Annotated in this window: 88 protein-coding genes, 2 tRNA genes, 3 rRNA genes and 3 pseudogenes (2 of these 96 only partly in view); 64 read left to right on the forward strand and 32 right to left on the reverse strand. The window is 66.8% G+C overall.

The features are described 5' to 3' along the window. Nucleotides 1–1,769: the 5' portion of a type I polyketide synthase gene (locus B7P44_RS33110; RefSeq protein ID WP_084910262.1), read on the reverse strand. The gene continues 6,244 nt to the left of window position 1, outside the view; 1,769 of the gene's 8,013 nt are visible here — the first part of the coding sequence; its start codon is at nucleotides 1,767–1,769; its stop codon lies off the left edge, out of view. A 1,181-nt stretch (nucleotides 1,770–2,950) separates the two neighbouring features. Continuing rightward, nucleotides 2,951–3,388, reverse strand: a complete 438-nt coding sequence (locus tag B7P44_RS33115) for an ATPase (RefSeq protein WP_084910263.1) — start codon at nucleotides 3,386–3,388, stop codon at nucleotides 2,951–2,953. A 667-nt stretch (nucleotides 3,389–4,055) separates the two neighbouring features. Between B7P44_RS33115 and B7P44_RS33125 the strand changes: the two genes are divergently transcribed. The 5 genes from B7P44_RS33125 (at nucleotide 4,056) to rrf (ending at nucleotide 9,293) form a co-directional block, all read left to right on the forward strand. Further along, nucleotides 4,056–5,587: ribosomal RNA gene (locus B7P44_RS33125) — 16S ribosomal RNA — on the forward strand. A 62-nt stretch (nucleotides 5,588–5,649) separates the two neighbouring features. Continuing rightward, a tRNA-Ile gene (locus B7P44_RS33130) sits at nucleotides 5,650–5,726 on the forward strand. Nucleotides 5,727–5,813: 87 nt separating this feature from the next. After that, nucleotides 5,814–5,889 (forward strand) — tRNA-Ala (locus tag B7P44_RS33135). A 291-nt stretch (nucleotides 5,890–6,180) separates the two neighbouring features. Further along, nucleotides 6,181–9,062: ribosomal RNA gene (locus B7P44_RS33140) — 23S ribosomal RNA — on the forward strand. Between the two features lie 118 nt (nucleotides 9,063–9,180). After that, nucleotides 9,181–9,293 (forward strand): 5S ribosomal RNA (gene rrf / locus B7P44_RS33145). Together the 16S, 23S and 5S rRNA genes with 2 tRNA genes alongside form the textbook arrangement of a ribosomal RNA operon. 89 nt (nucleotides 9,294–9,382) lie before the next feature. On the opposite strand, the gene B7P44_RS33150 is transcribed toward rrf, so the two are convergent. Then, on the reverse strand, nucleotides 9,383–10,075 hold the full coding sequence (locus B7P44_RS33150; RefSeq protein ID WP_084910264.1) for a TetR/AcrR family transcriptional regulator: 693 nt from the start codon (nucleotides 10,073–10,075) through the stop codon (nucleotides 9,383–9,385). Between the two features lie 355 nt (nucleotides 10,076–10,430). On the opposite strand from B7P44_RS33150, the gene B7P44_RS33160 reads away from it, so the two are divergent. The 11 genes from B7P44_RS33160 to cdd all read left to right on the forward strand — a co-directional run bounded on the left by B7P44_RS33160 (nucleotide 10,431) and on the right by cdd (nucleotide 24,032). After that, on the forward strand, nucleotides 10,431–11,711 hold the full coding sequence (locus B7P44_RS33160) for a Zn-dependent hydrolase (protein WP_084910265.1): 1,281 nt from the start codon (nucleotides 10,431–10,433) through the stop codon (nucleotides 11,709–11,711). A 125-nt stretch (nucleotides 11,712–11,836) separates the two neighbouring features. Further along, on the forward strand, nucleotides 11,837–13,174 hold the full coding sequence (locus B7P44_RS33165; protein ID WP_084910266.1) for an NAD(P)-dependent oxidoreductase: 1,338 nt from the start codon (nucleotides 11,837–11,839) through the stop codon (nucleotides 13,172–13,174). A gap of 70 nt (nucleotides 13,175–13,244) precedes the next feature. Further along, the gene (gene preA, locus B7P44_RS33170) at nucleotides 13,245–14,552 is read left to right on the forward strand and encodes an NAD-dependent dihydropyrimidine dehydrogenase subunit PreA (protein ID WP_084910267.1); all 1,308 of its coding nucleotides are present in this window, start codon (nucleotides 13,245–13,247) and stop codon (nucleotides 14,550–14,552) included. A 107-nt stretch (nucleotides 14,553–14,659) separates the two neighbouring features. Beyond that, nucleotides 14,660–16,168 (forward strand): NCS1 family nucleobase:cation symporter-1, encoded by a 1,509-nt coding sequence (locus B7P44_RS33175; RefSeq protein WP_084910268.1) that lies wholly within the window; start codon nucleotides 14,660–14,662, stop codon nucleotides 16,166–16,168. 50 nt (nucleotides 16,169–16,218) lie between these two features. Further along, nucleotides 16,219–17,676: a dihydropyrimidinase gene (gene hydA / locus B7P44_RS33180; protein ID WP_084910269.1), complete on the forward strand. Its 1,458-nt coding sequence runs from the start codon at nucleotides 16,219–16,221 to the stop codon at nucleotides 17,674–17,676. A 324-nt stretch (nucleotides 17,677–18,000) separates the two neighbouring features. After that, complete coding sequence (locus tag B7P44_RS33185) at nucleotides 18,001–18,990, forward strand: nucleoside-specific channel-forming protein Tsx (RefSeq protein ID WP_084910270.1); 990 nt, start codon at nucleotides 18,001–18,003, stop codon at nucleotides 18,988–18,990. Between the two features lie 49 nt (nucleotides 18,991–19,039). Next, on the forward strand, nucleotides 19,040–20,086 hold the full coding sequence (locus B7P44_RS33190; protein ID WP_084910271.1) for a purine-nucleoside phosphorylase: 1,047 nt from the start codon (nucleotides 19,040–19,042) through the stop codon (nucleotides 20,084–20,086). A 103-nt stretch (nucleotides 20,087–20,189) separates the two neighbouring features. Continuing rightward, nucleotides 20,190–21,443 (forward strand): NupC/NupG family nucleoside CNT transporter, encoded by a 1,254-nt coding sequence (locus B7P44_RS33195; RefSeq protein ID WP_084910272.1) that lies wholly within the window; start codon nucleotides 20,190–20,192, stop codon nucleotides 21,441–21,443. A 15-nt stretch (nucleotides 21,444–21,458) separates the two neighbouring features. After that, a complete protein-coding gene (gene deoC / locus B7P44_RS33200; RefSeq protein ID WP_084910273.1) occupies nucleotides 21,459–22,256 on the forward strand; it encodes a deoxyribose-phosphate aldolase in 798 nt (265 codons plus the stop codon). Nucleotides 22,257–22,267: 11 nt separating this feature from the next. Continuing rightward, nucleotides 22,268–23,587, forward strand: coding sequence for a thymidine phosphorylase (gene deoA, locus B7P44_RS33205; protein ID WP_084910274.1), 1,320 nt, complete (start codon nucleotides 22,268–22,270; stop codon nucleotides 23,585–23,587). Between the two features lie 55 nt (nucleotides 23,588–23,642). Next, entirely contained in the window at nucleotides 23,643–24,032 is a 390-nt protein-coding gene (gene cdd / locus B7P44_RS33210; RefSeq protein WP_084910275.1) for a cytidine deaminase, read from the forward strand. A gap of 43 nt (nucleotides 24,033–24,075) precedes the next feature. Here cdd and B7P44_RS33215 read toward each other — a convergent pair whose 3' ends face one another. From B7P44_RS33215 to pdxR, 6 genes are all read right to left on the reverse strand, one after another. Further along, nucleotides 24,076–25,185 carry a Rieske 2Fe-2S domain-containing protein gene (locus B7P44_RS33215; protein WP_084910276.1) on the reverse strand — a complete coding sequence of 370 codons (1,110 nt, stop codon included), beginning with the start codon at nucleotides 25,183–25,185 and terminating at the stop codon, nucleotides 24,076–24,078. A 310-nt stretch (nucleotides 25,186–25,495) separates the two neighbouring features. Next, entirely contained in the window at nucleotides 25,496–26,239 is a 744-nt protein-coding gene (gene msrA / locus B7P44_RS33220) for a peptide-methionine (S)-S-oxide reductase MsrA (protein WP_084910277.1), read from the reverse strand. 52 nt (nucleotides 26,240–26,291) lie between these two features. Continuing rightward, the gene (locus tag B7P44_RS33225) at nucleotides 26,292–28,178 is read right to left on the reverse strand and encodes a cytochrome c biogenesis protein DipZ (protein WP_084910278.1); all 1,887 of its coding nucleotides are present in this window, start codon (nucleotides 28,176–28,178) and stop codon (nucleotides 26,292–26,294) included. 31 nt (nucleotides 28,179–28,209) lie between these two features. Beyond that, nucleotides 28,210–28,722: a peptide-methionine (R)-S-oxide reductase MsrB gene (msrB, locus tag B7P44_RS33230; RefSeq protein WP_084910279.1), complete on the reverse strand. Its 513-nt coding sequence runs from the start codon at nucleotides 28,720–28,722 to the stop codon at nucleotides 28,210–28,212. Between the two features lie 480 nt (nucleotides 28,723–29,202). Next, nucleotides 29,203–29,817: a c-type cytochrome gene (locus B7P44_RS33235; RefSeq protein ID WP_084910280.1), complete on the reverse strand. Its 615-nt coding sequence runs from the start codon at nucleotides 29,815–29,817 to the stop codon at nucleotides 29,203–29,205. 261 nt (nucleotides 29,818–30,078) lie between these two features. After that, nucleotides 30,079–31,599: a MocR-like pyridoxine biosynthesis transcription factor PdxR gene (gene pdxR, locus B7P44_RS33240; RefSeq protein WP_084910281.1), complete on the reverse strand. Its 1,521-nt coding sequence runs from the start codon at nucleotides 31,597–31,599 to the stop codon at nucleotides 30,079–30,081. Nucleotides 31,600–31,793: 194 nt separating this feature from the next. On the opposite strand from pdxR, the gene B7P44_RS33245 reads away from it, so the two are divergent. The 5 genes from B7P44_RS33245 (at nucleotide 31,794) to yjfF (ending at nucleotide 37,549) form a co-directional block, all read left to right on the forward strand. After that, nucleotides 31,794–32,537 (forward strand): SDR family oxidoreductase, encoded by a 744-nt coding sequence (locus B7P44_RS33245; RefSeq protein ID WP_084910282.1) that lies wholly within the window; start codon nucleotides 31,794–31,796, stop codon nucleotides 32,535–32,537. Nucleotides 32,538–32,809: 272 nt separating this feature from the next. Further along, nucleotides 32,810–33,772: an ABC transporter substrate-binding protein gene (locus tag B7P44_RS33250; protein WP_084910283.1), complete on the forward strand. Its 963-nt coding sequence runs from the start codon at nucleotides 32,810–32,812 to the stop codon at nucleotides 33,770–33,772. 62 nt (nucleotides 33,773–33,834) lie between these two features. Continuing rightward, complete coding sequence (locus tag B7P44_RS33255; protein WP_084910284.1) at nucleotides 33,835–35,349, forward strand: sugar ABC transporter ATP-binding protein; 1,515 nt, start codon at nucleotides 33,835–33,837, stop codon at nucleotides 35,347–35,349. Further along, nucleotides 35,346–36,386, forward strand: coding sequence for an ABC transporter permease (locus B7P44_RS33260; protein WP_084910285.1), 1,041 nt, complete (start codon nucleotides 35,346–35,348; stop codon nucleotides 36,384–36,386). The genes B7P44_RS33255 and B7P44_RS33260 overlap by 4 nt, the downstream gene beginning before the upstream one ends. After that, entirely contained in the window at nucleotides 36,383–37,549 is a 1,167-nt protein-coding gene (gene yjfF / locus B7P44_RS33265) for a galactofuranose ABC transporter, permease protein YjfF (RefSeq protein WP_084910286.1), read from the forward strand. The genes B7P44_RS33260 and yjfF overlap by 4 nt, the downstream gene beginning before the upstream one ends. Here yjfF and B7P44_RS37675 read toward each other — a convergent pair. Next, a pseudogene (locus B7P44_RS37675) lies at nucleotides 37,496–38,512 on the reverse strand (aldose epimerase family protein); the annotation flags it as partial. The gene yjfF and the pseudogene B7P44_RS37675 sit on opposite strands and share 54 nt — an antisense overlap. 27 nt (nucleotides 38,513–38,539) lie before the next feature. Beyond that, the gene (locus tag B7P44_RS33275) at nucleotides 38,540–39,733 is read right to left on the reverse strand and encodes a XylR family transcriptional regulator (protein ID WP_084910673.1); all 1,194 of its coding nucleotides are present in this window, start codon (nucleotides 39,731–39,733) and stop codon (nucleotides 38,540–38,542) included. A 267-nt stretch (nucleotides 39,734–40,000) separates the two neighbouring features. Between B7P44_RS33275 and xylA the strand changes: the two genes are divergently transcribed. The 9 genes and pseudogenes from xylA (at nucleotide 40,001) to B7P44_RS33325 (ending at nucleotide 49,742) form a co-directional block, all read left to right on the forward strand. Beyond that, complete coding sequence (gene xylA / locus B7P44_RS33285) at nucleotides 40,001–41,323, forward strand: xylose isomerase (protein WP_084910288.1); 1,323 nt, start codon at nucleotides 40,001–40,003, stop codon at nucleotides 41,321–41,323. Between the two features lie 4 nt (nucleotides 41,324–41,327). After that, nucleotides 41,328–42,806, forward strand: a complete 1,479-nt coding sequence (gene xylB / locus B7P44_RS33290) for a xylulokinase (protein ID WP_084910289.1) — start codon at nucleotides 41,328–41,330, stop codon at nucleotides 42,804–42,806. A 53-nt stretch (nucleotides 42,807–42,859) separates the two neighbouring features. Next, nucleotides 42,860–43,870: a D-xylose ABC transporter substrate-binding protein gene (gene xylF, locus B7P44_RS33295; protein WP_084910290.1), complete on the forward strand. Its 1,011-nt coding sequence runs from the start codon at nucleotides 42,860–42,862 to the stop codon at nucleotides 43,868–43,870. A gap of 61 nt (nucleotides 43,871–43,931) precedes the next feature. Beyond that, nucleotides 43,932–45,491, forward strand: coding sequence for a D-xylose ABC transporter ATP-binding protein (xylG, locus tag B7P44_RS33300; RefSeq protein WP_084910291.1), 1,560 nt, complete (start codon nucleotides 43,932–43,934; stop codon nucleotides 45,489–45,491). Then, nucleotides 45,488–46,687 carry a sugar ABC transporter permease gene (locus B7P44_RS33305; protein WP_084910292.1) on the forward strand — a complete coding sequence of 400 codons (1,200 nt, stop codon included), beginning with the start codon at nucleotides 45,488–45,490 and terminating at the stop codon, nucleotides 46,685–46,687. The genes xylG and B7P44_RS33305 overlap by 4 nt, the downstream gene beginning before the upstream one ends. 34 nt (nucleotides 46,688–46,721) lie before the next feature. Further along, the gene (locus B7P44_RS33310; RefSeq protein WP_084910293.1) at nucleotides 46,722–47,051 is read left to right on the forward strand and encodes a hypothetical protein; all 330 of its coding nucleotides are present in this window, start codon (nucleotides 46,722–46,724) and stop codon (nucleotides 47,049–47,051) included. 35 nt (nucleotides 47,052–47,086) lie between these two features. Continuing rightward, nucleotides 47,087–47,300: pseudogene (locus B7P44_RS33315) on the forward strand (ArsB/NhaD family transporter); the annotation flags it as partial. 196 nt (nucleotides 47,301–47,496) lie between these two features. After that, entirely contained in the window at nucleotides 47,497–48,231 is a 735-nt protein-coding gene (locus B7P44_RS33320) for a response regulator transcription factor (protein WP_084910294.1), read from the forward strand. Further along, the gene (locus B7P44_RS33325; RefSeq protein WP_084910295.1) at nucleotides 48,228–49,742 is read left to right on the forward strand and encodes a HAMP domain-containing sensor histidine kinase; all 1,515 of its coding nucleotides are present in this window, start codon (nucleotides 48,228–48,230) and stop codon (nucleotides 49,740–49,742) included. The genes B7P44_RS33320 and B7P44_RS33325 overlap by 4 nt, the downstream gene beginning before the upstream one ends. Before the next feature lie 85 nt (nucleotides 49,743–49,827). Here the strand turns inward: B7P44_RS33325 and B7P44_RS33330 are convergent, their stop codons facing one another. Then, nucleotides 49,828–50,934, reverse strand: coding sequence for an AraC family transcriptional regulator (locus tag B7P44_RS33330; RefSeq protein WP_084910296.1), 1,107 nt, complete (start codon nucleotides 50,932–50,934; stop codon nucleotides 49,828–49,830). A 360-nt stretch (nucleotides 50,935–51,294) separates the two neighbouring features. Between B7P44_RS33330 and B7P44_RS33335 the strand changes: the two genes are divergently transcribed. The 6 genes from B7P44_RS33335 to B7P44_RS33360 all read left to right on the forward strand — a co-directional run bounded on the left by B7P44_RS33335 (nucleotide 51,295) and on the right by B7P44_RS33360 (nucleotide 59,932). Further along, complete coding sequence (locus B7P44_RS33335; protein ID WP_084910675.1) at nucleotides 51,295–52,932, forward strand: AMP-binding protein; 1,638 nt, start codon at nucleotides 51,295–51,297, stop codon at nucleotides 52,930–52,932. Further along, nucleotides 52,929–54,074, forward strand: coding sequence for an AraC family transcriptional regulator (locus tag B7P44_RS33340; protein WP_084910297.1), 1,146 nt, complete (start codon nucleotides 52,929–52,931; stop codon nucleotides 54,072–54,074). The genes B7P44_RS33335 and B7P44_RS33340 overlap by 4 nt, the downstream gene beginning before the upstream one ends. Nucleotides 54,075–54,308: 234 nt before the next feature. Continuing rightward, complete coding sequence (locus B7P44_RS33345; protein ID WP_084910298.1) at nucleotides 54,309–56,099, forward strand: acyl-CoA dehydrogenase; 1,791 nt, start codon at nucleotides 54,309–54,311, stop codon at nucleotides 56,097–56,099. A 30-nt stretch (nucleotides 56,100–56,129) separates the two neighbouring features. After that, nucleotides 56,130–57,803, forward strand: coding sequence for an electron transfer flavoprotein-ubiquinone oxidoreductase (locus tag B7P44_RS33350; RefSeq protein WP_084910299.1), 1,674 nt, complete (start codon nucleotides 56,130–56,132; stop codon nucleotides 57,801–57,803). 44 nt (nucleotides 57,804–57,847) lie between these two features. After that, complete coding sequence (gene bktB, locus B7P44_RS33355; RefSeq protein WP_084910677.1) at nucleotides 57,848–59,044, forward strand: beta-ketothiolase BktB; 1,197 nt, start codon at nucleotides 57,848–57,850, stop codon at nucleotides 59,042–59,044. Nucleotides 59,045–59,077: 33 nt separating this feature from the next. Then, nucleotides 59,078–59,932 carry a 3-hydroxybutyryl-CoA dehydrogenase gene (locus B7P44_RS33360; RefSeq protein ID WP_084910300.1) on the forward strand — a complete coding sequence of 285 codons (855 nt, stop codon included), beginning with the start codon at nucleotides 59,078–59,080 and terminating at the stop codon, nucleotides 59,930–59,932. A gap of 92 nt (nucleotides 59,933–60,024) precedes the next feature. Here B7P44_RS33360 and B7P44_RS33365 read toward each other — a convergent pair whose 3' ends face one another. Further along, entirely contained in the window at nucleotides 60,025–60,696 is a 672-nt protein-coding gene (locus B7P44_RS33365) for a TetR/AcrR family transcriptional regulator (protein WP_084910301.1), read from the reverse strand. Between the two features lie 91 nt (nucleotides 60,697–60,787). On the opposite strand from B7P44_RS33365, the gene B7P44_RS33370 reads away from it, so the two are divergent. Continuing rightward, nucleotides 60,788–61,612 carry an NmrA family NAD(P)-binding protein gene (locus tag B7P44_RS33370; RefSeq protein ID WP_084910679.1) on the forward strand — a complete coding sequence of 275 codons (825 nt, stop codon included), beginning with the start codon at nucleotides 60,788–60,790 and terminating at the stop codon, nucleotides 61,610–61,612. A gap of 3 nt (nucleotides 61,613–61,615) precedes the next feature. Continuing rightward, nucleotides 61,616–62,101 (forward strand): anthrone oxygenase family protein, encoded by a 486-nt coding sequence (locus B7P44_RS33375; protein ID WP_084910302.1) that lies wholly within the window; start codon nucleotides 61,616–61,618, stop codon nucleotides 62,099–62,101. A 6-nt stretch (nucleotides 62,102–62,107) separates the two neighbouring features. Here the strand turns inward: B7P44_RS33375 and B7P44_RS33380 are convergent, their stop codons facing one another. Continuing rightward, nucleotides 62,108–62,908, reverse strand: coding sequence for an AraC family transcriptional regulator (locus B7P44_RS33380; protein ID WP_084910303.1), 801 nt, complete (start codon nucleotides 62,906–62,908; stop codon nucleotides 62,108–62,110). Between the two features lie 172 nt (nucleotides 62,909–63,080). Between B7P44_RS33380 and B7P44_RS33385 the strand changes: the two genes are divergently transcribed. Beyond that, on the forward strand, nucleotides 63,081–64,040 hold the full coding sequence (locus tag B7P44_RS33385) for an ATP-binding protein (RefSeq protein WP_084910304.1): 960 nt from the start codon (nucleotides 63,081–63,083) through the stop codon (nucleotides 64,038–64,040). A 166-nt stretch (nucleotides 64,041–64,206) separates the two neighbouring features. Here B7P44_RS33385 and B7P44_RS33390 read toward each other — a convergent pair whose 3' ends face one another. From B7P44_RS33390 to deoC (B7P44_RS33405), 5 genes are all read right to left on the reverse strand, one after another. Next, on the reverse strand, nucleotides 64,207–64,467 hold the full coding sequence (locus B7P44_RS33390; RefSeq protein WP_084910305.1) for a hypothetical protein: 261 nt from the start codon (nucleotides 64,465–64,467) through the stop codon (nucleotides 64,207–64,209). Between the two features lie 387 nt (nucleotides 64,468–64,854). Beyond that, nucleotides 64,855–65,328, reverse strand: a complete 474-nt coding sequence (locus tag B7P44_RS36935) for a hypothetical protein (RefSeq protein WP_133118011.1) — start codon at nucleotides 65,326–65,328, stop codon at nucleotides 64,855–64,857. A gap of 1 nt (nucleotide 65,329) precedes the next feature. Continuing rightward, nucleotides 65,330–68,908, reverse strand: a complete 3,579-nt coding sequence (locus B7P44_RS37680; RefSeq protein WP_331251273.1) for an RHS repeat-associated core domain-containing protein — start codon at nucleotides 68,906–68,908, stop codon at nucleotides 65,330–65,332. A gap of 58 nt (nucleotides 68,909–68,966) precedes the next feature. Next, nucleotides 68,967–70,229, reverse strand: coding sequence for a DUF6531 domain-containing protein (locus B7P44_RS37685; RefSeq protein ID WP_231716873.1), 1,263 nt, complete (start codon nucleotides 70,227–70,229; stop codon nucleotides 68,967–68,969). Between the two features lie 739 nt (nucleotides 70,230–70,968). Next, nucleotides 70,969–71,649 carry a deoxyribose-phosphate aldolase gene (gene deoC, locus B7P44_RS33405; protein WP_084910307.1) on the reverse strand — a complete coding sequence of 227 codons (681 nt, stop codon included), beginning with the start codon at nucleotides 71,647–71,649 and terminating at the stop codon, nucleotides 70,969–70,971. Nucleotides 71,650–71,787: 138 nt separating this feature from the next. Between deoC (B7P44_RS33405) and deoR the strand changes: the two genes are divergently transcribed. Continuing rightward, the gene (gene deoR, locus B7P44_RS33410; RefSeq protein ID WP_059610072.1) at nucleotides 71,788–72,558 is read left to right on the forward strand and encodes a DNA-binding transcriptional repressor DeoR; all 771 of its coding nucleotides are present in this window, start codon (nucleotides 71,788–71,790) and stop codon (nucleotides 72,556–72,558) included. A gap of 16 nt (nucleotides 72,559–72,574) precedes the next feature. On the opposite strand, the gene B7P44_RS33415 is transcribed toward deoR, so the two are convergent. The 5 genes from B7P44_RS33415 to B7P44_RS33435 form a co-directional block, all read right to left on the reverse strand. Beyond that, the gene (locus B7P44_RS33415; RefSeq protein WP_084910308.1) at nucleotides 72,575–73,645 is read right to left on the reverse strand and encodes an aldose 1-epimerase family protein; all 1,071 of its coding nucleotides are present in this window, start codon (nucleotides 73,643–73,645) and stop codon (nucleotides 72,575–72,577) included. Between the two features lie 2 nt (nucleotides 73,646–73,647). Then, on the reverse strand, nucleotides 73,648–75,018 hold the full coding sequence (fucP, locus tag B7P44_RS33420; RefSeq protein ID WP_084910309.1) for an L-fucose:H+ symporter permease: 1,371 nt from the start codon (nucleotides 75,016–75,018) through the stop codon (nucleotides 73,648–73,650). 50 nt (nucleotides 75,019–75,068) lie between these two features. After that, nucleotides 75,069–75,995 (reverse strand): ribokinase, encoded by a 927-nt coding sequence (rbsK, locus tag B7P44_RS33425; RefSeq protein ID WP_084910310.1) that lies wholly within the window; start codon nucleotides 75,993–75,995, stop codon nucleotides 75,069–75,071. A gap of 310 nt (nucleotides 75,996–76,305) precedes the next feature. Then, on the reverse strand, nucleotides 76,306–77,163 hold the full coding sequence (locus B7P44_RS33430; protein ID WP_084910311.1) for a DUF2071 domain-containing protein: 858 nt from the start codon (nucleotides 77,161–77,163) through the stop codon (nucleotides 76,306–76,308). A gap of 80 nt (nucleotides 77,164–77,243) precedes the next feature. Then, a complete protein-coding gene (locus tag B7P44_RS33435) occupies nucleotides 77,244–78,284 on the reverse strand; it encodes an AraC family transcriptional regulator (RefSeq protein ID WP_084910312.1) in 1,041 nt (346 codons plus the stop codon). 155 nt (nucleotides 78,285–78,439) lie between these two features. Between B7P44_RS33435 and B7P44_RS33440 the strand changes: the two genes are divergently transcribed. The 8 genes from B7P44_RS33440 (at nucleotide 78,440) to B7P44_RS33475 (ending at nucleotide 87,339) form a co-directional block, all read left to right on the forward strand. After that, entirely contained in the window at nucleotides 78,440–80,125 is a 1,686-nt protein-coding gene (locus B7P44_RS33440) for an acyl-CoA synthetase (RefSeq protein WP_084910313.1), read from the forward strand. A 15-nt stretch (nucleotides 80,126–80,140) separates the two neighbouring features. Beyond that, nucleotides 80,141–80,908, forward strand: a complete 768-nt coding sequence (locus B7P44_RS33445) for a 3-hydroxyacyl-CoA dehydrogenase (RefSeq protein WP_084910314.1) — start codon at nucleotides 80,141–80,143, stop codon at nucleotides 80,906–80,908. Between the two features lie 19 nt (nucleotides 80,909–80,927). Further along, nucleotides 80,928–82,118 carry an acetyl-CoA C-acetyltransferase gene (locus tag B7P44_RS33450; protein ID WP_084910315.1) on the forward strand — a complete coding sequence of 397 codons (1,191 nt, stop codon included), beginning with the start codon at nucleotides 80,928–80,930 and terminating at the stop codon, nucleotides 82,116–82,118. Between the two features lie 371 nt (nucleotides 82,119–82,489). After that, nucleotides 82,490–82,816, forward strand: a complete 327-nt coding sequence (locus B7P44_RS33455) for an H-NS histone family protein (RefSeq protein ID WP_084910316.1) — start codon at nucleotides 82,490–82,492, stop codon at nucleotides 82,814–82,816. A 435-nt stretch (nucleotides 82,817–83,251) separates the two neighbouring features. Further along, entirely contained in the window at nucleotides 83,252–83,578 is a 327-nt protein-coding gene (locus tag B7P44_RS33460; RefSeq protein WP_084910317.1) for a hypothetical protein, read from the forward strand. Between the two features lie 23 nt (nucleotides 83,579–83,601). Continuing rightward, a complete protein-coding gene (locus B7P44_RS33465; protein WP_321970424.1) occupies nucleotides 83,602–84,462 on the forward strand; it encodes a GNAT family N-acetyltransferase in 861 nt (286 codons plus the stop codon). Between the two features lie 82 nt (nucleotides 84,463–84,544). After that, the gene (locus tag B7P44_RS33470; RefSeq protein WP_084910319.1) at nucleotides 84,545–85,978 is read left to right on the forward strand and encodes a TldD/PmbA family protein; all 1,434 of its coding nucleotides are present in this window, start codon (nucleotides 84,545–84,547) and stop codon (nucleotides 85,976–85,978) included. Further along, a complete protein-coding gene (locus B7P44_RS33475) occupies nucleotides 85,975–87,339 on the forward strand; it encodes a TldD/PmbA family protein (protein ID WP_407924053.1) in 1,365 nt (454 codons plus the stop codon). The genes B7P44_RS33470 and B7P44_RS33475 overlap by 4 nt, the downstream gene beginning before the upstream one ends. A gap of 39 nt (nucleotides 87,340–87,378) precedes the next feature. Here the strand turns inward: B7P44_RS33475 and B7P44_RS33480 are convergent, their stop codons facing one another. Continuing rightward, on the reverse strand, nucleotides 87,379–88,257 hold the full coding sequence (locus tag B7P44_RS33480; RefSeq protein WP_084910683.1) for a LysR family transcriptional regulator: 879 nt from the start codon (nucleotides 88,255–88,257) through the stop codon (nucleotides 87,379–87,381). Between the two features lie 139 nt (nucleotides 88,258–88,396). Between B7P44_RS33480 and B7P44_RS33485 the strand changes: the two genes are divergently transcribed. The 3 genes from B7P44_RS33485 to B7P44_RS33495 all read left to right on the forward strand — a co-directional run bounded on the left by B7P44_RS33485 (nucleotide 88,397) and on the right by B7P44_RS33495 (nucleotide 91,308). Next, the gene (locus tag B7P44_RS33485; RefSeq protein ID WP_084910320.1) at nucleotides 88,397–89,575 is read left to right on the forward strand and encodes a multidrug effflux MFS transporter; all 1,179 of its coding nucleotides are present in this window, start codon (nucleotides 88,397–88,399) and stop codon (nucleotides 89,573–89,575) included. Between the two features lie 279 nt (nucleotides 89,576–89,854). Next, entirely contained in the window at nucleotides 89,855–90,646 is a 792-nt protein-coding gene (locus tag B7P44_RS33490) for an MHYT domain-containing protein (protein WP_162296947.1), read from the forward strand. A gap of 86 nt (nucleotides 90,647–90,732) precedes the next feature. Then, on the forward strand, nucleotides 90,733–91,308 hold the full coding sequence (locus tag B7P44_RS33495; RefSeq protein WP_084910685.1) for a cysteine hydrolase family protein: 576 nt from the start codon (nucleotides 90,733–90,735) through the stop codon (nucleotides 91,306–91,308). A 312-nt stretch (nucleotides 91,309–91,620) separates the two neighbouring features. Here B7P44_RS33495 and B7P44_RS33500 read toward each other — a convergent pair whose 3' ends face one another. From B7P44_RS33500 to B7P44_RS33525, 5 genes and pseudogenes are all read right to left on the reverse strand, one after another. Continuing rightward, nucleotides 91,621–92,328, reverse strand: coding sequence for a DUF3142 domain-containing protein (locus tag B7P44_RS33500; protein WP_084910322.1), 708 nt, complete (start codon nucleotides 92,326–92,328; stop codon nucleotides 91,621–91,623). A 7-nt stretch (nucleotides 92,329–92,335) separates the two neighbouring features. Next, nucleotides 92,336–94,492, reverse strand: coding sequence for a PA5441 family protein (locus B7P44_RS33505; protein ID WP_084910323.1), 2,157 nt, complete (start codon nucleotides 94,490–94,492; stop codon nucleotides 92,336–92,338). A gap of 307 nt (nucleotides 94,493–94,799) precedes the next feature. Then, entirely contained in the window at nucleotides 94,800–96,068 is a 1,269-nt protein-coding gene (locus B7P44_RS33510) for an IS256 family transposase (protein ID WP_084908594.1), read from the reverse strand. A gap of 184 nt (nucleotides 96,069–96,252) precedes the next feature. Further along, nucleotides 96,253–99,609 (reverse strand): S8 family serine peptidase, encoded by a 3,357-nt coding sequence (locus B7P44_RS33515; protein WP_084910324.1) that lies wholly within the window; start codon nucleotides 99,607–99,609, stop codon nucleotides 96,253–96,255. A 1,150-nt stretch (nucleotides 99,610–100,759) separates the two neighbouring features. After that, a pseudogene (locus tag B7P44_RS33525) lies at nucleotides 100,760–101,827 on the reverse strand (beta propeller lectin); the annotation flags it as partial. 139 nt (nucleotides 101,828–101,966) lie between these two features. Between B7P44_RS33525 and B7P44_RS33530 the strand changes: the two are divergent. Next, nucleotides 101,967–103,112: a helix-turn-helix transcriptional regulator gene (locus tag B7P44_RS33530; protein WP_084910326.1), complete on the forward strand. Its 1,146-nt coding sequence runs from the start codon at nucleotides 101,967–101,969 to the stop codon at nucleotides 103,110–103,112. A 48-nt stretch (nucleotides 103,113–103,160) separates the two neighbouring features. Here the strand turns inward: B7P44_RS33530 and B7P44_RS33535 are convergent, their stop codons facing one another. Next, the gene (locus B7P44_RS33535; protein ID WP_084910327.1) at nucleotides 103,161–103,586 is read right to left on the reverse strand and encodes a GNAT family N-acetyltransferase; all 426 of its coding nucleotides are present in this window, start codon (nucleotides 103,584–103,586) and stop codon (nucleotides 103,161–103,163) included. A gap of 61 nt (nucleotides 103,587–103,647) precedes the next feature. Then, complete coding sequence (locus B7P44_RS36940) at nucleotides 103,648–103,797, reverse strand: hypothetical protein (protein WP_157721134.1); 150 nt, start codon at nucleotides 103,795–103,797, stop codon at nucleotides 103,648–103,650. 643 nt (nucleotides 103,798–104,440) lie between these two features. On the opposite strand from B7P44_RS36940, the gene B7P44_RS33540 reads away from it, so the two are divergent. From B7P44_RS33540 to B7P44_RS33595, 12 genes are all read left to right on the forward strand, one after another. Next, a complete protein-coding gene (locus tag B7P44_RS33540; protein ID WP_084910328.1) occupies nucleotides 104,441–105,154 on the forward strand; it encodes an autoinducer binding domain-containing protein in 714 nt (237 codons plus the stop codon). Nucleotides 105,155–105,488: 334 nt separating this feature from the next. Further along, entirely contained in the window at nucleotides 105,489–107,357 is a 1,869-nt protein-coding gene (locus tag B7P44_RS33545) for a hypothetical protein (protein ID WP_084910329.1), read from the forward strand. After that, nucleotides 107,354–108,910: an AMP-binding protein gene (locus B7P44_RS33550; protein WP_084910330.1), complete on the forward strand. Its 1,557-nt coding sequence runs from the start codon at nucleotides 107,354–107,356 to the stop codon at nucleotides 108,908–108,910. Before B7P44_RS33545 ends, B7P44_RS33550 begins: the two co-directional genes overlap by 4 nt. Beyond that, nucleotides 108,907–109,164: an acyl carrier protein gene (locus tag B7P44_RS33555; protein ID WP_084910331.1), complete on the forward strand. Its 258-nt coding sequence runs from the start codon at nucleotides 108,907–108,909 to the stop codon at nucleotides 109,162–109,164. The genes B7P44_RS33550 and B7P44_RS33555 overlap by 4 nt, the downstream gene beginning before the upstream one ends. A 10-nt stretch (nucleotides 109,165–109,174) precedes the next feature. Next, nucleotides 109,175–109,762, forward strand: coding sequence for a GNAT family N-acetyltransferase (locus B7P44_RS33560; RefSeq protein WP_084910332.1), 588 nt, complete (start codon nucleotides 109,175–109,177; stop codon nucleotides 109,760–109,762). Then, entirely contained in the window at nucleotides 109,737–110,837 is a 1,101-nt protein-coding gene (locus B7P44_RS33565) for a C45 family autoproteolytic acyltransferase/hydrolase (RefSeq protein ID WP_084910333.1), read from the forward strand. The genes B7P44_RS33560 and B7P44_RS33565 overlap by 26 nt, the downstream gene beginning before the upstream one ends. Before the next feature lie 45 nt (nucleotides 110,838–110,882). Further along, nucleotides 110,883–111,218: a ferredoxin FdxA gene (gene fdxA, locus B7P44_RS33570; protein ID WP_084910334.1), complete on the forward strand. Its 336-nt coding sequence runs from the start codon at nucleotides 110,883–110,885 to the stop codon at nucleotides 111,216–111,218. A 16-nt stretch (nucleotides 111,219–111,234) separates the two neighbouring features. Next, nucleotides 111,235–112,695 (forward strand): MFS transporter, encoded by a 1,461-nt coding sequence (locus B7P44_RS33575; RefSeq protein WP_231716875.1) that lies wholly within the window; start codon nucleotides 111,235–111,237, stop codon nucleotides 112,693–112,695. A 36-nt stretch (nucleotides 112,696–112,731) separates the two neighbouring features. After that, nucleotides 112,732–113,037, forward strand: coding sequence for an acyl carrier protein (locus B7P44_RS33580; RefSeq protein ID WP_157721135.1), 306 nt, complete (start codon nucleotides 112,732–112,734; stop codon nucleotides 113,035–113,037). After that, nucleotides 113,034–114,251, forward strand: coding sequence for a beta-ketoacyl synthase N-terminal-like domain-containing protein (locus B7P44_RS33585; protein ID WP_084910337.1), 1,218 nt, complete (start codon nucleotides 113,034–113,036; stop codon nucleotides 114,249–114,251). Before B7P44_RS33580 ends, B7P44_RS33585 begins: the two co-directional genes overlap by 4 nt. After that, entirely contained in the window at nucleotides 114,248–115,168 is a 921-nt protein-coding gene (locus tag B7P44_RS33590; RefSeq protein ID WP_084910338.1) for a beta-ketoacyl synthase N-terminal-like domain-containing protein, read from the forward strand. The genes B7P44_RS33585 and B7P44_RS33590 overlap by 4 nt, the downstream gene beginning before the upstream one ends. 4 nt (nucleotides 115,169–115,172) lie before the next feature. Beyond that, on the forward strand, nucleotides 115,173–115,343 hold the 5' portion of the coding sequence (locus tag B7P44_RS33595) for an alpha/beta fold hydrolase (protein ID WP_084910339.1). It continues 783 nt past the right edge of the window; 171 of the gene's 954 nt are visible here — the first part of the coding sequence; its start codon is at nucleotides 115,173–115,175; the stop codon falls past the right edge of the window.

The raw sequence follows: 115,343 nt of genomic DNA on the forward strand, positions 1-115,343 counted from the left end.
TCGGCGTAGCAAACGTCGAGGCTTTCCCACGTGCTGTACGCGTTGACGAGCCGCACCGACGGCGGAAACGCCGCGCGCGCCTTGTCGACGACGCGCTGCGGCACGACCTCGCCCATCAGGAACCACGCGGACATGTGCGCGAGCGCGTCGCGCAGTTGCGCGGCGATGCCGGGGAAATCGAGCACGCTTTCGAGCAGCGACGGCGTGACGACGAGCCGCGTGATGCGTTCCTCGCGCAGCAGCGCGACGAGCCTGGGCGGATCGAAGATCACGTCGTCGCCGATGACGATGGCCGGGAGGCCGAACATCAGCGGCCGCAGGCATTCCCACGCGAGAAACACGTTGAGGCCTTCGCGTTCGCCGTCGGCGTAGGGGTACAGCGCGTCGCGCGCGTGGAAGCAGTAGCTCGTGCCGATGTGCGTCGTGAGAACGGCCTTCGGCTTGCCGGTCGAGCCGCTGGTCAGCGACACGAACGCGATGTCGTCGCGGCGTGCCGCGACGGGCGTCCATTCGCGCTCCGCGTGCGGCGGCCAGGCGTCGACGAGCGTGCAGCGCGCGTCGGGCAGATGCCGGGTTGCGCGCGCGAGCAGCGCGGGGATCGTCGCGATCTGCGCGACGCGGCAGCTCGCGACGAATTCGCCGACGAGCGAATCCGGCCAGCTCTTCTCGAGCAGGCACACCGACGCGCCGATCGACCAGGCGGCGACGATCGTCAGCACGTACTCGGCGCCGTGCGGCAGCAAGACGCCGACGACGTCCTGCCGGGCGACGCCTGCCGCGCGAAACGCGTCGGCGAGATCGACCGCATGCGACGCGAATTGGCGGTAGGTCCACGTGCGCTCGCCGTCCTTCAGCGCGAGCGCATCGGGCGTGCGTACGACGTGCTCGCGAATCGCGGCGAGCACCGAATGCGCATCGCCCCAATCGTCGACCGCGCGCAGGCACGCGGCGACGCGCGTGTCCGCGTCGGGCGCTGCGGCGACGATCGACGCGGGGCGCGCTGCGAGCCACTGCTCGATGTGGCCGGCGACGCTCGCGCACAGCGCCGCGCGGGACGACGGATCCAGAAAATAGAAGTGATTGCCGTCGAACGATTCGACCGGGCAGGCATGGTGCGGCGAAACGTGCGCGCGCCATGCGTGCAGATCGTCGACGGTCGTGCTCGGATCGGCCGCACCGCCGTAGATCGCGCAGGGCGCGCGCATTACGCCGCCGCGCGCGTGCCGATAGGTTTCCGCGAGTCGCAGGTCGGCCCGCAGCGGCGGGAGAACGTAGCGGGCGACGTCGGGATCGTCGAGCACGGCATCCGGGAAGAAGCCCCAGCGCCGCACGGCTTCGACGAAGCCGGCGTCGGGCAGCGCGTGCGTCCGCTGACGCCACGCGTCGGTTGCGCGTTCGCGCGACGGCGCGGGATGGCCCGACAGGAGGACGCCGGCCGGCTGCACGCCGCCGCGTTGCTCGAGCTCGCGTGCCACTTCGTAGGCGAGCAGTGCGCCGAGGCTGTGGCCGAACAGGAACAGCGGCGCCCCGTCGTCGAGCCGCGCGATTTCAGTCGCGAGATCGTCGACGAGAGACGGCCAGTCGTCGTAGAACGGGATGTGCTGGGTCGCGCCCCGACCGGGCAGGCTGAGCGTCGTGAAAGCGAATGCGTCGCCCAGTTCGCGCGCGATGTCGATGTAGCTGGCGTCGCTGCCGCCCGCGAACGGGAACGCGACGATCCGGGCTCGGCTATCGAGAGATCCGTTGCTCGTTGAAACTATTTGCTTCATGAGAACCACTCCAAATGAGCGCCGTCAACCTTGTATCTTTAACCTCAACACCAATCGACGAAACTCGACCAATGGCAAATCGAAAATACTGGCTATAGTGAAGTGAAGCTCGCGGCATCGATTGAAATGCGCGCAGGGTGGCCATTGCTTTGAAATGGCGGTGCGAAATTTGAATCACCCGACAGGATGGTTGCAAGAAGATAACAAATTTATGCGATTTGAAATCTGAGATTTTTCTCAGTTTTTGCTGAATGTCATCTCATTTGATCCTGGTCATACTAAATCACGCATTTATTTTGCATGTATTTTTATGCGCGCTGGCGCTGTCCCGCGTATCCCAGAGTACGACGACTCTCTAATATGGCGAGCAGTCTTGCGACTATCGCTATCCGGTGTCGAGCGCGCGGGTGTTGGCCGGAAAGGCCGGTGCATTGGTCGTGCCGGGGGCCGAGTTGGCGATTGGGCGAGCTTGCTGCCCTCACCCGGTTACCGAAAGGTTGTATGTGTCGGATGCGATTCTATTCGCACCAGTATTGAGTCGGCAACGCTTCCTGAAGGCGTGTCCATGTAAAGGGGGACATCGAATTGATGTAAATCAATAGCTTTTCCATCTCTATGTCGTTGCGCGAAAAGATGCAGTCGCCAGCACGTTACCCCGTATTGACAATTTCATGATTCGTCGAAGTGGTTAATGTGTGGGTGAATTTTTAGGCCGGTCGCGCGAGTGTCGGTGCGATTAACTAGTATGAAATTGGCCATTTTCCCTGGCACTGACGGTTTCTGCGCTTGGTATTTCGACGGCAATCTATGCTCAGGTGGCCGCGGTAAATTTGACGCGTGCAGATGTTAATGCGGACCTGGTGTGCGTCGGGCAGGCGGATCAAGTCCGCCGAGTACTCGCCTACCGGATGGCACCGCTTTTGGGGAGTTGCTGCGTCAGTCCCGGTTGATGCGGGCGAGCTGATTCGATGGGGTTCCGTCGCTCGAGGTGAGCTTTTACGGGAAGCGGGCGGGGGAGCGAGCGGATGTGCGTCAGGCTAACCGTGCTGTCGATCCGGAAGGGCTCGAACAAGGGCTGTTGCTGCTTCTGATATATGGAGGGCGGTGCGGACTGCATCGCCGATCGGAGCAGTGAGCCGATTTGCATGGGCTCACTGCTTGTTGCCGGAGGTCGCGGCTGTTCAATCGTCGAGCAGGGATGGCGGCACGTCGGCGGGATTGGTTTCCTGCGCCATGCCGTAATGCGTTTCCGCATCGTCGATCATCACGGTCGCGACGTCGATCAGTTCATCGAGGCGCTGCAGCAGCGCATCGCGCCACTCCGCGTCCTCGTCACGTTCGGGCGTCTTGTCCAGCTGTTCGACGATCGATTCCGCAGTCTGCAGGAAGGGGATCGCCTGCTGGTAGTTCTCGATGGCCACCAGTGCGGCGTTGCGCGCGCCGACCAGCAGTTCCCGGTAATCATCCGCCGGCTCGGATTGTCCCCCGATACGAGGCAGCACATTTGAAATGCGTTGCAGGAGCGGTGGGACCTGTTCCTCCAACGCGGCGGCGCGTTGGCGTAGTGCTGCGTATTCGGCGCGGAGATCGGCTTCGTCAGATTGAGTGGAGCTGTCCATCGTTGGTCATTGTGCGTGGTGCGATCGCGGCATGATACTCGACGGCGCATTCGACCTTCATCCCATAAATGGGATCCTGTATGGAGGCGTGGCGCCGGGGAGGTCAATCAGGTGCGGGCAGCACGATCGGGTTTGTGCGGTGCGTCCCGTACGTTTCATCTATATATAGAGAGACGTGCGTTATTGGACAACGTGCTTAACGTGGGCTTTTGAATTTATTTCACGAAACCCCTTGCGCAGAACGTAGGACGTGCCTAGAATCACGCCTCTTTCGCGCTAACGGCAACGCGGCGCGGAAGAGGGGAAGCGAAGCGGTTCGGGTGTCTGGATTCAGGCGCCGGGGTCGCCGAGGAAGATGAACCCCGCAGTCGCAACGATGTAGTAAAAAAAGTTGTTGACGAACTGCGAAACAGAGTTCATAATCTCATTTCTCTGCTGCTGACAACGCAGCGCTGCCGAGAAAGCGGTACTTCTCGCAGAAATGCTCTTTAAAAATTAACAGCCGATAAGTGTGGGCGCTTGATGACAGCGAGCCGATCCTTGGATCGGATTAGCAAAAGTATCAAGAGTCTCACACTAAAGTAAGTCAGGTTTATGAAGCAATTCATATTCCTGTCAGCTTTGAGTGAGCGACCGGTTCTACGGAACCGAAAACAGTAACAGGTTTGAACTGAAGAGTTTGATCCTGGCTCAGATTGAACGCTGGCGGCATGCCTTACACATGCAAGTCGAACGGCAGCACGGGTGCTTGCACCTGGTGGCGAGTGGCGAACGGGTGAGTAATACATCGGAACATGTCCTGTAGTGGGGGATAGCCCGGCGAAAGCCGGATTAATACCGCATACGATCTACGGATGAAAGCGGGGGACCTTCGGGCCTCGCGCTATAGGGTTGGCCGATGGCTGATTAGCTAGTTGGTGGGGTAAAGGCCTACCAAGGCGACGATCAGTAGCTGGTCTGAGAGGACGACCAGCCACACTGGGACTGAGACACGGCCCAGACTCCTACGGGAGGCAGCAGTGGGGAATTTTGGACAATGGGGGAAACCCTGATCCAGCAATGCCGCGTGTGTGAAGAAGGCCTTCGGGTTGTAAAGCACTTTTGTCCGGAAAGAAATCCTTGATCCTAATATGGTCGGGGGATGACGGTACCGGAAGAATAAGCACCGGCTAACTACGTGCCAGCAGCCGCGGTAATACGTAGGGTGCGAGCGTTAATCGGAATTACTGGGCGTAAAGCGTGCGCAGGCGGTTTGCTAAGACCGATGTGAAATCCCCGGGCTCAACCTGGGAACTGCATTGGTGACTGGCAGGCTAGAGCATGGCAGAGGGGGGTAGAATTCCACGTGTAGCAGTGAAATGCGTAGAGATGTGGAGGAATACCGATGGCGAAGGCAGCCCCCTGGGCCAATACTGACGCTCATGCACGAAAGCGTGGGGAGCAAACAGGATTAGATACCCTGGTAGTCCACGCCCTAAACGATGTCAACTAGTTGTTGGGGATTCATTTCCTTAGTAACGTAGCTAACGCGTGAAGTTGACCGCCTGGGGAGTACGGTCGCAAGATTAAAACTCAAAGGAATTGACGGGGACCCGCACAAGCGGTGGATGATGTGGATTAATTCGATGCAACGCGAAAAACCTTACCTACCCTTGACATGGTCGGAATCCCGAAGAGATTCGGGAGTGCTCGAAAGAGAACCGGCGCACAGGTGCTGCATGGCTGTCGTCAGCTCGTGTCGTGAGATGTTGGGTTAAGTCCCGCAACGAGCGCAACCCTTGTCCTTAGTTGCTACGCAAGAGCACTCTAAGGAGACTGCCGGTGACAAACCGGAGGAAGGTGGGGATGACGTCAAGTCCTCATGGCCCTTATGGGTAGGGCTTCACACGTCATACAATGGTCGGAACAGAGGGTCCCAACCCGCGAGGGGGAGCTAATCCCAGAAAACCGATCGTAGTCCGGATTGCACTCTGCAACTCGAGTGCATGAAGCTGGAATCGCTAGTAATCGCGGATCAGCATGCCGCGGTGAATACGTTCCCGGGTCTTGTACACACCGCCCGTCACACCATGGGAGTGGGTTTTACCAGAAGTGGCTAGTCTAACCGCAAGGAGGACGGTCACCACGGTAGGATTCATGACTGGGGTGAAGTCGTAACAAGGTAGCCGTATCGGAAGGTGCGGCTGGATCACCTCCTTTCTAGAGCTATCTCGCGAAGTTGAGCGCTCACGCTTATCGGCTGTAAATCAAGACAGACTCAGGGGTCTGTAGCTCAGTCGGTTAGAGCACCGTCTTGATAAGGCGGGGGTCGTTGGTTCGAATCCAACCAGACCCACCAATTGTCTGACGTGTCGGTGATCGTTAGCGCTTCAGCGCTTACGAGCGCCCCATGCCGACAGGCTGAAACCCTGGGAAGTCTCTGTATGGGGGCATAGCTCAGCTGGGAGAGCACCTGCTTTGCAAGCAGGGGGTCGTCGGTTCGATCCCGTCTGCCTCCACCAATCTTCAATGACAAACATTCGAATGATGATTGTTCGAGTCTTTGTCATTGGCGATTGAGCCAGTCAGAGTGATATGAGTAACACCATATCGGCTGTCGTTCTTTAACAATCTGGAAGAAGTAAGTAATTTGGATAGCGGAAGCGTCTTTGAGATGGACGTGGAAACTATCCGGGTTGTGATTGTATCGATGTATCTCAAGATGATTCGAACTCTATGTTTGACTCAATTGGAATACGGCACAACGCGAGAACTCAACCTGTAACAGTCGTCGCAAGACAGACTCGTTATAGGGTCAAGCGAACAAGTGCATGTGGTGGATGCCTTGGCGATCACAGGCGATGAAGGACGCGGTAGCCTGCGAAAAGCTACGGGGAGCTGGCAAACGAGCTTTGATCCGTAGATGTCCGAATGGGGAAACCCGGCCCTTTTGGGTCATCCTAGACTGAATACATAGGTCTAGTGAAGCGAACGCGGTGAACTGAAACATCTAAGTAACCGCAGGAAAAGAAATCAACCGAGATTCCCAAAGTAGTGGCGAGCGAAATGGGATGAGCCTTGCACTCTTTATTTGTATTGTTAGCCGAACGCTCTGGAAAGTGCGGCCATAGCAGGTGATAGCCCTGTAGGCGAAAACAGTATGAAAGAACTAGGTGTGCGACAAGTAGGGCGGGACACGTGAAATCCTGTCTGAAGATGGGGGGACCATCCTCCAAGGCTAAATACTCGTGATCGACCGATAGTGAACCAGTACCGTGAGGGAAAGGCGAAAAGAACCCCGGGAGGGGAGTGAAATAGATCCTGAAACCGCATGCATACAAACAGTCGGAGCCTCGTAAGGGGTGACGGCGTACCTTTTGTATAATGGGTCAGCGACTTACGTTCAGTAGCAAGCTTAACCGTATAGGGCAGGCGTAGCGAAAGCGAGTCCGAATAGGGCGTTCAGTTGCTGGGCGTAGACCCGAAACCAAGTGATCTATCCATGGCCAGGATGAAGGTGCGGTAACACGTACTGGAGGTCCGAACCCACTAACGTTGAAAAGTTAGGGGATGAGCTGTGGATAGGGGTGAAAGGCTAAACAAACTTGGAAATAGCTGGTTCTCTCCGAAAACTATTTAGGTAGTGCCTCGTGTCTCACCTTCGGGGGTAGAGCACTGTCATGGTTGGGGGGTCTATTGCAGATTACCCCGCCATAGCAAACTCCGAATACCGAAGAGTGCAATCACGGGAGACAGACATCGGGTGCTAACGTCCGGTGTCAAGAGGGAAACAACCCAGACCGCCAGCTAAGGTCCCCAAATATAGCTAAGTGGGAAACGAAGTGGGAAGGCTAAAACAGTCAGGAGGTTGGCTTAGAAGCAGCCACCCTTTAAAGAAAGCGTAATAGCTCACTGATCGAGTCGTCCTGCGCGGAAGATGTAACGGGGCTAAGCTATATACCGAAGCTGCGGATGCGAGCTTTGCTCGCATGGTAGGAGAGCGTTCCGTAAGCCTGCGAAGGTGCCTTGTAAAGGGTGCTGGAGGTATCGGAAGTGCGAATGCTGACATGAGTAGCGATAAAGGGGGTGAAAGGCCCCCTCGCCGTAAGCCCAAGGTTTCCTACGCAACGTTCATCGGCGTAGGGTGAGTCGGCCCCTAAGGCGAGGCAGAAATGCGTAGCTGATGGGAAGCAGGTCAATATTCCTGCACCATTGTTAGATGCGATGGGGGGACGGATCGCGGAAGGTTGTCCGGGTGTTGGAAGTCCCGGTCGCTGCATTGGAGAAGGCGCTTAGGCAAATCCGGGCGCAGGATTCAAGGGTGTGGCGCGAGCTCCTTAGGGAGCGAAGCAATTGGAAGTGGTTCCAAGAAAAGCCTCTAAGCTTCAGTCTAACGATGACCGTACCGCAAACCGACACAGGTGGGCGAGATGAGTATTCTAAGGCGCTTGAGAGAACTCGGGAGAAGGAACTCGGCAAATTGGTACCGTAACTTCGGGATAAGGTACGCCCTTGTAGCTTGACTGGCCTGCGCCAGGAGGGTGAAGGGGTTGCAATAAACTGGTGGCTGCGACTGTTTAATAAAAACACAGCACTCTGCAAACACGAAAGTGGACGTATAGGGTGTGACGCCTGCCCGGTGCCGGAAGATTAAATGATGGGGTGCAAGCTCTTGATTGAAGTCCCGGTAAACGGCGGCCGTAACTATAACGGTCCTAAGGTAGCGAAATTCCTTGTCGGGTAAGTTCCGACCTGCACGAATGGCGTAACGATGGCCACACTGTCTCCTCCCGAGACTCAGCGAAGTTGAAGTGTTTGTGATGATGCAATCTACCCGCGGCTAGACGGAAAGACCCCATGAACCTTTACTGTAGCTTTGCATTGGACTTTGAACCGATCTGTGTAGGATAGGTGGGAGGCTATGAAACCGGAACGCTAGTTTCGGTGGAGCCGTCCTTGAAATACCACCCTGGTTTGTTTGAGGTTCTAACCTTGGCCCGTGATCCGGGTCGGGGACAGTGCATGGTAGGCAGTTTGACTGGGGCGGTCTCCTCCCAAAGCGTAACGGAGGAGTACGAAGGTACGCTAGGTACGGTCGGAAATCGTGCTGATAGTGCAATGGCATAAGCGTGCTTAACTGCGAGACCGACAAGTCGAGCAGGTGCGAAAGCAGGTCATAGTGATCCGGTGGTTCTGTATGGAAGGGCCATCGCTCAACGGATAAAAGGTACTCTGGGGATAACAGGCTGATACCGCCCAAGAGTTCATATCGACGGCGGTGTTTGGCACCTCGATGTCGGCTCATCTCATCCTGGGGCTGTAGCCGGTCCCAAGGGTATGGCTGTTCGCCATTTAAAGAGGTACGTGAGCTGGGTTTAAAACGTCGTGAGACAGTTTGGTCCCTATCTGCCGTGGGCGTTGGATATTTGAAGGGGGCTGCTCCTAGTACGAGAGGACCGGAGTGGACGAACCTCTGGTGTACCGGTTGTCACGCCAGTGGCATCGCCGGGTAGCTATGTTCGGAAGAGATAACCGCTGAAAGCATCTAAGCGGGAAACTCGCCTTAAGATGAGATATCCCTGGGGACTAGATCCCCTTGAAGGGTCGTTCGAGACCAGGACGTTGATAGGTCAGGTGTGTAAGCGCAGTAATGCGTTCAGCTAACTGATACTAATTGCCCGTAAGGCTTGATCCTATAACAAGTCTGTTTTACAGAGCGGTTGAATGACCGCGATGTGCTGATACGCACAACCCAAGATTACTGCTTCTTCCCAGATTGGTCGCGCTGCGAAGCCGCGCGACAACCCTCTTTGCCTGATGACCATAGCGAGTCGGTCCCACCCCTTCCCATCCCGAACAGGACCGTGAAACGACTCTACGCCGATGATAGTGCGGATTCCCGTGTGAAAGTAGGTAATCGTCAGGCTCCCTTAGCCAGAAACCCCCGCCCATCCGGCGGGGGTTTTTGCATTTCCAGCGCCAGAAATATCTCCGACGACCGCGCGGCATTGCCGCCTATCGTTTCGCGTTCGGCGAAACCGCTCCGCACGCACGAATCACGAGCTGCACGACCTGCTCGGTTTTCTCCGCGAACGCCTTCTGCGTCAGCGCGCGCTTGCCGCTCAGCGCGCGGATCTGCGCATCGAAGTCCGCATAATGCTGGGTCGTCGCCCAAATCAGATACATTAGCGCCTGCGCGTCGATCGGCGCGAGCAGCCCGCGCGCGACCCAGTCGTCGATCACCTTCACACGCGTATCGAACCACGGCTTGACGCGCTGCGCCAGGATGTCCTGCATGTGCTCCGCGCCGTGGATGATCTCGTTGGCCCAGACCTTCGAGCCCAGCGGCCGCCGGCGCGACAACTCCATCTTCGCTCGCACGTAGCCGCCGATCGCTTCGACCGGATCGTCGCTGTTCTCGAACGTATTGGCCGCCCGATGCCAGTCCTCGAACAGGTCTTCGAGCACCCGGCGGTACAGCGCCAGCTTCGTCGGGAAGTAGTAATGCAGGTTGGCCTTTGGCAGGCCCGCGCGTTCGGCGATCATCGCCGTGCTCGCGCCTTCGAGTCCGCGCTCCGCGAACACGGCTTCGGCGCACGCAAGCAGATGCGCTTCATTCGACTCGCGGATGTGCGCCTTGCGCCGCCGCAAAGGCGTGGGCGTTGCGTCGCTTTCCATCGCTTCGGATACGGCTTCGTCACGTTTCATCGTTGGCCTCGCGCGGCGCGGATGCCGCGTTGCGCTTCATTCTAGCCGCTCGTACACGGGCTGGCACGCACCCGGATCGCGGTGCACATCACGCAATGCTGCGACGCAGTGGCACGCTTCTCGCTACATGTCTTCACGCAAGAAAGACATTGATTTGCCAATGGGATTCGCCTAAAACCTGTCCAATCGGACAGGATTGGACGAGCGGCGGCGGACCCCGGCAAATCGCCCGGTCACTCGTCGGCAGTGAACCGGAAACGTGCACCCTGCGCGTGCGGCCATGCCCCGGAACAGGCCGCGCATGCACCGGCAGCGACTGAATCGACAGCATGACTGATCCAGAGGAGCGACGCGAATGAACGCGGTATCCGAAGCAGCGAAGCGGGCGGCACTCGACCCGTCGATCAAGGTCGACGGCAAGCGTTTGTGGGACAGCCTGATGCAGATGGCGAAGATCGGCGCGACGCCGAAAGGCGGCGTCTGCCGTCTCGCCCTCACCGATCTGGACAAAGCCGGCCGCGACCTGATCGTCAGCTGGGCGAAAGCCGCCGGCTGCACGGTGACGGTCGACCAGATGGGAAACGTGTTCATGCGTCGCGAGGGCCGCGTGCCGGGCGCGCCGCCCGTCGTCACCGGGTCGCATGCGGATTCGCAGCCGACCGGCGGCCGGTTCGATGGCATCTACGGCGTGCTGGGCGGGCTCGAAGTGATTCGCAGTCTTAATGACTACGGGATCGAAACCGAACATCCGGTCGAAGTCGTGATCTGGACCAACGAGGAGGGCTCGCGCTTCGCACCCGCGATGGTCGCGTCGGGCGTGTTCGCCGGCGTGTTCTCGCTCGACTACGGCCTGTCGCGCAAGGACGTCGACGGCAAGACGATCGGCGACGAGCTCGCGCGCATCGGTTATGCGGGCGACGTGCCGTGCGGCGGGCGCCCGCTGCACGCGGCGTTCGAGCTGCATATCGAACAGGGGCCGATTCTCGAAGCGGAGCAGAAGACGATCGGCGTCGTCACCGACGCGCAGGGGCAGCGCTGGTATGAAATCACGCTGACGGGACAGGAGGCGCATGCCGGCCCGACGCCGATGCCGCGCCGCCGCGATGCGCTGCTGGGCGCGTCGCGCGTCGTCGATCTCGTCAACCGGATCGGGCTCGATCACGCGCCGTTCGCGTGCGCGACGGTCGGCATGATGCAGGTCTTTCCGAATTCGCGGAACGTGATCCCGGGGCGGGTGTTCTTCACCGTCGACTTCCGGCATCCGGACGACGCCGTGCTCGCGCAGATGGACGCCGCGCTGCGCGACGGCGTCGCACGCATCGCGGGCGGCATCGGTCTCGACACGCAGCTCGAACAGATCTTCTACTACAAGCCCGTCGCGTTCGATGCAGACTGCGTGACGGCCGTGCGCGCCGCGGCCGAGCGCTTCGGCTATTCGCATCGCGACATCGTGTCGGGCGCGGGCCACGACGCATGCTATCTCGCCCAGGTCGCGCCGACTTCGATGGTGTTCGTGCCGTGCGTCGACGGCATCAGCCACAACGAAATCGAGGACGCGACGCCCGAATGGATCGAGGCAGGCGCGAACGTGTTGCTGCACGCGATGCTGTCGCGCGCGTGCGAATCCGCTTCATGACGACGCAGCCGTAGCCGGCATTCCCGTTATCGACTGACCGCATCGCCCATAAAACCGCCGTCCCGGCTCCGCCTCGGCGCAGCCGGCAGGCACGGCTATGTCCTCACTTTGACGAAGGAACGTGTATGGCCACCCAGCAAACCGGCGACATCGCCGCGCATCGCCTGTCGTCCACGCAACTCTCGTGCGAATTCGCCGATATCTCGCCGCTGCTCGATCCGAGCGCCGCAGCCGCGGCGGCAAGCCGCTGTCACTACTGCTACGACGCGCCGTGTGTGCACGCATGCCCGACGCAGATCGACATCCCCGGCTTCATCCGCAAGATCGGCAACGGCAACTTGAAAGGCGCGGCGACGGACATCCTGTCCGCGAACCCGCTCGGCGGGATGTGCGCGCGCGTATGTCCGACCGAGATCCTGTGCGAAGGCGCATGCGTGCGCAATCACCAGGACGCGCAGCCCGTCGCGATCGGCGCGCTGCAGCGGCACGCGACCGACTGGGCGATGGCGTCGGGCGCCGTAGCGTTCCGGCGTGCGCCCGACACCGGGCGTCACGTCGCGGTGGTTGGCGCAGGGCCGGCCGGGCTCGCATGCGCGCATCGGCTCGCGCTCGCGGGGCACCGCGTCACGCTGCTCGACGCGCATGCGAAAGCGGGCGGGCTCAACGAATACGGCATCGCAGCCTACAAGACCGTCGACGATTTTGCGCAGCGCGAGGTCGACTGGCTGTTGTCGGTGGGCGGCATCGAGCTGAAGACGGGCGTCGCGCTCGGACGCGACGTGACGCTCGACGCGCTGCGCCAGCAGCACGATGCAGTGTTTCTCGCGATCGGGCTCGGTGGCGTGCGGGCCCTGGCGCTCGACGGCGAAGACCTCGCCGGCGTGATGAATGCAGTCGATTTCATCGAGCAGGTGCGGCAGGCCGATGCGCTCGAGAACGTACCGGTTGGACGCCGCGTGGTCGTGATCGGCGGCGGCAATACGGCGGTCGATGCGGCGGTGCAGAGCCGCAAGCTCGGCGCGGCGCGCGTCACGATGGTCTATCGCCGCGGCGTGGAAGCGATGAGCGCGACCTGGGCGGAACGCGAGTTCGCGCAGAAGAGCGGCGTCACGCTCGTCACGCACGCGAAGCCGGTGCGCCTGAGCGGCGTCGACGGGCAGGTGACGGGCGTGGAATTCGAGGCGGCGTCGGGCGAGCGCTTCACGATCGACGCCGACATGGTGCTGAAGGCGATCGGCCAGACCCTAGTGCCGGTCGGCATCGAGCGCGAGCTGCTGACGCTCGACGGTAGCCGGATCGCGGTCGGCGAGGATGGACGAACCACGTTGCCGGATGTCTGGGCGGGCGGCGATTGCGCGGCGACGGGCGGCGTCGACCTGACGGTCCAGGCCGTGCAGGACGGCAAGCGCGCGGCGGCGTCGATCGACGCCGCCCTCGTGCAGCGCGACGCGCAGGCGGCCTGAGCCGGCAGCACGAATACACATCGCCCACCTGATCGATCACGACAACGACCCCACACTCACGGAGCCGAACATGGCCGACCTTCGCTGCACCATCGCGGGCATCACTTCGCCGAATCCCTTCTGGCTCGCGTCCGCGCCGCCGACCGACAAAGCCTACAACGTGAACCGCGCATTCGAAGCGGGCTGGGGCGGCGTCGTCTGGAAGACGCTCGGGCTCGATCCGCACGTCGTCAACGTCAGCTCGCGCTACGGCGCGGTGCAGTGGAACGGCCAGCGCATCGCGGGGCTGAACAACATCGAGCTGATTACCGACCGTCCGCTCGACGTGAACCTGCGCGAGATCGCGCAGGTAAAGCGCGACTGGCCGGACCGCGCGCTGATCGTGTCGCTGATGGTGCCGTGCAACGAACGCGACTGGAAATGGATCCTGCCGCTCGTCGAGGATACGGGTGCCGATGCGGTCGAGCTCAACTTCGGCTGCCCGCACGGGATGAGCGAGCGCGGGATGGGGGCGGCCGTCGGGCAGGTGCCGGAATACGTCGAGATGGTCACGCGCTGGGTCAAGGAAGGCACGAAGCTGCCGTGCCTCGTGAAGCTGACGCCGAACATCAGCGACATCCGGATGGGCTCGCGCGCAGCATACAAGGGCGGGGCGGACGGCGTGTCGCTGATCAACACGATCAACTCGATCGTCGCGGTGGACCTCGACCAGATGGCGCCGATCCCGACGGTCGACGGCAAGGGCACGCACGGTGGCTACTGCGGGCCGGCGGTCAAGCCGATCGCGCTGAACATGGTCGCCGAGATCGCGCGCGATCCGCAAACGCCGCACCTGCCGATCTCCGGCATCGGCGGCATTTCGACGTGGCGCGACGCGGCCGAGTTCATCGTGCTCGGCGCGGGCAGCGTACAGGTGTGCACGGCCGCGATGCATTACGGTTTCCGGATCGTGTCGGATCTCGTGGACGGCCTGTCGAACTGGATGGACGAGAAAGGCTACGCGACGCTCGACGACGTGCGCGGCCGTGCGGTGCCGAACGTCACCGACTGGCAATACCTGAACCTGAACTACGACATCAAGGCGCGCATCGACCAGGATCGCTGCATCCAGTGCGGGCTGTGCCATATCGCGTGCGAGGACACGTCGCACCAGGCGATCACGCGCGAGAAGGACGGCGTGCGCCACTTCGAGGTGATCGACGCGGAATGCGTCGGGTGCAATTTATGCATGCATGTCTGCCCGGTCGAGCAGTGCATCACGATGGAGCGCGTCGATGCGGGCGGCTATGCGAACTGGACCACGCATCCGAACAATCCGGCGCGCGTCGATGCAGGCGCGAGCGCGGCGGCGCCTGCGAAGCACGAGAAGGCTGCCTGACCGGTGTGCGGCGTGCGGGACATGTTCCGCGCGCCGTTTCCGATCCTTCCGGTCCGGCGTCGCGCGCCATGCGGCGCGGGCGTGGATGATTCCGTGGAGCGTTTTCGATGAAGCTGACAGCGAACCCCGCCGATCCCGACGGCGCAGCCGCGCACGGCGGCAGTCTCTATAACGACGACCTCGCGCCGACGACGGCCGCGCAGCGCACGTGGAAGTGGTATCACTTCGCGGCGCTGTGGGTCGGGATGGTGATGAACATCGCGTCGTACATGCTCGCGGCCGGCCTGACCGAGGAGGGCATGTCGCCGTGGCAGGCGGTGCTGACCGTGCTGCTCGGCAACCTGATCGTGCTCGCGCCGATGCTGCTGATCGGCCACGCGGGCGCGAAGCACGGCATCCCGTACGCGGTGCTCGTGCGCTCGTCGTTCGGCACGCAGGGCGCGAAACTGCCGGCGCTGCTGCGCGCGATCGTCGCGTGCGGCTGGTACGGCATCCAGACCTGGCTCGGCGGCAGCGCGATCTACACGCTGCTGAACATCCTGACCGGCAATGCGTTGCACGGCGCCGCGCTGCCGGTCGTCGGCATTTCCGTCGGGCAGCTGGCGTGCTTCCTGGTGTTCTGGGCGCTGCAGCTCTATTTCATCCTGCACGGCACCGATTCGATCCGCTGGCTCGAAAGCTGGTCGGCGCCGATCAAGGTCGTGATGTGCGTCGCGCTCGTCTGGTGGGCGACGTCGAAGGCGGGCGGGTTCGGCTCGATGCTGTCGGCGCCGTCGCAGTTCGCGGCCGGCGGCAGGAAGGCCGGGCTGTTCTGGGCGACGTTCTGGCCGGGATTGACCGCGATGGTCGGCTTCTGGGCGACGCTCGCGCTCAATATTCCGGACTTCACGCGCTTCGCGCATTCGCAGCGCGACCAGGTGATCGGGCAGTCGATCGGGCTGCCGGTGCCGATGGCGCTGCTGTCGGTCGTGTCGGTGGTCGTGACGTCGGCGACCGTCGTGATCTACGGCAAGGCGATCTGGGATCCGATCGACCTGACGAGCCGAATGACGGGCATCGGCGTCGGCATCGCGCTCGTGATCCTCACGCTCGACACGATGTGCTGCAACCTCGCCGCGAATCTCGTCGGTCCTGCTTACGATTTCTCCAGCCTGTGGCCGAAGCGGATCTCGTATCGCACGGGCGGCCTGATCACCGCGACGATCGCGATCGTGATGATGCCGTGGAAGATCCTCGCGACGACCGACGGCTACATCTTCACGTGGCTGGTCGGCTATTCGGCGCTGCTCGGGCCGGTCGCGGGCATCCTGATGGTCGACTACTTCCTGATCCGCGGCACGCAGCTCGATACGCGCGCGCTGTTCGACGAGAACGGCCGCTTCAGCTACGCGCGCGGCTGGAACCCCGCGGCGCTCGCCGCACTGGCGGTCGGCGTGCTGCCGAACCTGCCGGGCTTCCTGCATACGGCGTTTCCCGCATCGTTTCCGAACGTGCCGGCGTTCTTCAACACGCTCTACACCTATGCCTGGTTCGTCGGCCTCGTGCTGGCGTCGGCTGTTTACGGGGCGTGGATGAAATGGCGTACCGGGCAAAGCGCGCAAGTCGCGAGCGCGTAAGCGTCGCCGTGCGTGGCTCGAACACTGTCAGTCAACGAGGAGGCAGCAACATGGCAACCCTGATTCGCGGCGGCACAGTCGTCGATGCGGACCGCACGTATCGCGCGGACATCCTGTGCGCCGACCCGCAGGACGGCGGCACGATCCTGCAGATCGCGGCGCAGATCGACGCGCCGGCCGGCGCGACGATCGTCGACGCGCACGGCCAATACGTGATGCCGGGCGGCATCGATCCGCATACGCACATGGAGCTGCCGTTCATGGGCACGACGGCGAGCGACGATTTCTTCACCGGCACCGCCGCGGGGCTCGCGGGCGGGACGACGAGCATCATCGATTTCGTGATCCCGAGCCCGAAGCAGCCGCTGATGGACGCGTTCCGCGAATGGCGCGGCTGGGCGGAGAAGGCGGCGGCCGACTACGGCTTCCACGTCGCGGTGACGTGGTGGGACGAGACCGTGCACCGCGACATGGGCACGCTCGTCCACGATCACGGCGTGTCGAGCTTCAAGCACTTCATGGCGTACAAGAACGCGATCATGGCCGACGACGAGATCCTCGTGAACAGCTTCTCGCGTTCGCTCGAGCTCGGCGCGCTGCCGACCGTGCACGCGGAAAACGGCGAGCTCGTGTTCCGCCTGCAGCAGGCGCTGCTCGCGCGCGGGATGACCGGGCCGGAAGCGCATCCGCTGTCGCGCCCGCCGGAAGTGGAGGGCGAGGCCGCGAACCGCGCAATCCGCATCGCGCAGGTGCTCGGTGTGCCGGTGTACATCGTCCACGTGTCGTCGAAGGACGCCGTGGACGCGATCGCGCGCGCGCGCATCGAAGGCCTGCGGGTGTTTGGTGAAGTGCTGCCGGGCCATCTCGTGATCGACGAAGCCGTCTACCGCGATCCGGACTGGACGCGCGCGGCGGCCCACGTGATGAGCCCGCCGTTCCGCTCGGCCGGGCATCGCGAGGCGCTGTGGCGCGGGCTGCAGTCCGGGCAGCTGCATACGACGGCGACCGATCACTGCGTGTTCTGCGCGTCGCAGAAGGCGATGGGCCGCGACGATTTCACGAAGATCCCGAACGGCTGCGGCGGCGTCGAGGACCGGATGTCGGTGCTGTGGCATCACGGCGTGAATCACGGGCGTATCACGCCGAACGAGTTCGTGCGGATCACGTCGACGAACGCCGCGCAGATCTTCAACCTGTACCCGCGCAAGGGGGCGGTGCAGGAGGGGGCGGACGCCGATCTGGTCGTGTGGGATCCCGCCGCGACGAAGACGATCTCGGTCAACACGCATCATCAGAAGGTGGACTTCAATGTGTTCGAAGGGATGACGGTGCAGGGCGTCGCGACGCATACGCTGACGCGCGGCGCGCTGGCGTGGGCGGACGGCGAGCTGCGCGCGGTGCGCGGCGCCGGGCGCTATCTGAAGCGGCCGCCGGCTGCCGCCTACTACGACGCGGCGCGGCTCGCGAACCGGCTCAGGGAGCCGCATCCCGTCGAGCGAAACCGCTGAGCCTCGCGCGCGGCTTCGCTGTCGTGCGGTGCCGCCGGGCCGGAACAGTGCCACGATCCCGGCGGCGCGCACGGCGGCGGCCGGATGCCGCGCGCGCCGCAACCTGTCCGAACGGTCAATATATGGCACGGGTTGTGCTTGATCCCTCCCGTTTCATCCGCAGGACACGCCTGAAGCTGACTGATTGGTCAACATCGATGCGCGTGCGCACCTGAAGCAGGCGGCGCGCTCGATTGTGGGGCAACCGGAACGCGGGGCGGCCCATGCTCGACGAGAGGCGCGTCGAGCCTTCGACAACAACAATACGGACGCAGGATCAGGCGCATGTGCATAGAAGAACTGAATAACGAGTCAAGAGGTGAAAGGCATTCGACATACCCGGCGGCGCGCATCGGCCTCGCGCTGCTGACCCTGGCGGCCGGCATGCTGGCCGCGACGCCGGCGCGGGCCGAGTCGCCGCCGGGCGCGCCGCTGCTCGCCGAGAGCGGCGCGGTCGTGCCGAACCCGCCGCCGCCGCCCGCGCCGTCGCCGTACCTGTCGACGTGGTTTCACCAGAGCCTCGGCGTGATCGGGTCGAAGAACATCCGTTTCGGGCCGCACCGGACCAACGACGTGTACCTGGAATACGAGTACTTCGGCCGGAAGGGCCCGTTCGACCTGTACGGCTACGTGGACGTGCCGCGCGTGTTCGGCGTCGGCAACGGCTATGACACCGGCGTCACGAACAAGGGATCGCCGCTCTTCAGCGAACAGGAGCCGCGCGTGTCGATCGACGATCTCGTCGGCCGCCGCCTCGGCTTCGGTCCGTTCAAGGAGTGGTATGTGGCGTTCGACTGGATCTACGACCAGGGGCACAACACGGCGGGACGCCAGAACACGCTGTATGCGGGCTTCGGCACCGACATCGACACGCATACGAAGCTGCTGCTGTCCGCGAACCTGTACGTGCGCCGGCAGTGGGAGAACTACGGCGCCGCCAACCAGAACTCGTGGGACGGCTACCGCGCGCAGATGAAGTACATCTACCCGATCGGCACGTTCAACGGCGGCAATCTGACCTACGTCGGCTTCTTCAACTACGACTTCGGCTCGAAGCTGCGCGAGCGGTCGGGCGGCGACGCGCGCACCGACACCGCGTTCGTCTCGACGAACGTGCTGATCTATTCGTTCAAGCATTGGCGGTTCTGGACCGCGGCCCGCTACTTCCATAACGGCGGCCAGTGGAACGGCACCGAGCTGAACTTCGGCGACGGGCCGTTCCAGAACCGCTCGACCGGCTGGGGCTATTACGCGAGCGTTGGCTACCAGTTCTGACGCCCGACGCCATCACGAGAACCAAAGAACGCTTCACGCGAGGATTTTCATGATCAAGAAGAGAGTGCTTCAACTGCTTGCCGTGCTGGCGCTGGCGGGCACGTTCGCGAACGGTGCGCATGCGGCAGGCGACGGCGCGCGACGGCCGCGCCCGGTCAAGGTGCTGATCGTCACGATGTTCGGGCCGGAAGGCAAGGCATGGCTCGATCGTCTCGGGCCGCTGCAGCGGATCGCGGTGCCGGGCCTGTCGCCCGACTATCCGGCCGTGAGCTGCACGCGCGACGACGTCTGCGTGCTGACGACCGGGATGGGCCACGCGAACGCGGCGGCCTCGATGGCTGCGCTGGTCTACTCGCGCCGGTTCGACCTGCGCCGGACCTACTTCCTCGTCACCGGCATCGCCGGCATCGATCCCGCGCAGGGCACGCTCGGCTCGGCGGCGTGGGCCCGCTACCTGGTCGACTTCGGCATCCAGTGGGAACTGGATGCGCGCGAGATTCCGGCCGGCTGGAAGTCGGGCTATCTCGGCATCAACACGAAGAGCGAAACCGACAAGCCGCCGCTCGACTACCGGACCGAAGTCTTCCAGCTGAACGAGGCGCTGCTGCAGAAGGCGCTCGCGCTGTCGCGCGGCGTGACGCTGCACGACAGCAAGGAGGCGGCCGCCTATCGCGCGAAGTATCCCGATGCGCCGGCCAACCAGCGCCCGGCCGTGATCCAGTGCGACACGCTGGCGGGCGACACGTGGTTCTCCGGCACCAAGCTCGGCGAGCGCGCCAGCGAATGGACGCGCCTGTTGACCGACGGCAAGGGGGTGTACTGCACGACGCAGCAGGAAGACAATGCGACGTTCGAGGTGATCAAGCGCGCGGCGGCGGCGGGGCTGGCCGATCCGCAGCGCGTGGCCGTGCTGCGCTCGGGCTCGGATTTCGACCGTCCGCCGCCCGGCGGCTCGGACGTCGACAACCTGCTCGACTATCAGAGCCAGGGCGGGTTCGTGCCGGCGCTCGACAATCTCTATCTCGCCGGTTCGCCGCTCGTCAACGCGATCGTGAAGGATTGGGCACACTGGCAGCACGGCGTACCGGCCGAGTGACGGCGGCCATGCGCGTTACACCGGCCCGCGCCGGATGCGGCGCGGGCATTTGACGGGCTCGCTCCCGGCGAGCACGTTCCAACAATGAGAGAGGGGGCACCACGTGGATATTCTGCGCAGTCTGTCGGGCATGCTGTTCCTGCTGTTGATCGCTTATCTGCTGTCGAACAACCGGCGCGCGGTGCGCGGCCGCACGATGATCGCAGCACTCCTCACGCAGCTCGCGATCGGCGCGCTCGTGCTGTTCGTGCCGGTGGGCCGCGCGGCGCTCGCGACGGCCGCGAACGGCGTCAACCGCGTGCTCGACATGGGCAACCACGGCATCGCGTTCGTGTTCGGCGGGCTGGTCGACAACCGGATGTTCCAGCTGTTCGGCGACGGCGGCTTCGTGTTCGGGCTGCGCGTGCTGCCGATGATCATTTTCGTCACCGCGCTGATCGCGGTGCTGTACTACCTCGGCGTGATGAAATGGATCGTCGCGATCCTTGGAGCTGCGCTGGCGAAGCTGCTCGGCGTGAGCCGGATCGAAGCGTGCTCGGCCGTCGCGACGATCTTTCTCGGGCAGAGCGAGATGCCGGCGCTCGTGAAGCCGTTCGTGAAGCAGATGACGAGCGCGGAGATCTTCACGGTGATGGCAAGCGGCATGGCGTCGATTGCGGGCTCCGTGCTGGTCGGCTATGCTGGCCTCGGCGTAAAAATGGAGTACCTGCTCGCCGCGTCGTTCATGGCCGTGCCGGGCGGGCTGCTGTTCGGCAAGCTGCTGTTCCCGACCGTCGAGCCGAGCCGCATCGTCGTCGAGGGGCTCGACTTCGATGACAAGCGCGCCGCCAACGTGATCGAGGCGGCCGCGTCCGGCGCGTCCGTGGGCTTGCGGATCGCGATCAACGTCGGCGCGATGCTGATCGCGTTCGTCGGGCTGATCGCGCTGATGAACCTGATCGTGAGCGGCGCGGCGGCGCTGGCCGGCTTTCCGCACGTCACGCTGCCGGGCCTGCTCGGCCGCGTGTTCGCGCCGCTCGCGTGGATGATCGGCGTGCCGTGGCATGATGCGGTGCTGGCCGGCAACTTCATCGGCGAGAAGCTGATCTTCAACGAGTTCGTCGCGTACGGCGACCTGTCGCCGTACCTGAAGAGCGGCGCGGCGGCGCTCGATCCGAAGACGATCGCGATCGTGTCGTTCGCGCTGTGCGGCTTCGCGAACTTCTCGTCGATCGCGATCCTCGCGGGCGGCTTCAGCGCGGTCGCGCCGGAACGCCGCTCGGAGGTGGCCCGGCACGGCCTGCGCGCGCTGACGGCCGCGACGCTGTCGAACCTGATGAGCGCCGCGATCGCCGGCCTGTTCTTTTCCCTGCATTGAGCGAGATTTGCCCGCATGAAGGCTTCCCCCACCGACCCTGTGTCACGCAACCTGCTGGCCGAGGCGGCGCTCAAGGCGCTGCATCTCGTCGATCTGACGTCGCTGAACGACGACGACACCGACGCCCGGATCGACGCGCTGGCCGCATCGGCCGACACGCCGGTCGGCACGCCCGCGGCGCTGTGCGTGTATCCGCGCTTCGTTGCAACCGCACGCGCCGCGCTGGCGGCGCGCGGCCTCGCGCTGCCGATCGCCACCGTGACGAACTTCCCGTCCGGCGACCTGCCGCCCGACGCGGCGGCGCGCGAAACCGCCGACGCCGCCGCGCTCGGCGCGGACGAGATCGACGTCGTGTTTCCGTATCGCGCGCTGCTCGCGGGCGATGCGCAAATCGGCCGCGAGCTGGTCGCGCAATGCCGCGCGGCCGCGGCCGGCAAGTGCCTGAAGGTGATCATCGAATCGGGCGAGCTGCGCGAGCCGGCGCTGATCCGGCAGGCGAGCGAGATCGCGATCGAGGCCGGCGCGGATTTCATCAAGACGTCGACGGGGAAGGTGCCCGTCAACGCGACGCTCGACGCGGCCGCGATCATGCTCGGCACGATCCGCGAGTCGGGGCGCGCGGTGGGCTTCAAGGCGGCGGGAGGCGTGCGCACAGCCGATGAGGCGGCCGCCTATCTCACGCTCGCCGAACAGGTGTTCGGGCCGGGCTGGGCGACGCCCGCGACGTTCCGCTTCGGCGCGTCGAGCCTGCTCGCGAATCTGCTTGCCGTGCTCGGCCATGGCGCCGGCGCGGTCCGGCCATCTTCCTATTGAGGAGTTCGACGATGTTTTTGCCGCAGGAATTCATTCGCAAGAAGCGCGACCGCCAGCCGCTCGGCCGCGAGGACATTGCCGCGTTCGTGCGCGGCGTGACCGACGGGAGCGTCACCGAAGGCCAGGTCGCGGCCTTTGCGATGGCCGTGTATTTCAACGACCTGAGCGTCGACGAGCGCGTCGCGCTGACGCTCGCGCAGCGCGATTCGGGCGAGGTGCTCGACTGGCGCGGGCTCGACCTGGGCGGGCCCGTGATCGACAAGCATTCGACGGGCGGCGTCGGCGACGTCGTGTCGCTGATGCTCGGCCCGATGGTCGCCGCGTGCGGCGGCTTCGTGCCGATGATTTCCGGGCGCGGGCTCGGCCATACCGGCGGCACGCTCGACAAGCTGAGCGCGATTCCCGGCTACGACGTCACGCCGGACACGCAGGCGTTTCGCCGCACGGTGCGCGACGTCGGCGTCGCGATCATCGGCCAGACTGCGCAGCTCGCGCCGGCGGACAAGCGGATCTACGCGACGCGCGACATCACGGCGACCGTCGAGTCGGTCGCGATGATCACCGCGTCGATCCTGTCGAAGAAGCTCGCGGCGGGGCTCGACGGCCTCGTGATGGACGTGAAGGTCGGCTCCGGCGCGTTCATGCCGACCGTCGAGAAATCGGTCGAGCTGGCGCGCAGCATCGTCGACGTCGGCAACGGCGCGGGGATGAAGACGACCGCGATCCTCACCGACATGAACCAGTCGCTCGCGCCGTGCGCGGGCAATGCGATCGAGGTCGCGTGCGCGATCGACTACCTGACCGGCAAGTCGCGGCCGGCGCGGCTGCATGAGGTGACGATGGCGCTGTCGGCGCAGTTGCTCGTCACCGGCGGGCTGGCGGGAGACGCCGCGCGTGCGCACGCGATGCTGCAGCAGGCGCTGGATTCGGGCGCGGCCGCGGAGCGCTTCGCGAAGATGATCGCGATGCTGGGCGGCCCGGCGGACCTGATCGACGCGCCCGCGCGTCACCTCGCGCGGGCCGCCGTGACCGTGCCGGTGCCGGCGCGCACGAGCGGCGTGGTGCAGCGGGTCGATTGCCGTGCGCTCGGGCTGGTGGTCGTCGCGCTCGGCGGCGGCCGCACCCGCGCGGAAGACGCGATCGATTACGGCGTCGGGCTGTCGGCGCTGGCGGAGCTCGGCCAGCGCGTGGCGGCCGGCGAGCCGCTCGGCTTCGTGCATGCGCGCGACGCGGACGCCGCCGCGCGCGCGGTCGCCGAGGTCCAGCGGATCTACACGGTGGGTGACGCCAGCGAGGCGCCGCCGCCGACGATCCATCAGTGGGTCGACTGATGCGCGCGGCATCGTATCCACCCACACTACTTCCATCACTCGAGGCGTCGTCGCAATGGAACGAGACAAACTGATCGAACAGGCCAAGGCGGCGCGCGAACGCGCGTACGCACCGTATTCGCGCTTCAAGGTCGGCGCGGCGCTGGAAGCGCGCGACGGCACGGTCTTTCACGGCTGCAACGTCGAAAACGCGTCGTACGGGTTGTGCAACTGCGCGGAACGCACGGCGCTCTTTGCCGCGATCGCGGCCGGCTATCGTCCGGGCGATTTCGCGCGGCTGGCGGTCGTGGCCGACACGGATGACCCGGTCGCGCCGTGCGGCGCGTGCCGTCAGGTGATCGTCGAAATCGGCGCGCCCGACATCGAGGTGATCTTGGGCAACCTGAAGGGCGATATCGAGGTGACCAACGCGCAAACGCTGCTGCCGGGCGCGTTTCGTCTGTAGCGAATGCATGTGGCGCACCGTGGCGCCGCATGCATTCGTGGTATCAGGCGCCTTCGCTCGCGTTGTGGATCGGGATCACCGCGCGGCCGCCGCACTGGCGCAGCAGGTCGCGCAATTCGTTGATGACCGGAAACACCTCGTGGTTCCAGTCGGCGCGCTGCGCGTCGTGCGCCGCCTGCTCGAGCTCGACGATCCAGCGGTCTTCCTTGAAGATGCGTTCGGTGAACCACACGAGCAGCGGCCACGCGAGGTCCAGCGCGAACGGGATGCCGGGCTTGCGGATCGACAGCAGGCCGAACGTGCGGTTGGTGCGCTGCGCCGCGTCGAGCGGCACGTAGACGATCCACAGGTCCATCACCAGCGTGCCTTCGCTCGAGAGGATCCGCAGCGTCTGGTACGGATAGCCGGTGCGGACCGTCATCACGCTCTTGTCGGTCTGGTCGCCGGCCTTCCTGCTGGCGCCGAACACGAGCGCCTCGCCGACGGGCTGCTTGCCCTCCGTCCGCGCGAACGTATAGTCGACCTCGACCCAGTCCTCGCCGCGGCGGCGGCCCACGGAACGCGCGCGCATCTGCCCCATCTGCCGCCGATGCAGGAACTGGTGGTTCATGTCCATCAGGTTCTCGTGCATGAACGAGTAGTGGCATTTGACCTCGCGGCCGAAGCGGCGCGTCTTGTACGCGCTGTCCGCGACCGACGGCAGCTCGGGCAGCGGCCGCTCGCCGGCCAGCGCCGCGTCGCCGGGAAACACGAAGATCAGGCCGTGCACCTCGCGGCACGGATACGCGCGCACGCCGTTCGGCAGGCGCTCGCGGCCGAGGTAGGGCACGTCGATGCAGCGCCCGGTGCAGTCGTAGGTCCAGCCGTGATAGCAGCAGCGGATCGATTCGCCGGTCACGACGCCCGCGTGCAGCGGCACCTGCCGGTGCGCGCAACGGTCCTCGAGCGCGAAGACCGCGCCGGACGCGGTGCGCACCAGCACGATCGGATCGCCGGCAAAGCGCACGCCGAGCGTGCCGCCGCGCTTGACCTCGCGCGACCAGGCGAGCGGATACCAGTGATCGGGGTGAATCGGCACGCGCCGCAGGTCGCGCGTCTGCGCGCCGGCGGGCGGTTCGACAGGATTGCTGTCCAGCAAAGGCGCAATACGCATGCTTGACGTCTCCTTCCGGGGCGGGAGCGGCGACCGCCGCCGAACGCGAGCGGCCGCCGTGATCCAGTCTACGCGAAGTTGGCCGGGGGGAGCCGGCCTTGCGCGGCAGGGCTAGGGTTGTTCTCTACGAATCCGTGCCTGCAGGAGGGGGATGCGGCGGTGCGACGGGCGCCGAAGTTCGACGTGATTGCGTGCGATGGAATCCGCGGCAACGCGCAACGATCCGCGTGGCACGACGACGTGCCCGAAGCGGATCGTTGCGCGCGCCTCGATCTCGATGGCGGCGGCCGGCGGCGCGCGCCTGACGCGGTCAGAGTCGCGTCTGCCGCCACAGCACCGCGTCGGACCGGTAGATCGACGGGAACAGCTGCTTCAGCCCGGCGACTTTCGGCAGGTCGTTGATCGCGATGTACGGCGCGTCCGGGTGCAGCTCCAGATAGTTCTGGTGATAGGTCTCGGCGGGATAGAACCCGTTGAACGGCTCGACGCGCGTGACGATCGGCGCGGGGAACACGTGCGCGTTGCCGAGCTGCGCGATGTACGCGTTCGCGACCGCGCGTTGCTGCGCGTTGGTCGGGAAGATCGCCGACCGGTACTGCGTGCCGTCGTCGGGGCCCTGGCGGTTGAGCTCGGTCGGGTCGTGCACGACCGAGAAGAAGATCTGCAGCAGCCGCCCATAGGTGATCTGCGCGGGATCGTAGACTATGCTGACCGATTCCGCATGACCGGTCAGCCCGGTGCCGACGAGCGTGTAGTGCGCGGTGGCCGCCATGCCGCCCGCGTAGCCGGCCGTGACCTGCTTCACGCCCTTCACGTGTTCGAACACGCCCTGCACGCCCCAGAAGCAGCCGCCGGCGAAGACGGCCGTCTCGTTGTGCGATGCAGCGGGCGTTTCGTCGAGCGCAGGCGCCGGCATGGCGGCGACCGGTTCGGCGGAGTTGACGATGCCTTGATAGCCGAACGCGGCCGCGGCGGCGACTGCGAGAACGGCGAGGCGATGCCGGACGACGGCCCCGCGTCGCGGGGGCGAGTGGCGCGATGATGTCGTGTTCACGATGTACTCCTGTGCAAGACCGGATGAAGCGCTACCGGGTGTCCGCCGGCGCTCAGCCGAACGTGAACGAATACGCGCGCACGCCCGGGTCGAGAAACTCGATCGAGAACGTGCGATCCGCGATCGGGCCGGACTGGCGGACGAGCTGATACAGCCGCTGTCCGGTCACGGTGCCGTAGCCGTGCGCGTCCACGTCCGCGCCGTGCGCGTCGCCGGGCGCCGCGCCGTCGAGCGTGACCCGGAAGCGCACCGGCCGGCCGTTCGCGTCGGGCCCGAGCACGAGGTGCAGGTCGCGCGCATGAAAGCGGTAGACGATCCGGCCGGCCGGCGCCGCGAGCGCCGCGTCCTCCGCGCCCACCTTCCACGTGCCGGCGAGGCCCCAGTCGTTCAGGCCGGGCCGGGCCGGCGCGTCGTAGCGATGCGCGGCGTCGCGCACCACGCCGCCGGGCGACGCGAAATCGTCTGCGCGCGCATAGCCGACGTAGGTTTCGGGCGACCGGACGTCCGCGTTGTCGGCGGCGGCCTGCGCGCCTTGCGCGGGCGCGCCCGCAAGCCCGACCGGCACCTTCAGCGCGTCGGGATGCCCCGCTTCGGCGAGCAGCGCCTGGATCGCGCGCTCCGATTCCGCGTATTCGCCTTCGCCGAAGTGGTGGCGGCGGATCCGGCCCTGCGCGTCGACGAAGTAGTGCGCCGGCCAGTATTCGTTGCCGAACGCGCGCCAGATTGCATAGTTGTTGTCGATCGCGACCGGATAGCGGATGCCGAGATCGTGGACGGCCTTGCGGACGTTGCCGATGTCGCGCTCGAACGCGAATTCCGGCGCGTGCACGCCGATCACGACGAGCCCGTACGGCGCGTACTTGCGTGCCCACGCATTGAGGTACGGCAGCGTGCGCAGGCAGTTGATGCACGAATAGGTCCAGAAGTCGACGAGCACGACCTTACCGCGCAGGCTGGCGGTCGTGAGCGGCGGCGAGTTCAGCCACTGCACCGCGCCGTCGAGCGACGGCAGCGTGCCTTCGACCGGCAGCGCGGCCGGTGCGGCGGCGGCGGCGCGCATCGCCTGCGTGGCTGGTTGCGGTGACGCGTCCGCGGCCCGCATCATCGCGCCGTCCGGCTGCGTGGGCGTGCCTGCGGCGGCCATGACGCCAGTCGTCGCGCCGCCTGCGGCGCCCGTCGCGGCTGGCGGCGGTTGCGCGGCCGAGCCGCGTCCACGTCCGGTGAGGCGGTCGACGAGCTTCGTCTCGAGCCCGCCCGTGGTGACCGTCGACAACTGCGCGAGCGCGCCGGTATCGAGGCCGAGCGCGATCGCGCCGACCCCGGCCAGCAGCGCGGCGCCGATCCCGCGCTTGATCCATTCGCCCGCGCCGAGCGAGCGCTTCATCGCGACGAACACCTTGCCGCCGATCACGAGCGCGACGCTGAGCGACGTCGCCGCGCCGGCCGCATACGCGACCAGCAGCAGCGTCGTGCCGACGTTCGCGCCGTGCAGCGCGGCGCCGGTCAGCACGAGCCCGAGGATCGGCCCGGCGCACGGGGCCCACAACAGGCCGGTCGCGATGCCGAGCAGGAACGACGAGCCGGGGCCGGCCGGGCGGCCGTCGCGCTGCGCGAGCCCGGTGAGCCGGTTGCCGGCGGCGACGAGCGGGCGGGTCAGGTGTTCCGCGAGCCGCGGCAGCAGCAGCGTCAGGCCGAACACCGCGAGCAGCGCGAGGGCGGCCCAGCGGCCGGCCTGGTTGGCCTGCGCGGCCCAGCCGCCGCCGACGGCGGCCAGCGTCGCGACGATGGCGAACGTGAGCGCCATGCCGACGAGGAGCGGCAGGCCGGTGCGCGTGAACGGCTGGTCGGCGCGCGCGAACACGAACGGCAGCACGGGCAGGATGCACGGGCTCAGGATCGTGAGCACGCCGCCGAGATAGGCGAGGACGATGAGCAGCATGGGGCAGTCTCCGGGAGGTGTCGGGGCGGGATCAGGCCGAAGCCGGGTGGAACGCGAGTGCGAGGCCGTTCATGCAGTAGCGCAGCCCGGTCGGCTTCGGCCCGTCGTCGAACACGTGGCCGAGGTGGCCGCCGCAGCGGCGGCACAGCACTTCGGTGCGGATCATTCCGAACGACAGGTCGGTTTTCGTGATGACCGCGTGATCGAGCGGCGCCCAGAAGCTCGGCCAGCCGGTATGGCTGTCGAACTTCGTCGTCGACGAGAACAGCGGGAGCTGGCAGCCCGCGCACGCGAACGTGCCGCGCCGGTGCTCGTCGTTCAGCGGGCTGCTGTACGGCGGCTCGGTGCCGGCTTCGCGCAGGATGTCGTACTGGGCGGGCGTCAGCAGCCGATGCCATTCGGCGTCGCTGCGGGTGACTTCGAAGCCGCCGGCCGGGGCGGCGACGGCGCTGCGCAACAGTGTGCGGCGGCCCGCGGAGGTCAGCGCGGCGAGCGCCGCGAGACCGGTGGCGCCGGCGAACAGAAAGCGTCTGCGGGTGTGCATGGTGGGCTCCTGGGTGCAGGTCCTGGAAACATGCGCACAGCGTAGGGACGGGCCGGTACCGAAGTCCTCACGGAAAGTTAAAAGATTTGTGATGGTTGTCTGGGTGGTGCGTCGAGGTGCGCTGGAATCCGTCTGGTGAATTCTGGGTTGAACCAGTCCGTTTTCCGGGAGGTGGGGTATGAATTCGTGCTGATGCTGGCCGTTTTCGCCGTGCAGGTTGCCATCGAAGTCACGTAGGTCATTTGTTCCACAGGATCCGATCCGAATCTGCTGGAGGTGGCCGCCGGTGAGCGCATTGCGCATCTGAATTATCTGCTGCATCGGCGCGAAGCCGAGATGAAACGCGATAACGGCGGCATCGCCTGGTACCGCATGAAATGACGCAGCGCGGAGCGTATCTGTGCCAATGGCAACATGCCGGAATCTCTCAACTGGCTCGAATTGCGGTGACCTTGATCCTTGTAGGGATCGTCGCCGACACTACTGCGATTCGAGCCATGTGGCGACCGCTTTGGCGTCGTCGGAATCCAGTGTGTGAGCAACGGCCGTCATGACGGGGGCATTGGCGCGCGTCCCGTTCTTGAAGAACTCGATCTGCCGAAGCAAGTAGTTTTGGTGTTGTCCTGCAAGCCGTGGAAATATGCCGGCACCCTGGCCTTGCGGGCCGTGGCACGACGCGCATGCCGGGGTTCCCCGGTCCGGGGCGCCATGCTCGAAAATATCCTTCCCTCTCGCCATCAGCGTGGCGTCGCCTGCCTTGCCATGCACCGGTTCCTGATGCGAGTAATAGTCGGCAAGCGATGCGATCGTCACATCGTCGAGTCGCGACGCGATACCCCACATATACGCGCGCGCATGCGTCTCGCCTCGCGTGTGCTCGCGGAAGCCCTTGAGCTGCATGGTGAGATATTCCGGTGTCTGAGCGCTCAAGCGCGGGAACATGGGTGATTCGCTGTGTCCGTGAGCACCGTGGCAAGTGGCACAGAGCTGCTGGGCGAGACGCTCTCCGTCCTCAGCGCGAGCAAGCGACGGGAAGCTGCCGATCGCGATGACGATCGGTAGCAGTGACAACGGCAAGAGAAGCATCTTTTTCATCCTTCCTTGCTGCCGGTCGAACTGCGGTGCAACCACACGATAGGCATCGGTCACTTGCTTTGACATCGATGTCTTCCATAGCTGGCTAATGCCTGCGTCGCGATGATGAATACAGTGTGAGAGTGCTGGAAGACGGTAGCCTTGATTCAAGTCAAATGCGAAAATTTTTCGACGTCCTTGACGTCCTTGACGTCCTTGACGTCCTTGACGTCCGGGGCGATTGCATGTTTCCCGTTGCACGCAGTTGCTGCGTACCGCGTGTCAGCGGTCCAGGCACGCGCGCAGCGTTTGCGCGTGACGGTGCGCTTCGGCCGCATCGGCGATGTTCGCGAATCCGATGATGAGGCCGCGCGGCGTTTGCCGTGTGTGACTGTTCGTGTACCAGATCGACAGCGGCAAGACCGCGAGTCCCGCGTCGCGGGCACGCGCGGCAACGGCGACATCGTCGACCGGCCCGTCGGGCCCCTCGGCGAACCGCACCGCGAACTGGATGCCGCCGGGCGGCAATTCGACGATCAGCCGCTCGCCGAACGCCTGCCGCAATGCATGCACGATCAGCGTGCGTCGCTCGCCGTACAGCGTACGCATGCGCTTCAGATGCCGGGCAAAGTGCCCCTGTTCGATGAAATCCGCCAACGCCGCCTGCAAGAGCGTCGGCGAACCGGCATTCATGCTGCATGCCACGCGCTCGACGCGCTCCACCGCGCGTTCCGGCACGACAGCGTACGCAAGCCGCAAACCGGGGTACATCGCCTTGCTGAAGGTACTGCAATAGATCACGTGATCCCGCCGGTCGAGGCTCTTCAGCGCCGGCAGCGGGCGGCCGAGATAGCGAAACTCGCTGTCGTAGTCGTCCTCGACGATCCAGCCCGACGTTTTTTCGGCCCAATCCAGCAGTGCAATGCGTCGGGAAAGCGACAGCGTGTGCCCGAGCGGGCTCTGATGCGACGGCGTCACCAGCGCGAAGCGTGCCTGCGCGTCCAGTTGCATGCCGCGCTCGACGTCGATTCCATCGGCGTCCACCGGCACCGGGACGAGTTGCACGCCTGTCTCGGAAAGAAAGCTGCGCGCGAGCAGATAGCCGGGATCCTCGAACCATACACGGTCGTTCGGACGCGCGAGGCTGCGCAGCACGAGTTCCAGCGTTGCGCGGTAGCCGCTGGTGATGAACACCTGTTCCGGCACGCAGGTGACGCCGCGCGACAGCGCCAGATAGGTGGCGATGTGTTCGCGTAGCGGCCGATAACCTGCCGGATGCGGGTAGCCGAGCAGCGCGCGTTCGCCGCTGCGCGCGCGCAGCGACACGAGCCGATGCCACACCTTGCGCGGAAATGCGTCAAGCGCCGGGACCCCGGGTTGCAACGGGCGCGGCTCGCCGCTCATCGCGACGGCGATTGGCTGCGGGCGCTGCGGAGACGGACTGTCGCGCGACATGCCCGGCGCTCGGAGCAAGTCGTCGTTTTCGACTTGCCGTGCGTGTTCGTCGGGTCGCGCGGGCACCGACCGCGTCAGCGATTTCGGCAGGGACGGCGATACGAACGTGCCCGCCGCGCCGCGCATTTGCAGATATCCCTCGTCGACCAGGATCGTGTAAGCCTGCTCGACGGTGCCGCGCGCCGTGTTCAGTTGCGTCGCCAGACCGCGCAGCGCGGGCACGCGATCGCCGGGACGCAGATGGCCCGCGGCGATCGCGGTCCTGAACCGCTCGCAAATCTGCAGATAGATCGGCAACTGATGTTGTCGATCGATTTCGATGGTCAGTGTGGGCGTTTGCGCAGACATCTCGGTCTCGTGGATGACGCGAAAAGACACGGCATGGACCAGTCCGATCGACGATTCTTGGCACTGATGGATAGGACATGATTCTTCCACAATTGCGCCACGCGATGCGACGGTCATGACCGCCTTCATCGGATACGGCGCCCGTCACGTGCCGCACGCGTTCCATTGAAATCCTTTCGTCAGGAGATTTTGCGATGAAGATCGTAGTCATCGGCGGTTCGGGCCTGATCGGCTCGCGTGTCGTCACGCTGCTCCGTGAAGCGGGCCATCAGGCGCTTGCCGCATCGCCGCGCACCGGCGTCAATACCATCACGGGCGAAGGCCTGACCGACGCATTGACGGACGCGGACGTCGTCGTGGACGTGGCGAATGCGCCGTCATGGGAACCGCAGGCGGTGCTGGACTTCTTCCGCGCGTCGGCACGCAATCTCGGCAAGGCCGAAGTGGCCGCAGGCGTGCGCCATCACGTCGCGCTGTCGATCGTCGGCTGCGACCGGATGCCGGAGAACGGTTATTTCGCGGCCAAGGTCGCGCAGGAGCAGGCGATCGAAGCGGCGGGCGTGCCGTATACGATCGTGCGCGCCACGCAATTCATGGAGTTCATCGGCGGGATTGCGGATTTCGGCACGGAAGGCGGCACGGTCCGCATCGGCGACGGACTGTTCCAGCCGATCGCCGCGGAAGACGTCGCGGTGCTCCTCGCGCAGATCGCCGTCGCCGGGCCGCTGAACGGCACGGTCGAGATCGCGGGCCCGGATCGCGCACCGTTCGCGGAGATCGTCGCGCGCTATCTGAAGTCGGTCGGCGACACGCGCGCGGTGGTGACCGATCGCGACGCCCGCTACTACGGCGGCCGGGTCGAGGAAAAATCGCTGGTGCCGCTCGGGCCAGCGCGACTCGGCCGCATCAGTCTCGACCAGTGGCTCGCAAGAGGCTGATTCGCGTTCGCACGTCGCTCCTTGCCCGGCGCAGGCTGCGGCCTGGTCCGCCGTGCCGGCAGCAAAAATCGTGCGCCAGACCGCGATCGCCCGCCCGCTTAGGTGTTTATACGTATGCCGATATCGATATCGCTTCAATCCAATATTTCATTGGAAGGTTATCGGACTTGTTCCTAGACTGATGCGGGGCGTGCATGCCGGGCCGGCCGCGCCCGCGCCAAGCAGAAACAGAACAGCGCCGCGGCATACAACGACATCATCGGAGACGGACCATGACATTCATCAGGAAGCTGGCGGCCGGTGCGCTCGTCGCCGCGGCGACGGTACTGGCGCCCGGCGCGTTCGCGCAGCAAAAGCCGATCACGCTCGGGTTCTCGCAGGTCGGCGCGGAGAGCGCGTGGCGCACCGCGAACACTGTGTCGGTAAAGGGCGCGGCGAAGGACGCCGGCATCAACCTGAAATTCTCCGACGCGCAGCAGAAGCAGGAGAACCAGATTCGCGCGATCCGTTCGTTCATCGCGCAGAAGGTCGACGTGATCGCGTTCTCGCCGGTCGTTGAATCGGGCTGGGAGCCCGTGCTGACCGAAGCGAAGGCGGCCCACATCCCGGTGATCCTGACCGACCGCGGCGTCGACGTGAAGGATCCGTCGCTGTACGTGACGATGATCGGTTCGGACTTCCTCGAGGAAGGGCGGCGCGCGGGCCACTGGCTGGAAGAGCGTTACAAGAACGACGCGGGCCCGGTCAACATCGTCGAGCTGCAGGGCACGGTCGGCTCGGCGCCGGCCAACGATCGCCGCGCGGGCCTGCTCGAAGTGATCAAGAGCAATCCGAAATTCAAGGTGATCGCGTCGCAGAGCGGCGACTTCACGCTCGCCGGCGGCAAGCAGGTGATGGAAGCGTTCGCGAAGACCTACGGCAAGCAGATCAACGTCGTCTACGCGCACAACGACGACATGGCGCTCGGCGCGATCCAGGCGATGGAGGAAGCCGGGATCAAGCCCGGCAAGGACGTGAGCGTCGTGTCGTTCGATGCGACGAAGGGCGGCTTCCAGGCGATGGTCGCCGGCAAGATCAACGTCGACGTCGAATGCAGCCCGCTGCTCGGCCCGCAACTGATGAGCGCGGTGAAGGACGTCGTCGCCGGCAAGCCGCTGCCCAAGCGGATCGTGACGAACGAGACGGTGTTCCCGATGAACGTCGCGGCGCAGGTGCTGCCGACCCGCAAGTACTGACCTTCCTGCACGGGCGGCGGCGTCGCGGCCGCCCGGATCGCAACCGCTTCGAGGGAGGGTTCATGGCGAATCCGCCGGTGGTCGAGATGATCGGCATCGACAAGGCGTTTCCGGGCGTCAGCGCGCTGCAGCGCGTGAGCTTCCGGCTGTTTCCGGGCGAGATCCACGCGCTGATGGGCCAGAACGGCGCGGGCAAGTCGACGCTGATCAACGTGCTCACCGGCGTGCACGCGCACGACGCGGGCGAGATTCGCGTCGGCGGCCGGCCCGTGCGCTTCGCCGCGCCGCGCGAAGCCGAGGCGGCCGGGATCCGGACGCTCTACCAGGAAGTGAACCTGTGCGCGAACCTGTCGGTCGCCGAGAACATCTTCGCGGGCCGGCAGCCGATGCGGCGCGGCGCGATCGACTGGAACGCGATCCATACACGCTCGCGCGCGGCGCTCGCCGAACTCGACCTGTCGCTCGACGTCACGCGCTCGCTCGATGCGTATCCGATCGCCGTGCAGCAGATGGTCGCGATCGCGCGCGCCGTATCGGTCGACGCACGCGTGCTGATTCTCGACGAGCCGACGTCGAGCCTCGACGACGGCGAGGTCGCGCGGCTGTTCGACGTGCTGCGCCGGTTGAAGGCGTCGGGCATCGCGATCCTGTTCGTCACGCATTTCCTTGAACAGACCTATGCGGTGTCCGACCGGATCACCGTGATGCGCAACGGCGAGCGCGAAGGCGAGTACCTGGCGCGCGACCTGCCGGTCGACGCGCTGGTCGCGAAGATGACCGGCCGCGAACGGATGTCCGACACGCTGCAGGCGGGCGCCGCGGCCGTCGAGCGCAAGGCAGGCGAGGATGCGCCGTTCCTGTCGATGCAGCGGGTCGGCCGGCGCGGGATGATGAGCGCGCTCGATCTCGACGTGCGGCCCGGCGAAATCGTTGGCCTGGCCGGGCTGCTCGGCTCGGGGCGCACCGAAACCGCGCGGCTCGCGTTCGCCGCGGAGCGCTCCGACACCGGCGCGATCGAGATCGACGGCGCGCGCAAGTGGCTCGCGTCGCCGCACGATGCGGTCCGTCACGGGATCGCGTACTGCCCGGAAGACCGCAAGAAGGAGGGCATCGTCGCCGCGCTGTCGATCCGCGAGAACATCATCCTCGCGCTGCAGGCGCGGCGCGGCTGGTGGCGGCTGATCGGGCGCGTACGCCAGCGCGAGATCGCCGACGCGTATATCGCGCGGCTCGGCATCAAGGCGCGCGACGCGGAGCAGCCGATCGGCCTGCTGTCGGGCGGCAACCAGCAGAAGGTGCTGCTCGCGCGCTGGCTCGCGACGGCCCCGAAGCTGCTGATCCTCGACGAGCCGACGCGCGGCATCGACGTCGCCGCGAAGTTCGACATCATGGAGCGCGTGCTCGCGCTGTGCGCGACCGGGCTCGCGATCCTGTTCATCTCGTCGGAGATCGGCGAGGTCGTGCGCGTGAGCCATCGGATCGCGGTGCTGCGCGACCGGCGCAAGGTTGCGGAACTGACGGGTACCGACGCGTCCGAGGAGCAGGTTTACCGGCTGATCGCGGGAGGCCAGTCATGACGCGTGTGCGCACGCTGTTTCGTCATCCGCTTGCGTGGCCGGTGCTGACGCTTGCGCTGCTGTTCGCGCTCGATGTCGCGCATCGTCCCGGATTCCTGTCGATCGCGCTGCTCGACGGCCACCTGTTCGGCGCGCCGATCGACATCCTGAACCGCGCGGCGCCGCTCGTGATCGTGTCGCTCGGGATGACGCTCGTGATCGCGACGCGCGGGATCGACATCTCGGTCGGCGCGATCGTCGCGATCGCCGGCGCGGCCGCGGCGATCGTGCTCGAGGCGGACCCGTCGCGGGTCGGCGCGGCGCTGGCCGCCGCGCTCGGCGTCGGGCTGCTGGCGGGCGCGTGGAACGGCCTGCTCGTCGCGTTCGTCGGGATGCAGCCGATCATCGCGACGCTGATCCTGATGGTGGCCGGCCGCGGCGTCGCGCAACTGCTGACGGGCGGCCAGATCATCCCGATCGGCGCGCCCGGCTACCTCGCGCTCGGCGGCGGCTATCTCGCGACCGTACCGTGCGCGGTGTGGATCGCGGTCGCGACGATCGCCGCGACCGCGCTGCTCGCGAACCGCACGGCGCTCGGGCTGTTCATCCGCGCGATCGGCGTGAACCCGGTCGCGACGCGGCTTGTCGGGTTGCGCTCGGGCGCGGTCGTGTTCGGCGTGTATCTGTGTTCCGGCGCGATGTCGGCGCTCGCCGGCATCCTCGCGAGCTCGAACTTGCGCAGCGCCGACGGCAACAACGCGGGGCTGCTGCTCGAGCTCGACGCGATTCTCGCGGTGACGCTCGGCGGCACGTTGCTGCTCGGCGGCCGCTTCAGCCTCGCCGGCTCCGTGCTCGGCGCGCTGATCATCCAGACGCTTACCTACACGACCTATTCGATCGGCGTGCCGCCGGAGGCGACGCTCGTCGTCAAGGCGGTCGTCGTGATCGTCGTGACGCTGATCCAGTCCGACGCGGCGCGCGCGCTCGTGGTCCGGCACGCGGCGCGGCTGCTGCCTTTCGCGCGTTCGCGCGCCACCCACGGAGCGACGCCGCGATGAACCGACTCGTTGGCCGCCTCGCCGACCCGCGCACGCTGCCGATCGTCGTGACGATCGTGCTGTTCGCCGCGCTGTTCGGCTTCGGGGCCGTGATGTACACGGGCTTCTTCTCGATGCAGGTGCTGACCGGCCTGCTCGTCGACAACGCGTTCCTGCTGATCGTCGCGATCGGGATGACGTTCGTGATCGTGTCGGGCGGCATCGACCTGTCGGTCGGCTCGGTCGTTGCGCTGACGACGATCTTCTGCGCGGTCGGCGCAGAGCGGCTGCACTGGCCGGTGTGGATCATCGTGCCGCTCGTGCTTGCGTTCGGCGCGTTGTACGGTGCGGCGATGGGCGCGCTGATCCACACCTTCCGATTGCAGCCGTTCATCGTCACGCTGGCCGGGATGTTTCTCGCGCGCGGCGCGTGCTTCCTGATCACGACGCAGTCGATCACGATCAACGAGCCGACGTTTCATGCGATCGCGGGCATCAGCGTGCCGGTCGGCGGCGGCACGCTGAGCGCGGGCGCGCTGGTCGCGCTCGCAACATTGGCCGTCGCGATCTACGTCGCGCATTTCACGCGCTTCGGCCGCGACGTGTACGCGATCGGCGGCAACGAACGCTCGGCGCTGCTGATGGGGCTGCCGGTCGCGCGCACGAAGATCGGCGTCTATGCGCTGAGCGGGCTGTGCTCGGCGCTCGGCGGCGTGGTGTTCACGCTGTACGTGCTGTCGGGCTACGGGCTGCAGGCGCAGGGGATGGAGCTCGACGCGATCGCCGCGACCGTGATCGGCGGCACGCTGCTCACGGGCGGCGTGGGTTACGTGATCGGCTCGGTGTTCGGCGTCGGCATCCTCGGCACGATCCAGGTGCTGATCACGTTCGACGGCACGTTGAGCTCGTGGTGGACGCGGATCGTGATCGGCGCGCTGCTGTGCGTGTTCTGCGTGCTGCAGCGGATCATCGAGCGGCACGCGGCGCGGCGGCGCACGGGCGGCACGGGGCTTGGCGCGCAGCGGCGGCCGGCGCGTGTCGAAGGCGGCCGACGCGCGCTACGCGCGAACCGCGACCCGGTACGTCGTCGTTTGACGATAGACCGCGCCGGGCCGAAGGATGACGTCGTCGCGCAAGTCGGCCATGTTGACCTGATCCGGAAAGCCGCCGGCCTCGACGCATAGCGCGGCATGTCGCGCGCAACGCGTGCCGCCGCTCACGCGCACGCCGTCCAGATAGTTGCCCGTATAGAGTTGCAGACCGCGCTGATCGGTCGACACGACCAGCTCGCGGCCGCTTTCCGGATCGTAGATGCGTGCGACGGGCCTGACCGCACGCGCGCCGTCGCGCAGCACGTAGCAGTGATCGAAGCCGCGCGCCCGCGCGAGTTGCGCATGCGGCCAGTCGAGGCGCGCGCCGAGCGGCGCGCTGTGCCGGAAATCGAAAGCCGTGCCGGTCACGTCCGCGGCGCCGGTCGGGATCAGCGCGTCGTCGACTTCGAGGAACGCGTCGGCGTCGATGCTCAGCACGTGGCCGCGCACGTCGCTGCCCGCGCGGCCGCTGAGGTTGAAATAGCTGTGATTCGTGAGGTTGAGCGGCGACGGCGCGTCGGTGACGCCGGTGTAGTCGATCGTCAGCGCGCCGTCGTCGTCGAGCGCGTAGCGAACCTGCACGCTCACGTTGCCCGGAAAGCCCGCGTCGCCTTCGGGCGAATCGAGCCGCAGCGTCAGCCCGCCGCAGTCGTCGACGACCTCCCAGCGCTGGCGGTGAAAGCCGCTCGCGCCGCCGTGCAGCAGATTGCCGTTCTCGTTGCGATCGAGCAGGTAGTCGACGCCGTCGAGCGTGAAGCGCGCGCCGGCGATCCGGTTCGCCCAGCGGCCGATCGTCGCGCCGAGGTAGACGCCCGATTCGACATACTCCGCGGGCGTGTCGTGTGCGAGCACGATATCGGCGAAGCGTCCGGTGCGGTCGGGCGCGAGCCACGACACGACGGTCGCGCCGAGGTCGCTGACGACGACGCGCATTCCGTGCGCGTTGCGCAGCGTGTAGCGCCGCACCGCGTCGCCGTCGGGCAGCGTGCCCCACGGCTCGGAATGCACGCGTGCGACGCCGGGCGTCAGGCGGGAAGAATCGGTATCGATGTGCATGGGCGGATTCGATGTGAAAGGCCGGCTTCAGTGCGCGGCGATGGTGCGTTCCTGGTATTCGCGCGGCGTGCAGCCCAGCTCGCGCCGGAATACCGCGTACATGTACTGGAGCGACGTAAACCCGCAGCGGATCGCGACCTCGGCGCTCGACGCCTGCCTGCCCGCGAGCAGCGCCTGCGCCGCTTCGAGCTTGTGGCGCAGGATTTCCTGGTGCACGGTGCGCTGCAGTTCGCGCCGGAAGTGCTCTTCGAGCAGCGAGCGCGACACGCCGACGTAGTCGGCCACTTGCTCGGTCTTGATGCCCTGGCACGCGTACTGGCGAATGAAGTGGCGTGCGCGCATCACGTGCGGACTCGCGAGCGGCTGGTGGCGGGTCGATTCGAGCACGTTGATCCCGACCGGCGGCACGAGGATCCGCCGGTCGGGAAAACGCGCGCCGCGCAGCATCCGGTGCAGCAGGTGCGCGGCGGTACGGCCCATTTCCTCGGTGCCCTGGATCACGGACGACAGCGGAATGCGCGTCAGCGTGCGCGTGAGCGGGTCGTTGTCGATGCCGATGATCGCGACCTGTTCCGGCACCGCGAGGCCGGCGATCAGGCATGCCTGCAGCAGGTGCCGCGCGCGCGCGTCGGTCACCGCGATCACGCCGACGGGCTTCGGCAGCGCGTGCAGCCAGCCGGTCAGCTGCTCGATCGCATGATTCCACCCCGATGCGCTCGTCGACAGCCCGCGGTAGATCGGCGCATCGAGCCCGTCCGCGCGCGCGAGCCGGTCGAACGCGAACTCGCGCTGCTGCGCCCAACGGTTCTGCTGGGCGACGGGCAGGCTGTACATCGCGAAGTGCGCCAGCCCGGCGCCGATCAGGTGCGTGTAGGCGAGCGACACGAGCTTTGCGTTGTCGGTCGCGATATACGGCACGCCGTCCGGATACTGCGCCGGATCCTCGTACGACGAGCCGAGCGCGACGATCGGCAGCGGCGAGCCGGCGAGCGCGTCGGCGACGGCCGGATCGTCGAAGTCGGCGATGATGCCGTCGCCGTCGAAGTGCTCGATGCCGGCCAGCCGGCAGCGGAAATCGTCTTCGAGGAACAGGTCCCATACCACGCGCGTCGAGCGCAGGTACTGGCCGATGCCGCTGATGATCTCGCGGTCGTAGACCTTGTTTGCGTTGAACAGCAGCGCGATGCGATGCGGCGTCTGGGCGGAAGGGGCGCGGGTCATCTCGGTCTCGTAGCGCGTGCCGTCCGGGGCTCGCGCCGTTGTCTCCGGGCGCACGGGCAGGGCCGCGCGGCTCTCATCTCTGTTGTCGGCGATTGTAGGACGGAACGCGTGCCGTGCGCGGCGCGCTGGCAAGAAACGTTAAGCGTGCTGCGCAATTTCGCAATTGCGGGCACGGTTGGGGGCGGGCACGATCCAGCCAGATCGAATCCGGCGCGCGAGCCATCGCGATGCGCGCCGCACCGCAACAAGAAACCGGACGGAGACGCCATGTCGTATTTCGAACAGATTCCCGCGATTCGCTACGAAGGTCCGCAATCGGACAACCCGCTTGCCTACCGGTATTACGACCGCACGAAGCTGGTGCTCGGCAAGACGCTCGAGGAGCACCTGCGGATCGCGGTGTGCTACTGGCACACGTTCGTGTGGCCCGGCCACGACATCTTCGGCCAGGGCGCATTCCGGCGGCCGTGGCAGCAGCCGGGCGATCCGCTCGAGCGCGCGCGGCAGAAGGCCGATGCGGCGTTCGAGTTCTTCACGAAGCTCGGCACGCCGTTCTATACGTTCCACGACACCGACGTCGCGCCGGATGGTGACAGCCTGCACGAGTACGTGGAGAACTTCGCTCGGATGACCGACTACCTCGGCGAGCGTCAGCAGGCAACGGGCGTCCGGCTGCTGTGGGGCACCGCGAACCTGTTCTCGCATCTGCGCTTCGCGGCGGGCGCGGCGACCAACCCGAACCCCGAGGTGTTCGCGTGGGCGGCCACCCAGGTGCGCCACGCACTCGACGCGACGCATCGGCTCGGCGGCGAAAACTACGTGCTGTGGGGCGGCCGCGAAGGGTACGAAACGCTGCTCAATACCGATCTCGTGCGCGAGCGCGAGCAGTTCGCGCGCTTCCTGTCGATGGTCGTCGAGCACAAGCACCGGATCGGCTTCAACGGCGCGCTGCTGATCGAGCCCAAGCCGCAGGAGCCGACCAAGCACCAGTACGACTACGACGTCGCGACCGTGCACGGTTTCCTCGCACAGTACGGATTGCAGAACGAGATTCGCGTGAATATCGAGGCGAACCACGCGACACTCGCCGGCCATTCGTTCCATCACGAGATCGCGAACGCGTTCGCGCTCGGCGTGTTCGGCAGCGTCGATGCGAACCGCGGCGATCCGCAGAACGGCTGGGACACCGACCAGTTCCCGAACAGCGTCGAGGAACTGACGCTCGCGTTCTACGAGATCCTGCGCCACGGCGGCTTTACCACCGGCGGCATGAACTTCGACGCGAAGGTGCGCCGTCAGAGCGTCGATCCGGAAGACCTGTTCCACGGCCATGTCGGCGCGATCGACGTGCTCGCGCTCGCGCTCGAGCGGGCGGCCGTGCTGGTCGGGAACGACCGGCTCGACGCGCTGCGCCGGCAGCGCTACGCGCAGTGGGACAGCGCGTTCGGCCGCGAGATCCTGGCGGGCGGCTACACGCTGGAGTCGCTCGCCGCCGACGCGCTCGCGCGCGGCGTGAACCCGCGGCACGCGAGCGGCGCGCAGGAGCGGCTCGAGAACATCGTGAACCAGGCGATCTACGGGCTGCGCTGACGCCATGTACATCGGACTCGATCTCGGCACGTCGGGCGTGAAAGCCGTGCTGCTCGACCGCGACGGCGCGGTGCGGGCCAGCGCGAGCCGGCCGCTGTCGGTGAGCCGGCCGCGGCCGCGCTGGTCAGAACAGGCGCCGCGCGAATGGTGGGACGCGGCGTGCGGCGCGCTTGCCGCGCTCGTTGCCGACGCGCGCGCGGCCGGCATCGACCCGCATGACATCGGCGCGCTCGGCCTGACCGGGCAGATGCACGGCGCGACGCTGCTCGATGCGCGCGGCGACGTGCTGCGCCCCGCGATCCTGTGGAACGACGGCCGCGCGGATGCCGAGTGCGTAGAACTCGAGCGGCTGGCACCCGCGCTGCGCGCAGTCGCCGGCAACCTCGCGATGCCGGGCTTCACCGGGCCGAAACTGCTGTGGGTGCGCCGGCACGAGCCGGACGTTTTCGCGCGGATTGCGCATGTGCTGCTGCCGAAGGACTATCTGCGCTACCGGCTGACCGGCGCGTTCGCGACCGATCCGTCGGATGCCGCCGGCACGCTGTGGCTCGACGTCGCGAAGCGCGATTACGACGACACGTTGCTCGCCGCATGTGGGTTGTCGCGCGCGCAGGTGCCCGCCGTATTCGAGGGCAACCGCATCACCGGCACGCTGCTGCCGGCGGTCGCGCGCACGCTCGGGCTGCGCGAAATACCGGTCGTCGCGGGCGGCGGCGACAACGCGGCCGGCGCAGTCGGCGTCGGCATCGTGCGGCCCGGCGATGCGCTGCTGTCGCTCGGCACGTCGGGCGTGTATTTCGCGGTGTCGGACGGTTTTCGCGCGAATCCCGAATCGGCGGTCCACAGCTTCTGTCACGCATTGCCGCACACCTGGCACCTGATGTCGGTGATGCTGAACGCGGCCGGCTGCATCGACTTCACCGCGCAACTGGCCGGCTACGACGGCGTCGCCGCGCTGTTCGCCGACGCCGGGGCGAACCCGCGCGCGGACCGCCCGTGGTTCCTGCCTTATCTGAGCGGCGAGCGCACGCCGCACAACGACGTGAACGCGAAGGGCGTGTTCTACGGGCTGACGCCCGACACGCAACGCGCGGATCTCGCGAACGCGACGCTCGAGGGCGTCGGCTTCGCGCTGCTCGACGGGATCGACGCGTTGCACGCGGCCGGGCTCGCACCGGACGGCATCACGGTGATCGGCGGCGGCTCGCGCAGCGCGTACTGGACCCAGATGCTCGCCGACCTGAGCGGCCGCGCGCTGACGCTGCGCGCGGGCGGCGAAGTCGGCCCGGCGCTCGGCGCCGCGCGGCTCGCGCGTCTCGCGCTCGAACCGGACGCGCCGCTCGACGCCGTGTGCCCGCAGCCGCCCGTGGTGGCCGTGCGCGAGCCTGACATGGCGCGTCACGCGTGGTATCGCGACGTGCGGCGCCCGACGTTTCGCGCGCTGTATCGCGCACTCGAACCGGTGTTTGCGGCCGGCGCGTGACAGGCCGGTCGCCCGGCATTCGTAGAAGCAGTCCAATAAAGAGGAGTGGAGACATGAAATCCGTGACGCGTCGTACCGTATTGAGTGCGCTGGCGATCCTCGCGCTTGGCGCGCCGCTCGCGCATGCGAGCAAGGACAAGCCGGAGATCGGCTTCTGCATCGACGACCTGCGTGTCGAGCGCTGGTCGCGCGACCGCGACTATTTCGTCGCCGCCGCGACGAAGCTCGGCGCGAAAGTGTCCGTGCAATCCGCGGACGCGAACGAAGCGCGACAGATCTCGCAGATCGAGAACCTGATCTCGCGCGGCGTCGACGTGATCGTGATCGTGCCGTTCAATTCGAAGACGCTCGGCAATGTCGTCGCCGAAGCGCGCAAGGCCGGCATCAAGGTCGTGTCGTACGACCGGCTGATCCTCGACGCCGACGTCGATGCGTACATCTCGTTCGACAACGAGAAGGTTGGCGAGCTGCAGGCGCAGGGTGTCGTCGACGCGAAGCCGAAGGGCAACTATTTCCTGCTCGGCGGCGCGCCGACCGACAACAACGCGAAGATGCTGCGCGAAGGCCAGCTGAAGGTGCTGAAGCCCGCGATCGACCGCGGCGACGTGAAGGTCGTCGGCCAGCAGTGGGTGCCCGAGTGGAGCGCGTCGACCGCGCTGCGGATCGTCGAGGATGCGCTGACCGCGAACAACAACCGGATCGACGCGATCGTCGCGTCGAACGACGGCACCGCGGGCGGCGCGATCCAGGCGCTCGCCGCGCAGCATCTGGCCGGCAAGGTGCCGGTGTCCGGGCAGGACGCGGACCTCGCGGCGGTCAAGCGCGTGATCGCCGGCACGCAGACGATGACCGTCTACAAGCCGCTCAAGCTGATCGCGAGCGAGGCGGCGAAGCTCGCGGTGGATCTCGCGAAGGGGATGAAGCCCGCCTTCAACGCGCAATACGACAACGGGAAGAAGAAGGTCGACACGGTGCTGCTGCAGCCGACGCTGCTGACCAGGCGCAACGTCGACGTCGTCGTGAAGGACGGCTTCTATACCCAGGCGCAACTGGCGAGCCAGTAACGGCGCAACGCGCGCGGCCGGCCGCCGGTGCGGCCGCGCGCATATCGCGGGGCATGAAGGTATGACCGAACCCTTGCTGACGATGCGCGGCATCGTCAAGGATTTCGACGGCGTGAAGGCGCTCGACGGAATCGACCTGACCGTGCGGCCCGGCGAGTGCGTGGGGCTGTGCGGCGAGAACGGCGCGGGCAAATCGACGCTGATGAAGGTGCTGTCGGGCGTCTATCCGCACGGCACGTGGGACGGCGAGATCCGATGGGAAGGCGCGCCGCTCGCCGCGTCCGGCGTGCGCGACACCGAGCGCGCGGGCATCGTGATCATCCACCAGGAGCTGATGCTCGTGCCCGAACTGTCGGTCGCCGAGAACATTTTCCTCGGCAACGAGATCACGCTGCCTGGCGGGCGGATGAACTATGCCGCGATGATCCGGCGTGCCGAGGAATTGCTGCACGAACTGCGGATCGACTCGATCAACGTCGCGCAGCCGGTGATGAACTACGGCGGCGGCCACCAGCAGCTGATCGAGATCGCGAAGGCGCTGAACAAGCGCGCGAAGCTGCTGATTCTCGACGAGCCGTCGTCGTCGCTGAGCGCCGCGGAGACGCGGATCCTGCTCGACATCGTGCGCGACCTGAAGCGCCGCGGCGTCGCGTGCGTGTACATCTCGCACAAGCTCGACGAGGTCGAGGCCGTGTGCGACACGGTGACCGTGATCCGCGACGGCCGCCATGTCGCGACCGAGCCGATGCGTGCGCTGACGACCGACCGGATCATCGCGATGATGGTCGGCCGCGAGATCCGCGACCTGTATCCGCGCGAGCCGCACGAGATCGGCGACGTCGTGCTGGAAGCACGCCGCGTGACCTGTCGCGACGTGACGAACCCGCGCCGCAAGCGGGTCGACGACGTGTCCTTCAGCGTGCGGCGCGGCGAGATCCTCGGCGTCGCCGGGCTCGTCGGCGCGGGCCGCACCGAACTGATGCAGGCGATCTTCGGCGCGTATCCGGGCGCGTGCTCGGCGACGGTGCTGATGAACGGCCGGCCGCTGTCGATCCGTTCGCCCGCCGACGCGATTCGCGCCGGCATCGCGATGGTGCCCGAGGACCGCAAGCGCCACGGCATCGTGCCGCAGCTCGGCGTCGGCCACAACATCACGCTGGCGGTGCTGCGGCGCTTCGCGGCGCGCGGGCGGATCGACGCGGCCGCCGAGCTGGACGCGATCCGTAACGAGATGCAGCGACTGTCGGTGCGCGCCGCGCATCCGTTCCTGCCGATCGCGAGCCTGTCCGGCGGCAACCAGCAGAAGGCCGTGCTCGCCAGGATGCTGCTGGCCGAGCCGCAGGTGCTGATTCTCGACGAGCCGACGCGCGGCGTCGACGTGGGCGCGAAGGCGGAGATCTACCGCCTCGTGTTCGCGCTCGCGAAGCGCGGCGTCGCGCTGATCGTCGTGTCGTCGGAACTGCCCGAGGTGCTCGGGCTGGCCGACCGCGTGCTGGTGATCGGCGAAGGCGAGGTGCGCGGCGATTTCGTCAACGACGGCCTCACGCAGGAACAGATCCTCGGCGCCGCGCTGAAAGCCGGCCGGCGGCCGACCGAACCCACCGCAACGAGTGCGACATGAATTCCGAACTTTCTTCCTCCAACGCGGCGGCGCCGGATGCCGACGCGCGCCGCCCGACCGGTCGTCCGCTCCGCCAGGTCTTCGTGCGCTACAAGATCCTCGCGCTGCTGTTCGCGGTCGCCGCGATCTGGGCGTTCTTCTCGGTGCTGACCGACGGCGCGTTCGTCACGCCGCGCAACGTGTCGAACCTGCTGCGGCAAATGTCGATCACCGGCATGCTCGCGTGCGGGATGGTGTTCGTGATCATCGCGGGCGAGATCGACCTGTCGGTCGGCTCGCTGCTCGGGCTGCTCGGCGGCGTCGCGGCGATCCTCGACGTGAACCGCCACTGGCCGGTCGTCGCGACGGTGCCGGCCGTGCTCGCGCTCGGCGTGCTGGTCGGCCTCTTCAACGGCTGGTGGTCGACCTACCGGCGCGTGCCGTCGTTCATCGTCGGGCTGGGCGGGATGCTCGCGTTTCGCGGGATCCTGCTCGGCGTGACGGGCGGCTCGACGATCGCGCCGGTATCCGACGGCTTCGTGTTCATCGGGCAGGGCTACCTGCCGCGCGTGGCGGGGGACGGCCTCGCGCTGCTGCTGTTCGCGCTCGTCGCGCTGCTGGTGGTGCGGCAGCGCGGCACGCGGCGCCGCTACCGGCTCGCGGTTGCGCCGCTGTGGCAGGACGTCGTGAAGATCGCGGGCGCGGGTGCGGTGCTGTTCGCGTTCGTCGCGACGCTCGACCGTTACGGCGGCATTCCGGTGCCGGTGCTGCTGCTGCTCGCGCTGCTCGGCATCTTCTCGTGGATCGCGACGCAGACCGTGTTCGGTCGGCGCATCTATGCGGTCGGCTCGAATCTCGAGGCGACGCGGCTGTCGGGCGTCGATACCGATCGCGTGAAGCTCGCGATCTTCGCGCTGATGGGGCTGATGTGCGCGTTCGCCGGCATCGTGAACACCGCGCGGCTCGCGGCCGGCTCGCCGTCCGCGGGCACGATGGGCGAACTCGACGCGATCGCCGCGTGCTTCATCGGCGGCACGTCGATGCGCGGCGGCTCGGGCACCGTGTATGGCGCGCTGATCGGCGCGCTCGTGATGGCGAGCCTCGACAACGGCATGTCGATGCTGGACGTCGACGCGTACTGGCAGATGATCGTCAAGGGCGCGGTGCTGGTGCTGGCGGTCTGGATCGACGTGGTGTCGCGGTCGAACCGGCGGTGAGGCGGCGCTCAGTCGCAGGTCAACGGGGGAAGACATGAAACGGAACACGGTTCCCGTGCCCGGCATCTCGATGCCGGCGGCCGCGCCGCTCGCGCAGCCGGACGTCGAACAGGACCACGGGCCGGTGCTCGGCCTGGGCGATCCGCGCGACCGCCGCGTCATCGCGGATGCGCTGCGCGCGCTGCTGCGGGAGCGCTCCGAAGCGCTCGCGTTCGCGATGCGCATGGCGGACGAGCGCGACCGGCCGAGGCCCGATGCGAGCGATTTCGCGCTGACCGACATCATTCGGCTGGCGCGTGTCGTCGAGCGGGCGGAGCGATGCGGCTACGCCGCGGACGAGGTCGTCCCAGTCGGCGCACGTTGACGCGCGAGGGGCGCGGCAGGCGCCGCCCGCGCGCGTCGAACCGGGTCAACAACTGGCCCGCCGGACTCATCGCGAGCTCGACGATCGACGCGATCCTCATCGGCTTCGACCTTTGGGCCGAACCTCTCCGTCACCGGATCGCTCGCGACGATTCTGTGGCTCGCGGCAATCCGGCGCGAAGGGCCGCAGGTCGGTTTCGGCGCATTTCTCGCGGTCGGCGGATGCATGATGTTGCCGGCCTTGCTGCTCGTCGAGAGGATTCTCGTTTTAGGGGCTGGTTCGGAAAACCTTGCAGGCATTGGCTTGCCGCACAGGCATGATTCAAACTTAAATGAATTGTGATCACTTGCCGCCGCAAAATTCTGCACAATGGCGGCAGGGCGGCATCCACCGCCATCCGACCCCGACCGAGACCCTGACGCACCGTGTGCGGTGCCGCTCCGACATGGACCACCCGAAGGACCACCCGAAACGCATCCTGATCGTCGAGGACGACGCGGACATCGCCGACGTGCTGAGCCTGCACCTGCGCGACGAGCGCTACGAGGTCGTGCACAGCGCGGACGGCGCCGAGGGCCTGCGGCTGCTCGAGCAGGGCAACTGGGACGCGCTGATCCTCGACCTGATGCTGCCGGGCGTAGACGGCCTCGAGATCTGCCGCCGCGCGCGCGGGATGCAGCGCTACACGCCGATCATCATCACGAGCGCGCGCTCGAGCGAGGTGCACCGGATCCTCGGCCTCGAGCTCGGCGCCGACGACTATCTCGCGAAGCCGTTCTCGGTGCTCGAACTGGTTGCGCGGGTCAAGGCGCTGCTGCGCCGCGTCGACGCGCTCGCGCGGGATTCGCGCGTCGACGCGGGCACGCTCGACGTCGCGGGGCTGTCGGTCGACCCGATCGCGCGCGAGGCGAGCATCGACGGCGTGCGCATCGACCTGACCCCGCGCGAGTTCGACCTGCTGTATTTCTTCGCGCGGCATCCCGGCAAGGTGTTCTCGCGGATGGACCTGCTGAACGCGGTGTGGGGCTACCAGCACGAAGGCTACGAACACACGGTCAACACCCACATCAACCGGCTGCGCGCGAAGATCGAGGCGGACCCGGCCGAGCCCGCGCGAATCCTCACCGTGTGGGGACGCGGCTACAAGCTGGCCGCGCCGGGCCAGCGGGACGCGCAATGAAGCTGACGCTCACCCAGCGGCTGTCGCTCGTGTTCTCGGTGCTGCTGCTCGTGTGCTCGGGCGCGTCCGCGTGGCTGCAGATCCGCGCGAACGACATGCGCGAGATGGAAGTCGTGCAGGGCCTGTCGCGCGATCTCGCCGCGCACATCGCGAACATCACGCCGCTGACGGACGCGAACGGCCTGCGCCCGGACGCCGTGCGCACGTTGTTCGGCCAGCTGATGGGCGTGAACCCGAGCGTCGAGGTGTACCTGCTCGACGCCGCCGGGAGGATCAAGGGCGACGATGCGCCGCCCGGGCACGTGAAGCGCGACCGCGTCGATCTCGCGCCGGTGCAGCGCTTCCTCGCGGGCGAGCCGCTGCCGATCCTCGGCGACGATCCGCGCAGCCCGAGCGCACGCAAGATCTTCAGCGCCGCGCCGCTGCGCCGCACGGGGCAGGCGCCGGCGGGCTACATCTACGTGGTGCTGCTAGGCGAGGCGCACGACAAGCTCGCGGCGCGGTTCGACGCCGGCAACGTGCTGCGCACGACGCTGTGGTCGATGGCGCTCGTCGCGCTGTTCGGGCTGCTGGCGGGCCTGAGCGCGTTCAGCTTCATCACGCGCCCGCTGCGGCGGCTGACCGATGCGATGCGCCGCTTCGACGCGGACGGCGAGCCCGACACGCAGCCGGCTGTGCCGCGCTCGCCGCCCGGGCGGCGCGGCGACGACATCGCGGTGCTCGAATCGACGTACGCGCAGATGGCCGACCGGATCGGCGAGCAATGGCGCGCGCTGACGCGGCAGGACCAGCAGCGCCGCGAGCTGATCACGAACATCTCGCATGACCTGCGCACGCCGCTCACGTCGCTGCACGGCTACCTGGAGACGCTGTCGCTGAAGACCGACTCGCTCGGCGACGCCGAGCGCCGGCGCTACCTGTCGATCGCGCTCGCGCAGAGCGCGAAGGTCGGCCGGCTCGCGCAGGCGCTGTTCGAGCTCGCGCGGCTCGAATCGGGCGGCGTGCAGCCCGAGCGCGAGCCGTTCTCGCTCGTCGATCTCGTACAGGACGTGTTCCAGAAGTTCGAGCTGGCCGCGAAGGCGCGCGATGTCACGCTGCACGCGCGGATCCCGCCGCGCGTGCCGAACGTGTCGGCGGATCTCGGGATGATCGAGCGCGTGCTGACCAACCTGCTCGACAACGCGCTGCGGCACACGCCGGAGCACGGCGAGGTCGAGATCGCGCTCGAGCCGCGCGACAGCACGGTCGTGGTGACGGTCGCGGACACCGGTCCGGGCATTCCGCCGGAGCGGCGCGAAGGGCTGTTCCGGCGGCCACAGCGGCCGACGGGCGCGGGCGGCGCGGCGCAGAGCGGCGGGCTCGGGCTGCTGATCGTCCACCGGATGCTGCTGCTGCACGGCAGCGCGATCCGGCTGGTCGACCGGGCCGGGCGGGGGGCGGTGTTCGAGTTCGCGCTGGCGGTCGCGCATCCGGCGACGGGCGACGGCGAACGGGCGCCGCAAAAAAATTGAATGGGGCGCGCACCGGCTTGTCGCCGGCCGCCGCGAAAAGCCGCCTGCATCGCGCGCGCACGCTGGCGTGCGAGTACCTGCTCGCCTAGTTGCCGCGCTTGCGCCGCACGTCGCTCGGCGTCGTGCCGGTCCAGCGCTTGAACGCGTGGCGGAACCCCACCGCGTCGCTGAAGCCGAGCGTCGCCGCGATGTCCTCGGTGCTGAGCGTGGTCGTGGTCAGGTAGTCGATCGCGAGCGCCTTGCGCACGCTCGTCAGCAGTTCGCTGTACGACGTGCCTTCGGCCTCGAGCTTGCGGCGCAGCGTGCGCGCGGTGATGCACAGGTTGTCCGCGATCGTGTCGAGGTCCGGGAACTGCCCCGGCGTGCGCGTGAGTTCCTGGTAGACGCGGCGCGTGACGCCCGACTGGGTGCGCAGTTCATCGAGCAGCCGTGCGCAGTGCGACGACACCTGCGCGGCGGTGATCGGGTTCGCGAGCTGCGGCGCGCGCGCGAGCCACGCGGCCGGGTAGCTGAGCACGTTGCGCGGCTGGTCGAACGCGAGCGGGCATTCGAGCGCGTCGGACAGCATGGCCGCGTGCGGCGGCTCCGGCTGCGTGAACTGTGCACGCGCCGGCACGCACCACGCGCCCATCACGTCCTTGATGATCGTCACGTGCAGCGCGAACTGCATGTCGATCAGGAAGCGGTACAGCGGCTCGTCGAGACAGGGCAGCGGCATGGTTTCCCGATCGGGAAGCAGCCACGACACCGTGTCGTCCTGCACGACCCAGCGGATCTCGAGCATGCGGTTCGCGAGCTGGTGGTACTTGACGGCCGAGTCGAACGCGTGGCCCATCGACTCCGAGCACAGCATCGCGTAGCCGTACATCCCGTAGCTCGACGCGTGCAGCCGGTGCCCGACCCGCACGCCGAGATCCGGGTTGCCGTATGCGCGGAGCGCGTTGCTTGCGGCCGTCAGGAATTGCTGCGACGACGTGAGCGTGAACGGATCGGCGACCGCGGCGGGATCGAGATCGGTCCCCGCCAGCACCGCGCCGGCGTCGAGCCCGAGGTCCGACGCGACCTGCAGCAGCACCGCGAGCTTGGACGGCGAGAAGCACTTCTCGCGCAGCATGGCGGGCAGCGCGGCGTCGGGCGACCGATCGCCGGGGTGTCGTGTCTGAGCCGGTTTCAACGGCGCGTCGCGCAGCATGGGTGAGTCCTGAGTCCGATTTGATACCGATTCCGGGTACGCGATTCTGCCCCCGAATGCGCCGGGTCGCCACCGGGTTCACCCTGAGTCCGGCCGCCGCCGGCGGGCCGGACCGCCCGCCCGGCGCAGCGCAGCGGGGCATCGCACCCTGCGCGGCAGCGCGCGCGAACGACCCGCGTGTCCGTTTCGATCATCTTTGCGGCCGCGTCGATCATTTGCAAAGCGCGGCCGGCGGGCGATAGTCGGCGTTCGTGAGACGGTCCGCGCCCTGGGGTCGTCGACCGAGCGGCGCCAACATCGATCCGGGAGCGGGTCCCGCGATGCGCGAAGCCTGTGCGCCGGCCGCCCAAGGATACCTACATGATCAAGAGACACTGGACCGCGTCTTATGGCGCGATCCCCGCCGAGATCGATCCCGATCGCCATCCCTCGATGAATGCACTGCTGGACGACGCGATGCGCCGGTTCGCCGACAAGCCGGCGTTCCGCGCGTCGGGGCAGACGCTGACCTACGCGGACGTCGACCGCTACTCGACTGCGCTGGCCGCCTATCTGCAGCAGGTCGTCGGGGTCCGCAAGGGCGACCGCGTGGCCGTGATGCTGCCCAATGTGCTCGCGTTTCCGGTCGTCTTCATCGCCGTCGCGAAGATCGGCGCCGTTCAGGTCAACGTCAATCCGCTCTACACCGCGCGCGAGCTCGAGCACCAGCTCAACGACGCGGGCGTCGAGACGATCGTCGTGTGCGGCGGCTCGACGCGCACGTTCGCGGACGTGATCGCCAACACGCCGCGCATCCGCACCGTGCTCACCGTGGGCCGCGGCGATCTCGGCGTCGTCGACGTGCCCGACGCCGTGCGCGAAGCGTTGCCGCGCGATGCGATCGCGCTCGCGGACGCGCTCGCCGCGGGTGAACAGCTTGCCTGCGAGCCGGTCGCGATCGGCGGCGACGACCTGCTGCTGCTCCAGTACACGGGCGGCACCACCGGGCTGTCGAAGGGCGCCGCGCTGTCGCACCGCAACCTGCTCGCGAACATCGCGCAGTTCGGCGTGTTCGTGTTCGATGCGCAGCGGCCGGGCGAGGAAGTCGTCGTCACCGCGATCCCGCTGTATCACATCTTCGCGCTGACGGTGAATTTCCTGTCCTATTTCTCGATCGGCGCGGAAAACTGGCTGATCGCCAATCCGCGGGACCTCGACGCGTTCATCGACGTGCTGAAGGTCGCGCGGCCGACGGTGTTCGTCGGCGTGAACACGCTGTACGCGGGGCTCGCGAACCACCCGCGCCTGAAGGAGATCGACTGGTCGCGCCTCACGCTGTCGGCGGGCGGCGGCACGGCGGTGATCGACGTGATCTCGGCGCGCTGGAAGGCCGTGACGGGCTGCTTCATCCGCGAAGGCTACGGGTTGTCGGAGACGTCGCCCGTGGTCACGTTCAATCCGCCGTCCATCGACGCGTTCACGGGCACCACGGGCCTGCCGCTGCCGTCCACCGACGTGAAGCTGCTCGACGACGACGACCGCGAGGCCGGCATCGGCGCGCCCGGCGAAGTCTGCGTGAAGGGGCCGCAGGTGATGCGCGGCTACTGGCGGCAGCCGGAAGCGAACGCGCGGGCGTTCACCGCGGACGGCTACTTCCGCACCGGCGACATCGGCGTGTTCGACGATAAGGGCTTCCTGAAGATCGTCGACCGCAAGAAGGACATGGTCATCGTGTCGGGCTTCAACGTCTACCCGAACGAGGTGGAAGCGGTGGCGACCGCGTACCCGGGTGTCGCCGAATGCGCGTGCATCGGCGTGCCCGACGAGAAGACGGGCGAGGCGGTCAGGCTGTTCGTCGTTGCGGCGGCCGACGCCGTCATCACCGAGGCGGACCTGATCGCGCATTGCCGCGCGAACCTTGCGGCGTACAAGGTGCCGAAGGTGATCCGTTTCGTCGAACGGCTCCCGAAATCGACCGTCGGCAAGATTCTCCGGCGGGAACTCAGCCACGTCGATTGACGCGGGGGCGCCGGCGCGGGGGCGGGGCGGCGGCGCTCGCCGTCCGCCCGCGGCGGGTCAAGTACAATGCCAGCGGTTCGTTGGACGCGTACGCCATGACCGGCCCAGATTCCAGTTCCTCCCAGCCTGACCGACCGTCGGCGTCGCCGAGCGCGACGGTGCCGATTTCCCTCGTCAACGGGTTCCTCGCGAGTGCGGGCCTGCAGCCCGATGTGATCGAGCGCTACCTGCGCGGGGCCGGCATTCCGAGCGAGCTGCAGGGCGAACCGAATGCGCGCGTGACCGAGGAGCAGTTCTCGACGCTGTACCGCACACTCGCGATCGATCTCGACGACGAAATGCCCGGCATCTTCTCGCGCCCGCTGCGCGGCGGCACGCTGAAGTACCTGTGCCTCAGCCTGCTCGATGCCCGCAACCTCGAAACGGCGCTGCATCGCTTCGGTCAGTTCTTCCACATCCTGCTCGACGACTTCTTCGTCGAATCGAAGCGCGATGGCCTGATCGGCCAGGTCGTGATCCGGCCGAACCCGGCCCTCGGCCCGCTTGGCCCGCTCGGCCAGGAATTGATGCTCAAGCTCGTGCACGGCGTGTGTTCCTGGCTGATCGGCCAGAAGATTCCGCTGCTGCAGGTCGAGTTCGCGTGTCCGCGGCCGCACCATGCGATCGATCACCTCTATTTCTTTTCGGGGCCGGTGCAGTTCGACTCCAGCCGCACGCTGATGCGCTTCAGCGCGAGCTACCTCGACGTGCCGATCCGGCAAAGCAAGCGCAACCTGCGCAAATTCCTCGCCCGTGCGCCCGGTGACTGGATCTTCGAATCGTTCAGCGAGCAGCTCGTCTGCCATCGCGTGCGGCAGTATCTGTCGGGCCGGCTGCCCGACCTGTCGACGATCGAGGAAGCCGCCGCGAGCCTGCACTGCTCGGTGCGCACGCTGAGCCGCCACCTGCTGGCCGAAGGCACGACGTTCCAGGTGCTGAAGGATGAACTGCGGCGCGACATCGCGATCCAGCGGCTCACCGACACGCCCGACACGATCGCGGCGATCGGCGCCGATCTCGGCTTCGACGATCCGAGCGCGTTTCATCGCGCGTTTCGGCATTGGACGGGCAGCACGCCGGGGACATATCGGCGGCGCGCGTAGGGCCTGGGCGCGATGGGTCGCTTCGGGTGTCGCCCGGCGGCCCGGCAGGTACGGGTTTTCGGGGACGGTCGCGGCAACGACGTGGCCGATTTTGTCAGTACGTGGGCCGGATTTGACAATGGAAATCCGTGAGCTTGGGGTTAGGATTGCCCGAACGTTGCCAATTGCTGGCCGATTTTGCCGTATCGGACCGCGTGGCGAACCCCCTATTCCCGCCTGATTGGAAGATCGACCATGAGCTATACCGCCCCCGTCAAGGACATGCTGTTCGTGCTGAAGGAACTGGCCGGCATCGACGCCGTCGCGCAGCTGCCGGGTTTCGAGGACGCGGGCTTCGACACCGCGCAGGCGGTGCTCGACGAATCCGCGAAGTTCTGCGGCGAAGTGCTGGCGCCGCTGAACGTCGACGGCGACCGCGAGCCGAGCAGCTGGAAGGACGGCGTCGTGACCGCGACGCCGGGCTTCAAGGAAGCGTTCCGCCAGTTCGTCGAAGGCGGCTGGCAGGGGCTGCAGCATCCGGCCGAGTATGACGGCCAGGGGCTGCCGAAGCTGATCGCGACGCCGTGCATCGAGATGCTGAACGCGGCGAACCTGTCGTTCGCGCTGTGTCCGCTGTTGACCGACGGCGCGATCGAGGCGCTCCTGACCGCGGGCACCGACGAGCAGAAGCAGCGCTACGTGCCGAAGCTGATCTCGGGCGAATGGACCGGCACGATGAACCTGACCGAGCCGCAGGCCGGCTCCGACCTCGCGCTGGTGCGCTCGCGCGCCGAGCCACAGGGCGACGGGTCGTACAAGGTGTTCGGCACCAAGATCTTCATCACGTGGGGCGAGCACGACATGGCGGACAACATCGTCCACCTGGTGCTGGCGCGCACGCCGAACGCACCGGAAGGCGTGAAGGGGATTTCGCTGTTCATCGTGCCGAAGTTCCTCGTCAACGACGACGGCAGCCTCGGCGCGCGCAACGACGTGCACTGCGTGTCGATCGAGCACAAGCTCGGCATCAAGGCGAGCCCGACCGCGGTGCTGCAGTACGGCGACCACGGCGGCGCGGTCGGCTACCTGGTCGGCGAGGAGAACCGCGGCCTCGAATACATGTTCATCATGATGAACGCGGCGCGCTTCGGCGTCGGGATGCAGGGGATCGGCGTGGCCGACCGCGCATACCAGAAGGCGGCGGCGTTCGCGAAGGAGCGCGTGCAGAGCCGGCCGGTGGACGGCTCTGCAAAGCAGTCGGTGGCGATCATCCAGCACCCGGACGTGCGCCGGATGCTCGGCACGATGCGCGCGCTGACCGAAGGCGCGCGGGCGCTGGCCTATGTGGCGGCCGCGCACAGCGACATCGCGCACCGCCATGCGGACGAGGCGACGCGCGCGCGCCATCAGGCCATCTACGAATACCTGGTGCCGGTCGTGAAGGGCTGGAGCACGGAGATGGTGAACGACGTCGCGAGCCTGGGCGTGCAGGTGCACGGCGGGATGGGCTTCATCGAGGAGACGGGGGCCGCGCAGTACTACCGCGACGCGCGGATCCTGGCGATCTACGAAGGGACGACGGCGATCCAGGCGAACGACCTGGTCGGCCGCAAGACGGTGCGCGACGGCGGCGCGGTGGCGAAGGCGCTGCTCGGCGAGATCGGTCGGACGGTCGACGCGCTGGGCCAGCTCGACGGTGCGGCGGCGGCGTCGATGAAGGCGCAGCTGGAGAAGGGCGCGCTGTCGCTGTCGGCGGTGGTCGATTATGTGGTGGCGAACACGAAGCAGGACCCGAACGCGGTGTTCGCGGGCAGCGTGCCGTACCTGAAGCTGGCGGGCGTGGTGCTGTGCGGGTGGCAGATGGCGCGCGCGCTGGTGGTGGCGCAGGCGAACCGCGCGACCGATCCGGCGTTCTACGACGCGAAGATCGCGATCGCGCAGTTCTTTGCGGAACACATCCTCGTGCAGGCGGGCGGGTTCGAAGCGTCGATCGTCGGCGCAAAGGGCGGCGAGGGCGTGCTCGCGTTGACGGAAGACCAGTTCTGATCCGGAACTGCGGCAGGAGGAGACTCAGCTTTGACCAAAGATGAACTGATCGCGCAATACGGCCCGCGCGAATCGATGGAATACGACGTCGTGATCGTCGGCGGCGGCCCTGCCGGGCTGTCCGCGGCGATCCGGCTCAAGCAGCTCGCCGCTGAAAAAGGCGCCGAGATCGGCGTCTGCGTGCTCGAGAAGGGCTCGGAAATCGGCGCGCACATCCTGTCGGGCGCGGTGATGGATCCGCGCGCGATCAGCGAGCTGTTCCCCGACTGGAAGGAACAGGGCGCGCCGCTCACCGTCGAGGTGACCGAAGACCGCTTCCTGTTCCTGTCCGAGAAGAGCGCGATGCAGACGCCGAACTGGGCGCTGCCGGACAACTTCAAGAACCACGGCAACTACGTGATCTCGCTGGGCAACGTCACGCGCTGGCTCGGGGCGCAGGCGGAAGCGCTGGGCGTCGAGATCTTCCCGGGCTTCCCGGCCGCCGAGATCCTGTACAACGACGACGGCTCCGTGAAGGGCGTCGCGACCGGCAACATGGGCATCGGCAAGGACGGCGAGCCGACCGAGAACTTCCAGCTCGGCATGGAGCTGCACGCGAAGTACACGCTGTTCGCCGAAGGCTGCCGCGGCCACCTCGGACGCCAGCTGATCTCGAAGTTCAAGCTGGACACGAACGCCGATCCGCAGGCGTACGGGATCGGCATCAAGGAACTGTGGGAAATCGATCCGGCCAAGCACAAGCCGGGCCTCGTGATCCACACGGCCGGCTGGCCGCTGAAGTCGGACACCTACGGCGGCTCGTTCCTGTACCACATGGACAACAACCAGGTCGTGGTCGGCTTCGTGGTCGGCCTCGGCTATACGAACCCGTACCTGTCGCCGTTCGAGGAGTTCCAGCGCTACAAGACGCACCCGTCGATCCGCGCGTTCCTCGAAGGCGGCAAGCGCGTGTCGTACGGCGCGCGCGCGATCACCGCGGGCGGGCTGCTGTCGCTGCCGAAGACGGTGTTCCCGGGCGGCGCGCTGATCGGCGACGACGCGGGCTTCCTGAACGCGTCGCGGATCAAGGGCAGCCACGCGGCGATCAAGACCGGCATGCTGGCGGCGGACGCGGCGTTCGACGCGGTGCAGGCCGGCCGCCAGAGCGACGAGCTCAACGCGTATCCGGATGCGTTCAAGCAGTCGTGGCTGTACACCGAGCTGTACCGTGCGCGCAACTTCAAGCAGTGGATGGCGAAGGGGCTGTATCTCGGCACGCTGATGGTCGGCCTCGAACAGAAGGTGATGGGCGGCAACGTGCCGTGGACGCTGCATCACAAGCACGCGGACCACGAGATGCTGAAGCCGGCGTCGCAGTGCGAGCCGATCGAGTATCCGAAGCCGGACGGCAAGCTGACGTTCGACCGGCTGTCGTCGGTGTTCATCTCGAACACGAACCACGAGGAGAACCAGCCGGCGCACCTGACGCTGAAGGATGCGAACGTGCCGGTGAACGTGAACCTGCGCACGTACGCGGGACCGGAAGGCCGGTTCTGCCCGGCGGCGGTGTACGAGTTCGTGAAGAACGACGACGGCAGCGATCGCCTCGTGATCAACGCGCAGAACTGCGTGCACTGCAAGACCTGCGACATCAAGGACCCGACGCAGAACATCGTGTGGGTCACGCCGGAAGGCGGCGGCGGGCCGAACTACCCGAACATGTAATTGCGTGACCGCGCATGCGTGCGCGAACGAACTGGAGAGAGATGATGAGCCAAGCAGCGAAAGAAGTGGTGGTGGTGAGCGGCGTTCGCACGGCGATCGGCGATTTCGGCGGCAGCCTGAAGGACTTCGCGCCGACGGAGCTCGGCGCGAAGGTCGTGCGCGAAGTGCTGTCGCGCGCGAACGTGTCCGGCGACGCGGTCGGCCATGTGGTGTTCGGCCATGTCGTGAACACGGAGCCGCGAGACATGTATATCGCCCGCGTCGCGGCGATCGAAGGCGGCGTCGCGCAGCACACGCCCGCGCTGACCGTGAACCGGCTGTGCGGTTCGGGCTTGCAGGCGATCGTGTCGGCCGCGCAGACGATCCTGCTCGGCGACGTGGACGTCGCGATCGGCGGCGGCGCGGAAAGCATGAGCCGCGCGCCGTACACGGTGCCGGCCGCGCGCTTCGGGCAGCGCATGGGCGACGGCAAGCTCGTCGACATGATGCTCGGCGCGCTGCACGACCCGTTCCAGACGATCCACATGGGTGTGACCGCAGAAAACGTCGCGCGCAAGTATGGCGTCACGCGCGACGACCAGGATGCGCTCGCGCTCGAATCGCATCGTCGCGCGGCGCGCGCGATCGCGGAAGGGCGCTTCAAGGACCAGATCCTGCCGATCGCGATCCGCACGCGCAAGGGCGAAGTGCAGTTCGATACCGACGAGCACGTGCGCAACGACGCGAGCACCGACGATTTCACGAAGCTCAAGCCGGTGTTCCAGAAGGAGAACGGCACGGTGACGGCCGGCAACGCGTCGGGCATCAACGACGCGGCGGCGGCCGTGCTGATGATGAGCGCGGATGCGGCGCGCGCGCAGGGCGTGAAGCCGCTCGCGCGGCTCGTGTCGTATGCGCACGCGGGCGTCGATCCGGCGTACATGGGCATCGGCCCCGTGCCGGCGACGCAGAAGGCGCTCGAGCGCGCGGGGCTGACGATTGCCGATCTCGACGTGATCGAGGCGAACGAAGCGTTCGCCGCCCAGGCGTGCGCGGTGACGAAGGAGCTGGGTCTCGATCCGGCGAAGGTCAACCCCAACGGCTCGGGCATCTCGCTCGGCCATCCGATCGGCGCGACCGGCGCATTGATCACGGTCAAGGCGCTCTATGAGCTGAAGCGCATCGGCGGCCGCTACGCGCTCGTGACGATGTGCATCGGCGGCGGGCAGGGGATTGCGGCGATCTTCGAAAACCTTCAATAATCGACCGCTCAGCACCCGACCACAGGAATCGTCATGGCAATCGAAACCGTAGGCGTCATCGGCGCCGGCACCATGGGCAACGGCATTGCGCAAACCGCGGCCGTTGCGGGACTCAACGTCGTGATGATCGACGTCAACGACGCGGCGCTCGCGAAGGGCGTCGCCACGCTGAAGGGCAGCCTCGACCGGCTCGTGTCGAAGGACAAGCTCGACGCCGCGACGCGCGACGCCGCGCTCGCGCGCATCGAGACGTCGACCGACTACCAGCGGCTCGCGACGGCCGACATCGTGATCGAGGCGGCCACCGAGAACGTCGAGCTGAAGGCGCGCATCCTGAAGCAGATCGAAGCGGTGGTGCGTGCGGACGCGATCGTCGCGACCAACACGTCGTCGATCTCGATCACCGCGCTCGCCGCGCCGCTCGCCGACCCGTCGCGCTTCGTCGGCATGCACTTCTTCAATCCGGTGCCGCTGATGCCGCTCGTCGAGATCATCCGCGGGCTGCAGACGAGCGACGCGACCGCGGCCGCGGTGCGTGCGCTGACGGAGCGCTTCGACAAGTCGCCGATCGGCGTGCGCAACTCGCCGGGCTTCGTCGTCAACCGCATCCTGGTGCCGATGATCAACGAGGCGTTCTTCGTGCTCGCCGAAGGGATCGCGTCGGCCGAGGAAATCGACCAGGGGATGAAGCTGGGCGCGAACCATCCGATCGGGCCGCTCGCGCTCGCGGATCTGGTCGGGCTCGACGTGTGCCTCGCGGTGATGGACGTGTTCCTGAAGGACTTCGGGGATCCGAAGTATCGTGCGTGCCCGCTGCTGCGCGAGATGGTGACGGCCGGACGCCTCGGGCGGAAGACCGGGCGCGGGGTGTACGCCTACAGCGCGTGATGCTGCCGCATCGTCGCGACGGATCGGGAGACCGGTCGTCGCGGCGATGCGGGTTTCACGAAATCGCCGTCCGTCATCGGCGCAAATAGTCCCTAAGCTTCAAGCACCGCCAGATCAGTCGGCAACGTCCGCTTGAACATCGCCAGCCGCTGCCTCGCCGCCTTCTGCGGCAACCCGATCGCATACCGAACCGCCGCCGCGATCAGCACCATCGTCAGTTCCGAGAACGCCGACAGCTGCGCGTCGCGCGCGCCGGGTGCGATCTCCCGCAGCCGCTCCGTCAACAACCCCGCCAGAAACGCACCATCCGCCTCGTCGAGCGCCTGCAGCGCCCGGTCGGCCTGCGTCGCGCGCCAGATGTCCCGCATCAGCGGTTCGTCGACGAACATCCGGTAATAGCTGTCCGTGATGCGGCACAGCGTGTCGTGCAGGTCCTCGATCCGCTTCATCCTGGACAGATCGCGCCGCACGCATTCGTGCCCGAGCGCGTTGTAGCGCTCCGCCAGCGTGCCGATGACGGCCGTCTTGTCCGGGAAGTACTGGTAGAGCGAGCCGAACGCGATGCCGGTCCGCTCGACGATGTCGCTCATCCGGAACGCGTCGCAACCCTTCTCGACCATCACCTCGGCCGCGCACGCGAGAATGCGCTCGAAACGCTCGCGGCTGCGTTGCTGGGTCGGAACCAGGCGCGCCCGGCCCGGAACGCTCGCGACGTCGTCGCTGTCGGTCTGCACCGATTTTCGTGTTGCCGTTCGCGTGGCCATTGCGCCTCCGGAAAAACTTGATCTTTCAAATGCGAGAGTCTATCGTGTTTTCAAAACGCGAGACATTCTCGCTTTCATGAAGGAGACGCTCATGGCAACGCTTCCTGTCCTCATCGTCGGCGGTTCGGGCAAGACGGGCGCGCGCGTCGATGCCCGCCTTCGCAAGCTCGGCATCGCGACCCGGCCGGTGTCGCGCTCGACCGGCACCGCGTTCGACTGGGCGCGCCGCGGCACGTGGCGCGCGGCGCTCGACGGCGTATCCCGCGCGTATGTGACCTACCAGCCCGACCTCGCGGTCGACGGCGCGGCCGACGCGATCGCGGCGTTCGGCCGGCTTGCCCGCGACAGCGGCGTCGAGCGCGTGGTGCTGCTGTCCGGGCGCGGCGAACCCGGCGCGCAGGCCGCGGAAGCCGCGCTGCAGGCGTCCGGCGTGCCGTGGACGGTGGTGCGGGCGAGCTGGTTCAACCAGAACTTCTCGGAAGGCTATCTCGTCGACAGCGTGCGCGCCGGCGAAATCGCGCTGCCGGCCGGTGCGGTGCCCGAGCCGTTCGTCGACGCCGACGACATTGCCGACGTGGCGGTTGCCGCGCTGACCGACGCACGTCACGCGAACCGGCTCTACGAACTGACCGGGCCGCGCGCGCTGACCTTCGCCGAAGCTGCCGACGAAATCGCGCGTGCCGCCGGCCGGCCTGTCCGCTATCGCCGGATCGCCGCCGACGAATTCGCGTTCGGCATGCGCGAAGCGGGCGTGCCGGAAGACATCGTCACGTTGCTCGACGAACTCTTCAGCGTGGTGCTCGACGGCCGCAACAGCCGCGTGATGCACGGCGTCGACGAGGCGCTCGGGCGCCCCGCGCGCGATTTCGCGGATTACGCGCGCACGACCGCCGCGACCGGCGTGTGGAGCGCCTGACCCATGCGCGCGCTCGTCACCGCGATCCTGTTGTGGGGCTCGGCCATCGGCTGCGGCGTACTGGCCGGGGTCTACTTCGCGTTTTCCGCGTTCGTGATGACGTCGCTCGGCCGCCTCGCGCCGGCGGCCGGCGTCGCCGCGATGAACGCGATCAACGTCGACATCGTCCGGTCGCTGTTCATGCCGGTCTTTCTCGGCACGACGCTGGCGTCGCTGGCGCTGGCGATTCTCGCGCTGCTTCACCGGGGCGAGCCCGGCGCGATATGGATCGTCGCGGGCGGCGCGATCTACGTGCTCGGCATGTTCGTCGTCACGATGGTCTTCAACGTGCCGCTCAACGACGCACTCGCCGCGACCGATCCGTCCGGCGCGGAAGGGGCCGCGTTCTGGGCGCGCTACCTGCGCGACTGGACGCTCTGGAATCACGCGCGCACGGTGGCATCCGCGGCGGCGTGCGGATTGTTCATCGCGGCGATTGCAGCGAGATAGCACGGCCTACGCGTAGAACGCCGACGGCGACACGCCGAAATGGCGCTTGAACATCGCGGAGAATGCGCTCTGGCTGCTGTAGCCGTGGTCCATCGCGACCGTGAGCACCTTCTCGCCATGCGCGAGGCGCTTGAGCGCGAGCAGCAGCCGCGCCTGCTCGCGCCAGCGGCGGAAGCCGAGCCCCGTCTCGCGCTGGAAGCCGCGATGCAGCGTCCGGACCGAAATGCCGGCGATGGCGGCCCATTCGGCGACCGTGCGCAGGTCGTCGGGGGCGGCGACGAGCGCGTCGCAGATCGTCCGCAGTCGCGCGTCGTGCGGCCACGGTAGGTAGAGCGGCAACAGCGGTGCGGCCGTCACCTCGGCGAGCAACAGGCGCATCAGGTGGTCGTGGCGCGAGCCGGGCGCGTAGTCGAGCGGGACGTCGACCGCGGCGAGGATCAGTTCGCGCAGGAGCGGATGCACTTCGACGACGCAACTGCGGCCGGGCAGATGCTCGACCGCCCCCGGCTCGACGAACACGGTCCGCATCTCGACGTTGCCGCTCATCTGCACCGTATGGTCGAGCCCGGCTTCGAGCCAGACGCCGCGCGTCGGCGGCACGATCCACGACGCGCCGTCGGACTGCACGTGCATCACGCCCTCGATCGCATAGAGCAGCTGCGCGCGTCGATGGCGATGCGGCGCGATCCAGGTGCCGTGAGGATACGACGCCGACATCGCCGAGACGGGCATCGGCGTCGACTCGTAGGGCAGGTGCGCATCCTCGTGCACGGGCCGGGTTGGCCGATTGGCGACAGGTCGTGACATTTTGGCGTGAGACAGGCAGTTGGCGGGCAGGCACGATGACGCTTCGATTCACGTCAGCTGGCTACAGCGATATTAATCCGTCGCACATCATGAACAAGACTCCGCTTTTTCCTTTCCGCACGATCGCGCAACCGTTCCCGGCGCAGAGGCGCCAACCGCAAGGGGCGCGGCAATGAGCGCCGATCCGCGGATGCAGGAACTGATTCCGTCGCCAGAAGGCTTCATGTTCGGCCTCGCGCACAAACTCGATCGGATCGCGGCCGCGCTCGAAGCGATGACCCGCACCGCGGGGCCGGCAGCGGTCGATTTCGACGCGGCCGTCGCGTTCCGCTGGCGCGGCTTCGACCATCCGCTGCGCGCCGCGCCGCTTGAGCCGATCCCGTCGCCGGCGCTGATCGCGTTCGATGCGCTGCGCAACGTCGAGCGGCAGGCGGCCGTCGTCGAACGCAACACCCGGCAGTTCGTGCAGGGCCGCACCGCGAACCACGTGCTGCTGACGGGCGCGCGCGGCACCGGCAAGTCGTCGATCGTGAAGGCGTGCCTGCATGCGTTCGCGAAGGACGGGCTGCGCCTGATCGAGGTCGGCAAGGACGGACTGAAGGATCTGCCGGCGATCGTCGAACTGGTCCGTTTGCGACCCGAGCGCTACGTCGTGTTTTGCGACGACCTGTCGTTCGAGGCCGGCGAGACCGGATACAAGGAACTGAAGACCGTGCTCGACGGATCGGTGGCGACGGACCTGTCGAACGTGCTCGTGTACGCCACCTCGAACCGCCGGCATCTGCTGCCCGAGCACGCGAGCGACAACGCGGACGTGTCGCGCGCGGAGAACGGCGAACTGCATCCCGGCGATGCGGTCGAGGAGCGGATCTCGCTGTCCGAGCGCTTCGGCATCCGGGTGACGTTCTACGGCTTCACGCAGGAACAATACCTGGCCGTCGTCGAAAGCCGCCTGGCCGCCGCCGGCTTCGATGCGGGGCAGATTCGCGCGGCGCGCGAGCCCGCGCTGCAGTGGGCGCTCGAGCGCGGCGCGCGGTCGGGCAGGATCGCGGCGCAGTTCGTGCTCGATCATGCGGGGCGGCTCGATGTCGCCGAGGCGGCGGGACAAGTCCGCGCGCGGCATGCGGGGTGAGCCGCTCGTCGTCTTGTTCATTTGACGTCGCGTGCTGGCTGGAATCCGATAATATCAACGCGAGACTTACTGCCTGATTGGCTACAAAATTCCGCCGCAGGTCCGTAACGGCTGCGGTTGTAATGTAGCCCCGTCTCAGTGCTTTAACTACAAGAAAATTAACTTCTTACCTACGCATCAGCATTTTCTTAAGCCGTCTTACCTCAGCAACCAACATCGATATATCTTGCCTAGCATGCGCAATAAAGTCTTGATCTGCGATGGTCGCGCCACTTAACTCGATATCTTCGCTGCGGGCCCCTTCTGGTCCAGTCATAATGAAATTTGAACCACTTCCATGATCTCTTTCCTCAACATAAGATACCCACGGCCCAGGCGTAGCCGCCTTACAGCGAGCCTCGATTTCATTCAGTTGTTCATCGATCATATTCCGCCTACTTTCTTGCGCTTGGATTGCGAACAGTTGGTGTCGTAAGCGACTTCGCTTGTTCCGAAGTTATTCCAGATAAGGTCGCATGATTTAGGTTGTTATAAGTTGGTGATGCAACTACGCCGCCGCGGCGGCAGGTGGAAACGCTCTTCCATCAGCAGTACATCGCCGTCCCACGTGAACACCGTCCGGTCGATGCTGCCGTCCGGCCGTCCCACTTCCTTCAGCGTGCGCCGTTCGAACGAGTTGGACTCGAATGGCCTTACCTCGTCGAGATGGTCGCTCTGATTGAGTACCGAATAGTGCCGATGCAATTGAGCAAGGCTGACTATTATCGTCGAGTAGGAAAATATAGAGCCGAGCCTGCAGCTCTATATTTTTAATTCACACACCAAGGTAATCTCGACCCGCCTCCCTTATATCTGGATCACTATTGTTAGCAGCCTTCCGCGCCAATTTTTTCATCAATTCGCGATCTACCTGACGACAAACTTCCAGTAAACATCTATATTCCTCATAACCCCCATTCTTCAAAATATCATCAATCTGATCATCAATATGAGCCATAACCCAATCATGCGGAAGGCTGCTTATTAGATTTCGATAATCTTCCGTAAAGCCATGCACAAAACTAGCAATGCGCATCAATTGAGGGAAGAAATACGTCCTCTCACAATTCGGAAGTAGCCATATTAATTCCAAGGCTCCTGACCTGAACCTTGACTCATTAATCGAGATGGCCTTGAAAATTAGCTCCTTCTCGGAAATCAGCAAGTGCATCAACTCACTCTGCGATCCGAGCTGACCCTGATATCTCCGCTCCAAGTCTTCCCACATCTCTAAATTAAAATCTTTCATCTCACTTCTTGCCTGCCCGAATCCACGGTAGTGATTTAAATTTTTCAATGAAAGTCGTGCCCTTCATTTTTCCCTTTGGACAAACAGTGTGGTGTGTTTCTGCATGCTTCCCGCCAACCTCCTTACCGTCTGCTACTACGTCAATTCCGTCTGGAAGTTCCGTTCCAGTCGGGATCTTGTAGTACACGCCAGAAACAGGGGCCTTATTGGGATCGCCAAACGTCGATGCGCCGTCTTTGATCGTTGGACCGACCATTCCTTCCGCGTCCGCGGTTAAGTCTCCCGATTCTCCACGTGGCCTATTCACTCCGGCGATACGTGGATCTCGCGGACCACTTGCGTTTCCGAACGCATACAGGTCGCACGTTGTCTTGGCCAGTCCCAACGGGTCGATCCACTGAACCGGACTAGGCGCATACTGATAGACATTGATCCCGCCAGCCAACCCGATCGGGTCCTTGCTAATGAACCGGCCGGAGTGCGGGTCATAGTACCGATGCCGGTTGTAATGCAGCCCCGTCTCGTCATCATGGTACTGCCCCTGGAACCGGATCGGATTCCCCGCCTCATTGCGTTCCGGCTGCGGCTGCCAAACGGTCTTCTCTCCACCCCACGCCCTGTACCGGCCGAGCCAGATGACTTTCCCTGACTCGTCCAGCAGTTCCTGCGGCGTCCCCAGGTGATCGTTCTGATAGAACAGCGTCGCATGCCGCGTCTTCGCCGGCACCTGCACGAACCGGCCATCCGTCCCCGTCGCAATGAACGCCGCCTCCACCAGCGTCTCGTCCAGCCGCGCCAGCGGCACGAACGTGCCAGGTTCGTGCAGGTAGAGCGACGCCCCTTGCCACTGATGCCGCTCGCTCAGCGTATGTATTCGCTGCGCCACCGGCAGCGAATACGCATCGTCCGGATCCTCGCGCACGATCTGCACCGGCCGGAAGGTCAACGGCTCATATTCGCCCGGCTGCCGCGGCGGCAAGTGGAAGCGCTCCTCCATCAGCAGCACGTCGCCGTCCCACGTGAACACCGTCCGGTCAATGCTGCCGTCCGGCCGTCCCACCTCCTTCAGCGTGCGCCGCCCGAACGCGTCATATTCGAAGCGCACCTGCAATGCCGGCCGCACCGTACCCGGGATGAACGCGGTGCCGTCCTGCGTCCGCTCGAGCCGGTCGATCTCGTTTGCCGCCGGCGGTTTCGTGTAGCGATCGGCCCGCTTCAGCCGGTTCGCCGCATCGTATGCGTACAGCCACGTCACGCCGCCCGGCTCGGTTTTGCGGATCAGGTTGCCGTGTGTGTCATGGTCGTAGCGGGTGCGGTTCAACTCCCTCAACACGTTGCCCACGCACTTCGGCAGCGCCTGCTCCCACGCGTTCAGCTGGCCGGCTTCGTCTGCCATCCGCGTGCGCCGCGCGATCTGCTCGGGCGTCATCCGCTCGCCCGGATGCGCGTCCTGCCACACCCGATCCTGCGCGATGATGCGCTGGTGCCGCCGGCTCATCTCCTCGCGCGTTTCCTCGGTCGGGCGCGGCGTCAGCTGCTCCGGGTCCACCGGATTGCCGGCCGGATCGAACGCAAAGACTTCCTTCAGGTCCGGCGTCGCCGCCTTCAGCAACCGCCCCACCGGGTCGTACGCGTAGTCCGTCGCCCCGCGCGTGCGATCCTCGATGCGCGTCAGTTGGCCCGCCGCGTCGTACCGGTACTGTCGCGCGGCGATCCAGTCCGTCGGCAGCGCGTGTGCATCGCGGCGCACGATCATCCGCCGCAGCCGCCCGGCCGGGTCGTATTCACGGGTCTGCTCGAAACTGCGGTGACGTCGAACAGTTTCGCGATGCAGCTTGTCGCGCTCGAAGTCGACCAGCGGCTGGCCGTCCAGCAGCACCCCGTGCACATGGCCCGAGCCATAGCGCAGCCAGTCGATCGTGCGCGTATTCGGTAGCTGCGTGCGGATCCGGTTGCCGAGCGCGTCGTATTCGTGCCGCGTCACCGCCGTGTAGGCGACACCCGTGTCCGGGCCGTGGGTCTGCGCTTCGGCGATCAGGTTGTCGGCATCGTCGTAGTGCAGCCGGACCGTGCTGTTGGTGCCCTGCGCGGTCGTCAGCCGGCCGCGCGCGTCGTAATAGAAGTGCTCGGCAACCCGGCTACGGCCAGCCGGTCCGTCGATCTCGCGCCGCGTGAGCCGCCCGAGCGGGTCACGCGTGTAGGTCGTGTCGACGTCGCCTTGCTGCGAACCGGCCAGCCGGCCTGCCTCGTCCCACCGGTAGCGGGTCGTGCCGCCGTCGAAGTCCGTCTGCTCGATCAGTTGCCCCAGCGGGTCGTAGCGGAACCGGGTCTGCTCCTCGTTCTCGTTGGTCAGCGTGGTCAGCCGCCACTGCCGGTCGTACGCATAGGTCAGTTGCCGTCCCGCCGCATCCTTACGCCAGGTCGGCTGCCGGCGGGCGTTGAACGCATACTCCGTCAGCTGGCCCGCGCCGTCCCGGTAGGTGCGCAGGTTGCCTTCGCCGTCCCACGTGAAGCGCTCCTCGCCCCCGTCCGGATGCGTGACGCTGACGACCTGCCCCCGCGTGTCGCAGCGGTATATCGTCGCGTGGCCCTCGGCATCGGTAAGGCGCGACAGGTGGCCGCGCTCGTCGTAGCCGTAGCGTGTCGCGTGGCCGGAACAGTCGGTCGACTCGACGAGCCGTCCCGCGTTGTCGTGGCGGAAGCGCTTCACGCCGCCTTTCGGGTCGGTCAGCGACAGCAGGCGGCCGTTGCCGCTCCATGTGTAGCGCGTGGTCCGGCCGGCGGCGTCCGTCGCCGAGACCGGCCGGCCGAGCGGATCGTATTCGGTCTGCGTGACACGGCCATCCGGCGCCGTGACCTGGATCGGCAAGCCGTCCGCGTTGTACTCGGTGCGCGTCGTGTTGCCGAGCGCGTCCGTTTCGGCGGTGAGGCGCCCCTGCGCGTCGTAGTCGAAGCGCTGCGTGTGCCCCAATGCGTTTTGGGTGCCGACGAGACGGTGGTGTGCGTCCCATTCGAATCCGTCCGTGGTCCCGTCCGCATATGCGACCAGCACGATCCGGTTGTGATAGTCGTAGCGATGGATCGTCGCGTGGCCGTCCGCATCGGTGACCTTCGTGTACCAGTGCTCGCGGTGGTACTCGAAATGCATCTCGTCCTGAATGTGCTGCCCGTCGTCGCCGAGCCAGGTGCGCACGCACTGCGCGTCGGCCGGCGCGGGCAGGCCGGCGCGCTTGCCCGGCCAGTCCCACGCCAGATTCGCGGCGTTGCCGTTGAGGTCCGTGTAGCGTGTGAGCAGGTGCTGCTGGTACGCGTACGTGCGCCGGAATCCCAGCATGTCGACGTGGCTGGTCAGGTCGCCTGCCGCGTCGTAGGTGTAGCGCGCGAGCGCTTCCCGGGCGAGGCCTGGCACGCCCGTGCGGTAGATCGCCACGACTCGTCCGTCGACGTATTCGAGGCGGATCGCGTTCTCCGCACCGTCGCTGAGCGTGGCGAGTTCGCCGGCTGCGTTGTACGAGAAGGTCAGGCCGAGGCCGTCGCGGCCCTGGCGGGCGATGAGGCGATAGCGCGCATGCGTCACCATGCCATGCCGTTCGTAATCCTCTCGACTGCCGTCGGGATAGGCCAGTTGAATGTGCCGATTATCCGGGCGCGTGACGGCGAATTGCTCGGCCGGCACCTCGACCGATTCGCCGATCTCCACCGGCGGCAGCGGCACCGCGCGGTTGTCGGGATCGAAGAACGTCAGGACACCGTCCCGTTCTTCGAGCGACAGGTGATATGGGCTGCTCCAGCGCGCCGAGCGCACTCGCGTCGTACGCCTCGAGGCTCGACCGGTAGCGCCGCGTCCACACGATCGGTGCGATCCCGTCGAGCACGAAGTCCGTCTGCTCGAGGTTCTCGTCGCCCATCGCGTAGTTGACCGGCTTCGCGCTCGCAGTGGGCGGGCACCCGCAGCCGTCCTTCGCCGGCAGGTTGCTCGGCTGCGCGCCCTTCTGTGTCGAATCGCGATGCGCGCCGCGCTTCTTGTGCGGCGCCAGCATCGTGCCCGGGGTGGCCTGCGCGACATGCGACGGCACCTTGCGCGCGCGCCGCGCCTTGATCTCCGCGGTGATCTGCGCGGCCATGAACAGCAGGCTGCCGGCCTGCGCCACGTCGCCGAACGCCGCGTCGAGCATCGGCCCCGTGTTGCGGTCGAATTCGTCGAGCCACGCGACGATCGCGTCGCGCTGACCGGACAGCTTGAGCAACTGATCGATGCCGTGCAGCGCAATTTCCTCGGTCGACGGCACCCAGGACAGGAATCCGCGGTTCTTTTTGATGCGCCCCATCTGCTCCGCAGCCGAGACCGGATTGATCACGAAGCGCCGCACCGTCCGCGACGCGTCGCGCACACCCTTGACGATGTCGTCCTTCCATTGCTTCAGGTGCGCATCCAGATCGGCCATGAACGCGATCACGTCGCCGCCGGCCGTGGCCCAGAACAGCTCGACCAGCGCCGCCGCGCCCGCGCCCTTGGCAAACGCGAGCAGCACCTCCTTGACGACCGCGCGGGCCGGCCGGGTCGCATTGCCCGCGGCGGGCACGACCCCGATCGCGTCGATCGCGAGGATGCTCCAGCTGAGGACCTTCTTCGCGCCGCCCGGCTCGCTGCAGATCCGGTAGATGTCGACGCCGACGTCGTAGAGCGACATCGCGTTGCCGACGACCGGAATCATGTACAGGCACTGGACGAAAATCTCGAGGCCGTGGTTCGTGGCCGATTCGGCGCGGGCTGCGACCACCTTCGGTGATGTCGCGGGCGCGGGAACCGGGCTGACGATCACGCGCCGGGCTTCGGCGTTCTGCTGGAGGGCTTTGGGGATCGGGCGCCGCGGGGCGGGAAGGGTTTCGGTGCCGGCCATGGGTTTGTTCTTTGTCTGGATGAATCGGATGCGCGTGCGAAGCCCGGGTCAGTTCGATGCGAGGGTCTTGGTCAGGCTCTGGGGGGAGGGGATACGCGCGCCACCATTCGAACAAGAACTGGGCGAAGCGCAACGGACGTCGCCTCAAATCGCCATGTCCGATTCCGGTACGCACGGTGACTGATAGATGCGCATCGCTTGTATGAATGGCGCGGCAAACGGCTCGACGACAATCCGACTCGATTCGAGATCGCACCTTGCGTATTCGACCGACAAGCCATTCGCCGAAGGCGAACGAGATGATCGAAAAATCTTGCGTCTGAGGCGCTCCCGGGCACCGTTAAGAAATGCGATGGGCGATCAGTTACCCACTGCGCGAGCGCGCCAAGTGCACCTCGTTCTCGTTCCATCCCGTTCTCTCAGTGTCATTTTTGTTCGCGAAAGCTGAAGAGATAACGGATGGCTGAACGCACGTCCAGCAGATGGAAACGGTTAGCAACAATGTTCGTGAGCGAACGTCCTTGGCGTCACAGAAGATTTGCGGACGCTTGTTTCAGAAGAGGTGCTCTTGTCATTTGTGCGCTTAAACGCGCCCAAACGGACCGCTACCGTGTAGATAAAACGCTTTGCATCCCTGAACGGAAATTTTGAAAGCCGGGAAACACTTGTCGTGCCGCTGCGCGCTTCGCAAAGCGCACAGCGAACGCACCGCCATTCCCGGGCATCGACGCCCGCCGAATCAATAAGCCCCGTCGCTCGTGCTTGCATCCGTCACGATCGCGACGCCCGAGCTCGTGCCCAGCCGCGTCGCGCCGGCGTCGATCATCGCGACGGCGGCCGCGCGGTCGCGCACGCCGCCCGACGCTTTCACGCCGATCTCCGGCCCGACCGTGCGGCGCATCAGCGCGACGTCCGCGAGCGTCGCGCCGCCGTGACCGAAACCGGTCGACGTCTTCACGAACGCGACGCGCAGCTCGCGGCAGATCTCGCAGACGCGCACCTTTTCGTCGTCGGTCAGCAGCCCGGTCTCGAGGATCACCTTGAGCGGCACCGGGCCGCACGCGGCTTGCACGGCGGCGATGTCGGCCGTCACGTCGGCGAGGCGGCCGCTCTTCAGTGCGCCGAGATTGATCACCATGTCGATTTCGCCGGCGCCGGCCGCGATCGCGGCCGACGCTTCGAACGCTTTCGCGGCGGAGAGGCCCGCGCCGAGCGGGAAGCCGACGACCGCGCACACGGTGACGTTCGCGCCGGCCAGCTCGCGGGCCGCGAGCGGCACGTTCGCCGAATTGACGCAGACCGAGTAGAAGCGGTGTTCGGCCGCCTGGCGGCACAGTTCGCGAATCTGCGCGTCGCTGGCGTCGGCGGAGAGCAGCGTGTGATCGATGGTTTGGGCGAGTTGGGCGTTGGAAAGCGGCATGTTTCAGACTCCACTGAGCCGTGCGGCGGGACCGCCGCACGAAAAGTTGATGTTTTCACATCGGTTTGTTACAAATACGACATTTCGGCCGGACCCTGGCGTCCGGCCCGACGAGCGGCTGGCAAGCAGGACACGAGCATGGAAACGAAGAAGGGCGAACGGATCAAGACGCTGATGAACGTGCTGCAGGGGCAGAACGCGATCCATCTGCGCGAAGTCGCCGAGCTGTTCGGCGTGTCCGAAATGACGATCCGCCGCGATCTCGCCGACAATCCGCACGGCGTCAGCCTGATCGGCGGCTACGTGACGCGCCATTTCGCCGCGCAGCGCAGCGACATCGGCGAATACCTGATCAGCGCAGAGAACAACCGGCAGACCGAGGAAAAACGCCGGATCGGCAAGCTCGCCGCGCAGTTCGTGAAGACCGGCGACACGATCTTCGTCGATTGCGGCTCGACCACGCCGTTCGTCGTCGACTTCATTCCGGACGACCTCGAATTCACCGCCGTCTGCAATTCGCTGAACGTGTTCGCGAAGCTGCAGCAGAAGCCGCACTGCAGCGTGATCCTGTGCGGCGGCACGTATCACCGCAAGAACATGGTGTTCGAGTCGGTCGCCGAATCCGGCATTCTCGACACGATTCGCGTGTCGAAGGCCTTCATCTCGGCGGCGGGCGTCAGCGACCGCTGCGGCGTCACCTGCTTCAACTTCCACGAAGTCGACGCGAAGAAGAAGGTGATGCAGCATGCGCAGAACCGCTTCCTGCTCGTCGATCACACGAAGTTCGACGAAGTGCGCGCCGCGTACTTCGCCGAGCTGACCGACTTCAACTACGTGATCTCCGACGGCCAGCTCAGCCGCCGCTACGAAACGGCGATCCGCGAGCACGGCATCGCGCTCGTGACCTGACGCACGGCTTGCGACGTCACGCATGCGGCGCGGCCGTCCGGGCGTGTGCTTCCTCGGCGCTCAGGTAGCCCGAGAGGACTTCGAACCGGCGTGTTTCAGCCGGCGCAAGCTGCGCGACATTCCCCTTGCGGCGCTCCGCTTCGTAGCCTTCCGGCTCGCAGGTCGACGGCAGCGCGAACGCGGCGACCTGCTGGTCCGCGTTGTGCAGGACCCAGCGCGTCGCGTGCGGAAACTGCTCGGGGCGATACGCGGTGTGGAAGGCGCCGCCGTCCGGATGCGCGAGCAGGAAATGCGCGACGCCGTTCTTGTCCGTTTCCGCGCCGTTCATGAAGAACACGATCTCGGGGTCGTACAGCTCGGGTGCATCGAGCGTGTCGAGCCGTTCGGGCTCGCGCGCGAGCGCCGCCGTGTAGTCGCGCCAGGCGGCGGTCGGCTTCACGTGCGCGGGGACGCTTTCGCGCAGGCGCAGGCCGCCGCGCGGCAGCGCCTGCACGAAGCGCGCGCCCGGCACGTACGCATAATTCAGGTGCGCCATGTACATCAGGTCCATCGGCGCGCCGCCGAGGTTCGTGACCGCCATGCGGATCGTCATCCGCGCATCGCGTTCCGCGAGCCGTACCGACGGCCGCGCGACGTAGTGGCTGCCGAACCCCTGCACGTACTCGTATTCGCCGGTCACTTCGACAAAGGCGCCGTGCGCATCGGCGCCGACGGTCAGGCCGGCGCGATCCATCGGCGCGCAGGGCATCTCGCCGTGCAGCGCGTGGGTGTCGTCCGGGCCGGGGCAGCCGTTGCGCAGCAGGCCGCTGTGGAACATGAAGCAGCCGTACGTATCGAGGATCGACGCCGCGCGCTTCGGCTGCCGGAACATGTGCTTCATCGTCAGGTCGCGGCCGTCGAACGCGGCGGCCCAGATCATCTGGCCGAGATACGGCAGCACGACGAGATGGCCGCGACGGTTCTCGATCTTCAGCGCCTCGACGCCGGACGGATACGCGAACGCCGTCACCGTGAGCCCGTCGGCACGGTACAGCACGCGCGGCGCTTCGCGGAAGTCGTCGCGTCGCAGTTCGATTTCGCCTTGCATGCTCAGGCCTCCGACGGATTGCGCGCGTCGACGTAGCGCGTGTTTGCATCTGCCTGCGCCGCATCGGGCGTGGCGGCGGGCAGGTGCCGCAGGCAGTGGAAACCGTAGTAGACGATCACGACGAAGCACGCGAGCGGCACGACGAACGCGAGCTGCATGTTGCCGCCGGTGTGGTCGGAGATCAGCCCCTGGATCAGCGGCACGACCGCGCCGCCGACGATGCTCATCACGAGGATCGAGCCGCCGTATTCGGTGTCCTTGCCGAGGCCGTCGATGGTCAGGCCGTAGATCGTCGGCCAGCACGGGCCGAGGAAGATGCTGACGCCGACCGCCGCGTACACCGCGGTGATGTCGTGCACGCTGATCGTGTATGCGAGCAGCGCGATGCACAGGATGCCGTAGACGATCAGCACCTTGGCCGGGCCGACGCGCTTCATCACGAGCGTCGCGATCAGCTTGCCGACGAAGAACGCGAAGAACGTCGCGAGCAGGTAGCGCGACGCGCCGCGCTCGGTGAGCCCGCCGATCTGCATCGCGAGCCGGATCGTGAAGCTCCACACGCCGACCTGCGCGCCGACGTACAGGAATTGCGCGACGACGCCCGCGACGAAGCGGCGGTTGCCGGCGAGGCGCGCGAGCGTGCCGCGCGCGTCGATGCGGTGCGTCGCGGCGTCCGGGCCGTTGCCCTTGCAGGCCGGGTACGGCGTCAGCGCGAACACGACGAACACCGCGGCGAGCACGGCGATCAGCCACCGGTACGGCTCGAGCGTGGCCTGGATCATCGCGAGCTGGTGCAGGTGCGCGTCGGCGGCCGACATCGCCGCGAGCTGCGCATGCGATGCATCGTCTTCCTTGAAGATCAGCAAGCTGCCCATGACCACGCCGGCCATCGCGCCGAACGGATAGAACGTCTGCGAGATGTTGAGCCGCCGCGTGCTGGTTGCGCGCGGCCCCATCAGCGTCGAGTACGAGTTCGACGCCGTTTCCAGGAACGACAGGCCCGCGGCGATCACGAACAGCGCGACGAGGAACATCCCGTATTTCGCCATCGACGCGGCCGGGAAGAACAGCAGGCAGCCGATCGTGTACAGCAGCAGGCCGACGAGGATCGTCGTCTTGTAGCTGAACTTCTTCACGACGGTCGCGGCGGGGATCGCGACGAAGAAATAACCGAGATAGAACGCGGACTGCACGAACGCCGATTCGAAATCGGACAGGAAGAACGATTTCTTGAACTGCGCGATCAGCACGTCGTTCAGGTTCGCCGCGGTGCCCCACAGCGCGAACAGGCAGCACAGCAGCGTGAACGCGAAGAGGGGCGTGCGGTTCAGGTAATAGCCGTCGGGTGTGGGTTCGATTCTGGCTCGGCTCATGGGTGTCTCCTTCCCGGGTTGTCTCGTCGATGGACGTCGCGGCGCGGTTGTCAGCGTCCTGCGTCGTGCATGAAGCGCTCGAAGGTGGCGGCGTCGGCATACGACTTCTGCGTGCCGAGGCCGGTCACCGAGTGCGCGGCATACGCGGATGCGTAGCGCATCGCGGCGGCGGCGTCGCGCGATTCGACGTAGTAGCGCGCGAAGCAGCCGATGTACGCGTCGCCCGCGCCGGTGGTGTCGCGCGCGTCGACGCTGACGCCCGGCACGTGGCGCACGCCATCGCGCGAAACGAGCAGCGAACCCTGGCTGCCGAGCGTGACGATCACCTGCTTGAGCCCGCGCTCGACGAGCGACGCGGCGGCGCGCGCGGCCGCGTCGGGCGAATCGACGGGCATGCCGGACACGATCGCGAGCTCCGTTTCGTTCGGGACGAAGAATTCGACGGGGCGGATCCGCTCGAAGTCGAGGTCGGGCACGGCCGGCGCGGGATTCAGCAGCACCGGGATGCCGTGCCGCGCGCCGAACGCGATCGCGTGATAGACGGTGTCGAGCTCGATCTCGAGCTGCAGCACGATCAGCCCGCACTCGCGCAGCTTCGGCGCGGCCGCGTCGATGTCGGCGGGCTTCAGGTGGCGGTTCGCGCCCTTGACGATCAGGATGCTGTTGCTCGAATCGGGTTCGACGAAGATCGGCGCGACGCCGCTCGGCACGCCGGGCACCTTGCGCACGTGTTCGGTGTCGATGCCGGCGCGCGCGAAGTTGCGGATCGTGTTGTCGGCGAACACGTCGTCGCCGACTTTCGTCACCATCACGACCCGCGCGCCGAGGCGGGCGGCCGCGACGGCCTGGTTCGCGCCCTTGCCGCCGCAGCCGAGCTCGAAGCCGGGCGCTTCGAGCGTTTCGCCGCGCGCGGGCATGCGGGTGACGTAGGTCACCAGATCGACCATGTTGCTGCCGATGACCGCGATTGTCTCCATGCTTGTTTTCCTTGGAATGTTTGGGGTGGAGGCCGGGGAGGGCGCCGTCCGCCAATGTGTGATAATAAAATCACATAACATGTGAAAATGCAATCGTCATATGTGATGGGTGTCACGGGCGAACGCTGTCGCCACGCGAGGCGGCGCGGCGGCGAGACGTGTCACGGTGTGGATGCTGGGCCGGCTTGTGCGGGTGTCCGCGCTCGACGGGGTATCGAGCGCATGTGCGGGCTGTGAGTGGGATCTGGCTGTGGAGGGGGCAATTGCTGCGCGCGGGATCGCGTCGCGCGCTTTCACACGCAAACCGGCGTCAGAGCACCCGCTCCGACAGCACACGAAACGCGACGCCGGGAACGACGAAGCAGAATGGCGCGCCAACCGCGCCGATCCGCTGCAGGAAATCGCCGTGGCCGACCGGCTCCACCGCCCTGAGCGGCTCGACGGCATCGACGTCGATCGGCAGGTCGATGCGGGCATGGGCGAGGCCATTGCAATCCTCGACGTGCGCAACCGCACCGTGCTGCAGGCTGAGGAACGTCACCGCGCCGCGCCATGAATCGAAGAACGGCGCGAGTTCGGCGGGCAGCGTGCGTTCGGACGTCGTCTCGGCGACGCACCGAAAATCCGGCGCGCTGCCGTCGCCGCCCGCCAGCAGCGTGCTGAATCGGCCGTCACGCGCCGTGTGTTCGAAGCGCTTCGCGAGATGCGACGGCAACGCGTCGCTGAACAGCCGGCTGCCGATCGCATAAAGCGGATGGTCGAAGACGTTCTTCACGAACAGGACCGTCGGTTCGGCCGGCGCCCGTCCCGAGAGCGTATCGACGTAAAGCCGCCAGTTGCTTTGCAGCGGCGACGGAAAGAGGCGGCGCAGCGGGCCCGCGGCGCGCGGGCCGAAGTGGCGGTGCGCGTAAGTGAGGATGGTGAACGGCGTCTTGCCGCCGCGCGCGGCCAGCCTGACGCCGGGCGGCACCAGATGGGCGACGTCCGCGAGATCGACGAGCCACGTGCAATACACGACGTCCTGCACGTCGCTGGCGAGTTGCAGGAACGGCAGCCGCGACAGCAGTGCGCGGCGGGCGCGCAGCAGCGGGCGGCTCGCGACGACCAGGTTGGCGAGCCGGCCGACGATGCCGGCGGACGGATGGACGAATGCGTTGGTATAGGACATGGCCGTTGTTGTTGTGATGGATTGAAGCGCGACGCGAAAGCAAGCGCTTTCAACTTTGGCGGGCGCGCGCGCAAGGTACCTCAATCGTCGGCGCCGCGCCGCTTTCGGTCGATTCCTTCAGGAGACTCGCCGGATGGACGACGCAACCCCGCCTGATCCGACCGAAACGCGCCGGGCGACTGCCCGGTCCATTTGCGGAACGCGCGATGAAACGCGCTCGGCTCGGAGAAGCCCAGCTCGACCGCGATGTCGGCGACGCTGCGCGCGCCGTCGCGCAGCAGCGATTGCGCGATCACGCTGCGCATTTCGTCCTTGATCGCCGCGAAGCTCTGCCCTTCGCTGCGCAGGCGCCGCCGCAGCGTCGCCGGCGGCATGTCGAGCTGCGCGGCCAGCGCGTCGAAGACCGGCCAGTCCGCCGCCGGCACAGCCTTCAGGTGCGTGCGGATCTTCGCGACCCACCCCGAATCGTGCCGGTAGCGCACCAGGATGTTGGCGGGTGCGCCGCGCAGGAAGGTCTTCAGCGCCTGTTCGGAGCGGATCGTGGGCAGGCGCAGATAGGCCGCGTCGAACGTGAGCCGGCAATCGGGCCGGTCGAAATGCACCGGTGCGCCGAAGAACTGGCTGTAGTCGTCGCGATGGGCGGGGCTCGCGCACGAGAAATCGATGCGCCGCAACGGAATGCGCCGCCCGATCAGCCAGCACGCGAGGCCGAGCAGGATCAGCCAGAACGTGCGGTAAGCGAACGCGGGGCGCGGCCCGCCCGCGTCGGCGAGCACGATGCGCGCCTCGCCGCCGGCCACCTGCAGCCGGCCGTGCGGGTGGTCGAGCACCACCCGCAGGAACCGCAGCGCGCGCTGCAGCGCCTGCTCGAGCGTGGCCGCATGCAGGACCGCGTGACAGAGCAGCGCGAAGCTGCCGACCCGCATCGGCCGCGCGGCGAGGCCGAAGAACTCGTCGTCCAGCGCGTCGGCCATCGCCAGCCACAGCCGCCCGTATTGCTGGATCGTGACCGGGCTGTCCACCTCGGCCGGCAGCCCGGCCGCATGCAGCAGCGGCTGCACGTCGACGCCTTGCTGGCGCAGGCAGGCGAGCGCGTCCTCGACAAAGCCCGGCGCGATCATGTGCCGTTCCACCACAGACCCTCCGATATGGCATTTCCGATCAGGATCGTAGACTCGATTTGTCATTGTTTGCAATGTCGGCGATGACTACCATCGGGAACGAATCTGCCGCGCCGGCCGATCTGCCGGCCGCGATACAACGGGAGGAGACACCCATGCCAGACCAGATCGCCGACGCCGTACCCGCTTACGCCGACGCGGTGGCCGGCTTCAGCCTCGACGCCGCCGCTGCGCGCCTGTCCGGCGACCTCGCGCACGGGCTGAACGCCTGCGTCGAATGCTGCGACCGGCACGTGGCGGCCGGCGGGACCGCGCTCGACTGGATCGACGCCGGCGGCCGGCATCACAGCTTCAGCTTTGCGCAGATGCAGGCGCTGTCGGCGCGCGTCGCCCATCTCCTCGTCGCGCAGGGCGTCCGGCCCGGCGACGTCGTGGCCGGCCTGCTGCCGCGCACGCCCGAACTGGTTGCGACGATCCTCGGCGTGTGGCGCGCGGGCGCGGTCTACCAGCCGCTGTTCACGGCGTTCGGGCCGAAGGCGATCGAGCACCGGCTGCGCATGAGCGACGCGAAGCTGGTCGTGACCAACCTCGCGAACCGCGCGAAGCTCGACGAAGTCGCCGCGTGCCCGCCGGTGGCGACCGTGCGCCGGCCGGACGAGCCGCTGCATGGAGAGGACGAGCCGCTGCGCGGCGGCGACATCGATTTCCTCGCCGCGCTCGATGCGCAGCCCGACGCGTTCGAGCCGGTGCCGCGCACCGGCTCGGACCTGTTCCTGATGATGTCGACGTCGGGCACGACCGGCCTGGCGAAGGGCGTGCCGGTGCCGCTGCACGCGTTGCTCGCGTTCGGCGCGTACATGCGCGACGCGGTGGACCTGCGCCCGGACGACCGGTTCTGGAACATCGCGGACCCGGGCTGGGCCTACGGGCTCTATTACGCGATCACCGGGCCGCTGCTGCTCGGCCACGCGACGACGCTGGTCGAAGGCGGTTTCTCCGTCGATGCGACCTATGACGTGATCGAGCGGCTCGGCATCACGAGTCTCGCCGGCTCGCCGACCGCGTACCGGCTGCTGATGGCGGCCGGCGCCGGGCCGGCCGCGCGCATCCGGGGCCGCCTGCGCATCGTGAGCAGCGCGGGCGAGCCGCTGAATCCGGAAGTCATCCGCTGGTTCGACGCCGAGCTCGCCGCGCCGATTCGCGATCACTACGGGCAGACCGAGCTCGGCATGGTGGTGAACAACCATCACGGCCTGGCGCACCCGGTGCATCCCGGCTCGGCCGGCGTCGCGATGCCCGGCTATCGGGTCGCGGTGCTCGACGACGCGGGCCACGAACTCGGGCCGAACCAGCCGGGCGTGCTCGCGGTCGACATCGCGCGCTCGCCACTGCTGTGGTTCACCGGCTACTGGCGCCAGCAGACGCCGGCCATCGCCGGCGGCTATTACCGCACCGGCGACAACGTGGAACTGGAGCCGGACGGGAGCATCAGCTTCATCGGCCGCGCGGACGACGTGATCACGTCCGCCGGCTACCGGATCGGGCCGTTCGACGTCGAAAGCGCGCTGATCGAGCATCCGGCGGTGATGGAGGCGGCCGTGATCGGCGTGCCCGACCCGGAGCGCACCGAGATCGTCAAGGCGTACGTCGTGCTGTCGGACGGCTACGCGGGCTCGCCGACGCTCGCCGACGAACTGAGCCTGCACGTGAAGAAACGCCTGTCGGCGCATGCGTATCCGCGCGCGGTCGAATTCGTCGACGCGTTGCCGAAGACGCCGAGCGGCAAGATCCAGCGCTTCGTGCTGCGCAAGATGGCGGCAGAACAAAACGCGACGAACTGAACGGAGGAAGAACGAATGAACATCGATAACCGCGTGTTTCTGGTCACGGGCGCAGGCTCCGGCCTGGGCGCCGCCGTGGCGCGCATGGTCGTCGAGCACGGCGGCCGGGCGATGCTGGTCGACGTCAACGGCGACGCCGCGGCCGGCGTCGCGCGCGAACTCGGCGCGGCGGCGCGCTTCGTGGCGGCCGACGTGACCAGCGAAGCCGACGGGCAGGCGGCGCTCGCCGCCACGCTCGACGCGTTCGGCCGGATCGACGGGCTCGTCAACTGCGCAGGCGTAGCGCCTGGCGAGAAGGTCGTCGGGCGCGACGGGCCGCACCGGCTCGCGAGCTTCGCGCGCGCGGTCTCGATCAACCTGGTCGGGACCTTCAACATGATCCGGCTGGCGGCCGACGCGATGTCGAGGCAGGACGCCGACGCGAACGGCGAGCGCGGCGTGATCGTCAACACCGCGTCGATCGCCGCGTTCGACGGCCAGATCGGGCAGGCGGCCTATGCGGCGTCGAAGGGCGGCGTGGTCGGGATGACGCTGCCGGTCGCGCGCGAGCTCGCGCGCTTCGGCATCCGCGTCGTGACGATCGCGCCGGGCATCTTCGCGACGCCGATGCTGACCGGGATGCCGCAGGACGTGCAGGACTCGCTCGGCCGCAGCGTGCCGTTTCCGGCGCGTCTCGGCCGCCCGGAGGAATTCGCCGCGCTGGTGCGGCACATCGCCGAGAACACGATGCTGAACGGCGAAGTCATTCGACTCGACGGCGCGTTGCGGATGGCGCCGCGCTGATCCACAAGGAGAAGGAACCATGACGACACACGATCCGATTGTCATCGTCGGTGCGGCCCGCACCCCGATGGGCGGTTTCCAGGGCGATCTGGCCGCGGCGGCGGCGAGCGAGCTGGGCGCGGTGGCGATTCGCGCGGCGCTCGAACGCGCCGGCGTGCCGGCCGAACAGGTGGACGAGATCGTCTTCGGCTGCGTGCTGCCCGCGGGGCAGGGACAGGCGCCGGCCCGGCAGGCGGCGCTGAAGGCGGGGCTGCCGCTGGCGGCTGGCGCGACCACGGTCAACAAGATGTGCGGGTCCGGGATGAAGGCCGCGATGTTCGCGCACGACCTGCTCGTCGCGGGCTCGGCGGACGTGATGGTGGCGGGCGGCATGGAAAGCATGAGCAACGCGCCGTACCTGCTGCCGAAGGCGCGCGGCGGCTACCGGATGGGACATGGGCAGGTGCTCGACCACATGTTCCTCGACGGCCTTGAGGACGCGTATGACAAGGGCCGCCTGATGGGCACGTTCGCCGAGGATTGCGCGGCGACCTACGGCTTCACGCGCGACGCGCAGGACGCGTTCGCGATCGCATCGCTCAAGCGCGCGCAGCAGGCGATCGCGAGCGGCCGGTTCGCGGCCGAAGTGGCGCCGGTGCAGGTGCGCGCGGGCAAGACCGAAACGGTGGTGAGCATCGACGAGCAGCCGGGCAAGGCGAAGCTCGACAAGATCCCGACGCTCAAGCCGGCGTTCCGCGAGGGCGGCACGGTGACGGCCGCGAATTCGTCGTCGATCTCGGACGGCGCCGCGGCGCTGGTGCTGATGCGCCGCTCGGAAGCGGAGCAGCGCGGCCTGACGCCGAAGGCGGTGATCGTCGGCCATTCGACTTTTGCGGACAAGCCCGCGCTGTTCCCGACGGCGCCGGTCGGCGCGCTGCGCAAGCTGTCGGAGAAGACCGGCTGGCGGCTGCGGGACGTCGACCTGTTCGAGATCAACGAAGCGTTCGCGGTGGTCGCGATGGCCGCGATGCGCGATCTCGACCTGCCGCACGACAAGGTCAACGTGCACGGCGGCGCGTGCGCGCTCGGCCACCCGATCGGCGCGTCCGGCGCGCGCGTGTTGGTCACGCTGCTCGCGGCGCTCGAAACGCATGGGCTGCGGCGCGGCGTGGCGTCGCTCTGCATCGGCGGCGGCGAGGCGACGGCGATCGCGATCGAACGCCTGACCTGATCCGGCGACGCGAATCCGGCACCCGGATTCGCGACGACGTCGAGCGAGGTGGCGGGGGCGGGGCGGGCTGCAAGGGCCCGCCCCGTTCCGTTTACGGTTCCGCTTGTCGGGCCATTTGTCGGCTGCGGCCGTCGATCGAACGCGGCGACGCCCGTCCGGACTGCTACAATCGCGACTTGTTTCATTCAGTGTGCTTGACGTTACGGACTCTGAACGGCTCGCGAGCGGCACGATCGACTTGCGCAGAAAGCCGAGCGGCAACAACCCCGACACCGCCCCATTCGGCAACGGTCAGGCAGACTGTGAACGAATGATGGGAATCCGCGTGCCCCGGTTGATTCCGGGCACCGCATCGACGAAGAAAACGCCACGTGACATCCAGCAAAATTCAGACGCTGCAGCAGCAGCTCGGCCACCTCAACCTGCTGCTCGAAGAAGCCCGCACGAAAGAGAAGGCGGAAGCATTGGCCAGGATCCGGGAACAGGTCAAGGAATACGGCATCACGGAAGTGGAACTCCTCCGTGCGGCCGGCTTCGTGAAGGACAAGCCGAAGAAGCAACCCGCCAAGTACTACGATCCGTCGTCGGGCAACGCCTGGTCGGGCCGCGGCGCCCGCCCGAAGTGGCTGGCCGGCAAGAACCCGGACGACTATCTGATCCGGCCCGAGGCCAAGCCTTGGTGGCCCGGCGAGGAATGATGAAGGCCGGTCGAGCGTTGCCGACCCGGCACGCTTGATCCCGGCCGCCCGGCCGGCGCTGGCGTTTCCGCATGTGACGGGAGCGAGTCGGCGAAGTGACATGCTTGCGACACCCTGAATCGAACGGCGACGCCTTGTGTCGAGCAGGTCGAGGCCGTTCGAGCCTTTTCTTGGGGTCCGATCCGTTCATCCACCCGATCGCGTGCCGGCCGCCTGACCGGCGGCGCGCGCTTGCTCCGGGCCCGGGACGACGAACGGGGCGTCGCCGATGACCTACACTAGAAGCCCGCTCCTCGCGGGCCGGCGGCCGTTCCGGCGCAACCCGCTGCATGGCTTCGTCCCCGGCTTGCCGCCTGCGAACGGCGGTGGAACGGAAACACGGCGTGATCGGCTGCCCGGATTCGCCGGGCGCCGACATTCATGTAGGAGGTCATCATGTTGCAAGCCACCGAGATGCAACAGCGCTTCAGCCACCTGCAGCAGACGATCAGCGAGGCATCACGGACCTGCCACTCGAACAAGATGGCGCCCAGGGAACTGCTGAACTGGGTCGATGAACTGGACAGGGAATGCAAGTCGGCGAAGAAGGTCATCGCGTCCCGCGACGACGATCGCATCCGCCAGTGGGTCGACGATCTCGAACGGATCGGCGATCGGGCCGAGCGCGCGTGCATGCAGGCCGGCGGCGTCGATGCCGGCATCAAGGACGCCGTGAGCTCGATGCATTCGGAGCTCTCGGATCTGAAGCGGCAAGTGCACTGAGGCACTGAGCGATTCGCCCGCTATTGCGCGTCGCCGAGCGGGTAAACCGCGACGGGGTTTACCTGTGTCGAACGCGGGATTTTCGAGGAGTACGATCAGTCGTCCAGTTTGTTTTTGAGGTTTCTCAGAGCGAAGCTCGCCCGCGTACCCGCGGGCATTTTTTTGTCCGCGATCCGGGCCGTCGCACGGCTCCGCAACGCTTCCGTCCTTTTTGCCGATTTGTCCGATCAGGCACGCGCGGGCGCCCATGCCAATCAAGGCAGACTGCGCTATCTTCCCGCCTTCGACTTGCGCGCCTGCCCAATCCGCCGATGAAATTCGCGACCCCGATCCTGCCGAACCCGCTCGTCACCGACCGCCTGCTGCTCCGCCCGGCCCATCGGGCATACGCGCCCGCTTTGCTGGCGTACTACGTCGAAAACCGGACGCACCTGATGCCGTGGGAGCCGTCGCGGCCCGATTCGTTCTACACCCGACATGCGATCGAGACGCGGCTGATGTCGATGGAGGACAACATCACTGCCGGCCGCGCCGTGCATCTTTTGATGTTCGATAAGGATGACGATCGATTGATCGGCGATTGCAATTTCACGCAGATCGTTCCGGAGCCGTTCCGCGCGTGCTATCTCGGGTTTTCGATCGCACGCGATTGCGAAGGGCGAGGGTTGATGCACGAGTGTCTGGAGACCGCGATTCGCTATGTGTTCGATGAACTCGCGCTGCATCGCGTGATGGCCAATCATCGTCCCGAAAACCGGCGCAGCGCGCGGCTCCTCGAACGGCTCGGATTCGAGCGGGAAGGCTATGCGCGCGCGTATCTGCGCATCAACGGCGCGTGGGCCGACCATGTTCTGACCGCGCTGATCAATCCGGCGCCGGTTTGACGGCGTGCGCCGTCCCATCCGTATACTCGAGCGCTGATGGCGTCGCCGACGCCGACGCCGATGCAAAAAAAAGAGAGGGCACATGATTGACGAGAGCTGGGCGCACGCCGCCCGTGGATTGCGCAGCGACGCCGATTTCTGGTCGCTGCGCGTCGTCGACGAGACGATCGAGGAGCACCAGGTGCGCAACGACGTCGCGCTGCCGCTGGCCCGCGTGCGCGACCGCGGCGCGATGCTGGTCGCGTGGGCGGGCGCCGGCGCGGGCTACGCGGCGACCGCGAACCTGTCGGCGGCCGGACTCCAGGCGGCGCTCGACATGGCGACCGCGCGCGCGAAGGCGAGCGCCGCCTGGTCGCTGATCGATCACCGGCAGGCCGCGCGTCCGCACGAGAGCGGCGCCTATGCGTCGCCGGGCCTCGATGCGCCGCTGCCGTCGCGCGCCGAGTGGGTCGAGCGCCTCGCGCACGAATGCGCGGCGGCGCGTGTCGACGCACGGATCGTCGAGCGCACGGCGACCGTGGCGATCACGCATACCGACCAGCTGTACATGACGAGCGACGGCGTGCGGATCGACCAGCGCTTCCGCTTCCTGATGCCGGAGCTGAGCGTCGTCGCGCACGCGGACGGCGACACGCAGGTGCGCTCGCTCGGCCAGTCGGGCACGCTCGCGCAGGGCGGCCTCGACGTGCTCGCGCGCTACGGCTTCGACGGCGCGGGCGCGCGGGTCGCCGACGAGGCGCTGCAGCTGCTCGCCGCGCCGAACTGCCCGTCGGGCCGTCGCGACCTGCTGCTGATGCCGGACCAGATGATGCTGCAGATCCACGAATCGATCGGCCATCCGCTCGAGCTCGACCGGATTCTCGGCGACGAGCGCAACTTTGCGGGCTGGAGCTTCGTGACGCCCGACATGTTCGGCAGCTACCAGTACGGCTCGCCGCTGCTGAACGTCACGTTCGACCCGGGCCTGCCGTCCGAGGCCGCGTCGTATGCGTTCGACGACGACGGCAGCGTCGCGCGCAAGCAGACCCTGATCCGCAACGGCGTGCTCGAGCGGCCGCTCGGCGGCGCGCTGTCGCAGCAACGCGCGGGCCTGGCCGGCGTCGCGAACTCGCGCGCGTCGAACTGGAACCGCCCGCCGATCGACCGGATGGCGAACCTCAACGTCGAGCCCGGCGACCAGACGCTCGATGCGCTGGTCGCGGGCATCGAGCACGGCATCCTGATGCGTACCAACACGTCGTGGTCGATCGACGATCGCCGCAACAAGTTCCAGTTCGGCTGCGAGTTCGGCCAGCTGATCGAGAACGGCAGGCTGACGCAGGTCGTCAAGCAGCCGAACTACCGCGGCATTTCCGCGAGCTTCTGGCGCAGCCTGCGCGCGGTCGGCGACGCGAGCACCTTCGGCGTCTACGGCACGCCGTTCTGCGGCAAGGGCGAACCGATGCAGGTGATCCGGGTCGGCCACGCGTCGCCCGCGTGCGTGTTCGCCGACGTCGACGTTTTCGGGGGCGCATGATGACGGGATTCGATACGACAACGACCGCGTTGACGCTCGACTGGCGCACGCACTTCGCGCGGCTCGCCGACGAAGCCGAGCGGCTCAAGGCGCCCGGCGAGACGGTGCTGCTGTGGTTCGCCGGCGAGACGACCGACTTCGTCCGCTTCAACGAAGGCCGAATTCGCCAGACCGGGCGCGTGGTGCAGGGCAAGCTGTCGGTGCGGCTGATCGACGGCGCGCGGCAGGCGAGCGCCACGTCGACGCTGGCCGGCGATCCGGCCGCCGATTTGCCGGACCTCGCGGCGACGCTTCGCGCGCTGCGCGACGGGTTGCGCGACGCGGCCGACGATCCGCACCTGCTGTACGACACGTCGACGTGGACGCAGGACACGCGGCGCACCGGCCGTCTGCCGGATGCGGACGCGCTTGCGCGGATCGTCGCCGAATGCGCGCGCGGGCTCGATTTCGTCGGCTTCTACGCGGGCGGTTCGATCGCGCGCGGCTTCGCGTCGTCGACCGGCAGCCGCGGCTGGCACGAAGCCGAGAACTTCGAATTCAGCTGGTCGCTGTACGAGGCGGGCGGCCGCGCGATCAAGACGGCCTATGTCGGCGACGACTGGGACGACGCGGTGTTCGCGCGCAAGGTCGAAGCCGCCGCCGCGCGGCTGCCGGTGTTCGGCCGCGCGCCGAAGGCGCTCGCGCCCGGCCGCTATCGTGCGTATTTCGCGCCGGCCGCGATCTACGAGATGACCTACCTGATCGGCTCGGACGGCTTTTCGGCGCGCGCGCACCAGAGCGCGCGCAGCGCGCTGCACAAGCTGCACGCGGGCGACGTCGCGCTCGATCCGCGCGTGTCGATCGCCGAGGACCTGACGCTCGACCTCGTGCCGGCGTTCAATGCGGACGGATACCGCCGCGAGAGCGTGCAGCTCGTTGTCGCGGGGCGCAGCGCGGCGCAACTCGTCGGCGCGCGCAGCGCCCGCGAATACGGGCTGACGCCGAATGGGGCGGACGCGTACGAGATGCCGCAGTCGCTGTCGATCGCGGGCGGCACGCTGGCGGACGACGACGTGCTCGCGGCGCTCGATACCGGGCTGTACGTCGGCAATCTCTGGTACCTGAATTTCTCGGACCGGATGAATTGCCGGATGACCGGGATGACGCGTTTCGCGACGTTCTGGGTCGAGGGCGGCAGGATCGTCGCGCCGGTCGACGCGATGCGCTTCGACGACAGCTTCTATCGGCTGTTCGGCTCGGAGCTGGAGCAGCTTGGCGCGACGCCTGCGCTGCAGTTGAACGATTCCGGCTGGGGCGAGCGCTCGACGGGCGGCGCGCAGGTGCCGGGCGCGCTCGTGCGCGCGTTCGAGCTGACGCTGTGATCGAAGGGGCGATGCCGTTCGGCCGGCGCGCCCCATCGATCATGCATCCCGATACGCAAAGGCTTCGACGAGCGCGTCGACCACGACCCGCACCCTCGCCGTATGCGCCAGATCCTGGTGCAATACCAGCCAGGCTTCGTACGGCCTGGCGCGCTGCCGGTCGGGCCAGATTCGCACCAGCTCGGGGTCGCGAAGCGCGAGGTAGGCAGGCAGTTCGCCAAGCGCGAGGCCCGCGCGCACGAACGTGGCCAGCATCAGGCTGGAATCCAGTTCGGCCACGACGCGCCCCTCGGTCATGGGTTCGCCGGCCAGCGTGTCGTCCTGCTGTTGCGTGACGCCCGTCTGGTACCGGGCAATCTCGTGCCCGGCGAATTTGCTGCCGGGCCGGGGCTCGCCGAAACGGTCAAGATAGCGCCGTGTCGCATAGAGTCCGACCTCCCAGCATCCGAGCCGGCGCACGATCAGCTCGGGCTGGTCCGGACGCGACGTGCGCACGGCGATATCCGCTTCGCGCCGCGCGAGATTGAGCACGCGCGTCGTGGTGCTCATGATCACGCGCACGGCCGGGTGGCGGCACTGCAAGCGCTCGATCGCCGGCACCACGAAATCCACCGCCAGCGCGTCGGTCGTGGTCACGCGCACCTCGCCGGCCGCCAGCGCGTCGGCGCCTTCGCTGCGTCGCTCGAACGAGACGGCCATGCATTCCATGGCCTCGGCCGTTCCCAATACCTGCCGGCCGCTGTCCGTCAGCGTGAGGCCGCCGGTCGTGCGCAGGAACAGGCGGCTGCCCAGGTCGCGCTCGAGGCTGCCCAGCCGTCGCCCCACCGTCGTCTGATCGACGCCCAGCTGCTCCGCCGCGCCGCGCAGCGTGCCGGCGCGATGCACGGCGAGAAAGATTCGGACGTCGTCCCAGTTCATATCGATGGCCAGCCGATGCTGCAAATTTGCAGATCATATCTGCGAATTCATGCATTTTCACCTATTCGACGGATTCGTAACATGGCGCTCCTCTCTCAACCAAGCGTGCCGGCGGCGCCGGCATGCCCGGAGTCTTGTCATGCCACGACTATCCTTGATCCTCACCGTCGCGATGCTGAGCGCGTTCGGCCTCATCGCATCGGATGTGTATCTGCCCGCCATGCCGGACATGTCCATCGAGTTCGGCATTGCCGACTGGCAGATGCCGCAATCCGTCTCCGCCTATCTGCTGGTGCTGGCCGTCGCGCAACTGGCCTACGGCCCGCTGTCCGACCGTCACGGGCGCAAGCCTGTTCTGCTGGCGGGTATCGCGGTTTACATCGCGGGCTCGTTGGGCTGTGCATCGGCCGGCAGCTTCGCGGCCTTCCTGATCTGGCGCATGGTGGAAGCGTTGGGGGCCGCGTCGGGCCTCGTCATCGGCCGGGCCGTCATCGCAGACACCTGCGACAAGCGCACGTCCGCCAAGGTCTATGCGGTGGTCTATCCGCTCGTCTCGCTTTCGCCGGCGCTCGCGCCGGCCATCGGCGGTCATCTTGCCGCGGCAGTCGGCTGGCGTGCCGATTTCCTGTTCGTCGCGGCGTTCGGCGTGGCCGCTCTGCCGATGGTGCTCGCGTTGCTGCCGGAGACGCTTCCCGAAGGCGTTCGAATCCGGACGTCACCGTTCGCCGGATTTCGCGATGTGTTGCGTGCCCCCGCGTTCCGCCGCTATACGCTGGTGGTCTGCACGATCTATTGCGCGTGGTTCGTCTACCTGACGCAGTCTCCTTTCCTGTTCGCGCGGCAAGGCCTGAGCGAGGAACAAAGCGGCTGGCTGTACTTGCCGCTGACGGCCGGCATCATCTCGGCCAACCTGCTGGTCAAGCGCTTGCTCGACCGTTGGGCCTACGATCGCATCGTCGCGGCCGGCATCGCCTGCTTCGTGCTCGGCGGCATGGCCTTCGCGGCCGCGGCCGCGTTCGGGCTCGAGGGCGTCGCTGCGGTGGTGCTGCCGATGTGCCTGGTCAGCCTGGCCAATGGTTCTTCGCTGTCGCTGGCCGTTTCGGGTGCGGTCGCGGGTGAACACGGCCACTCGGCCACGGCATCGGGGCTCGTCGGCTTTTGCCAGATCGGCAGCGCGGCGCTGGTCGCGACGAGCGTGAGCGCGCTGTTCGGCACCAGTGGCAAGGTGCTGGCCGCGTCCGTTCTGGTGCTGGGGCTGTTGGCACTCTCGACATGCGTTCCGCAACGTCCGCGCATGCGTTCGGCAGATCCTGCATGACGCGCTTCATCCGGTGCGAACCCGGTCGTTCGGAACGGCTTGATTCGGTTCGGCCTCGGTATGGCGAATTGCTCGTCGTTCATGCCCGCAGGGCACTGTCTTGCGGCTCGGAAATGCAGGCTGGATGCCGGGTTTTTGCACGAATCCACTAAATCAGGTCGGCATTGTTCCGCATTCGTTTCTATGTATACTCGATCCCTCGAGGATCGGGGCGCATCGGGGGCAATCACCGCGCCCTGGCAAGCTTGGCCAAATACAGCTCAAACGAGTAGAACGATAATGACTGGCACTTACGACCCTGCGCTTGTCGTGCTTTCCTGTTTCCTTGCAATCTTTGCATCGTTCACGGCGTTGAATGTTTCAGACCGCCTGGACGTGATCGGGAATCGTCCCCTCGGCCCGTGGATCTTCTTCGGCGGCTGCATCATGGGGCTCGGCATCTGGTCGATGCATTTCATCGGCATGCTGGCGTTCAAATTGCCGATCGCCGTCGGCTACGACATTCCGATGACTATCGCATCGCTGCTTGTCGCGATCGGCACGTCGGCAATCGGGTTCATGCCGCTTTGCCGCTACGAATCGAGCTGGCCGCATCTGATCGCGGGCGCCATCGCGATGGGACTCGGCGTCGCCGGCATGCACTACCTCGGCATGCAGGCGATGGACATCTGTTCCGGCATTCGCTACCAGCCGTGGCTGGTCGTACTGTCGGTGGTCATTGCCATCCTCGCAAGCGGGGCGGCTTTATGGCTTGCATTCGATATGCGCCGCCACAGCACGCACCGGCTGACTCGCCGGGTCGGCTCGGCGATCGTGATGGGCGTTGCGGTTTGCGGGATGCATTACTGCGGCATGGCTGCCGCACATTTTGAAGCCGGCAGCTATCCGGTTTCCACGTTCCGCAATCTGCCGGCGCCGTGGTTGGCTGCCATCGTCGTGACATTCAGCCTGGTGATTTTCGCCGTGGCAATCGCCATTGCGGGATTGGATGCCCGAGCGAACGTGCGTGCTCGCGCACGGGCCGAGGCGATGCTGGCCGAGCATATCGATAGACGGGGCGCCGTTCGCTGATTGCTGTCCGGTATCAAGTCGGCGAAGCGTCGTTGTCGCAACAGGCTGCTTCGCTGCGTGTCGACGTCAAGGAGAAGGGCACCCGCATGAGTTCGCAGACTCCAGCCATCGCGCCGGCGCAAACCGCGCTCGTCGTCATGCATTACCAGACCGATATTCTCGGACTCTTTCCAGCGGTCGCGCCGGACTTGCTCGCCAATACGCGCAAACTGTGCGACGCAGCGCGGGCCAAAGGCGTCGGCGTCTATTTTGCGAACCTCCGGTTCAGTCCGGGCTATCCGGAAGTCAGCCCATTGAACCGGAATGGGCAGGGCATCAAACGGCTGGGTCTCTTCATCGACGACCGGACCGCGCCGGAGCTGGGCCAGCAGGCCAATGAACCGCTCATCGTCGCGCATCGCGCCAGCGTGTTCTTCGGTACCGATCTGGAGGTGCGGCTTTCCGAGCAGGGCGTCGATACGCTGATCATGGTCGGCATTGCGTCGACCGGTGTCGTGCTGTCGTCGGTCGCGTACGCGAGCGACGCGGACTATCGGCTGTATACGGTCAAGGATTGCTGTTACGACCCGGATCAGGTGGTGCATGAGCACCTGTTCTCCACGGCCTTCGATTCGCGCACGACGGTGCTGTCGCTCGCGGATGCGTTGCTGCTGCTCGCCTAGGGCCTGTTCACGCTAATAACGGGCTTGCGAACGTGCCTTGCCGGTCGTCCCCCAAGGGGACTTCCTTCGGGGCGCGTGCAAGGAGGGGGGAGCGCCGTTTGGCCGCGCCAAACAAGCGACGCGCGACGCCGCAATGCGGCCGGCAAGGCACGTTCCCCTGATTTGAAAAAAATCATTCGTGGGGCTGGCCGCCAGAAGGGCCGATCGCCGCGTCATGCTCCTTGCGAATACGTCGAGTATTCGCTGCGTCGCAATCCTCGCGCTCGGCCCTTCTGGCGGCCAGCGCAAGCCCGTTATTAGCGTGAACAGGCCCTAGCCATTGCGCAGGAACACGACGTAGCCGCGAAACCACGGATTCGCCGCGAGGTAGGGCGGCGCATCCCACTCGCCGCCTTCGACCAGGCCGATGCGGAACGGCAGTTGCAGCCGGGCGACGCGCGGGAGATAGGCTGCGTAAGTGGGGATCGTGCTGCGCCCCTGATAGGTCTGCACGACCACTTCGTCGACGATCCCTCTGAGCTGGTTGACCTGGCCGGTATCGATGCGGCTGCTCCAGTCGAGGAGCCCCGTGATGCTCAACCGGCAATCGGCGGGCAAGGTATCGCGCAGGGTCCGCAGGAACGACAGGTAGTCCTGAAGATGGCGTGTGCGCGCATCGAAGTCGATCTGGATGCCCGCGATCGTGCGGCCCGACGCACGCCAGCGCGCAAGCTGGGCCAGCATGATCTGCGTGACGCGCGGCGTCCACCGCAGCGTATGTGCGCGATAGACGAGCCAGATGCGCGCATTCGGCACGGGCGGCAGCGCGACGCCCTGGGCGATGAAGCGTACCTGCGCATCGTCCTGGGGCGACGCCTCGATCTGGCCTTGCAGCACATAGACGGTGCGCGCGCTGCGCACCACCGCGTGCGGCTTCACGCCTGCCCATAGCCAGAACGCGTCGTACTGCGCGGGATCGACCGTGCCGGCCAGCGCGATGCGCGCAAAGAGCAGCAACGCGGTGCACAAGATGCGCTTCACGCCGGGCTCACCAGTAGTACCTGAGCGTCTGCGCCCACTGGCTGCCCGGATAGCTGGCCTTCAGCGTATTGAACCAACGCTTGCGGGTGTTCTTCGGAACGTCCTTCCCGCCGCAATCGTTGGAGCCCGAGGGCGCATAGCATTTGATCGCCCGATAGAGCGCATAGGCGCGGTCGTTGGGGTTTGCCTGCGCATCGTCGATCACCGCCAGGTAGCTCGGCATCCGCTCGTACGGCTTGCCCTTGAACAGCGACGGCGCACTGCCGAGCGTCGGCGGCACGCGCGCGGCGCCGGCAGTCCCCGACGACGTCGAATAGTCGTCGAGCCCCGGAGCGGGCGGATGGCGGCGCACGAAATCGGCGAGGCAGTTCACGCCTTTCGCATCGCCGGGATTCTGTTGCAGCGCCGCCGCGATGTCGCGTGCGGACGGGCACACGTAGCCGTCCTCGTTCCTGGCGCCGGGCAGCGTGAACGGCTTCAGCGCATCGGAAGGCGCGTCGGGCACCAGCGCGACGTCCGCGACGAAGTCCGCGTAGTGCGCGCGCGTGAACTCCTTGTACAGCAGCGTGTACAGCGCGATGTCGCGCAGCGCGCCGCTGGTCGACTTGTTCTGTGCCTGCGCGCGCAGCAGGTCCGCATTGGCCGCGCGTTGCAGCAGGATGGCACGGATGGCGGCGTTCTGGACGGGGGAATCGTCGGCGAATGCCTCGTCGGCGAGGCCGGCCTGTTCCAGGTTCATCGCGAGTGCGAGTTCCAGCGCTTCGCGCTGGAAGCGGAGTTTCGCGAGCGGGATCAGATCGCGCCAGAGCTGCCGGGCCTTGTCGGCCTGGCCGCTGTCCTCCAGTGCGAACGCGCGCAGCGTCTGCTGGCTCAGGCCGAAGTAGTCGAGCGACGCGCCGGGCGCCTGCGGCAACAAGCCGAGCGCCGCGTCCGGTTTATGCCCGACGTAGACGTACCAGGTCGCAAGCAGGAAATCGTAGAGCGCGGGCATGCCGGCGAATCGCGGCTTCTGCGCCTGCAGTTCACCCAGCGCAAGCGGCTTGTCGCGGCTCGCGTCGCCGCTGTTCGACGTGCGCATGCGCAGCAGGTCGACGGTCGCCAGCATGGCGGGCGACTGGATCTGGCGCGCGTCGAATCCCGGCGTGAACAGCAGCTTGTTGTCGAGTTCGTTCGCCAGTTGCATGAGCGGCACGTTCGATGCCGTGGGTGACCAGCGTGCGAACGCCTTGTCGTAGAGATCGGCTTGCTGCGCGACGTCCCCGCCGAGCCAGGCGACGCGCCGCAAGAGCCCCGACGCGGAGGCCGCATAGCGTCCTTGCGGATAAATTCGCAAGTACGAGCGAAAGACCGTATTCGCGGCGTCGAGCGAGACCTTCGTCACGCGCTCGCGTGACGGCGTGGCGCCGTCGTTGTCGAAGGCATGGGCCTGCGCGGCGTTCAACTGCGCGCGCCCGGCCATATAGAGCCCGCTTTCCATCAGCCACGGGTTGGCGCTGCGCGATGTGCTCGCGAAGGCCTTGGTCGCGGCGAGGAAGTCGTAGCGGTAGAACGCGTTCGTGCCGTCGAGATAGGCCGCGAACTGCTGTCCGATCGGCGATTTGACCGCGGGTTTCGTCCACGCGGTACTGGGGGTGTCCGGGTCGCAGGTTTTCCGGGCGATATCGACGCGCGCGGCGCGCAGGCGCGCGGCTTCGTCGGCGGGGAGGTCCTTTGCGGCATTCAGTGCATTGCTGAACGCGTCGACGCCGGCATTCATGCTGCGGCAGATGCTGCCTTCGCCATCGGCGTATCGATTCGATGGGGCCGCGGCGTCCGACGCGTTGTTGGCCGTGTCGGGCTGCTTCTGGCCGATGTCGATCCATCCGGAGAAGTCGTACGAGAACGGCACGACGATCCGGCTCGCCCGGTCTGTCGGCGGGATGGTCTTCGGGTCCGGGAACAGCTGCGCGACCTTGCCGCTGTCGACCATGAGCAGCATCGCGTTGATGCGCGTGTCGTTGGCGGGGCTCAGAATCGGCATGCCGCCGCACGAGTAGGTGGTCTGCCGGAGCGTGACGGGCGAATAGCAACTGTAGTCCGAGCTTGCATGGGCACTGGAGATGCAAAGCAGGCTCGCCGCCAGCGAGGCGATCAGGTTTCGGTGCAGCAACGTGGTTCTCCGCATTATTCTTGTGCTGGGTGGAGTCGGGCGGATTCGAGGGTCCCGGCCATAGGTTCGAAACCGCCCGTGAAGGGCGTGCTTGCTCGGGGGAGCAATGGCAAAGCGCTTGATTTTATTGAATTTGGATTGCGGCTAGCAAGGGCGCAGGCTGGGTGGTTGTTGGTGGGGCTGCGACGGAGGCTGTGTGCCGGATCGGAAGGCGCACGATGCCGGTAACGGCACCAACGCATCCCGCACTCGCCGACGATGGACCGATATAAACCGACGCGGACGTGTCAGGAATTTCGTGTGCTGAGGCCGGTTAAAAATCTCAGCTGATGGCGGAGGTGAATCGCTCGCCGAACAGGATGGCGAACTGATTGACTGCTTGCCGCCAAGTGATAGGCGGCATCTTCCAATCCTTTTCGATGTTGCGCAAAGCCAGATACAGCAGTTTGCTGGCGGCTTCGTCGCTGGGGAAGTGGCCGCGATTCTTCACGATCTTGCGCAACTGCATGTGCATGCTCTCGATAGCGTTGGTCGTATATACGATTCGACGTACCTCGGGCGGATAGGCGAAGAAGGGTATTACCTGTTCCCATTGACGCTGCCACATGGCTGCGACGGTGGGGAATTTGCGGCCCCACTCGCTCTGCGCAAAGGCGTCGAGCGCCGCTGCTGCCGCCTCGGCCGTGGCGGCCTGGTAGATCGGCTTGATCGCGGCAGCCAGCGGCTTGCGGTCCTTCCAGCTCGCCAGATTCAGCGAATTGCGGATCAGATGCACGATGCAGGTCTGGATTTGGGCGACCGGATAGACCGCCTCGATCGCTTCGGGGAAGCCGCGCAAACCGTCGACCACCGCGATCAGGATGTCGTGCAAGCCGCGGTTCTTCAGCTCGTTGAAGACCTTCAGCCAGAACTTGGCGCCCTCGGTTTGCTCGATCCACAAACCCAGCACTTCCTTGCGGCCGTCGGCGCGGATGCCCAGCGCCAGATAGACCGCCTTGTTCTTGACCGTGCCTTCGTCACGGATCTTCAGCCGCAGCGCGTCAAAGTACACGATCGGATACATGGCCTCGAGCGGGCGCTGCTGCCACTGCTCGACGTCGGCCAGCACCTCGTCGGTGACCGTCGAAATCAGGTCGGGCGACACCTGCAGCCCGTACAGTTCCAGCAAATGGCCCTGAATCTCGCGCACGCTCATGCCGCGCGCATACATGCTGATGACGTGGTCGTCGAAGCCGGGCAGCCGGCGTTGATACTTGCCGACCAATTGCGGCTCGAACGTCGCCTGCCGGTCGCGCGGAATATCCAGCTTCAGTTCGCCGTTGGGCGTCAGGACCGTCTTGGAGCTGGTGCCGTTGCGGTGGTTGCCGGCCTTGCCTTGCTCGGTCTCGACTTCCAGATGGTGGCTCAACTCGGCCGCGAGCATGCGCTCGGCCAGCTGCTTCTTGAGCTGGCCGGCCAGCCCCGATTCGCCCAGGATCGACTCAGCATCCTTGCCCTGAACCTGGGCAAGCAACTGATCGATCAGCTCATCGGGAAACAGCTTCGGTGCCTTCGGGTTCTTGCTCTTCTTGGTCACTGTTGCATCGGTCATAGGACGTTAGTTCCGTTATCGTCTCATGACCTCGGCACACTAAAAATCTGACAGGCTCACCGACCCGGCCGCAAATGCGACCGGGCCGTCAATGCACGACCTTCGCGATACACCGTTCGGTTCCTCAATCGAAGCGAAAACTGAACGACATGACGCGTCAGACGGGCGCTCTTTCAAGCCTGAGTCAGCACACATTCACCAGCGCCGGGCCGACGCTCGAGCCGATACCCGCGATGTTCTGCTGCGGCGCCCAGCCAGAGCCGTCGTAGGTCGAGAACCAGACACCCTGGTCGCCGACGATGCCCTTCCAGGCCATGAACACCTTGCCGGCGTAGACGGTCAATGAGGGGCCGAAGCTCGTGCCTACGCCGGGCACGTTCTGCTGTGCCGACCAGCCGCTGCCGTCGAACGTGGCGAACCAGATGCCCTGGTCGTCGTTTATCCCCTTCCACGCAGCCAGGACCTTGCCCTGGTAGACCGTGAGCACCGGTCCGACGCTGGAAGCCACGCCGGGAATCTGCTGCTGTGGCGCCCACCCGTTGCCGTCGTAGGTCGTGTACCAAAGGCTCTGATCGCCTTCGACGCCTTTCCACGCCATCAACACCTTGCCCTGATAGGCCACCACGGAGGGCCGCTCGCTTGTGCCGACACCGGGCACGTTTTGCTGCCCACTCCAGCCCAGGCCGTCATAGGTGGCAAACCAGATGCCCTGGTCGCCGTCGACGCCTTTCCACACCATGAACAGGCGCCCTCCGAAGGTGGTCAGTGACGGGCCCACGCTGCTGCCGACGCCGGGGATGTTCTGCTGCGGTGCCCAGCCGTTGCCGTCATAGCTGCTGAACCACAGGCGCTGATCTCCCGCGATGCCTTTCCACGCCATGTGGATCTTGCCGTCGAAGAGCGCGAGCGTCGGGCCGATCTCGGTGCCCACGCCGCCCACGTTGCGTTGCGGCAGCCAGGCGTTGCCGTAGAAGCTGGTGAACCAGATGCCCTGGTCGCCTTCGATACCTTTCCACGCCATGAAGGGCGGTTGCGTGAGCGCCAACGCCGGCCCGACGCTGGTGCCGACGTTGTTGACGTTCTGCTGGGGTGCCCAGCCGTTGCCGTCGAAGGTGGTGAACCAGATGCCCTGGTCGCCTTGCACCCCTTTCCAGGCCATCAGCAAGGCGTCGCCCAGCGACACGAGCGACGGGCCCACGCTGGTGCCCACCCCCCCGATGTTCTGTTGCGGGGCCCAACCGTTGCCGTCGAAGCTGCTGAACCAGATGCCCTGGTCGCCCTGCACCCCTTTCCAGGCCATGTACAGCCGTCCATCGAAAACAGCCAGGGCGGGGCGGAAGCTCGTGCCGACGCCGGCAATGTTCTGCTGCGGCGACCAGCCGTTGCCGTCGAATGTCGAGTACCAAATGCCTTGGTCTCCGTCTACGCCCTTCCACGCCATCACGACGTTGCCGTTGAACGCAGCGAGCGCCGGACCGACGCTGGTGCCCACGCCGCCGATATTCTGCTGCGGTGTCCAGCCGCTGCCGTCGTAGACGGAGAACCAGATGCCCTGGTCGCCGTCGACCCCCTTCCATGTCATGACGACGTTGCCGTTGAACGCAGCAAGCGCCGGACCGACGCTGGTGCCTACGCCGGCGATGTTCTGTTGCGGCGCCCAGCTGTTGCCGTCGTAGACGGAGAACCAGATGTCCTGGTCACCTTCGACGCCCTTCCAGGCCATCAGTGTCCCGCCGTCGAACTCGGCGAGTGCAGGGCCGACGCTGGTACCCACGCCGGCGATGTTCTGCTGCGGCGCCCATCCGTTGCCATCAAAGGTCGAGAACCAGATGCCTTGGTCACCTTCGACGCCTTTCCACGCCATGACCGCATTGGTGCTCGCCTGGGTAACGAATAGGCGTTCGACGTGCTGGCCGGGACGCTTGGCGAGGGTGGTCGATGCGAGCGGCAAATTCGCCAGCAGCGCGGCGCCGTCCGGGCTGCCCCAGCCGGTGACCGCGTCGAAGCCGACGCCGGCCGAATAGCCCGCCGCCGTGCCGGCCGCATTGCTGCCCATGGTGATGTCGTTGCAGCCGACCGCGCCGAGCGGCTGGCCGTGGGTGTTCGGATTGGCCTGATACAGCAACGGCGTCAGGAAGCCGACCGGCTTGCCCGCCTGCCGCAGGCGGGCGATCAACGCGGCCCACAGCGGCGTGGCGGCGCTGGTGCCGCCCGACACCTGCGGCGTGTTCTGCGCCACCATGAAATAACCGGTGCTGCCGGCCGCGTTCGCGGCCACGTCGGGCACGATGCGGCCGTCCGGCGCGTGCGGATTGACCGACGGAATGTTGGCGGTTTGCCAGCTCGGCCGCGGGTTCATCGCACTGATACCGCCGCCGGTGCTGCCGCCCTGATCGCGACGCAGCCCATCGCCCTCGAACCACGCTACCTCGCTGCCGGTCGCGCGCGTCAGTGTGGTGCCGCCGACCGACAGCACATAAGGGCTGGAGGCGGGGAAGCTGACGTGCGCCTGTCCGTCTGCCACCTGGTCGTCCGAGCCGTCATCGCCGCTGGCCGCGCACACGGTGATGCCGACGGCCGCCAGCTCCTTCAGCGTCGCGTTGATCTCGTCGATTGCCTGCTGGGTCCAGATGTCCTGGCCTTCGGCCAGTCCGTAGCTGATGGACAGCACCGACAGCGTCGCGTTGTCGGTGATCGCGGCGTCGAGGATGTCGACCCAGCCTTTCTCGGTCCACTGGCTGAAGTAGACGACGATGTCGGCCTTGGGGCACACGCCGGCGATCACCTCGACGTCGAGCATGGTTTCGCCGATCGCGTCGGGGTCGTTCTTTTGCTGCGGCGGCAGCACATGGACATTCTTCACTGTCACGCCGGGGGTGGCGGGCAGGCCGCCCATTTGCACAAAAAGCTGCAGGTCATGGGGGAGGTACTCCCCGCCGAACTCCAGGATCCCGATGGTCTGACCGGCGCCGTCGCCGGCCGGGAACCGGTAGGCATCGGCAAGTTCCTGCGGCAGATACCATGGCCGTGCCTTGGCCGGCGGCAGCGCCCCGGCGGCCTGCAGTTCCATCAGCTTGCGGTGCTTGATCATCGGGCGGGAGTCCAGCCCGAACACGCCGGTGACGATGCCGTCGAGCGATTGCGGGATGTGGATTTCGCCAACGCGGCCGCGGTAGAGCCACGTGTCGTGCTTCACCCGGAACAGCTGCACGCCGAACGCCTTCTCCATCGCGTCGACCGGGCCGGCGACCTGCACGGCGCGTGTTGCCGTGCTCCTGGACGTCACCGTCAGGCCAAAGGAAGTCAGCACTTTTTCGACGGTGTCGAGATCGCCGGCTTCGGCGCCATACTTGCTGACCAACTCGTCATAGCTCATCGCCTGGCTGGGTACCGGCTCCGGCAGGGGGGTCTTGCGGCGCACCTTCACCGTGACTTCGCACCACTCGTGACCACTGGAACGGCCCAGCACCTGGGAACCGGGGCGCGGGTAACGTCGTGATCCCTTGAGCGGCAGGTAGGTAGCAGCACTGCTGTCAACCATGATTCGTTCTCCTTAATCCGTGATCGAGGGCTTGTTCAGGGTGAAATGGCGCTGTGCACAAGCCCATCGATCACAGCGCTTGATAGCGGGAAACATGCCGTGCACTTTCCAGGACCGGGGCCAAAGTTGATCGGCATCGCAGCGGGCAATACGATCCCGTTCAGCGAGACATGACGGTAGCGAGCCTCTTGCGCATGGCTGCCAACTGCCAATAAACCGAGGATGAGCGCCAGCATCCAATCAAAGAAGTATTAAGGAATGCATGGCCTGTTTCGCCTCTTTATCGATACGGCGGACGTGATTGCGCGCCAGTTCGGTAGCCGAAATATCGATATCCGGCATGCGCGGACAATGCCGGTCTGCAAGAGCCTTTTCCACATCGCTGCCATTTTCATTACTTCACTCCTGATAGCCTGGAGGCGCGGCGGCGAGACGTTCCAGAGCGCGCCAATTCCGAGCTGGAGGAACATGGCGCTACGGGGGGTGTCTAGAGTGCGCGCTGGAGGCAAGTGTCCATAGTCGCCACATTATTTTTTTATTTTCTTGTTTAATTACCGACTTTCCCCGGACACAAAGCAGGCCCACCGCAATGGATGAGAAGTACGTCTTTTTTTGTTCAAGTGCTATCAGGACATCGAGCAGTCCAGTCCAATCCGGTCGACGGATTATTTACCGCATCTTCGCAATGCGATGCTCCGCATACATGCACTTGCGCTACTGGCTTTGAATTGTGCAAACCGGCGACGAAAGAGGGTATGGGGGTCCCGCCTATCTTTGCAGTAGGCAATTTCTCACCGCCGGTTCGCGGCGTGCAGCTTGAAGTATGTCGCTAATGGGTTGGACGTTTCCTTCCATCGCAGTGGAGTCAAATCGATCCGTCCGCTGTCGCGCCCGAAGCCAGATCGGTTGCCTCCACCTGTGCACCGCTTACCTCGCCCAGGTTGACGGGGATGCGGCCGACGAAGCCTCCCGCTCCATTGCTCGTAAGCGTTTTCTGTCCTGTCTGGTGCGTCGTTGGTCCGCCTCCGCTATAGATGTCGTAGCTGAGTCGCACGGTCCCGGCAAAAGTGAACCCGTTGCCGATAACCTCGATGAATCGTCCTGCGTCGGCTACCGGGCGAAGCGTAATGGTTGGAACCGGTCGCGGGACAATCGGCGCCGGCCCGTTCCATGCGCCGGCGCCATTGACCCAGGCAACGTGCAGGGTCCCGTTGCCATCGACGGCAAACACGTCGGTCTGATTTGAAAGCCCGAACTGGTTCGACGCTGCGATGGCTGCGCCGGGAGGGAAGAGGCCCGCAGGACTGATCGGAGCCGGCCCGTTCCATCCGCCGGCGCCAGTGACCCAGGCAACGTGCAAGGCGCCGTTGCCGCCAACAGCAAACACGTCGGTCTGATTCGACAGCCCGAACTGATTCGACGCTGCGATGGCTGCGCCGGGAGGGAAGAAGCCCGCCGGACTGATCGGAGCCGGCCCGTTCCATCCGCCGGCGCCATTGACCCAGGCAATGTGCAAGGCCCCATTGCCGCCCACGGCAAACACGTCGGTCTGATTCGACAGCCCGAACTGGTTCGATGCCGCGACGGCCGCGCCGGGAGGGAAGAGGCCCGCCGGACTGATCGGAGCCGGCCCGTTCCACCCGCCGGCGCCATTGACCCAGGCAACGTGCAAGGCGCCATTGCCGCCCACGGCAAACACGTCGGTCTGATTCGACAGCCCGAACTGGTTCGATGCCGCGACGGCCGCGCCGGGAGGGAAGAAGCCCGCCGGACTGATCGGAGCCGGCCCGTTCCACCCGCCGGCGCCATTGACCCAGGCAACGTGCAAGGCCCCATTGCTGCCGACGACAAATACGTCGGTCTGATTCGACAGCCCGAACTGGTTCGATGCCGCGACAGCGGCGCCGGGAGGGAACAGGCCCGGCGGACTGATCGGAGCCGGCCCGTTCCATCCGCCGGCGCCATCGACCCAGGCAACGTGCAAGGCCCCGTTGCTGCCGACGACAAACACGTCGGTCTGATTCGACAGCCCGAACTGATTCGACGCCGCGACGGGCGCGCCGGAAGGGAACAGGCCCGCCGAACTGATCGGAACTGGCCCGTTCCATCTTCCGGCACCGTTTACCCAGGCGACATTCAGGGCGCCCTTGCCATCAACGAGAAACACGTCGGTCTGATCTGAAATGCCGAATTGATTTGACGCAGCCAACTTGACCATTTTTTTCCCCCTTCCCGTTCAATAACGTGTGGGGCGTCGCGCTTCGCTCTTGAAACGCCCTTGCCTATACTTTCGTTCAGGTCGAGTACGTCCGGCACTCCCATTTGGGAGGGAAATTGCCCTCGGAGCGGTGGCAAACATGACGCGCGTCGAAACAATCCATCAAGCGATCCGGCATGTCTATGAAGCGGCGCTTGCACCCGACGGCTGGTCACACGCAGGTATCGCCGTCACCGAGGCGACCGGGGCGCACAAGGCCATTTTCCTGGGGGTTTCGGCGGCGCCGGTACCCTGGTCGGCAATCACGACCGGCTTTGATGCCGAGTACGCGCGGCGCATGCAACGGAAATTCGAAACGCGGCCACCGAACTGGGTCAAGGCGATCCCGGTCGGGACGCCGCTGCGCCAGACTTCGTTTGTCTCGGATGGGGTATTTCGGCGATCGGATTTCTATTGCGACGCAGTGCGGCCGACCGGCGGATTTTATGGAATGCTCGCGCCGCTTGTTTCCGATCGACGCGTTTATTTTGTGGTGGGGCGCGATCTCGGCGTGGCCGATTTCAGCGACGACGATGTCGAGGCCGCCCGGTTGATCGTGCCGCATCTGACGACGGCGCTGCAGGTACAGAGTCGTCTCGCTGCAGCGGATCTCAGGACAAAAGAGGCATACGAAGTCATTTCGCGCCTGGAGTTCGGCGTGATCCTCCTCGACGCGAGGATGCGCCCGATTTTCGCCAATGGCCGCGCCGAAGCACTGGCGCGCTGCGGCGGCGGGCTTTTGCTCAATCGCAACGAAGTGTCCGCGGCGTCGCCCGCCGACGCCAGGCGCCTGCGCGACGCGATTGCAACGGCGGTCGGGTTGAATGCCGGCGGCCGAGATGCCAGTGAAGCCGTCGCGCGACCTTGGGCGCCGCTGAAATGCCATGTGTGTCGCGCTCCGCCACGTCTTCCACTGGTCGTTCGTGTGGTGCCGGTCTCTGCGTCGGACGTACCGAACGGAATAAGTACGGCCACACGGGTCATTCTGTTCGTGATGGAACCGGCCAAGCCGACGGAGATCGATCCGGGCTTCCTCGTCGCGGCTTTCGACCTCACACGGCGCGAGGCGACGCTCGCGGCGCTGCTCGCGCGCGGTCCGGACCTCGCCGAGGCGGCGTCGCAATTAGGCATAGGCCTGGGTACCGCGCGCGGTTATCTCAAGCAGATCCTCGCGAAGACGGACACGCATCGGCAGGCGGAACTTGTATCGCTGCTGCTTCGCGAGGGCATGCCGATCGTGCGTTGAGCGGGCGATGCAGCGTCCGGGTGCGGAGGCAGAACATCCGTACGGCGGTCAGCCGCCAAGCTGCTTCTTCAAGAAAATCCGCGAATGCCCGACAGGATAGTCCGGCAATTCAGCGAAGCAGACGTACCCGAGCCTTTCGTAAAACGGCCGTGCCTGAAATTCATGCGTATCGAGCCATGCGCCATGGCAACCGCGCGCGATGGCCTCCTGCTCGGCCAGCTGCATGAGACGGGTGCCAACGCCCTGACCGCGCGCGCTGTCAGGCACGACGAGCAGCTGGGTGAACAGCCATCCATAGCCCGTGGCCCCCCACAGTCCGCCGACAACCTTGTCTTCCGCATCGGTCAGCACGACAACTAGCGGGCGATGGTGACTCGGGCCGGCCTGGCTTTCGTTGAACCGGACCAGCGGTTCGACGATTTGCTTGCGAATGTCTTCGTCTGCGTGGTCCGTCAGTGTGTATGTGTAGGTCATCGAGGGCACTGGATGATGAATGTGAATCGTTGTCGTGCAACATCCCGGGTAAGACATCGCATCATAAATCACCCATCTCTGCGCGCACCCGCTCGCGCGGCGCGAACATCTCAAGCAACGCATCGCCGATGAAGGTCGGCAACGACACCGTCACCGTCACCACCCGCACGCCGAAGGGAAGACGCAGGAGCAGTGCGCGATGGGCGCCCATCGAACCCGAATGCGGGCCGCTTATTCTCCGGGTCGAATCGGAAGATTTACTCCGATATTTTTACCGCGTCGCTAATTGGGTTGCTTCACTAAATAACCCTGTTTGAAACGGGTTGTCAGCGTTCATGTCTTGACAAAATGCGGATAATTCGCACCCGGTTGGGTATTTTTTTGATTCCAGCAATAATCTCTGGGATTATTGGTGTGCGTCCGGGGAAATTCGCGTTTATAGACCACGCTGCCGCTGCTGGTATGCATCCGGGGCATGCGAATTCTGCAAAAATGTAATTTGAACCACCCGGGGTATTCGCTTTCAATACGAAAACCCTTTTTTGAAGGCAAAAACCAAAACAGTTCTCGTCGTTCTTTTAAAAATAATTCGTAAAACGTGACGGAACATCACCGGATCGCCGATCACGGGATGACAGCTTGTCCGATTCCGCCGCGTCGAAGCGAAATCTTGTCGTCGTTGTAAATCGAGCAGTCTCACCATCGAATCAAAGTCCCCGGCGTGCTTTTCTCGATCGTGGCCGGACGGTGACCCGTCCGGGAGCGCGCACGTCGGCCGAGCCGCGGCGTCCGTTCGACGCGCCGGCTCCGCGCATGACGCGCCGGCACAACCGGAGACGCGATCAGGAGCCAAGATGACAAACTGGGTTGAAGAGCTGTTGGCCGGGCTGGAACAGGCCAGTTCCGAACGGGAGATCTACGGCTGGATCGAGCACGCGGCGTGCAGTCTCGGCTACGAGTACTGCGCGTACTGCCTGCGCATGCCGTGGCCGGTGTCGCGGCCGAAGATCTATATGCTCAACAACTATCCGGAGGCGTGGCAGAAGCGCTATCAGGAGGCGCGCTACGTCGACGTCGATCCCACCGTGAAGCACACGCGCCGCTCCCAGGCGCCGATCGTCTGGAGCGACGCATGCTTCGCCGACACGCCGGAGCTCTGGTGCGAGGCGCAGGCGCACGGGCTGCGGCACGGCTGGACGCAGTCGGCGTTCGACAGTTGCGGCGTATCCGGCATGCTGACGCTCGCGCGTTCCAAGGGGCCGATCACGCCGGCGGAGCTCGAGCAGAACGAGTTCAAGATGCGCTGGCTCGTCAGCACCGCGCATCTGGCGATGACCGGCATGCTGATGCCGAAGCTCGCGCCCGACACCGAGCGCGGCCTCACCGATCGCGAGGTCGAAGTCCTCAAATGGGCGGCGGACGGCAAGACGTCGAGCGAGATCTCGACGATCCTGGTGATCTCCGTCGATACCGTCAACTTCCACGTCAAGAACGCGGTGACGAAGCTCAAGACCGCGAACAAGACCTCCGCCGTCGTGCGCGCGACGATGCTCGGGCTGCTGAGCTGAACCGCCGCGCGTTCCTTCCCCGCTGACCCTGCCGAGGCCGCGCATGCGCCGACGTCGTGCACGCGCGGCCGCATCGCATGCGCGCGCGGTTCGAGCGTCGCATGCGATGCGCAAACGGTTGTAGCTCCTAACTTTGGTAGTTGTCGCGCCGCACGTCGCGCGCTGAAATCTCACTCCAGCGAATGGTCACGTGTGATTGCTGAAACGGCCGCACGAGTCGGTCGTTCGCCTCGCTTCATCCCGTCGAAACGACACATCCCGGCACGCGTGCCCTCCGGCTGGTCCGGTGCGCGCGTCATTTGATCGAGTTTCCTTGCCTGAAGAGAGGTTGACGATGGACCCCAGAGCACACATGCCGACGCAGGACCGCGGATCGCACAGCCTGTACGGGTTCGACATGACCGAGTACCTGCGCGGCGGCTCGCATGCGGGCCGGCCGGCCGGCGACGTCGCGCGGCAAGCGGTCACGCACGGCGGCATCTATCCGATCGAGCAGGCGCGCCTGGCGCTCGGCGCCTACGAACGCGCCGCGCTCGACGTGCTGCAGCGCCATCGTGAACTGCTCGTCGACGCGGATGCGACGGCCGCTGCCGGCGGCGCGACGCTCGCGCTCTACGTGAATTCGCTCGGACGCCTGCACATCCGGCCGGCAGCGGCGCCGAAGGTCGCCTACGAGGCGAACGACAGCTGGGTCGATCTCGGCACGGTGACCGTCAACGCCGACGTGCTCGCGGAGATCGACGCGGGCGTCGCCGCGTGGCGCGCGATCGAGCGCCGCAGCTTCGCCGAGGTGCGCGTCGCGATGGATCGCGTGCATGCGGAAGGAAACATGCCGCGCGTGCTCGAGGAAGTCATCGATCACGTCGAGCACGTCGAATCGGTGTGCTTTTATGTCGGCGACCGCTTCTTCGCGCTGATCGACCGCTACACGAACCTGATCGACAGCAAGGGCGGCAAGGGCCATCTGCCCGGGCTGCGCGACCAGCCGTACCCGGCCTGGAGCGACGACGACGTGCTGATCGTCGCGGCGCTGCACGCGCTGTTCCTGTCGGGCCGCTCGGTGCGCTTCGAGGAATTCAACGGCGCGCTGCTGAGCGCGCAGGACGTCGTCGGCCGGCTCAACCGGCTCGCGGCCGCCTATACGGCCGCCGGGTGCGAAGTCGCGGTGCCGCACGAGCTCGATCTGTTCGAGCGCGCGCAGAAGATCCGCGAGCAGACGCTGTGCGCGATCGGCAAGCCATGGCTGCGCTACCGGTGGATCTACGGGCTCAACTTCCAGAAGACCGAACGGATCCTGCACTCGAGCGCATCGACCGAGGCGCACGACCAGTGGTATCGCGAGTTCGGCGACGATTTCCGCCAGTTCGTGTCGCCGCACGGCGAATTCTCGCCGCCCGAATACGTCGCGATGGCGCTGCTCGCGAACGCCGCGATCGCCCGCGACGTCGCGGGCGTGCGCTGCGACGCCGGCAGCACGGCCGTCACGAGCTGGATCGAATACCTGATCGAGAAGACCGTCGCATCGGCGGTGCTCGCGACCGGCTCGGACTACGGGATGTCGAGCTCGCTGCGCGACATCGGCCAGCTCGTCGCGTACGACGAGACGACGCTGCTCGATACGGTCCACGCGCTCACGCCGGCGAGCTTCTTCACCGCCTACGTGTCGCACCGGACGATCGAGCGCTTCGGCGAACCGGAGAGCGCGATGATCGCGAGCTCGGTGCAAAAGCGCATGCAGTTCAACCGCTGGCACTTCATCCCGGGCAACTTCGACCGGCCGCTGATCCGCGCGTCGCGCCACTGGTACTACCCGCCGCTCGTGCCCGACATCTCGTCGCATTCGGACATGCACCGCGCCGCGCACAACCGGGCGCGCGTGAAGTATTCGATCCGCGTGCCGGGCCCGGACATGTCGCGCCCGCCGCTGAACATCGCGGGCCAGCGCTATCGCGGCTTCTACGACGTGCGCGTCGTGCGCGCGGAGGGCGACGAATACTCGACCGAGGACATGCTGCGCGTGCGCCGCCGCACGCTGTGGCTCGAAGCGCTGTACACCGCGCTCGTCAACTACCTGATGACGCCGGACGCGCGCCGGCTCGTCGTCAACGGATTCGACGCGGGCACCTATCTCGACCTCGCGGGCGACGTATTGCCGAACGCGGCTGACGCACTGCGCGCGACGGCCACGGAGGGCGCACTGTGACGGCGTCCCCGGCAAGCGTCGTCAATACCGTCGCCGCAAACGGCGGCAAGCGCGCGACGCATCGCGTCACGTTCTTCCAGCAGGGCGGGCGCATCGTGCTCACGCATGCGCAGCTCGACGCGCAGGCGGCGCGGCTCGCACATGCGTTGCGCGCAGGAGGCCTCGCGCCCGGCGCGCGCATCGGGATCGTCGCGCGCAACGGGCTCGCGTGGGTGCTGCTCGATCTCGCCGCGCTGAAGGCGGGGATCGTGACGGCCGGCTTCGAGTTCGGCAAGTTCCGCCCCGACCAGGCGCTCGTCGACAAGTACGCGCTCGACGCCGTCTATGCGGACGGCGCCACGTCGTTCGATCCGGCGCGCGACCTGCGCGCGCTCGTCGATGCGCATGTGTGCACCTGCGGAGACGGGCGCGACGTCGATCCGGTCGCGCCACGGTTCGATTCCGCCACGTATGCGCGCAACGACGTCACGACGATCAAGTTCACGTCCGGCAGCTCCGGCGAGCCGAAGGGGCTCGCGGCGCGCGCGGGCAGCATCGACGCGTCGCTCGCGGCGGTCCAGCGGCTCTACGCGCACGGTGACGGCGACGACGTGCTGGTGTTCCTGCCGCTGTCGCTGCTGCAGCAGCGCTACTGGATCTATTCGGCGCTGACCTTCGGGCACGACGCGACCGTCGCGCCGTTCGAGTTCGCGCTCGAGGCGACCCGCGAGCAGCCGCCGACGGTCGTGATGGGCGTGCCGGGCTTCTACGACGGCGTGAAGAAGCGCATCGAGCGCACCACGCCGCCGGACGACGTTGGCCTCGACGCGCGCCGGCGGCGCATCGACGCGCTGCTCGGCCCGCGCATCCGCTACCTGTGGACGGGCTCCGCGCCGGCGAACCCGGAGACGCTGCGCTTCTTCGAGGAAGCGGGCGTGCCGATCTTCGAAGGCTACGGGATGAACGAGACGTGCATCGTGACCAAGAACCATCCGGGCGCGGCGCGCACCGGCAGCGTCGGCCGGCTGATCCCGGGCAAGCGCGCGCGCATCGACGACGACGGCGTGCTGATCGTCGGCGCGGACGAGCCGGTCAACACCCGATACCTGTACAGCGAGCCCGGTGCGAGCGAGCGGATCTTCCTGCCGACGGGCGAGGTGCGCACCGGCGATCTCGCGCGCATCGACGACGACGGCTACCTGTACATCCTCGGCCGCGCGGACGACCTGATCGTGCTCGCGAACGGCAAGAACGTGCATACGCGCAAGCTGGAGGAGCAGGTCAAGGCGCACGTCGGCGTCGAGGAATGCGTGCTGTACGGCGCGGGCCAGCCGTACCTCGTCGCGGTGATCTCGCCGCAGGACGCGCACGCCGACCATGCGGCGATCCACGCGCATCTCGCGGACCTCAACACGACGCTCGTGCCCCATGAACGGATCGTGAAGGCATTCATCGCGCCGCAGCCGTTCGGCGGCGAGACGCGCTTCGTCACGTCGCAGTTCAAGCCGAAGCGCAAGGAAATCTTCGGCGCATTCAAGAACGAAATCGATCGACTTTATGGAGGGCAAGCGTGAGCGACATCGAATCCATCGTGCGGCATCACCTGTGCGAAGTAGCAGGGCGGCCCGCGTCCGACGCGGCGGCGCTGCCGCTCGACGACGACCTGACGTTCGACTACGGCCTTGCGTCGCTCGAACTGATCGTGCTGCTGAGCGGCGTGTGCGAAGCCGCGCGCGTGCCGCTCACGGAATTCGGCGAGGACGATCTCGCGAAGCTGCGCACCGGCCGCGACATCGTCAACCTGCTGGCCACCAAAGTACACGCATAAAGGAATCCCGATGAGCTGGAACATCCCGAACATCCTGAACGCGACGCTCGAGAACGACGTTGTGACGCTGCGCCGCATCGGCGTCGACGACAAGGCAGGCTTCGCGCAGATCGCCTACGACCCGGACAGCTGGACCTACATGGTGTCGGTCGTGCAGGACGAGCCGAGCCTCGTCGCGTTCCTCGAACGCGCGATCGCGGATTCGCTCGCGGGCACGCGGATCGTGTTCGCGATCATCGACAAGGCGAGCGGCCGCTTCGCGGGCACGACCGCGTTCGGCAACCTCGCGCCGGCCGACCGCAGGATCGAGATCGGCTGGTCGTGGCTTGGCGCGCCGTATCGTGGCAACGGCGTGAACCGTGCGGCGAAAGGGCTGCTGCTCGACTACGCGTTCGGCGAGCTGGGTTGCGAGCGCGTCGAGTTCAAGACCGACGTGCTCAACGCGCGGGCGCGCGCGGGCCTGAAGGCGATCGGCGCGACCGAGGAAGGCGTGATGCGCAGCTTCAATTTCATGCCGAGCGGCCGCCGTCGCGACGCGATCTACTACAGCATCCTGAAGGCGGAGTGGCCCGATGTCCGTGCGACCCGTTTTCGTTGAGCCGGCGGTGGGCGCACCGCACGACGCGCCGTTCGCGATCGACGCCGACGTCGACCCGGCGCGCCGCGTGCGGCTCGCGGGCAGCCGCCGCGAGATCGGCCGCCAGCACGGCGCCGCGTTGCGCGACGCGATCGGGCAGTTCCTGACCGATCGCATCGCACGGCTCGCGCCGCTCGTCACGGCCGCGCGGCTGCGCGAGCTGGCGCCGCTCATCGCGAGCCACGCGCGGGTGATCGAGCGCGCGTTGCCCGATCTCGCGGAGGAGGTGCACGGGCTCGCGGAAGGCGCGGGCATCACGCTAGAAGATGCGTACCTGCTGCAACTGCGCCGTGAGTTGACGGGCTTCCAGCGGATTCCCGCGCGCGGCGACTGCACGACCTTCGCGCGCCATGCAAACGGGCAGGCGGTGGTCGCGCAGACCATCGACCTGAACGGCGACATGGCGGGCGAGCTGAGCGTGCTGGAGATCGCGCCCGATTCGGGCGGCGCACACGTCGCGCTCGTCAGCTTCACCGGGTTGCTCGGCTATCTGGGGATCAACGGCCACGGCGTCGCGATCGGCCTGAACCTCGTGCTCGGCGGCGAATGGCGGCCCGGCGTTCCCGGCTACATGACGATCCGCCATCTGCTCGACTCCTGCGCGAGCGTCGACGAATGCGTCGACACGCTGCGCCGGCTGCCGCGCGCGAGCTCGCGCGCGCTGACGATCGCCGACGCGCAGCGCGTCGTGACGGTCGAGTACCTGCCCGACGACCTCGTCGTGATCGAAGGCGCCGCGCACGCGCACACGAACCACTTCCTGCATCCGGACTTCGCGGCCGGCGACGCGCTGAATCCGTTCGCACGCACGTCGTCGCTGCGCCGGCTGGACGCCTGCCGCGCCGGGCTCGCGCGCCTGCCGGACGACGCGGATGCGGCCGCCTGCCTCGCATTGCTCGGCGAGCCGCCGATCGAGGTCGCGTCGAACGGCGACGTGCTGCGCGAGTGCACGGTCGCGTCCGTCGCGATGTTTCCCGCGCGGCGCGCGCTGCACGTGCGCGGCCGGCCGGGAGCGCAGCCCGCGCCGCCGTACTGATGACTTGAACCGACTACTGATTCCCGTCCCCACCGGAGAACCGCGATGACCTACGTCGTCACCGAGAACTGCATCAACTGCAAGCACACCGATTGCGTCGAAGTGTGCCCTGTCGACTGTTTCCACGAGGGCGAGAATTTTCTCGTCATCGATCCGGACGAATGCATCGACTGCGGCGTCTGCGAGCCGGAATGCCCGGTGAGCGCGATCCGCCAGGACGTCGCGCTCACCACGGACCAGTTGCTGTACGCGAGCCTGAACCACGAGCTCGCGCAGAGCTGGCCGACCATCACGATCCGCAAGCCGGCGCTGCCCGACGCGGCGCAGTGGAAGGACGTCGAGGGCAAGCTCGAGCAACTGAAGCGCGACGCGCTCGCGTAAGCAACAAGGATTCTTTATGTCGAATGCTGGTATCAACGGGGCCGGCGTCTTGCCGGCAACACCTGAACGTGCCGCGCCGCACCGCCGGATGCTGCCGCTGCTGCTGATCGGGCAGGGGATGGCCGCGATGGACACGTCGATCGTGAACGTCGCAGCACCCGCGCTGCGCGCGGACCTGGGCATCTCGGGCGCGCTGCTGCAGCTCGTCGTCGCGGGCTACATCCTCGCGTACGCGGTGTTCCTGATCACGGGCGCGCGGCTCGGCGACGATTACGGCTACCGCCGGCTGTTCGTGACCGGGCTCGCGATCTTCACGGTGTCGTCGCTCGCGTGCGGCGTCGCGCCGAACACGTGGCTGCTGATCGTCGGGCGCATCGCGCAGGGCGTCGGCGCGGCGATGCTGGTGCCGCAGGTGATGTCGCTGATCCAGCGCAGCTTCGAGGGGCCCGCGCGCGCCCGCGCGATCGGCTACTACTCGATGATCCTCGGCCTCGGCTCGACCGCCGGCCAGGCGCTCGGCGGCGTGATCATCACCGCCGATTTCGCGGGGCTGTCGTGGCGGCCCGCATTCCTGATCAACGTGCCGATCGGCATCGTGCTGCTCGCGAGCGCGCGCTCGGTGCTGCCGGCGCTCGCCGGGCCCCAGCGGCGCAAGCTCGACCTGGTCGGCGTCGCGTTGCTGACGGGCGCGATGCTGCTGATCGTCGTGCCGCTCACGTTCGGTCACGACGTCGGCTGGCCCGCGTGGGTATGGGCGTCGCTCGCGGCGGGCGTCATCGGCGTCGCGACCTTCCTGCGCTTCGAGCGCACGCTCGCGCAGCGCGGCGGCAGCCCGCTGCTCAACCTCGACGCGGTGCTGGCCACCGGCATCCGGCCCGGGCTCGCGGTGGTGTCGATCGGCTTCATCGGCTACGGCGGCTGGCTGTTCGCGTGCGCGCTGTACCTGCAGACCGGCCTCGGCTTCTCGCCGATGATCTCGGGCTTCGTGTTCGCCGCGTACGCGTTCGGCTTCGGCATCTCGAACGTGAGCTGGTCGAAGCTGCCCGCGCGCCTGCTGCGCTTCACGCCGGCGGTCGCGTTGATGGCGATGGCGGCCGCGAACCTCGCGTTCGGCATGACCGCGCGCCACGCAGGCTGGGTCGCGGCGGCGATGGTGCCGCTGCTGTTCTGCGCGGGCGCGAGCCATGGCCTCACGTTCGGCACCACCGTCAACCAGATGACGCAGCGCACCGCGCCGCAGCACGCGCCCGCGCTGAGCGGGCTCGTCACGACGTCGGTGCAGCTGTCGATCGTGATCGGAGTCGCCGCGCTCGGCGCGATCTACCTCGCGATTGCGGCGCCCGGCGCGCACGTGGCGTCCGCGCACGCGATCGCGGACGTGACGTTCGCGATCGGCGCGCTCGCGCTCGTCGCGATCGCGTGCTCGCTGCGGCTCGCCACCGCGCGCGCGCCGGCCGCGGCGGCGCAGCCGGCCTGATTCTCCCGAACGCTGACGAACCACAAGGACCGATTCGTGAACGACCTACCGCTGATCCTCGAACCCGCCGTGGCGCCATCGCCGGAACGGTTGCGCGCGCAACTTGTCGACGAACTGCGCGCGACGGTCGCGGCGACGCTGCACGTCGCGCCGGACACGCTCGACGCCGGCCAGCCGCTCGCCGACGCGGGCCTCACGTCGGTCGAGCTGATCGACCTGATCGTGAGCTGCCAGGCGCGCCACGCGATCGAGTTCCCGCCGGAGCGTCTGGTCGGGCTGACGCTCGGCTCGCTCGCGGACGGCATCCTGGCCGCCCGCGACGCGGGAAAGGACGCGCGATGAGCACGCCGATCGCCATCACCGGCTTCGGCGTGCTGTCGCCGGCCGGCGCGACGCCCGACGCGCTGTGGCGCGCGCTGGAGACCCGCGCGGTGCTGAACGGGCCGTGGCCGAAGCGGCCGCTGGCCGGCTATCCGGCCGACAACGTGATCGCGGTGCCCGAGGCGGTCTGGCGCACGCTCGAGCCGGCCGCGACCGGCGTCGAGAACCGCGCGGCCGCGCTCGCGCGCCACGCGATCCGGCAGGCGCTGGCCGATGCGCGACTCGCCGGCGCGGGCAGCCTGCGGATCGGCTGCATGCTCGGCACGACGACGGCCGGCGTCGAAGTCGCGGAGAACGTGCTCGTCGATGCGCCCGGCAGCGCCGCGGCCGGCGCGGCGGATCTCGACGCGAGCGCGCTGCTGCCGGGCGAGGACGGCCGCTGGCGCGGCCCGCTCGCGGTGCTGTCGACCGCCTGCTCGTCGGGGTTGCTCGCGCCCGCGCTCGCGATCGACGCGCTCATCGCCGGCGAGGCCGACGTGATGATCGCGGGCGGCGTCGACGTGCTGCTCGAATACACGATCTGCGGCTTCAACGGGCTGCGCGTCGCGACGCGCGACCGGTGCCGGCCGTTCAGCGGCGACCGGCAGGGCGTGGTGCTGTCCGAAGGCGTGGCGTGCGTGTGCCTCGAACCGCTCGACGCGGCGCTCGCGCGCGGCGCGCCGATCCGGGCCGTCGTGACCGGCCATGCGGCGGGCTGCGACGCGGCGCACGCGACCGCGCCGGACATCGACGGCGTCGCGCGCACGATCGCCGCCGCGCTGGCGGCGAGCGGCGTCGGCGCGGACGCGCTCGGCGGCGTGTTCGCGCACGGCACCGGCACGCCGACCAACGACGGCGCCGAAATCGCCGCGCTGCGCCGCGCGTTTGCCGATACCTACGGCCGCGACGCGCTGCCGCCGGTCACGTCGATCAAGTCGACGCTCGGCCATCCGCAGGCGGCGGCCGGCGCGTTCTCGCTCGTCACGGCGGCGCTCGCGCTCGCGCGGCGGCGCCTGCCGCCGACCGCGAACCTCGACGTGCGCGACGACGCGCTCGGCGACGTGCGGATCGCCGACGGCGACGGCCTGCCGCTCGCGGGCGACAGCGTGCTCGTCAACGCGTTCGGCTTCGGCGGCAACAACTGCGTGATGGTCGTCGCCGACGCCGCGCGCGCCCATGAGGAGGACAGTGCATGACCGCCTTGACGTCCCGCGCGCCCCGCCGCGCATTCCGGATCGCGGCGGCCGCCGCGATCGTGCCCGCCGCCGACGGCGTGCTGACCGACGCGCATCTGCATGCCGAGCGCCGCTCGCGCAAGGTCGGTCCGCTGCCGCTGAAGGCGCGGATGACGCTCGCCGCCGCCGATCGGCTGCGCGTCGCGCTCGGCGACGCAGACCGCGCGACGCCCGCCGGCCGGATCGGCGTGAGCTTCGGCACGCTGTTCGGCGCGATCGACGTCGCCGAGCAATGCGTCGGCACCGTGCGCGCGGAAGGCTTCGAGCAGGTGACGCCGTCGTGGTACGCGACGGGTCTGCCGAACGCGACCGCCGCGATCGTCGCGTCGCTGTTCGACTGGCGCGGCCCGAACCTGACCTTCCTCGGCTACCAGGCCGGCCTCGACGCGATCGTCGGCGCGTGCCGGCAGCTCGCCGCCGGCCACGCGGACGCGGTGTGCGCGGGCGGCTTCGACCTGCCGAGCGCGCGCTACGTCGCGCGCGCCGACGCGCCGCTGCGCGACGCGCAGGCGCTCCATCCGGGCGCGGGCGTCGTGTGGCTCGCGGCCGGCGCAGCGCGCGCGGGCGATCTCGGCCGGATCGTCGGCTGGTCGCAGCAGGCGTTCGACGCCGACGCGTTCGACGCGGCGCACGCGCGCGGCTTTCCGGCGCTGGTCGCGGCCGCGCTGCCCGGCGCGCCGGCCGATACGGCGCCGACGGTGCACGTCGTGCGCCCGGGCGCGCCCGGCACGATCGACCGGCTCGCCGCGAGCGCGCCGGTCGCGCTCGCCGAAGGGCTCGCCGGCGCATGGCGGCCGTGGCTGCATGCGCTCGTCGTGAAAGGGCTCGGCGCGCTTGCCACGTGCGTGATCGTCGACAACCAGCCGGTCAGGGCGTGACGCGATGGCCGACCTCATCGACCTGCACGCGCGTGCAACGCTGCCGTACCTCGATGCGCGGCTGCGCGCGTTCGACGCGCTGCGCCCGCTCGACGCGCTGACGCCGCACGCCGTGACCGCGAGCGACGGCGCGCCGCTCGCCGCGTTCGACGCGGGCGGGCGCGATGCGCCGACG

It is taken from the genome of Burkholderia ubonensis subsp. mesacidophila (assembly GCF_002097715.1).
Lineage (GTDB): Bacteria > Pseudomonadota > Gammaproteobacteria > Burkholderiales > Burkholderiaceae > Burkholderia > Burkholderia mesacidophila.

Coding starts and splice junctions, on each gene's coding strand:
- B7P44_RS33225 (WP_084910278.1), bottom strand. CDS start 28,178: ATGCTGCTCATCGTCCTCGCCTATCTCGGCGGCGTGCTCACGATCCTG.
- B7P44_RS33365 (WP_084910301.1), bottom strand. CDS start 60,696: ATGGCCACGCGAACGGCAACACGAAAATCGGTGCAGACCGACAGCGAC.
- B7P44_RS33565 (WP_084910333.1), top strand. CDS start 109,737: ATGTCCGTGCGACCCGTTTTCGTTGAGCCGGCGGTGGGCGCACCGCAC.
- B7P44_RS33305 (WP_084910292.1), top strand. CDS start 45,488: ATGAATTCCGAACTTTCTTCCTCCAACGCGGCGGCGCCGGATGCCGAC.
- fucP (WP_084910309.1), bottom strand. CDS start 75,018: ATGAGCCGAGCCAGAATCGAACCCACACCCGACGGCTATTACCTGAAC.
- B7P44_RS33385 (WP_084910304.1), top strand. CDS start 63,081: ATGAGCGCCGATCCGCGGATGCAGGAACTGATTCCGTCGCCAGAAGGC.
- B7P44_RS33165 (WP_084910266.1), top strand. CDS start 11,837: ATGGCCACCCAGCAAACCGGCGACATCGCCGCGCATCGCCTGTCGTCC.
- B7P44_RS33495 (WP_084910685.1), top strand. CDS start 90,733: ATGAGTTCGCAGACTCCAGCCATCGCGCCGGCGCAAACCGCGCTCGTC.
- B7P44_RS33560 (WP_084910332.1), top strand. CDS start 109,175: ATGAGCTGGAACATCCCGAACATCCTGAACGCGACGCTCGAGAACGAC.
- B7P44_RS33460 (WP_084910317.1), top strand. CDS start 83,252: ATGTTGCAAGCCACCGAGATGCAACAGCGCTTCAGCCACCTGCAGCAG.
- B7P44_RS36940 (WP_157721134.1), bottom strand. CDS start 103,797: ATGGGCGCCCATCGCGCACTGCTCCTGCGTCTTCCCTTCGGCGTGCGG.
- B7P44_RS33175 (WP_084910268.1), top strand. CDS start 14,660: ATGAAGCTGACAGCGAACCCCGCCGATCCCGACGGCGCAGCCGCGCAC.
- B7P44_RS33235 (WP_084910280.1), bottom strand. CDS start 29,817: ATGAAAAAGATGCTTCTCTTGCCGTTGTCACTGCTACCGATCGTCATC.
- B7P44_RS33505 (WP_084910323.1), bottom strand. CDS start 94,492: ATGCGGAGAACCACGTTGCTGCACCGAAACCTGATCGCCTCGCTGGCG.
- B7P44_RS33510 (WP_084908594.1), bottom strand. CDS start 96,068: ATGACCGATGCAACAGTGACCAAGAAGAGCAAGAACCCGAAGGCACCG.
- xylG (WP_084910291.1), top strand. CDS start 43,932: ATGACCGAACCCTTGCTGACGATGCGCGGCATCGTCAAGGATTTCGAC.
- B7P44_RS33475 (WP_407924053.1), top strand. CDS start 85,975: ATGATGACGGGATTCGATACGACAACGACCGCGTTGACGCTCGACTGG.
- B7P44_RS33185 (WP_084910270.1), top strand. CDS start 18,001: ATGTGCATAGAAGAACTGAATAACGAGTCAAGAGGTGAAAGGCATTCG.
- hydA (WP_084910269.1), top strand. CDS start 16,219: ATGGCAACCCTGATTCGCGGCGGCACAGTCGTCGATGCGGACCGCACG.
- B7P44_RS36935 (WP_133118011.1), bottom strand. CDS start 65,328: ATGAAAGATTTTAATTTAGAGATGTGGGAAGACTTGGAGCGGAGATAT.
- B7P44_RS33490 (WP_162296947.1), top strand. CDS start 89,855: ATGACTGGCACTTACGACCCTGCGCTTGTCGTGCTTTCCTGTTTCCTT.
- B7P44_RS33445 (WP_084910314.1), top strand. CDS start 80,141: ATGAACATCGATAACCGCGTGTTTCTGGTCACGGGCGCAGGCTCCGGC.
- B7P44_RS33115 (WP_084910263.1), bottom strand. CDS start 3,388: ATGGACAGCTCCACTCAATCTGACGAAGCCGATCTCCGCGCCGAATAC.
- B7P44_RS33370 (WP_084910679.1), top strand. CDS start 60,788: ATGGCAACGCTTCCTGTCCTCATCGTCGGCGGTTCGGGCAAGACGGGC.
- B7P44_RS33470 (WP_084910319.1), top strand. CDS start 84,545: ATGATTGACGAGAGCTGGGCGCACGCCGCCCGTGGATTGCGCAGCGAC.
- fdxA (WP_084910334.1), top strand. CDS start 110,883: ATGACCTACGTCGTCACCGAGAACTGCATCAACTGCAAGCACACCGAT.
- B7P44_RS33250 (WP_084910283.1), top strand. CDS start 32,810: ATGACATTCATCAGGAAGCTGGCGGCCGGTGCGCTCGTCGCCGCGGCG.
- preA (WP_084910267.1), top strand. CDS start 13,245: ATGGCCGACCTTCGCTGCACCATCGCGGGCATCACTTCGCCGAATCCC.
- B7P44_RS33575 (WP_231716875.1), top strand. CDS start 111,235: ATGTCGAATGCTGGTATCAACGGGGCCGGCGTCTTGCCGGCAACACCT.
- msrB (WP_084910279.1), bottom strand. CDS start 28,722: ATGCACACCCGCAGACGCTTTCTGTTCGCCGGCGCCACCGGTCTCGCG.
- B7P44_RS33375 (WP_084910302.1), top strand. CDS start 61,616: ATGCGCGCGCTCGTCACCGCGATCCTGTTGTGGGGCTCGGCCATCGGC.
- xylB (WP_084910289.1), top strand. CDS start 41,328: ATGTACATCGGACTCGATCTCGGCACGTCGGGCGTGAAAGCCGTGCTG.
- B7P44_RS33530 (WP_084910326.1), top strand. CDS start 101,967: ATGACGCGCGTCGAAACAATCCATCAAGCGATCCGGCATGTCTATGAA.
- B7P44_RS33515 (WP_084910324.1), bottom strand. CDS start 99,609: ATGGTTGACAGCAGTGCTGCTACCTACCTGCCGCTCAAGGGATCACGA.
- B7P44_RS33335 (WP_084910675.1), top strand. CDS start 51,295: ATGATCAAGAGACACTGGACCGCGTCTTATGGCGCGATCCCCGCCGAG.
- B7P44_RS33245 (WP_084910282.1), top strand. CDS start 31,794: ATGAAGATCGTAGTCATCGGCGGTTCGGGCCTGATCGGCTCGCGTGTC.
- B7P44_RS33345 (WP_084910298.1), top strand. CDS start 54,309: ATGAGCTATACCGCCCCCGTCAAGGACATGCTGTTCGTGCTGAAGGAA.
- rbsK (WP_084910310.1), bottom strand. CDS start 75,995: ATGGAGACAATCGCGGTCATCGGCAGCAACATGGTCGATCTGGTGACC.
- B7P44_RS33215 (WP_084910276.1), bottom strand. CDS start 25,185: ATGCGTATTGCGCCTTTGCTGGACAGCAATCCTGTCGAACCGCCCGCC.
- deoC (WP_084910273.1), top strand. CDS start 21,459: ATGAAGGCTTCCCCCACCGACCCTGTGTCACGCAACCTGCTGGCCGAG.
- xylF (WP_084910290.1), top strand. CDS start 42,860: ATGAAATCCGTGACGCGTCGTACCGTATTGAGTGCGCTGGCGATCCTC.
- pdxR (WP_084910281.1), bottom strand. CDS start 31,599: ATGTCTGCGCAAACGCCCACACTGACCATCGAAATCGATCGACAACAT.
- B7P44_RS33275 (WP_084910673.1), bottom strand. CDS start 39,733: ATGACCCGCGCCCCTTCCGCCCAGACGCCGCATCGCATCGCGCTGCTG.
- B7P44_RS37685 (WP_231716873.1), bottom strand. CDS start 70,229: ATGGCCGGCACCGAAACCCTTCCCGCCCCGCGGCGCCCGATCCCCAAA.
- B7P44_RS33540 (WP_084910328.1), top strand. CDS start 104,441: ATGACAAACTGGGTTGAAGAGCTGTTGGCCGGGCTGGAACAGGCCAGT.
- B7P44_RS33310 (WP_084910293.1), top strand. CDS start 46,722: ATGAAACGGAACACGGTTCCCGTGCCCGGCATCTCGATGCCGGCGGCC.
- deoC (WP_084910307.1), bottom strand. CDS start 71,649: ATGCCGCTTTCCAACGCCCAACTCGCCCAAACCATCGATCACACGCTG.
- B7P44_RS33255 (WP_084910284.1), top strand. CDS start 33,835: ATGGCGAATCCGCCGGTGGTCGAGATGATCGGCATCGACAAGGCGTTT.
- B7P44_RS33430 (WP_084910311.1), bottom strand. CDS start 77,163: ATGTCCTATACCAACGCATTCGTCCATCCGTCCGCCGGCATCGTCGGC.
- yjfF (WP_084910286.1), top strand. CDS start 36,383: ATGAACCGACTCGTTGGCCGCCTCGCCGACCCGCGCACGCTGCCGATC.
- B7P44_RS33545 (WP_084910329.1), top strand. CDS start 105,489: ATGGACCCCAGAGCACACATGCCGACGCAGGACCGCGGATCGCACAGC.
- B7P44_RS33325 (WP_084910295.1), top strand. CDS start 48,228: ATGAAGCTGACGCTCACCCAGCGGCTGTCGCTCGTGTTCTCGGTGCTG.
- B7P44_RS33535 (WP_084910327.1), bottom strand. CDS start 103,586: ATGACCTACACATACACACTGACGGACCACGCAGACGAAGACATTCGC.
- bktB (WP_084910677.1), top strand. CDS start 57,848: ATGAGCCAAGCAGCGAAAGAAGTGGTGGTGGTGAGCGGCGTTCGCACG.
- B7P44_RS37680 (WP_331251273.1), bottom strand. CDS start 68,908: ATGGTGACGCATGCGCGCTATCGCCTCATCGCCCGCCAGGGCCGCGAC.
- deoA (WP_084910274.1), top strand. CDS start 22,268: ATGTTTTTGCCGCAGGAATTCATTCGCAAGAAGCGCGACCGCCAGCCG.
- B7P44_RS33450 (WP_084910315.1), top strand. CDS start 80,928: ATGACGACACACGATCCGATTGTCATCGTCGGTGCGGCCCGCACCCCG.
- B7P44_RS33590 (WP_084910338.1), top strand. CDS start 114,248: ATGACCGCCTTGACGTCCCGCGCGCCCCGCCGCGCATTCCGGATCGCG.
- B7P44_RS33435 (WP_084910312.1), bottom strand. CDS start 78,284: ATGATCGCGCCGGGCTTTGTCGAGGACGCGCTCGCCTGCCTGCGCCAG.
- B7P44_RS33320 (WP_084910294.1), top strand. CDS start 47,497: ATGGACCACCCGAAGGACCACCCGAAACGCATCCTGATCGTCGAGGAC.
- B7P44_RS33440 (WP_084910313.1), top strand. CDS start 78,440: ATGCCAGACCAGATCGCCGACGCCGTACCCGCTTACGCCGACGCGGTG.
- B7P44_RS33585 (WP_084910337.1), top strand. CDS start 113,034: ATGAGCACGCCGATCGCCATCACCGGCTTCGGCGTGCTGTCGCCGGCC.
- B7P44_RS33360 (WP_084910300.1), top strand. CDS start 59,078: ATGGCAATCGAAACCGTAGGCGTCATCGGCGCCGGCACCATGGGCAAC.
- B7P44_RS33380 (WP_084910303.1), bottom strand. CDS start 62,908: ATGTCACGACCTGTCGCCAATCGGCCAACCCGGCCCGTGCACGAGGAT.
- xylA (WP_084910288.1), top strand. CDS start 40,001: ATGTCGTATTTCGAACAGATTCCCGCGATTCGCTACGAAGGTCCGCAA.
- B7P44_RS33480 (WP_084910683.1), bottom strand. CDS start 88,257: ATGAACTGGGACGACGTCCGAATCTTTCTCGCCGTGCATCGCGCCGGC.
- B7P44_RS33485 (WP_084910320.1), top strand. CDS start 88,397: ATGCCACGACTATCCTTGATCCTCACCGTCGCGATGCTGAGCGCGTTC.
- B7P44_RS33390 (WP_084910305.1), bottom strand. CDS start 64,467: ATGATCGATGAACAACTGAATGAAATCGAGGCTCGCTGTAAGGCGGCT.
- deoR (WP_059610072.1), top strand. CDS start 71,788: ATGGAAACGAAGAAGGGCGAACGGATCAAGACGCTGATGAACGTGCTG.
- B7P44_RS33415 (WP_084910308.1), bottom strand. CDS start 73,645: ATGCAAGGCGAAATCGAACTGCGACGCGACGACTTCCGCGAAGCGCCG.
- B7P44_RS33160 (WP_084910265.1), top strand. CDS start 10,431: ATGAACGCGGTATCCGAAGCAGCGAAGCGGGCGGCACTCGACCCGTCG.
- B7P44_RS33150 (WP_084910264.1), bottom strand. CDS start 10,075: ATGAAACGTGACGAAGCCGTATCCGAAGCGATGGAAAGCGACGCAACG.
- B7P44_RS33190 (WP_084910271.1), top strand. CDS start 19,040: ATGATCAAGAAGAGAGTGCTTCAACTGCTTGCCGTGCTGGCGCTGGCG.
- cdd (WP_084910275.1), top strand. CDS start 23,643: ATGGAACGAGACAAACTGATCGAACAGGCCAAGGCGGCGCGCGAACGC.
- B7P44_RS33260 (WP_084910285.1), top strand. CDS start 35,346: ATGACGCGTGTGCGCACGCTGTTTCGTCATCCGCTTGCGTGGCCGGTG.
- B7P44_RS33330 (WP_084910296.1), bottom strand. CDS start 50,934: ATGCTGCGCGACGCGCCGTTGAAACCGGCTCAGACACGACACCCCGGC.